Annotated in this window: 95 protein-coding genes, 2 tRNA genes and 6 pseudogenes; 44 read left to right on the top strand and 59 right to left on the bottom strand. The window is 42.2% G+C overall.

The features are described from left to right. Positions 1-157 precede the first annotated feature (157 nt). The 9 genes and pseudogenes from ccsB to Q0541_RS02310 form a co-directional block, all read right to left on the bottom strand. Complete coding sequence (gene ccsB / locus Q0541_RS02350; RefSeq protein WP_298904983.1) at positions 158-1,225, bottom strand: c-type cytochrome biogenesis protein CcsB; 1,068 nt, start codon at positions 1,223-1,225, stop codon at positions 158-160. A gap of 269 nt (positions 1,226-1,494) precedes the next feature. After that, on the bottom strand, positions 1,495-3,282 hold the full coding sequence (locus tag Q0541_RS02345; RefSeq protein WP_298904980.1) for a DUF3352 domain-containing protein: 1,788 nt from the start codon (positions 3,280-3,282) through the stop codon (positions 1,495-1,497). Positions 3,283-3,746: 464 nt separating this feature from the next. Further along, on the bottom strand, positions 3,747-4,310 hold the full coding sequence (locus Q0541_RS02340) for a Uma2 family endonuclease (RefSeq protein WP_298904977.1): 564 nt from the start codon (positions 4,308-4,310) through the stop codon (positions 3,747-3,749). 31 nt (positions 4,311-4,341) lie between these two features. Further along, a pseudogene (locus Q0541_RS02335) lies at positions 4,342-4,440 on the bottom strand (Uma2 family endonuclease); the annotation flags it as partial. Between the two features lie 238 nt (positions 4,441-4,678). Next, on the bottom strand, positions 4,679-5,242 hold the full coding sequence (locus Q0541_RS02330; RefSeq protein ID WP_298904974.1) for a Uma2 family endonuclease: 564 nt from the start codon (positions 5,240-5,242) through the stop codon (positions 4,679-4,681). 31 nt (positions 5,243-5,273) lie between these two features. After that, positions 5,274-5,849 (bottom strand): annotated as a pseudogene (locus tag Q0541_RS02325) (Uma2 family endonuclease). A 78-nt stretch (positions 5,850-5,927) separates the two neighbouring features. Beyond that, positions 5,928-6,077 (bottom strand): hypothetical protein, encoded by a 150-nt coding sequence (locus Q0541_RS02320; protein WP_298904971.1) that lies wholly within the window; start codon positions 6,075-6,077, stop codon positions 5,928-5,930. Positions 6,078-6,240: 163 nt separating this feature from the next. Continuing rightward, positions 6,241-6,864: a chorismate lyase gene (locus Q0541_RS02315; RefSeq protein ID WP_298904968.1), complete on the bottom strand. Its 624-nt coding sequence runs from the start codon at positions 6,862-6,864 to the stop codon at positions 6,241-6,243. Between the two features lie 127 nt (positions 6,865-6,991). Next, positions 6,992-7,074 (bottom strand) — tRNA-Leu (locus Q0541_RS02310). Positions 7,075-7,447: 373 nt separating this feature from the next. Here Q0541_RS02310 and accC point away from each other — a divergent pair. Next, positions 7,448-8,791, top strand: coding sequence for an acetyl-CoA carboxylase biotin carboxylase subunit (gene accC / locus Q0541_RS02305; protein ID WP_298904965.1), 1,344 nt, complete (start codon positions 7,448-7,450; stop codon positions 8,789-8,791). Between the two features lie 288 nt (positions 8,792-9,079). On the opposite strand, the gene Q0541_RS02300 is transcribed toward accC, so the two are convergent. Then, complete coding sequence (locus tag Q0541_RS02300; RefSeq protein ID WP_298904962.1) at positions 9,080-9,373, bottom strand: YggT family protein; 294 nt, start codon at positions 9,371-9,373, stop codon at positions 9,080-9,082. A gap of 304 nt (positions 9,374-9,677) precedes the next feature. Between Q0541_RS02300 and Q0541_RS02295 the strand changes: the two genes are divergently transcribed. The 4 genes from Q0541_RS02295 to Q0541_RS02280 all read left to right on the top strand — a co-directional run bounded on the left by Q0541_RS02295 (position 9,678) and on the right by Q0541_RS02280 (position 12,160). Continuing rightward, positions 9,678-9,797 (top strand): photosystem II reaction center X protein, encoded by a 120-nt coding sequence (locus Q0541_RS02295; protein ID WP_273766886.1) that lies wholly within the window; start codon positions 9,678-9,680, stop codon positions 9,795-9,797. 248 nt (positions 9,798-10,045) lie between these two features. Next, positions 10,046-10,954, top strand: a complete 909-nt coding sequence (locus tag Q0541_RS02290) for a Ycf66 family protein (RefSeq protein ID WP_298904957.1) — start codon at positions 10,046-10,048, stop codon at positions 10,952-10,954. 47 nt (positions 10,955-11,001) lie between these two features. Further along, positions 11,002-11,562 (top strand): hypothetical protein, encoded by a 561-nt coding sequence (locus Q0541_RS02285; RefSeq protein WP_273766882.1) that lies wholly within the window; start codon positions 11,002-11,004, stop codon positions 11,560-11,562. Between the two features lie 73 nt (positions 11,563-11,635). After that, complete coding sequence (locus Q0541_RS02280) at positions 11,636-12,160, top strand: Tol biopolymer transporter periplasmic protein (RefSeq protein WP_298904951.1); 525 nt, start codon at positions 11,636-11,638, stop codon at positions 12,158-12,160. A 73-nt stretch (positions 12,161-12,233) separates the two neighbouring features. Here the strand turns inward: Q0541_RS02280 and Q0541_RS02275 are convergent, their stop codons facing one another. Next, on the bottom strand, positions 12,234-13,238 hold the full coding sequence (locus Q0541_RS02275; protein WP_298904948.1) for a succinate dehydrogenase/fumarate reductase iron-sulfur subunit: 1,005 nt from the start codon (positions 13,236-13,238) through the stop codon (positions 12,234-12,236). A 1,471-nt stretch (positions 13,239-14,709) separates the two neighbouring features. On the opposite strand from Q0541_RS02275, the gene Q0541_RS02270 reads away from it, so the two are divergent. The 3 genes from Q0541_RS02270 (at position 14,710) to Q0541_RS02260 (ending at position 16,942) form a co-directional block, all read left to right on the top strand. Continuing rightward, on the top strand, positions 14,710-15,147 hold the full coding sequence (locus Q0541_RS02270; RefSeq protein ID WP_273766880.1) for an AbrB family transcriptional regulator: 438 nt from the start codon (positions 14,710-14,712) through the stop codon (positions 15,145-15,147). A 185-nt stretch (positions 15,148-15,332) separates the two neighbouring features. Continuing rightward, entirely contained in the window at positions 15,333-16,202 is an 870-nt protein-coding gene (locus tag Q0541_RS02265; protein WP_298904942.1) for a type II CAAX endopeptidase family protein, read from the top strand. 119 nt (positions 16,203-16,321) lie between these two features. Next, positions 16,322-16,942: a hypothetical protein gene (locus tag Q0541_RS02260; protein ID WP_298904939.1), complete on the top strand. Its 621-nt coding sequence runs from the start codon at positions 16,322-16,324 to the stop codon at positions 16,940-16,942. 79 nt (positions 16,943-17,021) lie between these two features. Here Q0541_RS02260 and Q0541_RS02255 read toward each other — a convergent pair whose 3' ends face one another. The 4 genes from Q0541_RS02255 to Q0541_RS02240 form a co-directional block, all read right to left on the bottom strand. Then, complete coding sequence (locus tag Q0541_RS02255) at positions 17,022-18,143, bottom strand: geranylgeranyl reductase family protein (RefSeq protein ID WP_298904936.1); 1,122 nt, start codon at positions 18,141-18,143, stop codon at positions 17,022-17,024. A gap of 136 nt (positions 18,144-18,279) precedes the next feature. Continuing rightward, positions 18,280-18,828, bottom strand: coding sequence for a ribosome recycling factor (frr, locus tag Q0541_RS02250; protein WP_298904933.1), 549 nt, complete (start codon positions 18,826-18,828; stop codon positions 18,280-18,282). Next, on the bottom strand, positions 18,815-19,543 hold the full coding sequence (gene pyrH / locus Q0541_RS02245) for a UMP kinase (protein WP_298904930.1): 729 nt from the start codon (positions 19,541-19,543) through the stop codon (positions 18,815-18,817). Before pyrH ends, frr begins: the two co-directional genes overlap by 14 nt. A gap of 71 nt (positions 19,544-19,614) precedes the next feature. After that, positions 19,615-20,169 carry a thioredoxin family protein gene (locus Q0541_RS02240; RefSeq protein ID WP_298904928.1) on the bottom strand — a complete coding sequence of 185 codons (555 nt, stop codon included), beginning with the start codon at positions 20,167-20,169 and terminating at the stop codon, positions 19,615-19,617. A 468-nt stretch (positions 20,170-20,637) separates the two neighbouring features. Here Q0541_RS02240 and Q0541_RS02235 point away from each other — a divergent pair, with 468 nt between their 5' ends. Then, positions 20,638-21,537, top strand: a complete 900-nt coding sequence (locus tag Q0541_RS02235) for an alpha/beta fold hydrolase (protein ID WP_298904925.1) — start codon at positions 20,638-20,640, stop codon at positions 21,535-21,537. A 152-nt stretch (positions 21,538-21,689) separates the two neighbouring features. Here the strand turns inward: Q0541_RS02235 and Q0541_RS02230 are convergent, their stop codons facing one another. Both Q0541_RS02230 and Q0541_RS02225 read right to left on the bottom strand, forming a co-directional pair. Continuing rightward, on the bottom strand, positions 21,690-22,163 hold the full coding sequence (locus tag Q0541_RS02230; protein WP_298904922.1) for a pentapeptide repeat-containing protein: 474 nt from the start codon (positions 22,161-22,163) through the stop codon (positions 21,690-21,692). Between the two features lie 310 nt (positions 22,164-22,473). After that, positions 22,474-23,178 carry a diacylglycerol/polyprenol kinase family protein gene (locus Q0541_RS02225; protein WP_298905002.1) on the bottom strand — a complete coding sequence of 235 codons (705 nt, stop codon included), beginning with the start codon at positions 23,176-23,178 and terminating at the stop codon, positions 22,474-22,476. Positions 23,179-23,237: 59 nt separating this feature from the next. Between Q0541_RS02225 and yidD the strand changes: the two genes are divergently transcribed. The 3 genes from yidD (at position 23,238) to ychF (ending at position 24,980) form a co-directional block, all read left to right on the top strand. Then, the gene (gene yidD, locus Q0541_RS02220; RefSeq protein WP_298904919.1) at positions 23,238-23,501 is read left to right on the top strand and encodes a membrane protein insertion efficiency factor YidD; all 264 of its coding nucleotides are present in this window, start codon (positions 23,238-23,240) and stop codon (positions 23,499-23,501) included. A gap of 114 nt (positions 23,502-23,615) precedes the next feature. After that, entirely contained in the window at positions 23,616-23,843 is a 228-nt protein-coding gene (locus Q0541_RS02215; protein WP_298904917.1) for a hypothetical protein, read from the top strand. Positions 23,844-23,888: 45 nt separating this feature from the next. Then, positions 23,889-24,980 carry a redox-regulated ATPase YchF gene (gene ychF / locus Q0541_RS02210; RefSeq protein ID WP_298904914.1) on the top strand — a complete coding sequence of 364 codons (1,092 nt, stop codon included), beginning with the start codon at positions 23,889-23,891 and terminating at the stop codon, positions 24,978-24,980. 234 nt (positions 24,981-25,214) lie between these two features. Here ychF and Q0541_RS02205 read toward each other — a convergent pair whose 3' ends face one another. From Q0541_RS02205 to hisG, 6 genes and pseudogenes are all read right to left on the bottom strand, one after another. Then, positions 25,215-25,802 (bottom strand): DUF1003 domain-containing protein, encoded by a 588-nt coding sequence (locus Q0541_RS02205; RefSeq protein WP_298904911.1) that lies wholly within the window; start codon positions 25,800-25,802, stop codon positions 25,215-25,217. Between the two features lie 609 nt (positions 25,803-26,411). Beyond that, a pseudogene (locus Q0541_RS02200) lies at positions 26,412-27,323 on the bottom strand (hypothetical protein). A 146-nt stretch (positions 27,324-27,469) separates the two neighbouring features. Beyond that, positions 27,470-29,749 carry a response regulator gene (locus Q0541_RS02195; RefSeq protein WP_298904909.1) on the bottom strand — a complete coding sequence of 760 codons (2,280 nt, stop codon included), beginning with the start codon at positions 29,747-29,749 and terminating at the stop codon, positions 27,470-27,472. A 5-nt stretch (positions 29,750-29,754) separates the two neighbouring features. Then, positions 29,755-30,201, bottom strand: coding sequence for a response regulator (locus Q0541_RS02190; protein WP_298905001.1), 447 nt, complete (start codon positions 30,199-30,201; stop codon positions 29,755-29,757). Next, complete coding sequence (locus Q0541_RS02185; RefSeq protein ID WP_298904906.1) at positions 30,198-32,759, bottom strand: GAF domain-containing protein; 2,562 nt, start codon at positions 32,757-32,759, stop codon at positions 30,198-30,200. The genes Q0541_RS02190 and Q0541_RS02185 overlap by 4 nt, the downstream gene beginning before the upstream one ends. Positions 32,760-33,369: 610 nt before the next feature. Beyond that, on the bottom strand, positions 33,370-34,014 hold the full coding sequence (gene hisG / locus Q0541_RS02180; protein ID WP_298904903.1) for an ATP phosphoribosyltransferase: 645 nt from the start codon (positions 34,012-34,014) through the stop codon (positions 33,370-33,372). Between the two features lie 76 nt (positions 34,015-34,090). On the opposite strand from hisG, the gene rppA reads away from it, so the two are divergent. Continuing rightward, complete coding sequence (gene rppA / locus Q0541_RS02175; RefSeq protein WP_298904998.1) at positions 34,091-34,774, top strand: two-component system response regulator RppA; 684 nt, start codon at positions 34,091-34,093, stop codon at positions 34,772-34,774. Positions 34,775-34,804: 30 nt separating this feature from the next. On the opposite strand, the gene Q0541_RS02170 is transcribed toward rppA, so the two are convergent. The 6 genes and pseudogenes from Q0541_RS02170 to glcD form a co-directional block, all read right to left on the bottom strand. Next, a complete protein-coding gene (locus tag Q0541_RS02170) occupies positions 34,805-36,340 on the bottom strand; it encodes an FAD-dependent oxidoreductase (RefSeq protein WP_298904900.1) in 1,536 nt (511 codons plus the stop codon). A 380-nt stretch (positions 36,341-36,720) separates the two neighbouring features. Further along, positions 36,721-36,792, bottom strand: a tRNA-Lys gene (locus Q0541_RS02165). A 240-nt stretch (positions 36,793-37,032) separates the two neighbouring features. Continuing rightward, positions 37,033-39,277: pseudogene (locus Q0541_RS02160) on the bottom strand (GAF domain-containing protein). 363 nt (positions 39,278-39,640) lie between these two features. Continuing rightward, a complete protein-coding gene (locus Q0541_RS02155) occupies positions 39,641-40,204 on the bottom strand; it encodes a hypothetical protein (RefSeq protein WP_298904897.1) in 564 nt (187 codons plus the stop codon). Next, entirely contained in the window at positions 40,204-41,451 is a 1,248-nt protein-coding gene (locus tag Q0541_RS02150; protein WP_298904895.1) for a glycoside hydrolase family 10 protein, read from the bottom strand. The genes Q0541_RS02155 and Q0541_RS02150 overlap by 1 nt, the downstream gene beginning before the upstream one ends. A 475-nt stretch (positions 41,452-41,926) precedes the next feature. Then, positions 41,927-43,399, bottom strand: a complete 1,473-nt coding sequence (glcD, locus tag Q0541_RS02145; RefSeq protein ID WP_298904892.1) for a glycolate oxidase subunit GlcD — start codon at positions 43,397-43,399, stop codon at positions 41,927-41,929. A 286-nt stretch (positions 43,400-43,685) separates the two neighbouring features. Between glcD and Q0541_RS02140 the strand changes: the two genes are divergently transcribed. From Q0541_RS02140 to Q0541_RS02130, 3 genes are all read left to right on the top strand, one after another. Continuing rightward, positions 43,686-43,922 carry a DUF2281 domain-containing protein gene (locus Q0541_RS02140; protein WP_298904890.1) on the top strand — a complete coding sequence of 79 codons (237 nt, stop codon included), beginning with the start codon at positions 43,686-43,688 and terminating at the stop codon, positions 43,920-43,922. Next, positions 43,919-44,146, top strand: a complete 228-nt coding sequence (locus Q0541_RS02135) for a type II toxin-antitoxin system VapC family toxin (protein ID WP_298904887.1) — start codon at positions 43,919-43,921, stop codon at positions 44,144-44,146. Before Q0541_RS02140 ends, Q0541_RS02135 begins: the two co-directional genes overlap by 4 nt. Positions 44,147-44,417: 271 nt before the next feature. Then, positions 44,418-45,125: a Uma2 family endonuclease gene (locus Q0541_RS02130; protein ID WP_298904884.1), complete on the top strand. Its 708-nt coding sequence runs from the start codon at positions 44,418-44,420 to the stop codon at positions 45,123-45,125. Positions 45,126-45,181: 56 nt separating this feature from the next. Here the strand turns inward: Q0541_RS02130 and miaA are convergent, their stop codons facing one another. After that, positions 45,182-46,087: a tRNA (adenosine(37)-N6)-dimethylallyltransferase MiaA gene (gene miaA, locus Q0541_RS02125; RefSeq protein WP_298904995.1), complete on the bottom strand. Its 906-nt coding sequence runs from the start codon at positions 46,085-46,087 to the stop codon at positions 45,182-45,184. 182 nt (positions 46,088-46,269) lie between these two features. Here miaA and gyrB point away from each other — a divergent pair, with 182 nt between their 5' ends. Together gyrB and rpoD are read left to right on the top strand one after the other, a co-directional pair. Beyond that, on the top strand, positions 46,270-48,207 hold the full coding sequence (gene gyrB / locus Q0541_RS02120; RefSeq protein WP_298904881.1) for a DNA topoisomerase (ATP-hydrolyzing) subunit B: 1,938 nt from the start codon (positions 46,270-46,272) through the stop codon (positions 48,205-48,207). 1,883 nt (positions 48,208-50,090) lie between these two features. Next, positions 50,091-51,257, top strand: coding sequence for an RNA polymerase sigma factor RpoD (gene rpoD, locus Q0541_RS02115; protein WP_273766849.1), 1,167 nt, complete (start codon positions 50,091-50,093; stop codon positions 51,255-51,257). Positions 51,258-51,374: 117 nt separating this feature from the next. On the opposite strand, the gene Q0541_RS02110 is transcribed toward rpoD, so the two are convergent. Both Q0541_RS02110 and Q0541_RS02105 read right to left on the bottom strand, forming a co-directional pair. Continuing rightward, on the bottom strand, positions 51,375-51,560 hold the full coding sequence (locus Q0541_RS02110; RefSeq protein ID WP_298904876.1) for a chlorophyll a/b-binding protein: 186 nt from the start codon (positions 51,558-51,560) through the stop codon (positions 51,375-51,377). A gap of 628 nt (positions 51,561-52,188) precedes the next feature. Beyond that, a complete protein-coding gene (locus tag Q0541_RS02105) occupies positions 52,189-54,756 on the bottom strand; it encodes a DNA topoisomerase (ATP-hydrolyzing) subunit A (protein ID WP_298904874.1) in 2,568 nt (855 codons plus the stop codon). 283 nt (positions 54,757-55,039) lie between these two features. Between Q0541_RS02105 and Q0541_RS02100 the strand changes: the two genes are divergently transcribed. Next, positions 55,040-55,444 (top strand): response regulator, encoded by a 405-nt coding sequence (locus tag Q0541_RS02100; protein WP_273766843.1) that lies wholly within the window; start codon positions 55,040-55,042, stop codon positions 55,442-55,444. A 220-nt stretch (positions 55,445-55,664) separates the two neighbouring features. Here Q0541_RS02100 and Q0541_RS02095 read toward each other — a convergent pair whose 3' ends face one another. Further along, a complete protein-coding gene (locus Q0541_RS02095; protein WP_298904866.1) occupies positions 55,665-56,543 on the bottom strand; it encodes a tetratricopeptide repeat protein in 879 nt (292 codons plus the stop codon). Between the two features lie 145 nt (positions 56,544-56,688). Here Q0541_RS02095 and Q0541_RS02090 point away from each other — a divergent pair, with 145 nt between their 5' ends. The 7 genes from Q0541_RS02090 (at position 56,689) to Q0541_RS02060 (ending at position 63,838) form a co-directional block, all read left to right on the top strand. After that, positions 56,689-57,327 (top strand): TetR/AcrR family transcriptional regulator, encoded by a 639-nt coding sequence (locus tag Q0541_RS02090; protein WP_298904863.1) that lies wholly within the window; start codon positions 56,689-56,691, stop codon positions 57,325-57,327. 303 nt (positions 57,328-57,630) lie between these two features. Continuing rightward, positions 57,631-58,182 carry a hypothetical protein gene (locus tag Q0541_RS02085; RefSeq protein ID WP_298904860.1) on the top strand — a complete coding sequence of 184 codons (552 nt, stop codon included), beginning with the start codon at positions 57,631-57,633 and terminating at the stop codon, positions 58,180-58,182. A gap of 102 nt (positions 58,183-58,284) precedes the next feature. Beyond that, the gene (locus Q0541_RS02080) at positions 58,285-59,874 is read left to right on the top strand and encodes an efflux RND transporter periplasmic adaptor subunit (protein ID WP_298904857.1); all 1,590 of its coding nucleotides are present in this window, start codon (positions 58,285-58,287) and stop codon (positions 59,872-59,874) included. A gap of 31 nt (positions 59,875-59,905) precedes the next feature. Beyond that, entirely contained in the window at positions 59,906-61,177 is a 1,272-nt protein-coding gene (locus Q0541_RS02075) for an ABC transporter permease (protein ID WP_298904992.1), read from the top strand. Positions 61,178-61,234: 57 nt separating this feature from the next. Further along, positions 61,235-61,441 (top strand): VOC family protein, encoded by a 207-nt coding sequence (locus Q0541_RS02070; protein WP_298904854.1) that lies wholly within the window; start codon positions 61,235-61,237, stop codon positions 61,439-61,441. A 185-nt stretch (positions 61,442-61,626) separates the two neighbouring features. Further along, positions 61,627-62,298 carry an ABC transporter ATP-binding protein gene (locus Q0541_RS02065; RefSeq protein WP_273766836.1) on the top strand — a complete coding sequence of 224 codons (672 nt, stop codon included), beginning with the start codon at positions 61,627-61,629 and terminating at the stop codon, positions 62,296-62,298. A gap of 103 nt (positions 62,299-62,401) precedes the next feature. After that, positions 62,402-63,838, top strand: coding sequence for a TolC family protein (locus tag Q0541_RS02060; RefSeq protein WP_298904844.1), 1,437 nt, complete (start codon positions 62,402-62,404; stop codon positions 63,836-63,838). Between the two features lie 99 nt (positions 63,839-63,937). Here Q0541_RS02060 and Q0541_RS02055 read toward each other — a convergent pair whose 3' ends face one another. Together Q0541_RS02055 and Q0541_RS02050 are read right to left on the bottom strand one after the other, a co-directional pair. Next, the gene (locus Q0541_RS02055) at positions 63,938-66,199 is read right to left on the bottom strand and encodes a cation:proton antiporter (protein ID WP_298904841.1); all 2,262 of its coding nucleotides are present in this window, start codon (positions 66,197-66,199) and stop codon (positions 63,938-63,940) included. 447 nt (positions 66,200-66,646) lie between these two features. After that, positions 66,647-67,465 carry a methyltransferase domain-containing protein gene (locus Q0541_RS02050; RefSeq protein ID WP_298904838.1) on the bottom strand — a complete coding sequence of 273 codons (819 nt, stop codon included), beginning with the start codon at positions 67,463-67,465 and terminating at the stop codon, positions 66,647-66,649. Between the two features lie 6 nt (positions 67,466-67,471). Here Q0541_RS02050 and Q0541_RS02045 point away from each other — a divergent pair, with 6 nt between their 5' ends. Together Q0541_RS02045 and Q0541_RS02040 are read left to right on the top strand one after the other, a co-directional pair. Beyond that, positions 67,472-68,233, top strand: coding sequence for a methyltransferase (locus Q0541_RS02045; RefSeq protein WP_298904836.1), 762 nt, complete (start codon positions 67,472-67,474; stop codon positions 68,231-68,233). Positions 68,234-68,309: 76 nt separating this feature from the next. Then, on the top strand, positions 68,310-68,999 hold the full coding sequence (locus Q0541_RS02040; protein WP_298904833.1) for a Uma2 family endonuclease: 690 nt from the start codon (positions 68,310-68,312) through the stop codon (positions 68,997-68,999). A gap of 19 nt (positions 69,000-69,018) precedes the next feature. Here Q0541_RS02040 and Q0541_RS02035 read toward each other — a convergent pair whose 3' ends face one another. After that, the gene (locus Q0541_RS02035; RefSeq protein ID WP_298904830.1) at positions 69,019-69,315 is read right to left on the bottom strand and encodes a hypothetical protein; all 297 of its coding nucleotides are present in this window, start codon (positions 69,313-69,315) and stop codon (positions 69,019-69,021) included. Positions 69,316-69,343: 28 nt separating this feature from the next. After that, positions 69,344-69,811, bottom strand: coding sequence for a VOC family protein (locus Q0541_RS02030; RefSeq protein ID WP_298904828.1), 468 nt, complete (start codon positions 69,809-69,811; stop codon positions 69,344-69,346). Positions 69,812-69,888: 77 nt separating this feature from the next. On the opposite strand from Q0541_RS02030, the gene Q0541_RS02025 reads away from it, so the two are divergent. Then, positions 69,889-70,362, top strand: a complete 474-nt coding sequence (locus tag Q0541_RS02025) for a DUF4385 domain-containing protein (RefSeq protein ID WP_298904826.1) — start codon at positions 69,889-69,891, stop codon at positions 70,360-70,362. 724 nt (positions 70,363-71,086) lie between these two features. On the opposite strand, the gene Q0541_RS02020 is transcribed toward Q0541_RS02025, so the two are convergent. The 4 genes from Q0541_RS02020 to Q0541_RS02005 all read right to left on the bottom strand — a co-directional run bounded on the left by Q0541_RS02020 (position 71,087) and on the right by Q0541_RS02005 (position 76,526). Next, positions 71,087-74,671, bottom strand: a complete 3,585-nt coding sequence (locus Q0541_RS02020) for a tetratricopeptide repeat protein (RefSeq protein ID WP_298904824.1) — start codon at positions 74,669-74,671, stop codon at positions 71,087-71,089. Positions 74,672-74,729: 58 nt separating this feature from the next. Continuing rightward, positions 74,730-75,749, bottom strand: coding sequence for an aldo/keto reductase (locus Q0541_RS02015; protein WP_298904822.1), 1,020 nt, complete (start codon positions 75,747-75,749; stop codon positions 74,730-74,732). 161 nt (positions 75,750-75,910) lie between these two features. Next, positions 75,911-76,246: a cytochrome c6 PetJ gene (gene petJ, locus Q0541_RS02010; RefSeq protein WP_298904820.1), complete on the bottom strand. Its 336-nt coding sequence runs from the start codon at positions 76,244-76,246 to the stop codon at positions 75,911-75,913. Positions 76,247-76,301: 55 nt separating this feature from the next. Further along, entirely contained in the window at positions 76,302-76,526 is a 225-nt protein-coding gene (locus Q0541_RS02005; protein WP_273766817.1) for a hypothetical protein, read from the bottom strand. Between the two features lie 191 nt (positions 76,527-76,717). On the opposite strand from Q0541_RS02005, the gene Q0541_RS02000 reads away from it, so the two are divergent. Continuing rightward, positions 76,718-77,518: a histidine kinase gene (locus Q0541_RS02000; protein ID WP_298904815.1), complete on the top strand. Its 801-nt coding sequence runs from the start codon at positions 76,718-76,720 to the stop codon at positions 77,516-77,518. A gap of 329 nt (positions 77,519-77,847) precedes the next feature. Here Q0541_RS02000 and Q0541_RS01995 read toward each other — a convergent pair whose 3' ends face one another. The 4 genes from Q0541_RS01995 to Q0541_RS01980 all read right to left on the bottom strand — a co-directional run bounded on the left by Q0541_RS01995 (position 77,848) and on the right by Q0541_RS01980 (position 81,365). Next, the gene (locus Q0541_RS01995; protein ID WP_298904812.1) at positions 77,848-78,039 is read right to left on the bottom strand and encodes a YqaE/Pmp3 family membrane protein; all 192 of its coding nucleotides are present in this window, start codon (positions 78,037-78,039) and stop codon (positions 77,848-77,850) included. 126 nt (positions 78,040-78,165) lie between these two features. Continuing rightward, entirely contained in the window at positions 78,166-78,564 is a 399-nt protein-coding gene (locus Q0541_RS01990) for a phage holin family protein (protein WP_298904809.1), read from the bottom strand. Between the two features lie 262 nt (positions 78,565-78,826). Continuing rightward, positions 78,827-79,192 (bottom strand): 2Fe-2S iron-sulfur cluster-binding protein, encoded by a 366-nt coding sequence (locus tag Q0541_RS01985; RefSeq protein ID WP_298904807.1) that lies wholly within the window; start codon positions 79,190-79,192, stop codon positions 78,827-78,829. 13 nt (positions 79,193-79,205) lie between these two features. Beyond that, positions 79,206-81,365, bottom strand: coding sequence for a Tex family protein (locus tag Q0541_RS01980; RefSeq protein WP_298904805.1), 2,160 nt, complete (start codon positions 81,363-81,365; stop codon positions 79,206-79,208). A 466-nt stretch (positions 81,366-81,831) separates the two neighbouring features. Between Q0541_RS01980 and Q0541_RS01975 the strand changes: the two genes are divergently transcribed. From Q0541_RS01975 to Q0541_RS01950, 6 genes are all read left to right on the top strand, one after another. Beyond that, entirely contained in the window at positions 81,832-82,170 is a 339-nt protein-coding gene (locus tag Q0541_RS01975) for a hypothetical protein (RefSeq protein ID WP_298904803.1), read from the top strand. Positions 82,171-83,580: 1,410 nt separating this feature from the next. Further along, positions 83,581-83,829 carry a hypothetical protein gene (locus Q0541_RS01970; protein ID WP_298904799.1) on the top strand — a complete coding sequence of 83 codons (249 nt, stop codon included), beginning with the start codon at positions 83,581-83,583 and terminating at the stop codon, positions 83,827-83,829. Positions 83,830-84,102: 273 nt separating this feature from the next. Continuing rightward, positions 84,103-84,486, top strand: coding sequence for an EamA family transporter (locus Q0541_RS01965; RefSeq protein WP_298904796.1), 384 nt, complete (start codon positions 84,103-84,105; stop codon positions 84,484-84,486). Between the two features lie 33 nt (positions 84,487-84,519). Further along, positions 84,520-84,876 carry an EamA family transporter gene (locus tag Q0541_RS01960; RefSeq protein ID WP_298904794.1) on the top strand — a complete coding sequence of 119 codons (357 nt, stop codon included), beginning with the start codon at positions 84,520-84,522 and terminating at the stop codon, positions 84,874-84,876. A gap of 86 nt (positions 84,877-84,962) precedes the next feature. Continuing rightward, the gene (locus tag Q0541_RS01955; RefSeq protein WP_298904792.1) at positions 84,963-86,267 is read left to right on the top strand and encodes an NAD(P)/FAD-dependent oxidoreductase; all 1,305 of its coding nucleotides are present in this window, start codon (positions 84,963-84,965) and stop codon (positions 86,265-86,267) included. A gap of 3 nt (positions 86,268-86,270) precedes the next feature. Continuing rightward, entirely contained in the window at positions 86,271-87,140 is an 870-nt protein-coding gene (locus Q0541_RS01950) for a glycosyltransferase family 2 protein (RefSeq protein ID WP_298904789.1), read from the top strand. Positions 87,141-87,430: 290 nt separating this feature from the next. Here Q0541_RS01950 and Q0541_RS01945 read toward each other — a convergent pair whose 3' ends face one another. Beyond that, positions 87,431-87,637 carry a hypothetical protein gene (locus Q0541_RS01945; RefSeq protein ID WP_298904786.1) on the bottom strand — a complete coding sequence of 69 codons (207 nt, stop codon included), beginning with the start codon at positions 87,635-87,637 and terminating at the stop codon, positions 87,431-87,433. Positions 87,638-87,764: 127 nt separating this feature from the next. After that, positions 87,765-87,911, bottom strand: a complete 147-nt coding sequence (locus Q0541_RS01940) for a hypothetical protein (RefSeq protein ID WP_298904783.1) — start codon at positions 87,909-87,911, stop codon at positions 87,765-87,767. Between the two features lie 225 nt (positions 87,912-88,136). Here Q0541_RS01940 and Q0541_RS01935 point away from each other — a divergent pair, with 225 nt between their 5' ends. Beyond that, positions 88,137-89,609 (top strand): TldD/PmbA family protein, encoded by a 1,473-nt coding sequence (locus Q0541_RS01935; protein ID WP_298904780.1) that lies wholly within the window; start codon positions 88,137-88,139, stop codon positions 89,607-89,609. 147 nt (positions 89,610-89,756) lie between these two features. Continuing rightward, positions 89,757-91,097: a TldD/PmbA family protein gene (locus Q0541_RS01930; RefSeq protein ID WP_298904777.1), complete on the top strand. Its 1,341-nt coding sequence runs from the start codon at positions 89,757-89,759 to the stop codon at positions 91,095-91,097. A 70-nt stretch (positions 91,098-91,167) separates the two neighbouring features. Here Q0541_RS01930 and Q0541_RS01925 read toward each other — a convergent pair whose 3' ends face one another. The 7 genes and pseudogenes from Q0541_RS01925 to treS form a co-directional block, all read right to left on the bottom strand. Next, positions 91,168-91,608 carry a pentapeptide repeat-containing protein gene (locus Q0541_RS01925; RefSeq protein ID WP_273766803.1) on the bottom strand — a complete coding sequence of 147 codons (441 nt, stop codon included), beginning with the start codon at positions 91,606-91,608 and terminating at the stop codon, positions 91,168-91,170. Between the two features lie 275 nt (positions 91,609-91,883). Further along, a pseudogene (locus Q0541_RS01920) lies at positions 91,884-92,066 on the bottom strand (Clp protease N-terminal domain-containing protein); the annotation flags it as partial. Between the two features lie 13 nt (positions 92,067-92,079). Beyond that, the gene (locus Q0541_RS01915; RefSeq protein ID WP_298904768.1) at positions 92,080-93,132 is read right to left on the bottom strand and encodes an aspartate carbamoyltransferase catalytic subunit; all 1,053 of its coding nucleotides are present in this window, start codon (positions 93,130-93,132) and stop codon (positions 92,080-92,082) included. 402 nt (positions 93,133-93,534) lie between these two features. Continuing rightward, the gene (mgtE, locus tag Q0541_RS01910; RefSeq protein WP_298904766.1) at positions 93,535-94,887 is read right to left on the bottom strand and encodes a magnesium transporter; all 1,353 of its coding nucleotides are present in this window, start codon (positions 94,885-94,887) and stop codon (positions 93,535-93,537) included. A gap of 410 nt (positions 94,888-95,297) precedes the next feature. Continuing rightward, positions 95,298-95,414: pseudogene (locus Q0541_RS34275) on the bottom strand (hypothetical protein); the annotation flags it as partial. Positions 95,415-96,050: 636 nt separating this feature from the next. After that, positions 96,051-96,251 carry a hypothetical protein gene (locus tag Q0541_RS01905; RefSeq protein WP_298904763.1) on the bottom strand — a complete coding sequence of 67 codons (201 nt, stop codon included), beginning with the start codon at positions 96,249-96,251 and terminating at the stop codon, positions 96,051-96,053. A gap of 54 nt (positions 96,252-96,305) precedes the next feature. Next, positions 96,306-99,692 (bottom strand): maltose alpha-D-glucosyltransferase, encoded by a 3,387-nt coding sequence (treS, locus tag Q0541_RS01900; protein WP_298904760.1) that lies wholly within the window; start codon positions 99,690-99,692, stop codon positions 96,306-96,308. A 552-nt stretch (positions 99,693-100,244) separates the two neighbouring features. Here treS and Q0541_RS01895 point away from each other — a divergent pair. Beyond that, positions 100,245-103,451 carry a glycoside hydrolase family 15 protein gene (locus Q0541_RS01895; RefSeq protein WP_298904757.1) on the top strand — a complete coding sequence of 1,069 codons (3,207 nt, stop codon included), beginning with the start codon at positions 100,245-100,247 and terminating at the stop codon, positions 103,449-103,451. 41 nt (positions 103,452-103,492) lie between these two features. Next, entirely contained in the window at positions 103,493-103,870 is a 378-nt protein-coding gene (locus tag Q0541_RS01890) for a GxxExxY protein (RefSeq protein WP_298904754.1), read from the top strand. Positions 103,871-103,991: 121 nt separating this feature from the next. Here the strand turns inward: Q0541_RS01890 and Q0541_RS01885 are convergent, their stop codons facing one another. Beyond that, a complete protein-coding gene (locus Q0541_RS01885) occupies positions 103,992-104,306 on the bottom strand; it encodes a YkvA family protein (protein WP_298904751.1) in 315 nt (104 codons plus the stop codon). Positions 104,307-104,650: 344 nt separating this feature from the next. Further along, a complete protein-coding gene (locus Q0541_RS01880) occupies positions 104,651-104,824 on the bottom strand; it encodes a hypothetical protein (RefSeq protein ID WP_298904748.1) in 174 nt (57 codons plus the stop codon). A gap of 180 nt (positions 104,825-105,004) precedes the next feature. On the opposite strand from Q0541_RS01880, the gene Q0541_RS01875 reads away from it, so the two are divergent. From Q0541_RS01875 to Q0541_RS01865, 3 genes are all read left to right on the top strand, one after another. Next, entirely contained in the window at positions 105,005-105,733 is a 729-nt protein-coding gene (locus Q0541_RS01875) for a MotA/TolQ/ExbB proton channel family protein (RefSeq protein ID WP_273766788.1), read from the top strand. Between the two features lie 41 nt (positions 105,734-105,774). After that, positions 105,775-106,455, top strand: coding sequence for a biopolymer transporter ExbD (locus tag Q0541_RS01870; protein WP_298904738.1), 681 nt, complete (start codon positions 105,775-105,777; stop codon positions 106,453-106,455). A gap of 316 nt (positions 106,456-106,771) precedes the next feature. Continuing rightward, positions 106,772-107,134: a phage holin family protein gene (locus Q0541_RS01865; protein ID WP_273766785.1), complete on the top strand. Its 363-nt coding sequence runs from the start codon at positions 106,772-106,774 to the stop codon at positions 107,132-107,134. A 57-nt stretch (positions 107,135-107,191) separates the two neighbouring features. On the opposite strand, the gene psb29 is transcribed toward Q0541_RS01865, so the two are convergent. Continuing rightward, positions 107,192-107,899: a photosystem II biogenesis protein Psp29 gene (gene psb29, locus Q0541_RS01860; protein ID WP_298904732.1), complete on the bottom strand. Its 708-nt coding sequence runs from the start codon at positions 107,897-107,899 to the stop codon at positions 107,192-107,194. A 203-nt stretch (positions 107,900-108,102) separates the two neighbouring features. On the opposite strand from psb29, the gene Q0541_RS01855 reads away from it, so the two are divergent. After that, positions 108,103-108,708 (top strand): chromophore lyase CpcT/CpeT, encoded by a 606-nt coding sequence (locus Q0541_RS01855; protein ID WP_298904729.1) that lies wholly within the window; start codon positions 108,103-108,105, stop codon positions 108,706-108,708. Positions 108,709-108,790: 82 nt separating this feature from the next. On the opposite strand, the gene Q0541_RS01850 is transcribed toward Q0541_RS01855, so the two are convergent. Together Q0541_RS01850 and hemF are read right to left on the bottom strand one after the other, a co-directional pair. After that, complete coding sequence (locus Q0541_RS01850; protein WP_298904726.1) at positions 108,791-109,159, bottom strand: STAS domain-containing protein; 369 nt, start codon at positions 109,157-109,159, stop codon at positions 108,791-108,793. Between the two features lie 243 nt (positions 109,160-109,402). Then, the gene (gene hemF / locus Q0541_RS01845) at positions 109,403-110,446 is read right to left on the bottom strand and encodes an oxygen-dependent coproporphyrinogen oxidase (protein ID WP_298904721.1); all 1,044 of its coding nucleotides are present in this window, start codon (positions 110,444-110,446) and stop codon (positions 109,403-109,405) included. Between the last annotated feature and the right edge of the window lie 261 nt (positions 110,447-110,707).

Below are 110,707 nucleotides of genomic sequence, written 5' to 3'. Positions count from 1 at the left end.
TGATCCTTCCCTACGACTGCTGTCTATTCTCTCTTATTTCCCGACAAGTCTAATATATCGGGGGGATTAAGGGGGGTAATTCGACTTGTGTATACACGGTAGTACCAAAGGGAGGGTGCGCGGTAGCGTGGATGAGGTAGTTTTATTTAAACGGTTACTAAAAGAACCAACCGTAAGAATGTAAACCTTTACCTAACAGATTCACACCGAGATAGCAAACCCAAACAACAACAAAGCCCGTCGAGGCTAAAATTGCGGGACTGCGCCCTTGCCAACCGCGAGTGATTCGGGCGTGGAGGTAGGCGGCGAACACTAACCAGGTGATTAATGCCCAAGTTTCTTTAGGGTCCCAACTCCAGTAAGAACCCCAAGCTTCGTTAGCCCAAACGCCACCGGCAATGATCCCAATTGTCAGCAAGGGAAATCCTAGTCCAATGATGCGATAGCTGATGTTGTCGAGGGTTTCGGCAAGGCTAAGGCGCTGGGGTGAAAGAGGTTCGGCAGATGCTACAGTTTGAGGCTCAGAGGTAGATACTAAATTCAAAACAGCGGTGTTAGCATTACCGTTGCCGTTGCCGTTGCTACTAGTTTCAAAACGAGCAAAGCCGTTATTTTCGGCAGAAGGGGCTAGTGGTTGAGAAATTAGTTCAGCTGCTTTGTGCAAGCGGTAGCCGTTGCTGCGATAGCCACCATTACCTACTGAACTACCTTGTAGTTGGATGTTTTGACCGCGAGTGACTACTAAAAAAGCGATCGCTAATAACGCGCCCACCATCAAAGCAGAATAACTCAACATCATGACGCTGACATGCATCATCAACCAATTTGATTTCAAGGCAGGTACTAGAGGTTCTGACGCTTGCATCTGGGATGGTAATGTCATAGTAGCAAAAGCAGCGATCGCCATTGCCACAGGAGCTGTAACAACTCCTACTAAGCGGCTACGGCTACTACTTTCGGCAATTAGATGGACTGTGGTAATTCCCCAAGTTAAGAAAAACAGAGATTCATACAAATTACTTAAGGGAAAGTAACCAGCTTCTATCCATCGTGCCCCTAGTAGAGTAGCCATGCACAAATTAGCGATCGCCATCCCAGCTGTCCCCAAAGCGGCTAGATAAGGCAGATTCGGAAAAGCCGCTCCTCCCCAATACACCAGCATTGTCAGGAATAATATGGCAAAGGAGGCATTGTCCAGCCAGTTCTGGAGTACAACTAGATTCATAAAGTGTTCTCTCCGTGGATGATTTTAAATATGGATTCTGACTGTTCTGATCCTATATGCTTACAGGGTCATGAAACAGGGAAAAGTTATGAGTTAGGAGTACAGACGCGATTAATCGCGTCTGTTATGAATTAATTATTTTTAATACCATTTCATTTTAAGGTTACTACAGATGATATCGCTCTGAGGTAAAGACACACCAGACGCGAAGATTGATGTATAGCAAGATTTTTGAGAATTGGTACAACTCATAACTTTTCCAATTGCTGTTATGGAGAAATTGTAGATGGTGTAGCAGAACTGCTCTTACTTTTTTCTGGACTAGGCAATGTAGTCATGTTGGTAACTTTTTTGAGTGCGATAAAAAAGTCGTAACGGTTACTGCGACTGTCGCTGACAGCAGATGTCATCCCAATTGAGCGCGTTGCATCTAGCAAAGTTTCTTGATTGGGAATTAAAGTTGGTAAAGGGAAATTTTTCACAGTTCGTTCCACATCCAAGAAAAATTGACCATTTGTCGGATTTGGTTCTGTAGGAACTGTTTGTTGGAAGGGAAGAGTACTAGCTAGTGTGTTGTTGGGTTGGGGAACAATTTTATCAGTGATTGGAGCGCCCACTACTAAAAAGGCGACATTTCCATCTAACCAGCCGTGGGTGGCAGTTAACGTACCATAAGGTGAAACCCAGTTAACAACGGGTTGACCTGCGACTTTTGCCGGTTGGACTTGGAACTGGTATTGATTTCTCATCACTTCATCGAGCTGTTTTATGGATGCTTCAGCTGATTGGCGTAGGCTTTGCCCACCGTCGGCATCGCTTGCCTGTACCATGAACACTAAACCCGCACGAAAATCATCTGGTGAACCTTGTTTTGGAGTAGTAGGAATCACTGATAAGGAAAATTCGCCTTTCATCCAATCGAGCAAATCCTTATCTAAATCGAGATTGGTAAGAGATTTTATCCCACTTCTGATCTGTTCTGGTGCGATCGGCGAGAGGGGATTTCCCTGAGATGTTAAAACATAATCTCCCCACAACCGCTGTAAGTTACCGCCAGAGAGCATCATTAAGGTTTCCGCTGGGACACGGCTTTGCATTTTCCCAGCTTTGTTTTCCACCGCCAGCACCCTTTGACTATTAGGGTTTAGCCAAGAAACGCCCTTTAAGCGAATTCCTTCTGGCTCTAAGGTCATTGTCCCCGCTAAACCTTGGTTATTTTGCAGTTGAGCCAAAACTTGAGCAGGTAAAGGGCGGTTTGGAGAAGCTGCGGCTATTTTGGCTGCTGTTGGCACATTTACGTAAAACTGGGCAAAGGGTTGGTAATTGGCAATTTTCGGAAAATTCTCAGCAAAGCCCCCTGTTGTGGTTAGGGATGTTTTATTTTTGTAGGCGTCAATTGCTCGTTCTGTGGCTTTGGGACTATCAGTTATGACTAAAAAACGCCCATCTAGTAATGCCGCTGAGAAGTTCTCCCCTGCTTGTCCCTCACTTTGTTTGATGGCGATTCCTTGATAAGTACGGTCAATCCATTTGCCTTGTTTAAGGGTTTTCGGTCGTGCCAAAATGTTTTTAGCGATTTCTGGATTTTTCACTGGCAATACCATTACCATCGACTGCTGATCGTTAGCAGTATCTTCATCGGTGGTAGCAACTGGTTTGGGTGCAGGTTTACTCGCTGTGTCTGGGGCAAGAAATGCGATTGTGACGTCATCGCCTACCCAAGGAGCGACATCTTTCTGGAAGTCGTAACCATTATTAGTCAGAAAGCGATCGCGCAATTGTACTAAATTTTTATCCAGTTCTGCTTGGGTTTCTTTTGTCCCAAACTGCCGCAATTTCTGCCACTGCTGGGGAGCTGTTGTCAGAGAAACCGCAAACAGGGCATCACCAGGAATAATATTTGCACCTACTAGCTCGCCAGAAAGTGGTTGTCTCTGGCTTAACAACCAGTATGCTATACTCCCTACACCAATCAATAGCCCAGCAGCCGAGAGCGTCAGCACCAGAGACGGTTTCTTATTTTTCTTCATCGGAACAGACACAAGAGGCGGTGCCATTGAAACCTATACCTTATACTTGCAAACTCATTACTTGTTTGATTGGTTAAGTTAACCAAAAACTTTCTCGTTATCTAGGGCAGTTAACTGCATAAATTTCTCCATCCTAGACATAGATGATATTTCCGTAATAAAACTTCCCGAGTCTTTCAAAAGCTGTGTTTTTGGCTCAGTTACCATTTTTAACACGCTTTGTTGAATTTCGTAGGACGTTTCCCTAAGATTAATTCCTCAGTCGGAAAGTTTCCGCAAGTAAGTCTGTTAGTCCAAGCAATTTGAGAATATAACTAACTGGACAAAGCTGCAAGTCATGATTAGCTGACATTACTCTTGGTTGGCAAAGCTTCTGTTCGTTCCAGAGAAAGGAATATGAAGTACTTTGGCTACAATTTTTAATCAGCGATCGCATCTTTAAGATGGAAAATATGGTAAGCAGAGCTATGCCCTGAAAGCTTATCGACTACCTATACTTGCAACTCAAATCCAGGTAATATATCTTCTCCAGAAATAATCGCTGGCATTTGCAGAACTTCTACAGCCTTCAAAAGGCGGTAAATTTCCACTCTTGCATCTTGAGGATTAATCAGCCAACCCAAACGCAGACCATTTTTGATGTATTCCTGCATTTTCTCTTGAATCGGTGCAAGCCGATCTGTCTCCGAACGCAGTTCAATCACAAAGTCGGGTACAAGTGGCGGAAATTTTTTTCGTTCTTCTGGTGTTAAAGCTTCCCAGCGCTCCAATTTTATCCAAGCAGCATCAGGGGAACGTTTTGCACCGTTGGGAAGTATAAAGATAGTTGAAGAACTAAAAACTTTCCCTAATTTAGCTTGACGATTCCAAATTTCTAAATCAGCGATCAGTCCAGCTTCTTGATTTCCGCTTTCTCCTCCAACTGGTGGCATAATGATTAATTCTCCGGCTGCATTCATTTCCAGGCTTAAATCACGATTGGCAATACACAATTGATAAAATTGCTCATCGGTTAAATGAGCAATCGGTTCTAGATTTAGCACAACAGTATTCATTAAACCTTTCCTCGTGCCTTTGTTGCTAACATCAGTCGGAAATTCTTGCTTGTTGGAAAATTTTTTGAGGCGTAATTTGCAACCCTTCAAATAAGGAATCTTCTAAACTATCAGTACCACGTTTGGTTTCGCCTAATAACGGCAAATCATCACCGAAAACTCATTAATTTAACGGCACTACTACCAGAGGCGATCGCTGCAACAATAATTCAACGTTCCTTTGATAATTTAATTGTATGATTTCAGCTACTTGGTTTTGCTCGGTAGCGATGCCTGCGGCGGGTTGCGCCTACGCGCCACATCATAAGTGCAGTATTTTTTGGGAGAATGCGGCAAGCAAAGCTATGGACTGAAAGCTTATTGCCTACCTATACTTGCAACTCAAATCCAGGTAATATATCTTCTCCAGAAAGAATCGCTGGCATTTGCAGAACTTCTACAGCCTTCAAAAGTCGGTAAATTTCCACTTTTGCATCTTGAGGATTAATTAGCCAACCCAAACGCAGACCATTTTTGATGTATTCCTGCATTTTCTCTTGAATCGGTGCAAGCCGATCTGTCTCCGAACGCAGTTCAATCACAAAGTCGGGTACAAGTGGCGGAAATTTTTTTCGTTCTTCTGGTGTTAAAGCTTCCCAGCGCTCCAATTTTATCCAAGCAGCATCAGGGGAACGTTTTGCACCGTTGGGAAGTATAAAGATAGTTGAAGAACTAAAAACTTTCCCTAATTTAGCTTGACGATTCCAAATTTCTAAATCAGCGATCAGTCCAGCTTCTTGATTTCCGCTTTCTCCTCCAACTGGTGGCATAATGATTAATTCTCCGGCTGCATTCATTTCCAGGCTTAAATCACGATTGGCAATACACAATTGATAAAATTGCTCATCGGTTAAATGAGCAATCGGTTCTAGATTTAGCACAACAGTATTCATTAAACCTTTCCTCGTGCCTTTGTTGCTAACATCAGTCGGAAATTCTTGCTTGTTGGAAAATTTTTTGAGGCGTAATTTCTAGCCCTTCAAATAAGGAATCTTCTAACCTATCAGTACCGCGTTTAGTTTGAGGGAGAATATCAGGATAAAAAATAGTAATAGTTTTTGCTCTAGTATCAATAATCCAAACTCGTTGAACTTTAGCTTTTAGATAATCAGTTGCTTTTTCTGTCATTTCTCCAAAAGTTTGATCTGGGGAGATAATTTCAATGACTAATTCGGGTGCAACAGGACAAGCCTCATCTTGCAACCAATCAGCAGAAAGACGATTATAAGAAATATATGTCAAATCTGGTACAGGAAGCCAGTCTTGTTGATTTCGTGTTAGCTTAATTGCCCATTCAATTACAACTCGTCCCTTTCCTTGCGCCTATGCAGACAATAGTATAAATAATGCACCTGTTATAGAACGATGAAAAAATTTTGGTAACATTACATCGTTTTTGAATTTGGGAACAGCTTCTCCATCAATGAGTTCGGAAATGATGTCTCCTTCGGGAAGTGCGAGAAATTCTTCGAGGGGAAGTTGGGTTTTGAGTTGAATCATGGTTGGTTTTGGGGGATGACTCTATTTGAGATTTTTACCGATCTCAAATACTTCATCTGGGATTTCCTGTTTCTACTTTTAGGCGTTCCCGTTTCTCCTGTAGTCGCTGCTACGCCTAGCTTGCTTCCACGTTCGCGCTAGCGTCTCCGTTGGCGCAGCCTCTCCGTCAGGAGAAGGAGAAGTGGTACGGGTAGCCGTAGGTATCGCTTGTGTGAGTAAATTACTCATAGGTCTTTCACGATACCGCTGACAGTTGCTTCTCGTCTTGGCGGTAGCCTGCGGCAAGCCACTACGTGTCTACGAGAAATTAAGCTTTTCGGCGATTTTTGCGTAAGTCCTGAGTTATCTAAATAGCAATCAAAACTCAAAAGCAATATACTCTTCAGGCTTTTTACTGATTTTTTGAATGTAATTGCATAGCTCCCAAATATTTGGTTAAATAAGGCGAAAAAACTTCATAAATTAAAGTCAGTGGCTGGCCATGATGCCAAAACAAGTAGTGGCGACCCCAAAAAGGCCCAGTTACATCAAAACCAGACTCTAGCGCCGATGAGTCGCCGTAGTAAATTCCTCGAACATCCCGATACAACTCTGTGCGAAGACGAGCCAAACTAGCCCAAATTGGTAATGAACGGTTTTGCAAATATTCATCTACATGACTGGCTTCCCACCACGAAGTGGCGTAGGCTAATCGTTGACCAGAAGCAGTACGCAGCCACACTTGTCGCCGTAGTCGTGGCCCTGGGACAGTTTGGATTAATTCAGGCGCACCATCCAAGTCCATGCCAATCAATGACATATCAATCACATCTACTTCTACAGGCTCACCTGTGAGCAATTCTAGGTGACGTGTTGGAGAGCCGTCACCCAAAAGCATTAGTTGCCAAGCAGGTGCTAGCTGAGTATGAGGTAAACTTTGTTGAATTATTTCCTCCCCTCCTTGCCAAATCGGAGTGAGGCGATGCCAAGCTGCTGGCAGTCTTAAGTTGTTTGTGGGCGTAAAAGTAATACTCAATGCTTTTTACAAAACTTCACCTATCTCTATAAAAGCATAAAAAACCTTAGCTCTACCCAGATTTAAGGGTCAACAATCTAAGGTGTTTTGAGCCTTGACTATTGACCCTTGACTAATAAATAAAATATGCGGATGGCGAGACTCGAACTCGCAAGGGCATTGCCCACACGCACCTCAAGCGTGCGCGTATACCAATTCCGCCACATCCGCACGGCTTGTCTAAATATACACTATAGCATAAGAAACTAATTATAGTAAGGTGATATCTAAAGTTATATTTCTCAAAAATATAAATTTCCTCAAGGCGGTATCAGACTGACAGAAATCTAGCCTCTGCACAAGTGATATTAAAAAGGGTAGAGCTACTGTAGGAGGTGCGGTGCGATGGCAAAAGCCCATTTTGCCAAGCTAGCCAAGACTTACAGTAATTAAGACCCATAGAGGCAGCAAGCTTGCAATATGAAAGTTTGCTTAGAATCAGGGTGGCGAATCTCCTGTGATAATTTGAAATAATGCGAAAGCGTCGTTTCAAGTTGGATCAGAGAAAATGTCAATCTACTGGTAATGATATCGAAACTAAAAAATGAAGTTTGACAAAATATTAATTGCCAATCGGGGAGAAATCGCCCTTCGCATTCTCCGCGCCTGTGAAGAAATGGGGATTGCGACAGTTGCGGTTCACTCCACCGTTGACCGGAATGCTCTTCACGTCCAACTTGCTGATGAAGCGGTTTGCATTGGCGAACCTGCTAGCAGTAAAAGTTATTTGAATATTCCCAATATTATTGCTGCCGCACTGACGCGCAATGCGACAGCCATTCATCCAGGTTATGGCTTTTTAGCAGAAAATGCCCGGTTTGCGGAAATCTGTGCTGACCATCATATTGCTTTTATCGGCCCAACTCCAGAAGCTATCAAGCTGATGGGGGATAAATCCACTGCCAAAGAAACCATGCAAAAAGCTGGAGTTCCGACAGTACCAGGTACTGAGGGGTTAGTAGAATCTGAGGAACAAGGATTAAAATTCGCCAAGGATATCGGCTATCCAGTGATGATCAAAGCCACAGCGGGTGGCGGCGGACGGGGTATGCGCCTAGTTCGTTCTGAAGATGAATTTGTCAAACTTTTCCTGGCGGCCCAAGGGGAAGCAGGAGCAGCTTTTGGGAATTCTGGCGTTTACATAGAAAAATTTATTGAACGTCCCCGCCACATCGAATTTCAAATTTTGGCGGATAATTATGGTAATGTTATCCACTTGGGCGAACGGGATTGCTCTATTCAGCGCCGGAATCAAAAGCTACTAGAAGAAGCACCAAGTCCGGCTCTCGACCAAGATCTGCGCGAGAAAATGGGACAAGCTGCTGTCAAAGCTGCCCAATTCATTAACTACAGTGGGGCGGGTACTATCGAGTTTCTCTTGGATAGATTCGGTAAATTCTACTTTATGGAAATGAACACCCGGATTCAAGTAGAACATCCTGTAACAGAGATGATTACTGGAATAGACTTGGTTGCCGAACAAATTCGGATTGCTCAAGGGGAAAGACTCAAGCTTACCCAAGAGCAAGTAGTTTTGCGGGGTCATGCGATCGAATGCCGGATCAACGCTGAAGACCCCGATCACGACTTTCGTCCTTCTCCTGGACGGATTAGTGGCTATCTTCCCCCTGGAGGGCCTGGTGTTCGGATTGATTCGCACGTTTATACAGATTATCAAATCCCACCTTACTACGATTCCTTGATCGGCAAGTTAATTGTTTGGGCCCCAGATCGACCCACTGCTATTAACCGCATGAAACGCGCACTCCGGGAATGTGCCATCACTGGACTACCCACCACCATCGGGTTTCATCAAAAAATTATGGAAACTCCACAGTTTTTGCAGGGTAATGTCTATACAAATTTTGTGCAAGAAATGAACGGTTAAGGGAGTGGAGAGTGGGAAGCAGGGGGAAAATAACCAATGCCCTATGCCCTATGCCTCCTCAATTTTGGATTTGCGTTAGCGAGTCAGACGCTACGTACAGTTGCTCTAAGCGAACGCAAGAGCGTCTATAAGAGTTGCCATGCCGTAAAGCCTACCGCATAGGGTATAGGGCGCAGCCTCTGGTAGAGAAGGCTTTACGCTGCGCTATCAAGCGTCTTTTAGATTTTAGATGTTCAATCCAAAATCCAAAATCCAAAATCTAAAATTCTTCTGCCCCATGCCCCATTCCTAATTAACACGAGATAGCATAGTCAGCAATCCTTGCTGACCTAGCAGGATTTCTCGCAGCAGGCTGAAGATACCAATCCAAATAATAGGTGTAATATCCACCCCGCCTATAGGTTGGACTAGCTTTCGCAAGGGCACTAAAAATGGTTCAGTAGGCCAAGCTATTAAATTAAAGGGCAAACGATTCAGATCCACTTGCGGATACCAACTGAGAATGATCCGAAATATAAATAAAAATGTCATCAACCCTAACACAGGGCCAAGAATCCAAGCAGTCAGGTCAACACCAGTCATTGGTTTAAGCTACTATCTGTAAAGAAAGAAAAAACTTAGGCAATGGCAAGCCCTTCAGGTTCGCGTAGGCGTAGCCCGTCGTAGACATCGCCACAAAATTTTAAGCTTTGTAAAGCACTCTCATGATCATTTTAACCAAATGCTGTCACTTCCTTCGGAAATAGAAAAGCGAACTCGCTCACGCGGTTAACTCAACAACTGGTGAAAGCAGTTACCAAGTTTAACAGTTCCGAGTTAGAGGCTTCTCAAGAAAGTAATACACTATTAAAATTAGGATGAAGTGTGTAAAAAAAGGTTGAGAAGTATGACGCCTTCTTTAGCAAATTTTCTTTGGAGTCTGCTATGGGGTACTGCAATTGTTGTGATACCCGTTATAGTTGGTCTGGTTTTCATTAGCCAAAAAGATAAAATTCAGCGTTCATAATGCTTATGAGAGTTGAATTGACTCTCATAATCGATTGTCTGTCAACTATCTAGATTAATTGCACCAAAAACAGTAGTGTTTACCGCTAGGAGCAGTTGTAGCTGACAGAAGTAGGTGTTTTTATTTTTCGGTGAACGGCTTCAGAGCTTCTTTGCCAGAGGCTTTGAAGCTTTAATATATCGTGACTAATTAGAGTAGTGATTTTAATTGTGACTCGCTAACATAGATTTGATATTGGGAAAACAGCAATGATAAATTTTGGGCTGAACTCAGCCAGTTTTCTGGCTCAGGTAAATTTTGGGGCAAACTCAGCCAGTATTCTAGGAATTTTCCTGGCTGTGGCTGGGGCAGCACTGTATTTTCTCCGCACTGTGCGTCCAGAATTGTCACGGGATCAAGATATCTTTTTTGCAGCAGTCGGCTTGCTCTGCGGCTTCATTCTCGTGTTTCAAGGATGGCGGCTAGACCCGATTCTACAATTTGGTCAATTGCTTTTAGTTGGCACAACTGTATTTTTTGCAGTTGAAAGTATCCGCCTGCGAAGTATAGCTACCCAGCAAGCAAAGCGCAACACTCCGATTGTGGATGAAGACCGACCGGTTAGCGATCGCTATTCGTACAATGATCGCAGAAAGTATCAAGCTGAGATGGATGCAGACTTAGATCCATTACCTTATGAAGAAGAGGAGCGCCCTGTGCGTCCCCGGATTCGGGGTAGCAGGGATGAGATTTCAACTCGTGATGACTACGAGGAGCAACCCCCCCGTCGTTCAGAACGCCGTAACAGCAGTAGTGAAAGACAGGCTCCAGTTGATAAAACGCGGCGGCGGACTTCTGGGCGGACTGTGAATCGCCCTTCTGAAAGCTCTGAAGAAGAGAATTGGGGTTCTTCATCTAGGCAAGTTGATGATTGGGAAAGTTCAGGAGGGGAAGTCAGAAAACCTTCTCGGCGTAATAATAACGGGTCTGGGCGTCCAGAAAGTCGTGAAGATGATGTCGCTCCCAGACCAAGAAGGCGTCGTCCACCCACTGACTCGACTCCTCGAAGAGGGCGCGAAGATGATGAGGCGATCCCAACTGATTATGTACCATACAACCCGGTTGAAAAGCCAAATGAGGGACTAGATAATTCGACCGATTTTGATGACGATGTTTAAAACAGTTGGTGTGGAGGTAATTTTAGAGGCGACGGAAAACAGTTGAGGTGAAAAAATTTACGCCTATATTTTGGCTCCAAAGACCTATTCATTGGAGCCTGGTTTTTAGTTTAACAAGTTTGCTTGTATCTTGTGGTTCTAACGATATTCCCATAGGGCCTACTTCCCTCAATAGTCGCTACACCGAGGAGCAGCCTGCTTTGAGTGGAAATGGGCGCTTTTTAGCGTTTGTATCTAATCGGAATGGTAATCAGCAGCTACTAGTCTACGATTTGGAGAGGCAACTGTTTATTGGCACACCGGGCATAAACCGACAGGAAACAATTGCTGAAAGTCCTAGTTTGAGCTACACCGGGCGTTACATTGCTTATCTTACTAGTGACCAAGGTAGACCAGTGGTGGCGCTTTACGATCGCGCTACGCAACAGTCGCAAATCGTCACGCCAATCTATCGCGGCTGGGTCAGAAAACCAAATATCAGCCCAGATGGACGTTATGTTGTTTTTGAAACCGCCAGCCGTGGTCAGTGGGATATTGAAGTCCTAGACCGGGGACCAAATATTGAGTTAGATATTCCTAATGGTGCAACTGTAGGTTCACCTCCCTAAGAGTTAGGAGCAAAGCCGGAGACGCTCCGCCTCCGGTTATGAGTTAGGAGTTGTGAGACTATTGACTAATTATATGAAACGTGTTTTTTTTATACCTGTATTTATTTGTTTAAGTTTATTGACTGGGTGTTTTGGCTACCCTCGCATTTTGAGTTATCCCTTTGATCCGGGGGGCCGCAGTCTTAATAGTTTAGCGTCGGAATTAAATCCCCAAATCTCTGGGAGATACATTGTTTTTATTACTGACCGACGCGGTAGCCAAGATGTTTATATGTTTGATACGGTGACTCGTGATTTGGTTGATTTGCCAGGTTTAAACTCCTTTGATGCGATCGCAACTCATCCTAGCGTTTCACAAGATGGTCGTTATATTGTGTTTGGTGCTAGTCGTCAGGGACGATCGGCTATTTTTCTCTACGACCGGGAAACACGCCAATCACGGAATTTGACTAATAATCTGCAAGCGGAAGTCCGTAACCCTACAATTAGTGCTGATGGTAGTAGGATTGCTTTTGAATCTAGTAACAACGGGCAGTGGGATGTTTTAGTATATGACCGTTATGGACAACCGTTGAATATCCCTCAAGAACCACGTTGAACTAGAATTATGAGTTATGAGTTAAAATTCCTAACTCCTGTACAGACGCGATTAATCGCGTCTCTCCTCACTTCTAACTTTTGTTTTCTACTTGTTGCACAGATTCAATAAGCGATCGCACTTGTTGCGTCCCTTCTGAAGGTTCAAATGATAGGGGAAACTTACCGCGGATGATCATCCGCAAACCGAGCGGTGCAAGACTGAGTAATCCTTTTAAATCCCGAAAATAGTTACCGACAACTTGTAAACCAAATTGACGTTCATCAATCCAACCACCTTCTTTAACTAAATCTACCAATACTTTTCGGTGACGAAGTGAGCGACTGTCGCTGACTTGTTTCTGGGTGAGAATCTCTTGTTTAATTTTGGTGATTTGTTCTAATGGTGCAACTTCCATTGGACAAACTGAATCGCAGTACAAACAACGGGTGCAACCCCATACGCCTTTAGTACCGTCGTTGTAGCTTGCTAAACGATTTTGGGTGTCACTATCGCGAGAGTCTGCTACCATCCGGTAAGCTTTGGCAAGGGCATGGGGACCAACAAAGTTTGGATCAACTTCACGGGCGTTGCATTCCGAGTAACAAGCACCACACATAATACAGTTGCCAGTTTGATCAAGGCGCGATCGCTCTTGGGGTGTTTGCAAAAACTCTCTTTCTGGAACTTGTCGGGCTGCTGTACTTACATAAGGAGCAACTGCCTCTAAATTATTCCAGAAACTGCTCATATCTACAACTAAATCTTTAATCACAGGCATATTGCCGAGAGGGGCGATCGTGATTTCGCCAATGGCATTTACTTTACTTTGGGATGATGGTATTTGTTGTAATCTGGCAAGTTCACTACCAACATTTTCCTTACAAGCTAAAGCCGAACGCCCATTAATTCGCATAGCACAGCTACCACAAATGGTATTGCGGCAATTTTTGCGAAACGCCAACGTTCCATCTTGCTCCCACTTAATATGATTCAGGCAATCTAGGATTGTATTACCTGGTTCTGCCTCTACAAGGTAGGTTTGCACAACAGGGGAGGAATTTTGTTGCTGTCGAATGACCTTAAAAATAACTTCCATAATCACTAACCAAAATTTTAAAATTGCTTTCCCAGCCTCAACAATCATCAGTCAACGCAGGTAGTTGCAAAAAGTGAGCTATCCTCTTTTTGCCCTTAATTAAAACCCTGGTGTTAATTGGCCGACGACAAAAAAGCGAGTGATTCTAGTTTAAGGATAACCATTAAAATTTAACTTGTAGCACCGATGTAAGCAATATTTGTGTCAAATTCTGAGATAAAACGCCAAAAATGTAATTGTAGCTTTGCATTGAATTTACCTGTTTGAGAATGTAAAGGAAAGAGTGTTTGCTGAGAGAGGGACTTACGTTCATCTCTGACCTGGTGATAATATGCAAATTAAATGCATGTTAGGTTAACAACACGTCTTGATGTCAACTTGAGTCAAGCAGTCCTAGCTGGAAAATTCGGTCAAGCGGTAACGAAGGCGGAACTTTTTTGATTATATAGAAGTGTGAAACCACATGTTCAATATATAGTAGTGGCAATCAAGCGCTAGGCAGATGTTAAGAAATTTATTCTTCCCATAGACAGACGTACAAAATCGTCTGACCACTTTTGACCTTAGGATAATAAACCGAGGAAAAATCCTCACCACTTTTAAATAAAAGTTTTTGCACCGAGAAACCCGGACACGCGAGACTTTTCGCTTTTTGGCTTCCTCTCAATCAAGAAAATCTTGGATTGAACTCATTGGTCAAAACAGCTCGTCTCAATTATATAAATTTTTATAAAAGCCATAGACCAATACTCACGCTTGCAATAAAGGGTTGGGAAAATCGTCACTGCTTTTTTCTTCTTGAAGTCCAGAAATTTAAATAAAAATTTACTAGCAACTTTAATTCAAAATTAAACAACTATTTTGCTATTATTAGTCCATGCTAGTATTTAATATAAAATTACGAAGTGAACAAACCAGAATCAAGAGCCGTATCAGCGCGGCTACTACTGCTTTGTTGATTCGTAATGTAGAGACAAGAGAATTCGCGTCTCTACTGGCAGGACAAAAGGGCATAAGCCCGTAGGACTCTATTGAAATACTATGCTATCCAAAGCTTGAGAGGACGAGTAGAGAAAACTCTACTTGCTCATTGGCAAGAAAGGCAAGCACTGAAAGTGAAAAACCTGCAATTTATTGGGTCTACGACTTATTTGCAGTAGAACCAACACAATTTGTAAAGGTGGCTGAAAGTTACACCGCTACAGTAGCGCCAAAGGAGAAAATAGTTTTCTTTCTGATGGCGAATAATGGTTAAAAGTGCCGTAATATCACCAAAATTAATGTCTGTGGCAACTATGGCCTCTAGTTGGTTGTAGACAACCATAATAGAAGTGCTTTTGGCTCCTATCGGCAGGAATTCACCCGTTAAATTAGGGTCTTCAGTAGCTCTATGCAAATGCTAAAAAGCTAAATGCTGGCATAAGACTACATCGTTTATCAGTTTGGAGAGAGTAAGGAAAATTTGAGCATAATGACTGAAACTGCAACCGCACCATTAACTGGAAAAGCACTACTTGCTAAAGTAAAAGAACTTTCCACTTTACCACGCCGAGAAAGAGCTAAACAGTGCGGCTATTACACTGTTACTAAGAATAACCAGGTTCGTGTCAATCTCACCGATTTTTATGACGCTTTGCTATCAGCTAGAGGAATTCCTCTAAGTCCAGAAGCACCTAAAGATGGTCGTGGTCGTGAACCGACCTATCGGGTTAGCGTCCATCAAAATGGTCAGATTGTGATTGGTGCTACATATACCAAAGCAATGGGCTTAAAGCCTGGAGATGAGTTTGAAATTAGGCTGGGATACAAGCATATTCACTTGATTCAACTCGGTGAAACTGATAAAAAACTAACCTCACAAGATGTAGATTCTGACGAATCAGACGAAGATTTGGAAGACGAAGAGTAAATTTGCTGATGGTAGGGATAAGTTTCAGGTGATGATAACTTGTCCTTACCCTGACAGCACACTAGTAGCTCTATTTAAAAAATTTTGCCCCAGGTAAAAAATACGATTAGACCCCTTGCAGAAGTCACCAAATTTAGTAAAGTCTTGATTAATCAGCAAGAAATTTATAGTGCAAGAAGTCTATCGTGTTTTTTTTGTTTATTTTGATAACTTTCTTTGAGCCTTCGGTCAACGCCTTACTGGCGTTTATGGAAAATGCACCAGCACTAGTTGTAGTGATGGCATTTTTTATTTTTTGGATAGTTTGCTGGTTGCCAATCGCAACAATATCAGCAATATTGCTCAATTGGCAACCTCCCAAACCTTTGCAGCCAGAACAAAAGATGCCGTTATTGGCGTCACTCTACCTATTAGCTCCCCTGATTCTGTGGGGAGTTAGTTGGCTGACGAATAAATCGTTTTCGGATTACGGCTTTGTTGGGAATCTTTCAACTCTTGGTTCTTTAGCGCTAGGTTTCGGTTTGGGAGTGGCGAGCCTAGCTATTGTATTTAGTGGGCAATTGGGGTTAGGTTGGTGTTCTTTTGAAAAGACGAATTTCAAGTTACTACTACCCATCTTGCTACAGATTTTCTTGATAGCGTTATTAGTGGGTGGAATAGAAGAGTTAGTTTTTCGCGGTTTCCTGTTCACTGAATTAGCGCAGGATTACCCAATTTGGGTAGCAGCAGCAATTTCTAGCTTGATTTTTGCCTTGCTACATCTGGTTTGGGAGCAACGCGAAACTGCACCCCAACTCCCTGGATTGTGGCTGATGGGAATGGTGCTGGTGTTGGCACGTTTTGCTGCGAACGGCAATTTGGGTTTAGCTTGGGGACTGCACGCGGGATGGGTATGGGCGATCGCTACCCTAGACACAGCAGAACTAATTACTTACACAGGTAAAGTCTCGGACTGGTTTACAGGTAAGAATAAAAAACCCCTAGCTGGCTTGGCGGGAATTATTTGTGTATTGGGAACTGGAGTGATTATCTGGTTTTTCTCTAAGTATTTTTAATTTCGCGTTAAGGTGCAATATTTGAGAGGCGAGCCTGCTAACGGAAGCTTGGCTTTTAAATAATTCTTGCAAAGATGGGGAAGCTATGCACAATTAAGATAGAACTGGAGCAGAAGTCTATGGCATACAGTGATTTTAATCTCGCTAAAGTAAGAAATGCGTTTGGCTTAACTCTAGAAGAGACACGTAATCTATTTCTAACTGTAGCGGGTGTCCAGCCATCTGACTTGCTAAAACGGTTGCTGGATGAAAACCTAACTTTAGCGACTGCAATCAATAGCGAAAAAGCCCGTTCTGAGTTTTTAATCGCTCCTATTCTGTCTGAAGTAAGGCGACAGTTAAATTATCGGATCAGCTTATTTTCAGGTACAGAATTCAATGTTGATCTTGCTCAAGGACTCTCAGGTTTTTGTGACTTTATCCTCAGTGCATCTGGTGAACAGTATTTTATCAGTGCTCCAGTAGTCACTGTTATAGAGGCCAAAAATGAAAATATCATCGCTGGATTGGGGCAATGTGTAGCCACAATGATTGCTGCTCAAATATTCAATCAAAGAGCAGGTAATGAAATTCCAGTCATCTATGGAGCAGTGACAAGTGGAACTGCTTGGAAATTTTTAACTTTAGAACAGAATACTGTTTGCATTGACTCAATTGAATACTATGTTAATGCAGTCGATAAGATTCTGGGAATTATATTGCAGACCTTTGAGAGTTCCTTGTCTAAAACCCTAGTTTAGAGAAATGGTAAGTAGATAGGCATAAATAAACTAAAAATAGGGCGGGCAGGATGCCCGCTAGAGATTCGTTATCCAATCCCTAACCCCCAAAACCAGGAATTAAACGCTTGAGCGCACGACCGGCAACGTCGCCATAGCGCAGTTCTCCACATAGAATCTTACCCATGATTTTGGCACCGGAGGGGCGCTTAACACCAACTTTGTAGCCAATGCTAGGAAAGCGATAGAATGCTCCAGCTAATTTTTGCGCCCAAGCCATCTCAGTACCCCATTCTTCATTAATGGTTTCACTATATTTTTCTAAAGCATTGGTATCACCAGAAAGAGCCTCATTAATGGCTCCTGCTGCAATCAAACCGCTAAAAATTGAAGGGCGAATGCCTTCTGCTGTCATTGGATCAACTACACAAGCAGCTTCCCCAGCCAAAACTGCATTTTGAGTATGCAACTTTTGGTTGCCATCCCACAAGCAAAGGGGATAACCATACTGCTTGCTAGTTTTGATATCTAGATTAAATGATCGCGCGTACTCATCTAAAATCTTCTTAAAGTCTTGAGGTTCGCCGCCGATGAATGTACCGACACCAATGGAATAACCATCAGCTTTTGGGAAGTTCCAAATGTAGCCGTTTTTTACCAAGCCAAACTCGAAGTGAATTGTGGATTTGTCCTTCACAGTTGCGGCAACTTCTGCTTCCAAAGCTCCTGCTAAACGACGTTTACGTTCTTTGAAGCCTAGCCATTTTGCCATTGGCCCTTTGACACCATCAGCCGCGATTAAGTAGCGACCTATAACTGGCCCATTGGCTGTGTTAACTTGCCAATGGTCACTTTGAAATTCAATACCCGTTACTTCAGTATTATCTCGTAGTTCAGCCCCATGCTTCTGTGCTTGTTGCACTAGGAAATGGTCAAAAATATCTCGTCGCACCATCCAGACTGGTTCTTTGGTGGCGATTTTTGCTTCTACGGGGTCGCCCAATTTCCAAGTAAAGCGAAGGGAGTCGGCTTTCACAGAAATCGCTGGGCTAAAATCAAAGTCAAACCATTGAGCGATCGCTGGAGATACACCACCGCCACAAGGTTTATATCTTGGCAGGGATTCTTTTTCTAACACTAATACTGAGCGACCTTGCTTGGCTAAATGATATGCAGCTGTTCCACCAGCTGGGCCAGCACCGACGATGATGCAGTCGTACATATGGCTGAATTTTTGCTCCGGAATTAGTGATTTTCTATTGAGATACTTGATCAATTTTTGTTAGATATCTAAGAAATGATAAAGGCTGAAGAATTTATCCATCATCCTTCAGCCTTTATGCTTCAGACTTTAGAGTTTAAACAGTCGTAATGTCTTTTTCTTTTTCTGCAAGCAATTCGTCTATTCTGGCAGTGTACTTGTTTGTCAATTTTTGCAATTTATCTTGCTGATCCCGTGCTTCATCTTCAGAAATTTCAGTATTTTTTTCCTGTTTGCGAATGGCGTCTATAGCATCGCGACGGATGTTGCGAATAGCAACACGACCCTCTTCAGCATACTTAGATGCCATTTTGACGAATTCTTTACGGCGATCGCTTGTCAAGGGCGGAATATTCAGCCGAATCACGGAACCGTCATTGCTGGGGGTTAAACCCACATCTGAGAGGGAAATCGCTTTTTCGACTATATTTAAACTTTTGCGATCATAGGGTTGAATTAAAATCGTCGTAGCATCTGGTGTACTAATGTTTGCCAGTGATTTCAAGGGCGTAGGCGAACCGTAATAGTCCACCGATACCTTATCTAATAGACTCGCATTGGCGCGACCAGTGCGAATCGTGTTAAAAGCTCGTTGAGTTGACTCAACGGTTTTTTGCATCGTACTCTCAGCTTCAGCTAATTTCACAAGAACCTCCCACAAGGGTGCCGATGGATTCTCCCAAGACTGCTCGGTGGATGTTTCCTCGCACCGTTAGGTCAAATACCAGAATTGGAATATTATTTTCTTTACACAAGGCGATCGCAGTACTATCCATCACCCGCAAATCTTTGGCTAAAACGTGTGCGTACGTTAGGCTATTGTAACGCTTGGCGTCAGGATAAATATGAGGATCAGCGTCATATACTCCGTCTACTTTGGTAGCTTTAAAAATCACTTCCGCATCAATTTCTGCGGCTCTTAATGCCGCAGTGGTGTCTGTAGTAAAGAAGGGGTTTCCAGAACCAGCACCAAAAATTACCACCCGTCCTTTTTCAAGATGGCGGATGGCACGACGACGGATATACGGTTCTGCTAATTCTTGCATAGCGATCGCAGTTTGCACCCGCGTCTGTACCCCTATACGTTCCAGCGAATCTTGCAGCGTCATGGCGTTCATTACCGTGGCAATCATCCCTATGTAGTCAGCAGTTGCCCTGTCCATCCCCGCCGACGCCGCTTTGACGCCACGAAAAATATTGCCACCGCCAACAACGATGGCCATTTGAGTGCCAGTGGCTATCACCTCTGCTACCTCTTGTGCTATTCCTTTGACCACTTCTGGATCAATGCCATAGCCCATGTTGCCCATTAAGGCTTCACCGCTCAGTTTGAGTAAAACCCGTCGGTAATTCGTTCCCATGAAGTTACGCTTTATCAAAAAAGTTGCAATTGCCTCCAATTTAAGATAGCAGTTACAGGGACTATCTATGTCTAGTTACGCCAAATTAATGTAGTACCTATTGCTTCTGTTTGTGGTATATCTATTTCTTGAGCAAGAAACAGAGAAGCGATCGCAGTTTTTAAATAATCTTCTCCCACTGCTGATGCATCTTGAGGATGATCGTCAATTTGTCCTTTGTAGCGTACTATACCATTAGTATCTATTAAAAAGGCCATTGGTGTTTTTGTAGCACCAAAACTGCGGGTCACATCTTGCGTCGAGTCCCAGAGGTAGGGAAAGTTCAAATCGTGATGCTGGGCATAAGCTTTCATATTTTCAAAGCTTGGCCTAGTATGGTGATTACCATCACTACCATTCATGCCAATTAGTGTGAAGCCTTCTGGGGCAAATTCGGCTTGAATATTTTTCAACCTATCTACATACCACTCTACATAAGCACAGTGGTTACACATGGAAATGACGCCCACTGCTCGGAACTTCTCAAGATAACGCCTAAGATGGTGTACTTGACCATCAATACCTGGCAGTTCAAAATCTGGTGCGTAGCTCCCAACAGGAGTATCAATTGTTTCTAATATATTCATGTTTTCTGGATCGCAGAACTAGGAACAAGAAAAATATTGTTAAATTCAGCGTCAGTTTCCAGTTGCAAACCACCCTTTAGCCGATGCCTCATATTCGACAATTTTATAGACTCGCATTGGCTGTCGTAAATTGTGAAACTACTGAATCTAACACTGATGCTAATTCGCTCACATCTAAAAATAGCGAAAATAGTACTCACATTATAGAAGTTATAATTCCTAATCCTGACATAATCTAAGTTGTGAGTAAATTACCTTTATCAACAAGATGAAAACTCTCTACGCTGGATAAAACTATCAGCTTGATGCTGGTGTTATCAGCCTAGAAGCTTTCGTGGTATAAGTCTAAGCTATCATTAGAGCAAAAGATTTATTTTTAAAAGCTGAGAAATTTTATTCAAACTCAAAACAATTTTACTTACACCCTGCTGCTGAAAGGCTTTTACCCTTGTATTCATCAAATTTCCCATGACAATCTCAAGTTCAAAAACAGCACTTACCTCTACAAAAACCTGGATTTGGCAAGATTTCCCTATCTGCTATCAAACCCAAGGAACCACTGGGCCAGCTGTTGTCCTCGTGCATGGATTTGGTGCTTCTTGGTGGCACTGGCGAAAAAATATTCCCGTACTAGCACAAAATTGCCGTGTTTATGCTATTGATTTGATTGGTTTTGGCGGTTCCGCAAAACCTCAACCTGGTGAAAAAATTGCCTATACATTAGAAACCTGGGGACAGCAAGTGGCAGATTTTTGCCGCGAAGTTGTCGGTGAGCCAGCTTTTTTAATCGGAAATTCTATTGGCTGTATTGTAGCCATGCAAGCAGCAGTAAGCAACCCAGATATTGCCTTAGGAGTTGCTTTGCTCAACTGTTCTTTGCGACTGTTGCACGATCGCAAACGGGTAACTTTACCTTTATCTCGTCGTTACGGAGCGCCTTTGCTGCAACGCTTACTATCTATCAAACCAGTTGGCGATTTCTTTTTCAATCAACTCGCCAAACCGAAAACAGTGCGAAAGATTCTCCTGCAAGCTTATGCGAATGCTGAGATGGTGACAGATGAGTTGGTAGATATTCTCACTTCACCAGCAAGTGATCCGGGGGCTGGTGCTGTGTTCCTGGCTTTTACTTCTTATTCCACAGGGCCTCTACCAGAAGAACTTTTACCACTGTTAGCTTGTCCTGCGATTATCTTGTGGGGAACGGCTGATCCGTGGGAACCAATTAAATTAGGTAGAGAATTAGCTAACTTTCCGCAAGTAGAAAAGTTTATTCCTTTAGAGGGAGTAGGGCATTGTCCCCAAGATGAAGCGCCGGAGTTAGTCAATCAGATTTTACTCGATTGGATTTTGGAGCGATCGCGGTAATAGACTATTTTGATGCGATCGCTTTCAATGCTGGTGAAAAGCAAAGTATTGCGGGTTAGTCTTTATACAATGGGGAAAAGATGCTTCTCAAGCTAATCTGAAGCTTTGGTCACAAATCTGCATTCTTGTTAACTGGTTCAGATGAATGTGATTTAATCGTTTCGGATACTACCATCAGTCCAAATAGTGTTCTGATAAATATTCCCTTCGAGCCAAGTACACTCGATATTAGCTCCAGTCAGGTTAGTGTTAGTTAAGTTGCTGTTGACGATTTCGGCAGATCGCAGATTGGTATTCCTCAGAGCGGCTCCGGTCAGATCAACTCTATACAGACTAGCTCTGGCCAAAATAGCTCCACTCAAGTTAGCCCCACTGAGATTAGCTCCATCCAAACAAACCGAATTGAAAACAGTTCTACTCAAATTAGCCCTGCTCAAGTTAAAGTTTTCCATGTACGAGTCAGACAGATCCAGCCCACTGAATTTGACTCCACTCAGGTCAGGAATCAAACTAACACGGTAAATATCACCACCGATATACAATTCATACCCAGTGAAATCTCTAACCCCAGTAGCGTAGAGTTCGAGTATCTCTCCATCCTTAAGCAATGGTTTGCTTAGACTCATATAGCAATGCTAAATGAAATATAAACTAATAGTACATTTATACAAAACTTAAGTTCTTTACCAATCACCAAGAATTTGATTTTCCTAAACTGCATCAGTATGAACCCTGTTCGGATCTCAAATAAAATTGCTATAGTGCATTTTCTGTTAATGCTTCTGGGATTCAGGGGTAGGTTGGGTTGAGGAACGAAACCCAACCTACCCCTGAATCCTTGATTTTGTTGGGTAACACGAATGTTCAACCCAACCTACAAATATTTGATTTTTTCAGAGTAATAAAAGAGCGTTAGGAATAGGGTACTCAAGGCAATTAGTAACTCAAAACTAACTGACTTAAAAAGAAGGCAAGGGCTGCACTGCCTAAAGGAACTGTTAAATTGTCAATACCCAAAAATGAAACAGCCTCTAAAGCTGTAGCTATAACTGCTACTAACAGTGATACTGCCCAAGTTTGCCAACTGTTTCCTTGAGTTCCAACTAAAATCAAACTACTGACGAGATAGCTAACGAACATCATAGTTAGGGAGCCTTCCCAACTTTTTTTTGTCCCAAAAACTTTATACTTGTGTTTACCAAAGCGCTGCCCAATTAAGGCTGCTAGTCCATCTCCCCAAGTCATGATCAAAATTCCTAATGCTGCGTATTGAGGTTGTTGCAAATACCAGAACCAGGCAACTAAAATACCGAAACTGACAGAGTAAAAAAAAGTCCCTAAACTTTGGCGTCCAACGCTATTAATACCAGGAAGAATGGGCAATCGGTAGGATAATAAGGTGATTGCACTCGCTAAAATGGAAGCTGTAATCCCTACACTGGCGGGAATATCGAGCCACCAAGCGATTAAAATCACATTACCTGTGCCAATATGAACTATCTTCCGCACGATTTCTGGCTTGTCGGCAAAGCGGTTTACCACCCATGCAATCAGGAGGATGAGTAGCACCCAAATTGCAGCGCTCGCAATTTGCAGCCATAAAACCGGAATTGAGGTGAAGTCAGAAAATGTAATTAACAAAGATGCAACGCCGAAAATTTTTACCCCTGTTACTAATTTATAAGATTTAGGTAACTGCAATGAAACTATTATTGATTTGGCTGATTCAGGGCTACCGAATGTTTATCTCGCCGTTATTTCTCCCGACTTGTCGCTTTCAACCAACTTGTTCGATGTATGCTATTCAAGCCATTGAACGATTTGGAGTGTTCCGTGGTGGGTGGATGGCAACTCGGCGGATTTTGCGCTGTCATCCGTTTCATCCAGGTGGTTACGATCCAGTGCCAGAAATGGTAGAAAAGGAGAGGGGCAGGGTTGCAGAGGAGCAGAGGGGAAATAACTAATACCCAATGCCCAAATTAAAGGAATTGTCGCTGGGTGTAGCCACTTAGGGAGATGTCAACAGCTGAGGTTGTCATCTACTTTAAGAAGGTTGAATAATTTAATTTAGACTTACCATGATTAATCCCACTGCGATTTCTATACCCGAACCACAAATTCCTACTCCTGGCCCGAGTCCGCTACCGAGTCCCAATCCTGAACCGAATCCGCTACCTAGTCCCGAACCTGTACCGGGGCCAGCTATACCCCAACCTTTACCTGGGCCTGTACCAGAACCAGTGCCTGCTCCGATTCCTCAAACAGTACCTGCTCCCATTCCCCAAACCATACCGGAACCTGTTTGAATTACCTTGGTAATGTAATCCAAAATCCCAAATCTAAAATCCAAAATGCTAAGAGCCGGAATTGTCGGACTTCCCAACGTCGGAAAATCTACTTTATTTAATGCTGTAGTTGCTAATGCCAAAGCAGAAGCAGCTAACTTCCCTTTTTGCACGATTGAACCGAATGTCGGCGTTGTCGCAGTACCGGATGAACGGTTAAATGTTCTTGCTAAAATTGCCAGCTCGGCACAAATTATCCCGGCGCGGGTGGAATTTGTAGATATTGCCGGTTTAGTTAAAGGTGCAAGTCAGGGTGAGGGACTAGGGAATCAATTCCTGTCCCACATCCGGGAAGTTGATGCGATCGTCCATGTGGTACGTTGTTTTGAAAATGATGATATTATCCACGTTGCTGGTTCTGTTGACCCAGCGCGAGATATTGAAATCATTAATATAGAATTGGGCTTATCAGATTTAGCACAAATTGAGCGGCGAATTGACCGCACTCGCAAACAAGCTCGTACCAGCAAAGATGCACAATTTGAAATCACAGTTTTAGAAAAATTAGCTGCGGCTTTAAATGAAGGTAAATCGGTGCGTCAGGTGAGCTTGAATGAAGAAGAAACAGAAATTATTAAAGGACTGGAGCTGCTCACTTATAAACCGATTATCTACGCCGCCAATGTATCTGAGGATGAGTTGGCAACTGGTAATCATTTTGTGGAAACAGTGCGGCAAATTGCAGCGACAGAAAATGCCCAAGTTGTCATTGTTTCTGCCCAAGTTGAAGCAGAATTAGTGGAATTACCAGATGAAGATAAAGCGGATTTCCTTGCGTCTTTAGGTGTGGAAGAAGGCGGTTTGAAATCATTGATTCGGGCAACTTACATGCTTCTAGGCTTACGGACATATTTTACCTGCGGCCCCAAAGAAACCCGCGCTTGGACAATTAATGCTGGAATGTCTGCACCTCAAGCAGCTGGTGTAATCCACAGTGATTTTGAGCGGGGATTTATTCGCGCTGAAACAGTGGCTTATAAGGACTTGGTAACTACTGGTTCAATGAATGCTGCGAAGGAGAAAGGGTTGGTTCGCAGTGAAGGGAAAGAGTATGTTGTACACGAAGGGGATGTAATGCTGTTCCGATTTAATGTGTAGGTGTAATTAAATCAATGGCCGTTATCCATAAGATAATGGTCAACCTACACCAAGTTGCGATCGCTCTCAAGACATTGACAAAATCTTCGATATATGTACATTGCTGCTTAAGAAAGTTGCTAGGCGATCGCAAATAAACCAGTAATCCTCAAAATGATCACAAGATATTCTTCATTTAGAAGGAGTAATTATTGCGATTGTGTGATGAAACGTACTACTTTATTGCAATCGTAATTATGATCTGTGGTTGAGTTTATTCAGCTTTTTTCTCTTAAGTGCTAACTGCTGAAGTCGCTCAATCTCAACTAACACATCTTCCGGTTTAGTTTCCATTTCTAAGTCAGCAAGTTCACTGTCTTCATCATTTTCAATGCCCATTTTATCTTGAATCGCATCTAGCATTTGCAATACTCGTGTAACTTCATGCTCAGTCAGGAGTGCAATTTGTAAATTTAAGTTGGCGCGATACTCACTTTCTTGACTCAGTTGGTTTTGACTAATTAACACAAATGTTGACAAAAAAATTGCTTCTAGCGATACCACCATTGTCAACAATCCGTAGGGAAATGGATCAAAGGGATGTACACCTAACTTACCAGTGTTCAAAATAATCCAAGCACCAAACCAGATAAGATGTACGTAAACAAAAACTATATGTCCTGAAAAAGAGGTAATAGCATCGGCAATTCGGTCTTGCAAGTTTCTCTTATTAGCAGCCTTGGCCCGAAGACGGATAAGAGTGCGAATGTTGCGTTGTATGACTTTAGACAGTAGTGGATTATTATCTTCATAGTCTAAGTATTGTTTTTCTTCTTCGTTCATACTACCTGAAAGCATAATTTTATTATCCTGCTATTAATAGCATCTTGAAAAAATTAGATGAACTAGCAACTTTGCTTGATTCAATTCAAGATGCAAGGAGTTAGGCTTGCATTATAGACTCGAGCTTTGAAATCACTGTGCCAAAGCTATTGCGTTCTCATGACAATAAGGCTGACAACTAACTTCAGAATTCGTTTGAGTCAAATTATTCCTACAATGTGCAGATATCATTCGCATGATCCAGTTGGGCAAACCAGACAGTTATAAAGTGGAAGACTAACTACCAACTTTGCCAAGAGTTAGTTTGTCTTTTTCTGTTTTATACAACAACGCTTATCGCTGTTACTTACGCATTACAGGTGATATCAGGGATAACCAAAATTTATCGGCAACGCAATAGTTTTTATTTTCATTGCCAACATGCTTAACCCGCGATCGCATGTTGGTAGAAAACCGACTCGCGTATCATACCCTCCCGAAATATTCAACGAATCAAGTCTTTCTTAAATTTTAATCCTGCTAAAATCTGCGTGTAGGTCGAAACGAAACCTCCTGCTGTTGAGCGCCTGCTAACCGATTGACTTGCTGTGCCATCAAAGGACATACTTTTCAGCTACTTCCACCCACAATGTATACATAGGAACCCAAATTCTCATCATCTGTACCAACCACTACACCGCCTTCTGCACCAGGAACAAGTTATATACCTTCAATCTTGTGGTAATTAGAGCGGTAGAGGGGAACAAGTTGAGGATTTTGCCGCCATACAATTTTGTCACCGCGTAATCCCAGATAACCAGCGACATACACAGCCGACTGGAATGGCCCATCATCTCCGGCATCACTTGCTGAGGTGATGTACACAATTCCTACGGGGTCTACCTTAATATCTGAAATATGGCGCACGTTACCAGATGGAAAAGGTACTTTCAGATTGGCAGAACCTGCAAGAGTAATTTGATATTTAGCTAAGTCAAACACTCCCCAAAAAATAGTTGCTGGTTGTTTTCCTTCACCGCGATGTCCCCAAATAGCAACTAATTTGCCGTCTATATTTTGTAATCCAAATGCTTCAAAATTATTTCCTTGAATAATTCCTGGTAGATTGAATTCCTTGAGAACCGAGATGGTTTTGTTGGCAGACTCCAATCTGATGTAATAAGCTTTTCCAGAACTGCTTATAGCGATAAAAGAGGATTTTGTTTTCTCTGGAACAGATGTTAAAGCTTCTAAGTCGATGGGCAATTCTATGTTACTTGGCCAGTTCAATGGGAAATATTCCGGTTGGTTCTTACCCTTAATGCTGATGATTGCTAAACGACCTTGGTTTTTTTGTTTGTTGTCATGGACAATCAGAAAATCGAGCGTATTGCTTTGCTGCTGTATCAAAGCTATACCACCAATACCAAAAGGGATACCACCGCGAACCGGACGCCAATCTTGTGCCCAAACTTGCACAGACATGAGTAACAATGTACCCAAGATTACTATATTGATGATTAACTTAAGAAACCGAGGCATATTGATTTAGCCAAGCTGTGAGTATCGGTAAGAGAAGGTGTGTTAGCCGATGCTCAATCATATCAAATCCAGGTAATTCGCACCCACATCAATAAAAGCAGCCTTTTGTACTCAGAGCTATCAGCTTACTTACGTAATTACTTGACTCACGACAGTACTTTCTGTAAAGAAAGCAATAATTCATTGACGGTATAGGGCTTTGACAAAAACGTATTCACACCAATAGCAGCTACTGCACTGAGCTTATTGTCAGACGTAAGTCCACTACTGGCAATAATTCTGACTTGGGGGTTGATTTTTTGCAGGGTACGGATGGCAGTTAAACCATCCAGCGAGGGCAGCATAATATCCATCAGTACGGCACTAATTTTGCCCCTATATTGAGCGTATAGCGCGATCGCCTCCATGCCATCACTGGCAATTAGGGTTTTGTAATTGTGAGCTTCCAGTGATGTTCTGGTAATCTCTTGAATAGCAACTTCATCATCCACAACCAAAATCAATTCTCCATGTCCTCTCTGTGGTGGCAATTCTTCTGGAGTAATTGTTTCCATTCCCTCCACTGCTGGCAAGTAAACCTTAAAGCTAGTGCCATTTCCCGGTTCGCTATACACGTTCACAAAACCTCCGTGACTTTTAATGATCCCAAGTACGGTGGAAAGTCCTAACCCTGTCCCTTGTCCGACATCTTTTGTGGTAAAGAATGGCTCGAAAATTCTATCTAAGATTTCTTTAGGAATCCCAACTCCAGTATCAAGGACAGTAATCACTGTGTATGGGCCCTGTTTGGCTTCCAGGTTCATGCGGGCATAATTTTCGTCAATCAACAGATTCTCGGCAGAAATACTCAAACTACCGCTACTGGGTATAGCATCGCGGGCGTTAACGCAGAGGTTCATCAGTACTTGATGGAGTTGAGTACTATCTCCAGAAACCATCCACAAATCTTGCGGTACATCAGTGCTGATTTCTATGGATTTGGGAAATGTCTCTTTGAGAATTTTGGCAACTTCCACTATTAAATGCCTGAGTTGCAAACTGATCCGCTTCCCTTCTACACCCCGCGCAAAGGACAGCACTTGTTTGACTAAATCAGCGCCGCGTTTAGCGTTGATTTCCAAAATCTCCAGTAGATGGCGGGTGCGTTCATCTATATTGGGAAATTTGAGTGGTAATAGTTGCGCTCCTGCCAGAATCGGTGTCAGGATATTGTTAAGGTCGTGAGCAATGCCACTAGCTAGAGTGCCAATACTTTCCAGGCGTTGAGTGCGAAACAATTGGGCTTCTAGGAGTTTTTTATCGGTAATATCTGTGTCAACGGTGAGAATTGATTTGGGTTTCCCTTGTTCATCACAAACCAGACTCCAGCGACTAGCAACAAGGATTTCCTTGCCCATTTTAGTAAGTTTAGTTAGCTCACCCTGCCACTTACCTTTACTAAGAACTTGCAACAGAGCCGCTTCGATTTCTGGTGAAGGTTCGTCAAACAAAAGCTCACTAGCATTTTTGCCGCAAGCCTCTGTAGCTTGCCAGCCGAAAACTGTTTCTGCACCTTTGTTCCAGAAGATAATTTGATTGTTTAAATCTCGCACGCAAATGGCATCTGTGGTGACATCTAGTAATGCTGCTTGTTCGCGGATTTTTTCTTCTGCCAATTTGCGATCGCGTAGCGCAGCTTGCCGTTCGCTAATATCGATACTGGCGCAAGTCACCCCGACAACTTCTTGCGACTCATTCCGCAATGGCTCAACTGTCAAATCGTAATATCGAGTTGTATCTTTGATTGTAATTGATACTTCCTCTCGCGTTCCTATGCCAGTGGTTAACACCCCACGTTTAATTGTGATCAGACGTTGAGCATCTTCAACTGGGATGATATCCAAGTCTTGTTTGCCCAACATTTCCTCAACTGTCAATCCATCGGAGGGATTGTAAACCCAGGTGTAGCGTAACTCCATATCTTGGTTGTAGACAAAGATTGGAGAGTTTTTCAGGGCAACCCGAAATCGCTCCTCACTCTGTCGCAGTGCGTTGTCTGCCCGTTGACGTTCGATCGCATAACGCATTGAGCGCACCAGCAAGTCGCCAGTTACTTGTCCTTTCAGCAAATAATCCTGCGCTCCTTCCTGCATTGCCCTAATTGCCAGGGTTTCATCGTCTATACCCGTGAGCACAATTATCGGAGTGGCTTTTGCGTGATTGTGAGTGATCACAAAGCTTTCCAGTCCCTGGCCATCTGGCAGCGAGAGGTCTAACAGAATTACATCAAAAATTTCCTTTGCTAGGTAGTTGAGTGCTTCCGAAAGCCGCACAACGCGAATCAAATCAACTACAACTGTGGTAACTTCCTTTAAAAACTCCTGTAATAAAAAGACATCACCAGGGTTATCTTCTACTAATAAAACTTTAATATTTTTACCTGCCATTTTCATTACTCCGGTGGCAGTTTTACGATCGCAAACCAAAAATTTTCTATTGATTGGACAATTTTAACGAATTGATCGAAATCTACTGGTTTAGTTATGTAACAGTTTGCAGATAAATTATAAGCTTTGAGGATGTCTTCTTGAGCTTGGGAAGTCGTTAAAACTACTACAGGAATTCGTTTGAGGTTTTCATCTGCTTTAATTTCTGCTAATACCTCCCGCCCATCTTTTCTAGGGAGGTTGAAATCGAGCAATACAATATCTGGATGGGCTGCTTTGACATACTTTTCCTGTTTTCGCAAGAATGCCATTGCCTCCACACCATCCTCGACCACATTCAAGTGGATCGGGATTTTGCTATCTTCCAAGGCGATGCGTGTCAGTTGGGCATCGCCAGGATTGTCCTCTACTAACAAAACCTGAATAGACATAATTGCTGTTATGGTTCTCACCATTGCTTAAGAGCTATATCTGGAATTGTGAAGTAGAAAGTCGAGCCTTGACCCAGTTTTGACTCAACCCAGATGCGTCCGCCGTGGCGTTCTATAATTTTCTTACAAATTGCCAAACCAATCCCAGTACCTGGATACTTGCCTCTACCGTGCAAGCGCTGAAAAATTATAAAAATTCGTTCAGCATACTGAGATTCCAAACCAATTGCATTATCGCGCACCCAGAATAACCATTCATCTGCCGACGGGATAACATTTAAACTTTCCCCATCTAGATTTGTATCTCCCTTGATTACTCCGATGTGAATTCGTGGCTGCTGATTCTGGCAAAATTTGATCGCGTTGGCGATTAGGTTTTGAAATACTTGTGTCAGTTGGGTAGCATCAGCTATCACTTCAGGTAGAGGATCATGAGTAACAACTGCTTTACTATCCGCGATCGCCAGTTGAAGATTAGCGATCGCCCCCTTTAAGACAAGATTACAATCAACTAGCATAAAAGGCTGTCCCCGGCTGCTGAGGCGGGAATAGTTTAATAAATCGTTGATTAGCGTCTGCATCCGGCGCGCCCCATCTACTGCGTAGGTGATAAACTGATCAGCATTCGCATCCAGTTTATTTTTGTATCTTTGCTCCAGTATTTGTAAATAACTCGTTACCATCCGCAACGGCTCTTGCAAGTCATGGGAAGCCACATAGGCAAACTGTTCTAAATCCGCATTGGAACGCGCCAGTTCTTGACTTTGGCGGGTTTCTTGTTCTAATAGTTGCGCTTGAGATAAAGCGATCCCAATCTGGTTAGCCAGTTGCTGTAACAACTCTGTCTCAAAGTTATTCCACTGTCGAGGTGCGGCACACTGATGAGCTAGCAACAAGCCCCAAATACCTTCCCTGACAAGAATCGGCACTACAAGGTTAGCCCTAACAGCAAACCGCTGAAGAAATTCTCGATGACAGGGTTGGATATGAGCAGCTTCAATATCTTCAATGGCACTGATTCTTCCCTGACGATATCTTTCTAGGTATTCTTCTTTAAAGCAGGGGTCGAAAATATTTTCTCCTAGAATTACGGGCCAACCAGGCAGCACCGCTTCTTGCACCACTGTTCCCGAACCATTAGTCTCCAGTCGAAAAATTAAAACTCGGTCAGCTTTTAATAATTTTTGTACCTCGGTAACCGTGGTTTGAAGAATTTCGTCTATTTGTAAAGATTCTCGAATTTTCAGGGTGATTTCGGCAAATAGTTGCGATCGCAGATTCTGCCGCTTTAATTCCTCTTCTACCTGCTTGCGATCTGTGATATCAGTATAAGAACCAACCATCCGTACCACATCACCTGATGCGTCCCAATGGGCCTGTCCTCGATCTAGAATCCACTTATAGCTGCTGTCTTGGCATTGGACTCGATATTCATAGACATAAAACGGTGTTTTCTTAGCAAAGTGGTCTTGGAAAGCTTGAAGTACCGAATCTCGCTCATCGGGATGGATTTGTTTTGTCCATTCATCCCAACCGTTGGAAACTTCGTGGTCTTTATACCCGAGCATTTCCTTCCACCGAATTGAGAAGAACACTTCATTAGTTTTAAGGTTCCAGTCCCAAATACCATCATTATTACCATCTAATGCTAATTGCCAGCGTTCTTCACTCTCTCGTAGTGCTTCTGCTGTTTTGCGTCGTTCAGTAATGTCTTGGAAATAAACAGACAAGCCATCTTTTGCAGGATAGGCGTGGACTTGAAGCCAGCACTTCTGTGGCGGATAAAACGCCTCAAATTCCACACTCACCTGTTCTAATATTGCCCTGTGATACTCACGATCAAATGTTGTGCCGATGATTTCTGGAAACACCTCCCAGATGTTTTTACCCAAAAACTCATACTGGGTTTTTTGCAAAAGCCGTTCTGCTTGACCATTAATGTAGGTGAATCGCCACTTTTTATCCAGGGCAAAAAAACCATCAGTAATGCTTTCGAGCAGATTATTGATGCGGGTTCTTGCGGCTTCAGATTGGACGTGGGCTGCTTGCTTGTGCGCCAAGAGTTTCTCGGTAATTTGAGATACTTCAACTACATGACGCCTGAGTTCTAGTTGGTCGATTACCAGACGACTCAGAGCTACAAGCGCCTCCACTTGTTTTTGGCTCAATTGCCGTGGAACTTGGTCAATTACACACAGAGTTCCTAGCATATCTCCCTTCGGGGTAATTAGGGGTACACCTGCATAAAACCGCACATATGGATAGCCAGTTACTATTGGATTATTGGCCAATTTTTCATCAGCTAAGGTATCCAAAACTACTACAACGTTACGCTGCTCTTGGCAAAGGTAAGAGAACCCAACACTCCGGGGCATTTCTGATACATCTAAACCGACTTTTGCCTTAAACCATTGACGGTTTTCATCAATGAAATTTACCAAGGATATGGGAGTGCCACAAATAAATGCCGCTAACTGAGCAAGATTGTCGTAGGCTTCTTCGGGTTCGGTGTCAAGAATTTGATACTGGCGAAGCGCTTCTAGCCTTGCCACTTCTGTATCAATGTGTCCAGCTTTCATTAACTTTTATTAAACAATCTAAATATAATATTCAGTCAGCAGCGTGGCTATCTCAAGAATAGCTTAACCTTTTTTAAGAATTATTAGTCCTTTCCCCGCCTCTGGCTTTTCAGAAAAGTCTGTTTAAAATACTACATTCATATTCAAAGCGATGCCTAATTCCCTATTTACGCCGCAAAGTTATTGCGTAGGCGTAACCCGTCGTAGGCGATCGCTCCTTTGTATGCAATAAACTCTGACCTCTCTCTTAAAAGCAGAGAGGCTTTGAATCTTACTCCCCAACGCTACAACAATTGGGGCTGTTCTTGTTAGGTCTGTATTGGACTCAACACAGAAGCGCTATATTCACTGTGCATGAAGAGATTCAGTTATTGCAGACTATTGGCTAGTCAGTTGTCACTATGCCAAATGTCGTTAGAAAAATCGTGAGTTTAAGAAAAAAATCGTGAGTTTAAGAAAAAAATCATGATTTTAAGAAAAAAATCATGATTTTAAGGGAAAAATCATGATTTTAAGGAAAAAATTGTGATTTTAGTGATGAAATCATGATTTTGCTAATAAAAGCTGTGGAGCATCCCAAATGTGCAAAATTCCCCTTTGACTGGAACTGTTAAACCCCTACCAAAACGGTTGACCGCAGCTTGGCAATCACATCACTCAAATTACCCGTGTTCAGGCGGTAACTCAGAGGATGAGCAATCAACCGCGCCGTGCTTTCATACAGAGTAGCAATTTCAATCAAACCATTTTCGCTCAAAGTCCGCCCTGTGGAAACCAAATCCACGATCGCTTCTGACATCCCGGTAATCGGGCCTAGTTCAACTGAACCATACAACGGCACTATTTCCACAGGTAAATCCAGACTGTGGAAATATTCACGAGCGCAATTCACATACTTGGAAGCAACTCTACCATGCGGTAGTAAATCTAAAGGCGATCCGTAAGAACTAGATGCTTTTACCGCCACCGACATCCGACAATGCCCAAACTGCAAATCCACCAAGTGAGCAACTTGTGGCTGCTTCTCCCGCAGTACATCGTAACCAACAATACCCAGTTGTGCTTGACCATATTCCACATAAACGGGCACATCGTGCGCTCGCACCAGCAAACCTTTCGCAAGTCCCTTAGTGTCAAGAATTTGAAGTTGGCGATTTCCTGAATCTAAAAAAGCACTAAAATCTAATCCCACAGATTGTAGCAGGCGGATGCTATTTTTAAGTAGTTCCCCTTTTGGCAATGCAACAGTCAGCATTCTTTTTATTGGTATCCTTGGTGTCTTGGCAGTTGAATAATATTGAGAATATCTCTATATGCTTACCACAAGCAGCATGAGAATTTTATTAGTTGATGATGAAGTTGAACTAACTCAACCCTTGAGTCGCTTGTTAACTCGCGAGGGTTACATTGTGGATGCCGCTTACGATGGCACAAGTGGCAGCGAACATGCACAAGTAGCCAGTTATGACCTACTAATTTTAGATTGGATGCTGCCAGGAAAAACGGGGTTAGAGATTTGTCAAGAATTGCGACGCCAAGGCAAAACCACTCCCGTGCTGTTTCTCACAGCCAAAGATACTCTAGATGACCGCGTACAGGGTTTAGATGCTGGTGCTGATGACTATTTAGTTAAACCTTTTGAACTGCGGGAGTTACTAGCCAGAGTCCGTGCTTTATTGCGTCGTTCCGGTTCCCAAACCTATGAAACCACCACTGGACACCTAACTGTAGCTGATTTAGAACTCGATTCTGAAAATCAACTAGCCTATCGCCAAGGACGAATAATTGAGCTATCGCAAAAAGAAAGCCGCCTGCTGCAATATTTTATGGAACACACTGGACAACTAATAATTCATGCCCAGATTATGCAAAATTTGTGGACAGAGGAAGAACAACCCAGTAGTAATGCGATCGCGGCATTAATTCGTTTGCTGCGCCGTAAGATTGAGGTAGGTAGAGAAACTGCGCTGATTCACACAGTCTACGGCAAAGGCTATCGTTTCGGTGCTTCTTGAGTGGAGTCAGTTTAGCCACTTGCTTTTAACTCACAATGATTCGGTTAATTGGTTAGGAGAATCATTGATATTTTTCAGTCTTTGCGACTTTAATTCCTGTCGAAGTTTATTGTAGAGGGATGAATCCACAGGCATCATAATCTGTGAAATCTCCTTCCAGACACCAAGCTGATTATTTGCACCCATATCTTCCATGAGTTGCTCAGTGTAACGCAAGGTAAACGAAAAGATGCATGTCCCTCTCGCTACAACACTATGGTATTGAGTTTTCATCCAATCCATATCTGCTGCCATTTCTTGATACATTACTGACGGCGAAGGCAATAACAAGTTGCCTTTGACATACTCTAGCAGCCACCAAGCAGCAACTTCTGATGTTAACTGACTGTAGAAGCTGGTGTTATAGCCAACAAAACCCATTTGTGGAATATTAGGGTGAATCAAATAACGGTAAAGGCTAAAATTACCATCTTCATCAATTATCTGTCGGCGATATTTTTCTTCGAGAAAGGGAAGTTCTTGGCGAAATCCTGTACCAAAAATTACTATATCTGCCTGCAACTGCTGACCATTGGTTAATTCTACGCCATCAGGGATAAACTTGGCGATGCTCGTTTTAATTGCTTGAATTTTACCAGAGTGTACGTACTTGAAGAAATCTGGAGGAGCTATGGTAATTTGACAGTTAGCCTGATTCATCGGATGTTCGGGCAACATTCCGCAACTATCAAGCCCAAATTGCAGGCGTAGCAACATCTCGTTACTCCGCCAGAAAGCCCACACTAGTGGCTTACCCAGAGTGTGCAGCACTCTTTCAAGCCGTCCCATCTGACGGTAGGGGAACCAAGCTTCTGCAAAGCGGGTTAATAAAATATACTTCAGGTTTACTAAACCCAAAAAAAATCTCGGAATCTTCCACAGGGGTTGACGGAAGACAAGGGTGGATTCTTTGGCTATGTTCGCCGCCGAAGTCGCAATGTCGCAGGCAGATTTACCAAAACCCACTACAACTACCCGCTTACCCTCAATGATTGAAGCATCGTTAAACTCGGTAGAATGGAGTACTTGTCCTCCAGATGCTGCGAACTCCTCCCTACCTGGTAAAGAAGGTAAATTAGGGAAACTAAATATTCCATTGCACACTAGCACAAAGTCAAATTCGTGCTTTTCCTCTTTTGTCCCATCCCCATTACCTTCCTTCACTCTGATGGTAACTACCCATCCTGGCCGTTCTCCAGTTTTTCGAGAAACATTGGTAACTTCTGTTTGGAAGCGAATCCTCTCAAGAACTCCAAAATTCTGGGCGTATGAATTTAGATAATTCCGCATATCCTCTGCTGTCGGCCACTCTGGGTAGGATGCAGGCATAGGATAGTCAGAAAAGCTATATGTGTCGCCTGTATTCTGGGTTGTTAATCCTGGGTAACTTCGAGATTTTTCCCAAACACCACCAAGTCCTTTTTGTTTCTCAAATACAGTAACGTCGTAGCCTTCTTCGATAAAAGTTTTAGTTGTTACTAGACCACTGATTCCAGCCCCAATCACACAAATTTGTTTGATTTCCATTCTTTTTTAATTTAAGTAAATTTTGAAAGAATTTCTGCAAAGAGGAATTCAATATTATGATGCAAATTATGTCAATAATATACTAATGAGTTAATCAGTCTAAAGCGACAGTTATGAGCAGTATTCCTCTCATAGGAATTTTGGCTGCTCATGTAGCTGCTCCAAATATGGTAAGCCTTGCCTATGGCACGCTACGCAAACGTCAAGCTTAAGGCGTAGGGTGTTGGTAACTGCCAAACTCTGACAACGAACCTGCAACTCTATACCCCATACCTTTAGACTTTTCCACATCCGGTAAAAGTCAGATACTTCTAGGAGTGGCACTACACCAGATTCCCATCTGAATTATTGATTAACAAGCTTTGAAAATACTTAAAAAGTGGGTGACGAGGGATTTGAACCCGCAACCAATAGATTAAGAGTCTACTGCTCTACCGTTGAGCTAGTCACCCGCACGAATAACTATTATAGCAGACTTCTGATAATTTAGCTAGTTGGTACGCTCAAAAAACGAATTAAACCTCATCTATGTTGAGAACTGTAGTTTTTGCCCTCACCCTAAATCCCTCTCCCAAGTAGGGAGAGGGACTTATTTTTGGCTCCCCCTTTCCCAATATTGCCAGAAGCGGCTGGGGGATGAGGGTTTTTTCTGTTCATAGGGAAAGAACTACAGTTTTCAAGGTGGACGCGGTTTAAAGGGGGAATTTGATGGTGAAGGTGGTTTGACCGGCTCCACTCTCTACATAAATTGAGCCGCCTAAATGTCTGACCATTTTTTGCACTAATGCCAATTCCAGTCCAGTGCCGCTATGTTTCCAAGGATCATGTTTGGAAAGGTGATAGAAAGGCTCAAAAATCCGTGACAGTTCATTGCTGGTAAGCTCTAGTCCTGAATTGCTAATATTAAGCTCTACTGCATCCGTTATCAGGTGAGCAGAAACTGTGACAAATTCACCTGCTGGGGTATATTTGCAGACATGGTTGAGTAGTTCGGTAATAATCCTCTCCATATCTGTGATATCTGTCTCTAAAGGCGGCAGTGGATGATCAATACTCAGGTTTAACTGTTGCCCCTGGCAGTTGGTGAGGTCTCGAAAAGACTCGACAATGGGGTGAAGCCAGCTTTGTAAGTCAATGGCAATCAAAGTTGGGGGTTCAGGTTCAGCTTCGAGATATGTGAGTGTGAGTAGATCGTTAATTAACTTGCTTTCTCGCGCACACTCGTTATGCAGAATCTGCAAGAGTTGTGGAACTATTTCTATATCTGATATTTCTTCTGGTGTGAGGACACTTTCGAGGGTTTGGACTGCAAGGCTGATGCTAGTTATTGGTGTCCGCAGTTCTTGGGATAGGTTTCTGAGAAATTGGTTTTTGAGCCGATCGCGTTTTTCTAGTTCTTTTACTTGTGCCTGGTTTTTTTCGTAAAGCTGGGCTTGACGAATCGCGATCGCACATTCATTTGCTACCTGCTGCACTAGCTCGATTTCAAATTTATCAAAGCCCTCTTGTGTTGGTCTTGTCAACCAAATATTTCCCAAAATCCCTTGAGGATCGAAAATTGGACAAGCCATCTGGGACATAACCAATACGTTTGGTTGCCATCCCGGCACAATTTCCAAAAATTGTAATGGTTGTTTTTGCAACAGCGGCTGATAAACTTCAAGCCGATCTGCAATCTGTCTGGTCAATCCTTGAGATTGGGGTAGCTTAGTGGTGTACTCGTAAGTAATAGTTACCAGGGTTTGGCAGGTGCTATAGAGTTCGATTTGGCAACGAGCAAGGTTCAGTAACTCTGCTAATTCCTGAGTCACTGTCTGCAACACCTGAGGTTGATCCAGACTGTCGCGGATTTGTTCTGTCATGCGTCGCACCAAGGCTTCAAAGTTTCGCACCTGTTGCAACTGATTTATGTGCTTCTGTTTTTGCAACTCTAACTTTGCTTCGAGATCCTTGATCTGCTGATGAAGTTCTGCCTGTTTAGCAGCAATGCCGATTTGAGTTGCCAACTGCTTGAGTAAGTCAGTTTCTGTTTGCTGCCATTGACGCGATTGGTGGCAATGCTGGGCAATCAACAGCCCCCACATATCTTGCTCTTTGAAAATCGGCACGACTAAATTGGCTCTGATCTGCAAAGATGCCAGGAAATCTATATGGCAAGGATGCAACCCGGCTACATAAATATCCTCGACAACTTGAATGCAATCTTGCTTGTGGTCTTCTCGATGTTTGCCACCCAAGCAGGGATCGGTGATCATTTTTCGCAACAGTGGATCACTCGCAGCCACAGTTGATTCGGCAATGATTACCCCACTTCCATCAGCCTCGAAGCGATAAATTAGCACGCGATCGCAATTCAAAAACTGCCACAGTTCAATTGTTGTCTGATGCAGAATTGTCTCTAATTCTACAGATTGGTGAATTCGTCCAGCGATCGCTTCTAACAATCGCTCCCGTTCAACTTGCAGTCCGACTGCTTCTGCTTGCTTAACGGGGGTGATCTTGCTACTAGTACCAATCAGTCGATAAATCCTATTAGCATTCCTTAGTGGGGTGAGAGTCGTACTCCACCAAGTAGGAACCCCCTGGAATTGCAAACATTGTTCGTAAGAAATAGTTTGACCGAAGTGCACACACTCGGCGTAATGCTGACGCACCTTAGCAGCATCGATGGGGGAGAGAATATCCTCTGGTTTTTTGCCTCGAAGCTCATCTGAGCGAATGCCTATCCACCGGCTCATGAGTGGGATTAAGTGCCACATACCGAAAATCTCCATCCTCTAGAACATCTACTACAAATATTGATGCCTGCACAGAATCGTACATGCTTAGTAGAAACTGCTCACTACTACTTTTATCATCTACTTCGGTGCCGAAGAGAATCTGAGGAGGTGATAATTTTGTCAACTTTATAGTTGATTCCGCTGGATTTATATTCATGCGAGAGTCCCTTTCTGGTATTACTGACTCTTCTAGGCGCTCTCTTATCGTTACGCTTGTAGTAGATGCACTTTAGCGCCTACAGCAAAGTATTGTCAGCTGTTGCTCATCGAAATTTGGATCTTTCTCTACTTCTTGTCAGAAATCTAGGAAAGCTAATAGGAGTCAGCTTAACAAATCCTGCTTTTTGAAGGCGAAAATACATTTGCAGGTTGGGGCAAACTTACTGAAATTAATTTTTTACAGTTTCTTAGGATTCTTGCATATATCTAAGTGTAAATATCAGTATACATCAATTATTTTTATATTTCTTAATAAGTTTTTGTTTAATATATCTGAGGAAAGAAGTAGGGAAATGGGAACTCACGTTCGCAATTTGTGAGCATTCATTCCTGTGAGGATACCAACCAACAACCAAGTGATAGCTAATCCTATGACTTCGCCGAAGAATAACTGCGTCAAGCGGCGCAAGATCATCCCCACAGCAGAACCCACTGGGACAGCAACAGCCCAACTTGCCGAAGAGACAAATATCCATCGCCACGCCATAGGCTGGGGAATTGCCAACCATTGTGCCAATCCAATCCCCAAGCCGCCAAGTGCCCCATAAATCACCCCAGACAGGATTCTCACAGGGAAAATCTGAGTGCTAGGTACTATCCAACCCACCGCACCAATACCGATAGCGGTGATGATACTCCAACCCAAAAGACTTGACAAAATCCACCTGATACAAAATACAGGTTCTTTCAGAAGACAACCTTGAGGAAGTGCGATTGCAAATCCGCCGATAGCTGCTTCTACCACTCCAATATCTGGTTTTTCGCCGACTTCAATTAAGAGTAAACTTAATAAAAAACCACCAAAAGTAGCGAAAGTCCACAGCAATGTAAAGCTAAATCTAGTATTTTCTGGCGCGAATGGCATCAAACTTTCTTTATTTTTAATGGTTTGACAGTTTTAGCATTAAACATATCAAAAAAAGCTTTGCGTCGCTGTTGGGGTGATTCCGGTACGATGTAACCCCACAGACTCTCCCAGTAGAAAAAAGAGATACCATCAAAATTGCGATCGCGCACTGCTTGAACCTGTTCTCTAACTTGTGCGATTTTCACAGGATTACGCACCGTTCCTGTTGATATACCAATTTCTACAGGAATTAGACTTTGAGCCAATTTCACAGATGGTTGTTCTAGTTGAGCGATAAAAGAGTTTTTGTCATTTCGATAAACCTGCAAAATTAGCTCATCAACTAAGCCTTTTTTTACCCAATTTTCCCAATCTTGCAAATAGTATTTGTAGGCAAAAGCTTGATAGTTGGGAGACAGAGATATTCTGACTTTGGGCTTAACTGCCTTCACAGCTTGATAGATTTCTGCCATAAAATCAGTAATTTTGTCTGCTCGCCAACGCATCCATTCTGAGTTAAAAGGATCAGTTGGGGGATTTTTGCCTTGATGCTCTTGTTGGTAGAGTTCAATTGTGAAGCGATCGTAACCAAACTGTACTGGCATTCCAAAGTGGTCATCAAGCTGAATACCATCCACATTGTAATCTCTAACTACTTCCAAAATTAGCCCTTGGATAAACTCTTGTACTTGTGGATGTAAGGGATTCAACCAAGCCAACTTACTTACCAAAACATTGTCAAGTTCTTCCGGTGGGGCATCTTGGGTAGACTTTATACCTTGTTGCCCAATTGTCAACCAGTCGGGATAACGCCTTGCTAATTGTGAATAATGGGGCGTCATAAACCCGTATTCAAACCAGGGGATGACTCTCAAATTTTTATTTTTAGCAAGTGTGACTATCTTTGTTAAAACATCCTGTCCAGCGTGCATGAAGTTGAGCAAAGGTTGAGTATCTGAGCCTGTAGTCATTTGAGCTACAGCACTTTTATAAAAAGTATGTCCTCGGTTCCAAACTACAGGATAAATTGTGTTAAAGTTGAGAGCCGATAATTGATTTAGAGCACGGTTAATACCCCAAGGTACAAATAGTACACCACTAGCAACATTAGTGAGCCAAACGCCGCGAACTTCTGTAGTTAAAGGACTTGTTTTTTGGTAATAGACTGGGAGTGAAGAGACTGAAGAGAGTGAAAAAACTGTTAAAGTGACTACTAATCCCAAACACAGTAAGTAAGAAATATAACGGCGAACAACCCGATTCATTTATAAGTGTGACCTAGTGCGATCGGAATATATATAACTACAAAATAAACTTGTAATCCTCCGGATGATGTAAACAAATGATGATTTTACGCCATGATGTAAATTAATAAATGTGCCTTAGCAGACTATTCTCGCTATTTTTAATTCTGTGAAATAAGTAGAAGGGCTTAATTAAATTAAAGCTCGTAGTCAGCGGCTCTAGCCCCTTAAAACCTTATACCAAGCGATAAATCGCTCACTACGAACAAAAGTTTTATCTTACATTTAATTACGTCTATCTACTTACAACAGACCATGCTGTGCGTGGTTTACCCACGTTAGGCGCACGCCTCAAACCCTCGTTCCCAGTCTCTAGCTGGGAATGCAGGTAATGAGGCTCCACCCCCTATACTAACTTGAGGCAGAGCCTCCTATAAGTGCATTCCCTGGCTCTGCCAGGGAACGAGAGTAACTACGAATGCACCTTTGCAGAAAATTAAAATCTTTCCACACCTTCAAATTGCTTAAGTGCCGATGCATTTGCTGCTTCACCACAAGTTCGTGGTGTAGGAAATATCTTTTCAGGATTTGCTAACCCTTTAGGATTAAAAACTTGCCGCACCCATTGCATAGTTTCTAAATCAACTTGGCTAAACATCTGTGGCATATAGCACTTTTTCTCTTCACCGATGCCATGCTCACCAGAAATACTACCACCGACTTGGACACAAAGTTTGAGAATTTTTCCCCCCATTTCTTCTACTTGCTCCAATGCTCCAGGTACAGAATTATCATAAAGAATTAGCGGATGAAGATTGCCATCGCCAGCATGAAATACATTAGCAACTCGATAACCATATTGTTCACTTAATGTCTTAATCTCATGTAGAACATAAGGTAACTGAGTCCGAGGAATTACACCGTCTTGTACATAATAATCTGGACTTAAATGGCCAGCCGCAGCAAAAGCTGCTTTGCGTCCTTTCCATAATTTCAATCGGGTTTCTGGGTCAGTAGCAGAAGTGACATTACGCGCCCCATTCTTTTTACAAATTTCGGTAACTCGCTGCTTATTCCCTGCAACTTCCACTTCTAAACCGTCAATTTCTATTAGTAAAATAGCAGTAGCATCGCGGGGATAACAATTAGTTGCTACAACATCTTCAACTGCATTGATGCTGAAGTTATCCATCATTTCCATGCCACCAGGAATAATTCCAGCACTGATGATGTCAGAAACAGTTGCTCCAGCAGCTTCAATGCTAGTAAAATCTGCCAGCAACACACAAATTGATTCTGCACTTTTGAGAATTCGCAAAGTAATTTCTGTGGCAATTCCTAAAGTGCCTTCAGAACCAACAAACACACCTGTTAAATCATAACCAGGCATTTCTGGAATTTGTCCGCCTAAATCAATAATTTCCCCTTCTGGCGTGACAATTTTTAATCCTAAAACGTGGTTAGTGGTGACTCCATACTTGAGACAATGGACGCCACCAGAATTTTCGGCAATGTTACCCCCAATAGAGCAGATAATTTGACTAGATGGATCAGGAGCGTAGTAAAAACCAGCACCACTAACAGCTTGTGTTACCCAACTATTAATCACCCCTGGTTGAACAATCGCCCGTTGGTTTTCCAAATCAATGCTGAGGATTTGCCGCATTAAAGAAGTGACAATTAAAATAGAATCCTTCGCTGGTAAAGCGCCCCCAGATAGACCAGTGCCAGAACCGCGGGCGATGAAGGGGATAGAATATTGATTGCATATCTTCACCACTTGGGCAACTTGTTCTGTAGTTCTGGGTAACACCACCACAGCCGGACGTTGGCGATAGCCAGTTAAACCATCACATTCATAGGTAATGAGTTCTTCGCGGCGTTGGACAACACCATTTTTACCAAGGACAGCCTCGAATGCTTTGATAATGGGTTTCCAGTTGAGTTGTTTTTTATCTTGGGTAAGCATAGTTTTTTAAAGTTCAAGGTAGATGTATGGCGTATTGCAGGCTTTTTGGGGACGCTTTAATTACTATTGTTGCAAAAATAGCAGCTAAGAGTGAGTAAAAAGCGATGTTTGATGACCAGCCGCTTTGCGTCTACGCATTTGATGTAAAGTAAGTGCGATCGCCTGATTTGAGTACGGAAGATGCGATGTCTCTTAACAAGTGCGTTGAATCATCCTAAAATCCGATATTAAGTTAATTATGGGGTTAAAGTAACATAAAGTCAGATATTTAACAGGAGAGGGTGAAATGACTTACCAAGTTTTAGATTCCACCTCAAAATTAATTGCAAAGCTGCAAACCCTAGCACCAGAACAGCAACAACAGGTGCTAGATTTTGTGGAATTTCTAGCACAAAAATATCCTCAACCCCAACAACCACCCCAGAAACGTGTACTAGGTTTAAACCAAGGTAAGATTTGGATAAGTGATGATTTTAATGAACCTTTACTTGATGAATTGTGGTTAGGTGAAAGTGAGGGATGAAACTGTTATTAGACACTCACGTAATTATTTGGTCAGCAGGAAACCCAGAGAAACTATCCCACAGAGTTAGAAATTTATTAATTGATACTAACAATTTTTGGGTAGTTAGCATGGCTAGTGTCTGGGAATTACAAATAAAATCTCAGCTTGGTAAGCTAAATTTAAGCTCGTCGCTTCTTAATTTAATCGAAACTCAACAGCGAGTGAATAATCTACAACTATAGCAATCCTAAATCAATCGCACGCATCTTTAGCAATAATTTAGATGGTTGGATGGTAGGCGTTCGCACTCATCTTTAGCTAGCATGAAGTTCTGTAAGCCAATGGTGTCTGGGGTGACACACTGTTATTGCTTGCTTAAGTTCACAAGTTCTGAAAAAGATTCCATTGATGACTACTCCTCACAATTTTTCAGTATAAAATATTGAGTCAGTGCACCTTCCCATCCCCAATCAACTAACCTAGAAATAACGCTCTCAAATACTGCATAAAGTCATGGTTCAGCAAGTTCTAATCAATAATGATGATTACTATGTGCCAGATGCCAACCAGCTAGTGACTGAAGATGATACACCTGTGGACAATTTTGCTTCGGAAAAACAACAACGCCTCTTGGTTGGATCTCTTTATAGTTCTCTACAGCAGCAGACTTTTTTAGCAGCAGCAAATGTCGGCATCTACCATACAGACGGACAACCTGCAATTGTACCTGATATATTTCTCAGCTTAGATGTCCAAGTACCTGAAAATTGGTGGGAGAAACAAAATCGTTGTTATATGGTTTGGCGTTTTGGCAAACCACCAGAAGTTGTCCTCGAAATTGTCTCTAACAAAGAAGGTGATGAACTGGGCAAAAAGCTGCAAATTTATGAACATATGCGGGCAAGTTACTACATCGTATATGATCCGAATCAGCAATTAGGAGAACAAGTACTACGCGTTTATGAACTTAGGGGAAGGCGCTACTTTGAAACTTCAGAAAATTGGTTAGAACAAGTTGGTTTAGGCGTAACTTTGTGGGAAAGTACATTTGAAGATAGACAAGATACTTGGTTACGCTGGTGCTACCAAGATGGTACTGTTTTGCTGACTGGGGATGAACGCGCTGAACAGGAACGACAACGTGCCGAACAAGCAGAACAACGCATCCAATTACTAGCAGATAGGCTACGGGCTATGGGCGTAGATCCCGACACTCTCTAGAAGACTCGCTGTAAAGACGCAAAGTTTTTTTACGTCTTTACATGAGCAAAAAATTATTAGGAATTTGTGCAACTTATAAACTCATTTATCCGATGCCAAACCTTTTCTAATAAATCAGGATCATCTGCATCAAACCATTCAATTTGCGGATATGCTCGAAACCAAGTGCGTTGTCGCTTGGCAAATTGCCGTGTATGCAAAATTGTTAATTCTTTCGCTTCATCGAAAGAAATATCCCCAGCCAAATATTGCTTAATTTCTTGATAACCCAAAGTATTCAACAAAGACAAATCAGCGCCATATTTTTGACAAAGATACTCCACTTCAGCGACCAAACCATCTGCTATCATTTGCTCGGTACGCTGTTTAATCCGATTTCTCAACTTTTCAACATCGCAATCCAAACCTATTTGCAAAATTGGATAATTTGGTGGATTCTCCCCTTGTTGTTCTGAAATTGGATATCCAGTAACATAATATACCTCTAATCCCCTTAAAGTTCGCACTGAATCATGAGCATGAATTTTTTGTGCTGCAACAGGGTCAACTTGTTGTAACATTGCGTAGAGTTGAGGCTGACCGAGAGATTCAAGTTGCGATCGCAATTCTATTTGCGGTGCGACTCTAGGAATTCTCATCCCTTGGACAATAGAGCGTATATATAAACCAGTACCACCAACTAGTAAAAGTGGTGTAACATCAACAGAAGCAATTAAAGCTTGTGTTTGCCCCTGGTAGTCTGCTACTGTCATCATCTCTGTTGGATCGCAGATATCTATTAGATAGTGCGGCACTAATTTTTGTTGAACCACAGTTGCTTTAGCCGTACCAATATCAAACTCACGGTAAACTTGACGAGAATCGGCACTGAGAATTACAGAACCCAACCGCATTGCCAAAGCCAAAGCTAAACCTGACTTACCCGTTGCCGTCGCCCCACATATCACAATTAATTTAGTCATTTCTTCCTCATCTCCCTTATCCGGCTCATCCTCGTCCTCTTCCACGGCAGTGCAACCCCTGTATAAACTTCTCTTGAAAATGCCCTACAGACGCCAGCAAGGCTTTTGTGTTACAATTTTGGAGTGTTTTGACTTTCATTTGCCTTTTGGCGAGTTCAACCCCACGCATCAGGAGAGTTTACATGACGAGCAGTTACAGTGCCGATCAGATTCAAGTTCTGGAAGGTCTGGAAGCCGTCCGCAAACGACCAGGAATGTACATCGGTACTACCGGGCCGCGAGGACTCCACCATTTAGTTTACGAGGTGGTGGACAATTCAATCGATGAGGCTTTAGCGGGTTATTGCACCCATATAGAGGTGGATCTCAACGCTGATGGTTCCGTGACTGTAACAGATGATGGTCGCGGTATTCCCATTGATACTCACTCGCGCACGGGGAAATCGGCTTTGGAAACCGTGATGACGGTACTGCACGCTGGTGGTAAGTTTGGCGGCGGTGGTTACAAAGTTTCTGGAGGATTGCACGGGGTTGGTATTTCTGTTGTTAATGCCCTATCTGAGGTTGTAGAAGTTACGGTTTGGCGAGATAAAAAGGTTCATATTCAACGCTATGAACGCGGTATCCCAGTTACAGAATTGCAAGTCAAGCCTTACAAAGAAGCTAGAACCGGAACTTCTGTCACCTTTAAGCCAGATACCCAAATCTTTACAATTAATATTGAGTTTGATTACATCACTTTATCAGGTCGCCTACGGGAGTTGGCGTATCTGAATGCAGGTGTCAAAATTACCTTTACTGACCATCGTTTAGAACTGCTAAAAAGCGATACACCGAAAGTAGAATCCTACAATTACAAGGGTGGTATTAAAGAATACATCGCTTACATGAACCGTGAGAAGCAGCCGCTGCATGAAGAAATTATCTATGTGCAGGGGGAACGGAACAATGTACAAGTGGAAGTTTCTTTGCAGTGGTGTACTGATGCTTACACGGATAATGTGCTGGGTTTTGCCAACAACATTCGTACCGTTGATGGTGGTACGCACTTAGAAGGGTTGAAAGCAGTTCTGACTCGGACATTAAATGCGATCGCCCGCAAGCGCAATAAAATTAAAGAGAATGAACCAAACCTCAGTGGTGAACACGTCCGCGAAGGTCTAACTGCGGTTATTTCCGTTAAAGTCCCAGACCCAGAATTTGAAGGACAAACCAAGACTAAACTCGGTAACACCGAAGTTAGAGGAATTGTTGATTCTCTGGTGGGAGAAGTCCTCACCGAATACCTAGAATTTCATCCTGCGATCGCAGACTCAATTTTAGATAAAGCTATCCAAGCTTTCAAAGCTGCAGAAGCAGCGCGTCATGCGCGGGAATTAGTTCGACGCAAATCAGTACTGGAATCTTCGCCGTTACCTGGCAAATTGGCAGATTGCAGTTCTCGTGACCCCAGTGAATCTGAGATATTTATCGTGGAAGGGGATTCAGCCGGTGGGAGTGCCAAACAAGGGCGCGATCGCCGCACTCAAGCTATCTTGCCTCTACGTGGTAAAATTCTCAACATTGAAAAAACCGACGATGCTAAAATCTATAAAAATAACGAAGTCCAAGCGTTAATTACAGCACTTGGTTTAGGTGTCAAAGGTGATGAATTCGATTCCACTCAACTGCGCTATCACCGCATAGTGATCATGACGGACGCTGACGTAGATGGAGCGCACATCCGGACTTTGTTGTTAACATTCTTCTATCGATATCAGCGATCGCTGATCGAACAAGGCTTTATTTATATTGCTTGTCCCCCACTGTATAAAGTAGAACGGGGACGTAATCATGAGTACTGCTATAGCGATCGCGAAAAAAATCAAGCAATCGCCAAATTCCCTGCTAACGCTAACTATACCATCCAACGCTTCAAAGGTTTGGGTGAAATGATGCCACAACAACTCTGGGACACCACCATGAACCCAGAGACTCGCAAAATGAAGCAAGTCGAAATTGAGGATGCCGCAGAAGCTGATCGCATCTTCACAATTTTAATGGGCGATCGTGTTGCACCCAGACGAGAATTCATCGAAACTTATGGTTCTAAGCTCAACTTCACCGATCTAGATATCTAATATCAATTCCCTAACACTACTCCAATAATTTGTGACATTGGTAATGGGTAAAAACGTATCGCCCATTACCTTTTTTATAGTGTCTACATCCCATTTAATCTATAGCAGTCCTAAATCATTCGTAAAAAACAAGATCCCCGACTTCGTAAAAGTTGTCGGGAATCTGTGGCTTTCAAGTATTGATTAAGATTCCTGGAACAGACTTTTGGTAAAGACTTTATATTCCAATACGCCTGCGTTAAGGCTTGATCTTCCCTAACCCTTCTTAAAAAGGAGGGAATTAGAGCAAGCCTTTTTAAGGGGAACGGGCGCGGTCTTCTCCCTACAGCCCTTCTCAAGAGAAAAGATGCACTTGCGTTCGGGCATCCTACGGCAGGCGCTAGTACCGCAAGGCGGAAGTCAAAAGTCAAAAGTATTACGGAATAAGCTCTTTAGGGTTTTTAAACGGTTGCTCTATTTCCGCCGTGGCGTACTAGCCTCTGGCAATGTGAGAAGGGCGTTAAATGAGTGCTCATATTCATATAATTTGCTTATTGTCAATATTTTACAAAAGTTCAATTTTTATTGTTAGCAAAACTACCAACTTTATTGGAAATTTAGTCAGACAATACTTTCTGCACTGACTGGCTAATTAATTTGGCCCACCAGTTATAAACACATTTGTTATGCTTTAAGAAAATAACTGAATATCATTTATCAAACAGCAATTAATTAAATATCTTGAGGATTTCTGATAATAAGATGACAGAAAATTACCGAAACAAAAGTATTTAAATTTACAATTTAATTACGCAAAAAAGCTTTGTAACCAAATCATTAGGCAATCTTCTGGGTTCTCTCTGTTCGAGGTGATGGCTGTTGGAAGCAGGCACCATCTGGCTGAAAACTTGTTAATATCTTCATGTACTACGGTCGCGATCGCTATTGTATCGTATGTATCTAATAAACTTTTGTCTTAAATAGGACTATATTGGTAAGTTCGCAGACAAATCGTTTTTGAATTGATTAAAATATCTTTGTATACAATAAGAAGAGTTTGTCAAGTTTCATAGGGCTGAAATCGCCACAGTGCGCTAACCTGTGAATAAGGCCGAATTAGTTAAACCTAAATTGATCTGCTATCAGGTTGATTATGCCACAGCCTCAACTCCTCAGTTAAGGTAATTAGTACGCAGAAGGTTAACTGCTTTCAGGCAAGCACCATCACCCTTGTTGTATTTACCCAAGGTCAAGACCTGCTTTAGTCTAAGGAATGCGTAATTTATGAAGGAAATGTAAAAATGGATAAATTAAGACTTGTCGTCTGAATTAACCTCCAATGCCCTCTTTCTAAGTAATTAATGTTGTGTAAAATACATGAAATTCGGACAAAGCAAGCGTACTTACTTCGTAATGTAATAAGAGCGTCACTGCAATTCCGAAAAGTGGAGAAAAAATTTCAGGGTATAATTCCCGTTTTTAATGTCTTTTTGGTAATGGTGGCTAACAATTGCTGTGGGAGTTCATGATTAATACACAAAAAGAGTGCAATTTCTGTGAAACAGGCTACAATCGGAAGAGTCTTTATAGGAAAATCTGCCAAAAGTCTGAATTTGTTTGTATAGAGTGGCAAGTTTTTTGATAAAGGCGAGTCTTTTTTTTGATCAGTTAGTTGAAAGCAATATGTGATAGCAACACATATAACATTTACTAAGGTGAGTAAGTCACCTTTAGTAGTTGCTTAAACTAAACTAAAAAACCCTCCGACTGGAGGTGCAAAACGTCCGAAAATATTTCTGGCAAATCTGCCAAAAAGCTTATTTTCGATTGACAACTAGCTCGTTTAAAAGAGCAGTAAACACATCTTGAGTAATTGATTCTGCAAGGAGCATGAGGAACGCGGCATGAACCAGGCTAACAACGTACTCGAAAGCTATCAGCCTGACCTAGAAATAATGAATCAGCCTGAGCTCGAGTTAGAAGAACTCTTAATAGACGATGAAGAGGACTTGCTGATCATCGATGAAGGTGACGATGAATTTTTAGAGCCTCAGTCTGATGAGGACGACGCAAAGTCTGGAAAAGCCGCTAAATCGCGTCGTCGGACACAAAGCAAGAAAAAGCACTACACTGAAGATTCAATTCGGCTTTACTTGCAAGAAATTGGGAGAATTCGGCTGTTGCGGGCAGACGAAGAAATTGAATTGGCGCGGAAAATAGCCGATTTGCTGGAATTAGAGAGGGTGCGGGAAAGACTCTCAGAACAGTTGGATCGCGATCCTCGAGATAGTGAATGGGCAGAAGCAGTGCAACTACCACTACCAGCCTTTCGTTATCGCCTGCATGTTGGTCGCAGGGCGAAAGACAAGATGGTGCAATCTAACCTGCGTCTTGTGGTTTCAATTGCTAAGAAATACATGAATCGTGGTTTGTCATTCCAAGATTTGATTCAGGAAGGCAGTCTCGGTTTGATTCGCGCCGCTGAAAAGTTTGACCACGAAAAAGGTTACAAATTCTCTACATACGCTACTTGGTGGATTCGTCAAGCAATTACCCGCGCGATCGCAGATCAATCCCGCACTATTCGCCTTCCAGTTCACCTCTACGAAACCATCTCTCGGATTAAGAAAACTACCAAGCTGCTGTCTCAAGAAATGGGTCGCAAACCCACCGAAGAAGAAATCGCCACTCGCATGGAAATGACCATTGAGAAGTTGCGGTTTATTGCTAAATCCGCCCAGTTACCCATTTCACTAGAAACGCCCATTGGGAAAGAAGAAGATTCTCGATTGGGCGATTTTATTGAATCCGATGGTGAGACACCAGAAGACCAAGTTTCCAAAAATCTTCTGCGCGAAGACCTTGAAAAAGTCCTCGACAGTCTCAGTCCCCGTGAACGAGATGTCCTCAGACTGCGTTACGGCTTGGATGATGGTCGGATGAAGACCCTTGAGGAAATTGGACAGATTTTCAATGTCACCCGCGAACGGATTCGTCAAATTGAGGCGAAAGCACTCCGCAAGTTACGCCATCCAAATCGCAACAGCGTTCTCAAGGAATATATTCGGTAATTATTAGTCATTAGTCATTTGTTTAAAGCGAATGACTAATCACAAACAAATAAAAAACCTGGTAGTGAATTAGCACTCCAGGTTTTTTTATTTATAGGTCATATTGAATATTAAAACTTATAGGATGCCCCAATAATGTAGAAAGCCTTGACCAGAAAAAAGCTCAACCAAAACGGCTGCCAAAAAGCCAATCATTGCCAAGCGACCGTTCCAGATTTCTGCTTGTGGGGTGAAGCCCCAGCGCCAAGCGTTGCGATCTTCAATTATAGGAGTAGTTACTTTTGTTGTGCTTGCATTTGTCATGGCTGGAACTCCAAATTTGATTCTTAAGGTTTGTTGCTTTATGTAAACTAATATAACAAATATTTTCGTAAAAGCAACATTTTTTATATTTTTGTTTCCATAGCTTGACATAAGTAGAAATAGCGATTTATACACATAAAAACATCTGCCTTCAGTTAGATTTACAGAGGTAGAAAAATACTATTTGGATTTTTAGCATCATAGACAATATTAGCTTATTGATATCAATTGTCAAATATTTTTTTGGATTGGTCGTATTAGTAGTTGTTTTGAGCGTTTAGGGGGATATTTGACTATCCTTTTTAAGGGAATCTTGAAGAATCTGCGCGTCTTCTCCCTACAGCCCTTTGGGCGAACAGACCGCAGAGTGTCAAGTTTACTTAAGGGACTTCCAAATAAAAAAATCCCCCACAAGATTGGATAATTTATTTGTTGGAAATCCCTAAGCAAAAGTTGCTGCTCAGATCCCCGACTTCTTCAAGAAGTCGGGGATCTAAATCTAGCTTAGGTAAGCACTATCTCAATATTTTATGCTGCCAATTTGGGAGGCGGCAGCCCTCTCGAAAGACATTCCCAGTCGGAGACTTCTTTTCGAGGCAAGCCCTACAAAAATAGAAACTCACCTTGATTAAGTTCGCACTTCAGCGACGGTGATGATTTTTTCATCGCGGTTGAGTTGGAGGATGCTTTCACCTTTGACATCTCTACCTAAGATTGGCACTGTTTCCACAGGTATCCGCACTACCCGCTCTTTATTCGTCACTAAAGCTATCTCGCCAGATGCGTTGGCGTAGCCCGCCGTTCGCGTAGCGTCTCGTAGAGAAGGCATCGCCATGACCATACCAGCTAAGTTGTCGGTTTTGCTGGCAAATTTCAGCGCTTGCGTGCCTAAATCACCGCGATTAGCCGCTCTTAACTGACTCGCAGCCATCCGCTTTGCATATCCTTCTTGAGTAACTAACAGCAGCTGGTCATCTTTGGCGACAGTGACACAGCCAACCATTTGCTGATTTTTCAATAGCCGAAATGCTTGTAAACCCATCGCTGTGCGACCCATAATCGGTAATTGTTCATCATTGACTGCAAAGCGCAACAGTCGCCCACCTGAACTAGCTAAAATCAGATGCTCCCCTGGAGTGGTGAACTGGGTAAATGACAATTCATCATCGTCTTTGAGCTTCAAAATCGTGATTCCGCGCCGAGTCAGGTCAGTAAATTCTCCCAGAGACAGACGCTTAATTCGTCCCTGTTTTGTTAAAAGAATCATCTGGCTAGTTTCAAGATTTTCCGGGAGCAAAAAGCGGCTGACCACAGCTTCTTGAGCACCTTGAGCAGTACTACTGAGCATAGTAATCAAAGGTTTTCCCCGTGGAGAACGTCCAGTGGTTGGGGGAATTTCTCCCACATTCACAGGGTAGACTTTGCCGCCAGCAGTTAGTATTAGCAAGTCTTTCTCTGTATTGGTCAACACTGTTTGGATAATGAAGTCATTATCATGTAGACCATTTTCAGCTTTTGACTTTCTCCCAGATGGCTGAGTGCGGCGGACATAACCCCGTTGGGTAAACTCTAAAACCGCTTCCTCTGCTGGCTGTTCTAATTTTGGATTTTGGATTTTGGATTTTGGATTTTCCTCACCATCCTCTACTCCTTGTCCCCTTATCCCTTTATCCTCTTGTATCCTTGTCTCGCTACTGGTAGGCGCTAGTTTTGTCCGCCGCGGATCACTGTACTTGCGCTTGAGCGATCGCAAATCTTTTTTCAGCGCCTTGAGTAATTCTCGGCGATCATTGAGCAATTGCTCTAACAATCTAATTTGTTCACTTAGCTGCTCAAATTCCTGCTGCAAATTTTGCTGTTCTAAACTGGTGAGGCGGCGCAATGGCATAGCCAAAATTGCATCTCCTTGTACCTCACTCAAATCCAGTCTGCTACAAAGATTTATTTTTGCCGTACTTCCATCGGGAGCTTGCCGTAAAATTTCAATTACCTGATCCAAATTAGATAGTGCTTTGAGTAAACCTTCCACCAACTGCACACGACTTTGGGCCTTCCCCAACTCGTAATTGTAGCGACGGTTCAGCGTCTGTTCTCGGAAACTCAAAAACTCCTGCAACAGTTGACGCAAACTTAACTGGCGGGGTTGTCCATCTACTATTGCTAGAAGAATTGCCCCAAAAGTCATTTGCAAAGCAGTTTGGTGATATAAATGCTGGAGAACTTCTTGGGGATTGGTATCGCGTTTGAGTTCAATTACTACCCGCATCCCTTCGCGATCGCTCTCATCCCGAAGATCAGAAATTCCTTGCAGGCGACCTTGATTTACTAAGTCCGCTACCTTCTCAATCCAGGCAGCCTTATTCACTTGATATGGCAATTCTGTAATGATAATTGCCGTCCGTCGCTTGCTTCCCTTAGTGGCTGGAATTTCTTCTAGAGTCGCAACTCCCCGCAGTAAAATCCCACCCTTACCTGTGGTGTATGCTTCCCGAATTCCAGTCTCACCAATTATTTCCCCACCAGTGGGAAAGTCTGGCCCTGGAATTAACTCGAATAACTTTTCATCTGACAAATCTGGGTTGTCGATAAAGGCAATTAACCCATCGACAATTTCCCCCAAGTTGTGCGGTGGTACATTTGTCGCCATGCCCACAGCAATACCAGAACAGCCATTCAGCAACAGAAACGGCAACTGAGCGGGTAGCACCGTTGGTTCTTGCTGGGAATTATCAAAGTTCCCGACAAATTCCACAGTTTCTTCGCCAATTTCTGTCAGCATTCCCTCATGGCTGATGGGTGCGAGGCGCGTTTCTGTGTAGCGCATCGCCGCTGGCGGGTCATTATCGACGCTGCCAAAGTTACCGTGTCCTGCTAGTAAAGGATAGCGGCTAGAAAAGTCCTGCACCAGCCTTACTAAAGCATCGTAAACTGATTGGTCGCCGTGAGGATGGTATTTACCTAACACATCACCTACTACACGGGCACATTTTCGATAAGGTCTATCTGGTATTAAACCAAGTTCGTGCATTGCATACAGAATGCGACGATGCACTGGTTTTAAGCCATCACGCACGTCTGGTAGCGCTCGCCCGACAATCACGCTCATGGCATATTCTAGATAAGACCGTTGCATCTCCGTGTGCAGGGCTGTTGTAATGACCTGTCCCGTTGAGAGAAGGTTTAACTGTTTTGCCATGAGTTTTTTCCCTGAAATTTAACTACACAAAAGCCGGCGGAACCCAATATTGCAGCAACCACAGCATAACGGATCAAATAGGATTCATAACAAAATTTTGATGGTTACAGAAGAAAAAGCAGTAGTATCATCCTTGATGACCAGGATGCACATTGACTATTAAAAAGGATCACACGAGTATAATCTATATACACTTAGTAGCCATGATACTTACCATGATTGCATTTGTTAATTTTGAATTTTTGAATTCTTGAATTCCCTCACCTCTATAAGTAAAATTCTCATGAAAACTGTTTTAATTGTCGAAGACGATTTAATTAATGCTCGCGTTTTTTCCAAGATTTTGTCCAAGCGTGGCGGTTTGGGTGTGAAACACACTGAAAATGTCGAAGAAGTCATAAAAATTGCCCAATCTGGAGAAGCAGACCTAATTTTGATGGATGTTTCTCTGTCTAGAAGTGTTTACCAAGGTAAGTCCGTTGATGGAATCAAGATTACACAAATGTTAAAATCTGATCCAAAAACAGCAAACTTACCTATTATTTTGGTGACGGCACATGCTATGGAAGGCGATCGCGAGAACTTTCTCAAGCAAAGCGGCGCTGATGGCTACATTTCTAAGCCAGTTGTTGACCATCAACTGTTTGTTGACCAAATCATCGCACTTCTACCCACAGACGACCACTGAGAATTAACGACTTATTTCAGGAATACTCGCCCAAAAACGTTTTTGGGCGAGTATTCCTGGATTTTCTTTAGTATATATGTACTACGAAAAGGTGCCATTAAGCAAGTAGTAATAGGAAAGTTATGAGTGAGGAGTTGAAATATTGAACTGCCAACTCCTAACTTTTAACTCTTAACTTTTAACTCCTAACTCCTAACTCCTAACTCCTAACTCAGCATTCCTATTGGGTAGGCTGTTGTTCAGGGGCTGATGATGAGTTATCTCGTTGCAGTAGGGCTGCTTGAATACGGGGTGATTCTAGGAATTTTTTCGTATCAGACAGTAGGCGATCGCCCCAGAGATTTTCTTTGAGAAAATCCAAACTAGCATAGCGCTGATCGATGCGGAGTGCAGCTTCTCCAAAGGTTAGTCCTTGTTGGCGATCGCCTTTAGTATACAGTGCCACTGCCAAGGCCAATAAAGGTTCTGCGGCTTGCTTCTCAAGGGTTACAGCAGATTGCCATCGCTTAATTGCTCCAGGGGTATCACCCTGTTCGTAGTTGATTAAGCCAATATTGTTCAGCGCCGGCCAGAATTTTTTATCTTGGGAGACGGCTTTATTGTACTGTGCGATCGCATCTGGGAATCGACCCAGCAGAAAGTAAGAATTACCCAAATTAAATAACCCTTCTGGATCATTGGGTTTTAACTTCAAACCGTCTTGGTAATTGACAACAGATGCCTGGTAATTTTTCTGCTGAAAATTAGCTGAACCCAAAGCAAACAGAATCTCACCATTTTTGGGGTTGATAGATTGAGCTTTTTTCAGGCTAGCGATCGCTGCGTCAAAGTCTTTAGTTTGTAGCTGCAATCCACCTAAGAGCAACCACACCTTCTCATTTTTAGAAGCCAGGTTACTAGCCAGCCGCGCTAGTGGCAAAGCTAATTCAACCTGTTGAAACTGAGCGAGTTGAGCTGCTTCCTGTGCCAACCTCAACCCCTGCTTCTCTGCATCTACTTGCAATGTATGGGGTATTAATGCCTGCGCGTTAGCGGCTTGTGGCATACTCCACAAACTACAAACCATTAGAAGAGAAATCAAACGAACATATTTAGGCACACTACCGCCTTTAAGCCACTAATCAAAGAATCTTTCAGCTAGCTTAAACGATCTGGGCTGTTGACGGCAGTAAAATCTTACGTCATTAGTTCTTGACATCCCAAGCACAAAGGCAATAAATTAATAAGTAACTACTTACTTATTTATGCCTCGGATACCTAGAATCACCAATCAGCAAATCTTAGAAGCGGCTCGGCAAGTTTTCTTGCAACAAGGATTTGGTGCTTCAACCTTAGAAATTGCTCAACAAGCTGGTATTTCTGAAGCTTCAATTTTCAAGCGATTCTCAACGAAAGAAGAATTATTTTTTGCGGCGATGGGAATTCCAGAAAAACCCCTGTGGGTGAACGAGTTGGAATCTCTTTGTGGTAAAGGCGATCTCAAAGAAAACCTAATCAATATTTGTCTCCAGATTATGGAATTTTATCGCGAAGTGCTGCCTCGGATCATGATGCTGCGATCGCGAGGCAATGCGATCGCAGAACTTGGAGGTAAAGAACCAAAACCCATGCGAGATGTCAAAGTACTGACTGCTTTCTTAGAGCGTGAGATCAACCAAGATCGCCTTCGCCCTTGCGATCCCCAGACAGTGGCTCATATTTTACTAGGATCGCTGATGAACTATGTTTTCTTAGAGCAGATGTCATCTAAAGTCAGTATGACAACTGCTGAATCAGGAATAGAAACTTACTTAAATTCTGGAGATCGGGCCACGGAAATATCAGCATTTGTCCAGAGTCTTGTGGATATAGTCTGGCAAGGAATTGCACCAAGCCAGGATTAAGTAAACTGACGCAATGACGCTCTTACACGGGGACGCAAAAAGATTTTTAGAAATATTTTCTGGCGTCTTTCCTTCCCCACTCCCCATTAGAAAACTGGTGACTTTCGTCATACATCAGTCTGGAATTACTAGTGACTTTCGTCATACATCGGTTTTGACTTTTTGAGCAATAATTATTATGTATGAATTTATACGAGATAGTAAATATTAGACATCTTGATGCCAAAACAAAAGCAACTGTTTAAATTACTGAATCGGAACCTCAGCAAAATAGAACTTTAATGTAAATAAGGAGTCAATTCCATGTTAAAAGCAAACCGTGTATCGATAGTCTTAGCTGCTGCTGCTCTAATCATTGTTCCCACTATCTTGACTGCGCCTGCAAGTGCCCAGACAAAAGTCTACGTTGTTGCTGAACGTGATCAAAATTGGGATCGCGACGGCAGACGCAACTATAGAGAAGACAGCAACCCTGGAGACAGGCGCAATTGGAACCGTGACGGCAGATCTAATCCTGGAGAAGTCAGAAACCTTAGAGACAGGGGTAATTGGAACCGCGACGGCAGATCCTATCCTGGAGAAGTCAGAAACTCTAGAGATCGGGGCAATTGGAACCGTGACAACGAACCCTATAGCAGAGTAGTCAGACTTGGTAATGGTGACATTAGATATCCCAATGGGCAAATTATTCCTGCTAGATCCATAGCCAGACTGCGTAATCAAGGTTATTTCAGACTTCCCAACGGGGATATTCTTCTTCCCAATCAGGAAATTGTTCCTGCTGGGAGATTAGTTAGAGAGCGTGATGGTTACTACAGACTTCCTAGTGGATTGGTACTGCAAATAAACCTTTAAAACACCAATAACTCAAAATAATTGTCAGTATTAGGGCTACCAGGTTATAGTTTTAGCCGTGAATAACTAGCTCGGTAGCCGTTCTTTATAGACAAAATAGAGATGAAAATTGATACATCAAATACCGTAGATTCCTCACTTTTGGTTCCAGAGGTAAAGAAAAAAAAGGGCAGACGTAATTGGCTCTCTTGGCTAATTGCTCTTTGCCTTTTGGGTGGAATTGGCTATGGAGTTTATTACCAAGTAAGAGTTGTTTCCCGTCAAGAAGCCAGACGTCGGGTGCTGACAAAGCCTGTAGAAAGGCAGAGTTTAACAATCACAGTTTCAGCGAACGGAACGGTCAAGCCTGAGCGGTCAATCAACCTCAGCCCGAAAAATTCAGGTATCTTGAAAACACTGCTGGTAAAGGAAGGAGATATTGTCAAACAAGGACAGATTGTCGCTTACATGGATGATTCCAACCTGCGGGGGCAGCTTACCTCCGCTCAAGGACAATTGGCACAAGCCGAGGCGAATTTGCAAAAGGCGATCGCAGGTAATCGCCCTCAAGATATTGCTCAAGCACAAGGAGTATTAGACGAAGCTGAGGCGAATCTGCAAAAGGTACAAGCAGGCAATCGCTCTCAAGATATTGCCCAAGCACAGGCCCGCTTGCAAAGCGCTCAAGCCACCCTTCGCCAAGCAGAAGATGATTTTGTTCGTAATCAGCAACTTTACAATGCTGGTGGTATTTCCCTTCAGACTCTTAACCAAAACCGTGCCACTCGCGACAGCGCCCAAGCTAGTGTAAATGAAGTACAGCAAGCACTGGGGTTGCAAAAAGCTGGGTCACGTCCAGAAGACATCGAGCAAGCCCGAGCTGTGGTGAAGCAGAGACAGCAAGCTTTGGCGCTTCTGAAAGCCGGAACGCGCCAAGAAGATATTAACGCAGCCCGCGCCCAGGTAACATCTGCTCGTGGATCGCTGCAAAACATCCAAGCCGAAATCAATGACACGGTAATTCGCGCCCCCTTTGATGGTGTGGTGACTAAGAAGTTTGCTGATCCAGGCGCTTTCGTGACACCTACAACAGCCAGTAGTGAAGTAGCTTCTTCTTCTTCTTCTTCAATCTTGTCTCTAGCTTCAACAAATGAAGTTGTCGCAAATTTAGCGGAAACAAATATTTCCAAAACCCGCCTTGGTCAAAAAGTCTCGATTAAAGCAGATGCCTACCCAGGAAAAACCTTTGAAGGTAAAGTCAGCCAAATTGCTGCCCAAGCAATAGTAGAGCAAAACGTCACCAGTTTTGAAGTGAGAGTATCACTTTTGGACCCTCAAAGACTATTGCGGTCTGGGATGAATGCGGAAGTAGATTTTCAAGTCGGTCAAGTGGAAAATGTTTTAGTAGTGCCAACAGCTTCAGTGGTGCGCCAAGAAAATGCCACAGGTGTGTTTGTGCAAGGAAAAAATAACAGACCTGTGTTCACTCGCATTGAGACTGGCGTCACCGCGAATAATTTTACCGAAGTTAAGTCTGGATTGACAGGAGACGAAAGGGTATTGCTCAGTTTCCCACCAGGATCGCGCCCGCAATCAACACCAAGAGGAGGAGTTTTCCCTGGTCTAGGTGGAGGTGGAGGAGCCGGAGGAGGCGGAGGTCGTTCCGGCGGCGGTTCTGGCGGTGGTCGTTCTCAAGGCGGTGGTTCCCCTTAAAGTGAGTTTTAAATAAAACCTTATGTTTAAGATATTTAAGGGCTTTTACAAAGCTAAGAATACCCGCACAGTACCATTGCTGGAAATCTTGACAATGGCGGCAGAGACTTTGTGGAGTAACAAATTACGCACAGGTCTAACTATGTTGGGCGTGATTATTGGGATTTCTTCAGTTATTGCCATTACTTCTGTCGGTCAGGGAGTGCAAAAGGGGGTTGAGCAACAGATCCAAGCATTGGGTACAGATGTGATCCAAATCTTAGCGGGTGCTGCAAGAAGCGGGAATGTCCGTCAAGGAGTAGGTTCTAGCAGCACCTTGACTTGGGAAGATGCTAAGGCGATCGCTACACAAGCGCCATCAGCACAGATGGTTTCTGCTTATCTCCAACGCAGTGCCCAAGTTGTATATGCAGGACAGAACACCTCAACAACTATTTATGGCACTGATTTGAACTACCCAGAAGTCAGAAATACCCACCCCCAACAAGGGAGATATTTTACTCAGGAAGAACTAGATATTGCCGCACAGCTTGCCATTCTTGGCCCCACAGTCCAAACCACACTCTTTGGAAAGGGTGTAAATCCTATCGGTGAGCGAATTCGGATTCAGGGCGAGGCTTATGAAGTAATTGGGGTGATGGAGCCTAAAGGCGCTCAAGGCCCGATGGATCGAGATGACCAGATTTTTATCCCTCTAACTACTATGTCCAAGAGACTGGTAGGTAACAATGCCCTGGTAGGCGTTTCTGTAAGTGGAATTTTAGTCAAAGGCGCTAATCAGGAGCAGTTAGAAGCTGCTCAGTTTCAAGTCACCAATCTCTTACGGCTGCGTCACAACATTTATCCGCCGCAAGCTGATGATTTTCGGCTGACTAATCAAGCTGATATTGTTAGTACCTTTACTAGTATTGTGGGTTTATTTACAGTAATGGTGGTAGCGATCGCTGGAATTTCGCTGGTGGTTGGTGGCATTGGTATTGCCAATATTATGCTAGTTTCCGTGGTTGAGCGGACGCGGGAAATCGGGATTCGTAAAGCCGTAGGAGCCACCAATTCTGCCATCCTTAATCAATTTTTAGCCGAAGCGATCGTGATTTCCATTGTCGGCGGAGGTATTGGTATGACGACTGGGGTTTTATTAGCTTTTATAGCTGCAAACATTTTCAAATTTCCGTTTGTAATTTCTTTATTGTCGATCATTGCTGGCTTTGTACTCTCGTTAACCGTTGGTTTACTCGCTGGGGTAATTCCAGCCCGGAACGCATCCAAATTAGATCCAATCACCGCTTTACGTAGTGACTAAATAATTCAAAAACAGAAAATTTAAAAATTAAAAGCTTCTCTTAAAACAGGTGAATATATGCAACTTGAACTAGATCATATCTTTGTCTGTGTTGAACCAGAAGCACCACCAGCAGATATGCTAACTGCTTTTGGACTCACAGAAGGTGGTCGGAGAATTCATCGAGGCCAAGGGACTGCAAATGTTTGCTTCTTCTTTGATAATGCTTATCTTGAGTTACTTTGGCTTTTTGACGTTAACGAAATTCAGTCTCCTTTTAATTAGATGGTGATTATGGGATTGGATTGCAGTAACTACATTCTATTTACTGATAATTTTACATCCTAATATTGCAGCTTATTTCCAAATAGTCTGGGGACTAAATTTTAATTATTCACAGGTGATACAGTCAATGTAATCTTTGAAAAATTAACAACCAATAACTAACAATTTATTAAGCCGAAATCAATATGACAACTATGATTTGGATGGAATCGATTACCAAAACCTATCACTTGGGAGAAGTTAGTGTTCCAATACTCAAGGGAATTCAACTCTCCATAGAGGAAGGGGAATACGTCTCCATTATGGGTGTATCAGGTTCGGGTAAATCCACGCTGATGAATATTTTGGGATGTCTGGATCGTCCCACAACTGGAGACTATATTTTTGAAGGCAGAAACCTGACGACTTTTGATGATGATGAATTAGCCTATATCCGCAATCAAAGAATAGGTTTTGTTTTCCAACAATTTAACCTATTGGCGCGGGCGACAGCGCTGGAAAACGTCATGTTACCAATGATTTATGCTAACTTGCCTAAGCCAAAACGCCGTCAAAGGGCATTAGAAGCCTTGGAAAAGGTAGGACTAGGCGCACGGATATCTAACCGTCCCAGTCAACTCTCTGGCGGACAACAACAACGGGTAGCTATTGCTCGTGCTTTGGTCAACCGACCTGCATTAGTTTTGGCAGATGAGCCAACAGGAGCTTTAGATACTGAAACATCCTATGAGGTGATGAGTTTGCTAACAGAACTTAATGACCAAGGGATCACAATTGTGATTGTCACTCATGAGCCAGATATCGCTGCTCAAACCAACAGGATTATTCGAGTTCAGGATGGTTTGATTGTAGGTTAATTTGTTAATATCAACCTTTTGAGGGGGAATTTAAAATTTAAACCTCTGTAGGTCAATCAGGTGATTGTATCCTCAAAGAAACCTAATTAATGACTACATCATTATGAATCTCAGCTTATTCTCCGTACATTCTACCTGGGTTACTGTAGTGTTGGCGGTAGCCTTGCCGTCAGGTATCGCTATTCTTTTTCCAAATGCAGCAAATGCAGCAACTCCCCCAAAAGCGCAGAATTCCTCAAGCTCTGTAAAGGTTCCCGATTCCCTCAACCCCAATTCCAATCCTCTCCAATTTCCTACCAAACCGGAGGAAGTAAGGATTCAGCAAACTGTGCCAATCAGTTTGGCACAGGCTTTGGAACTAGCAAAACGCAACAATCGAGACTTACAGATAGCCCTATTACAGTTAGAACGCAGTCGCTCGGCGCTACGTGAGTCTCAAGCTGCCTTATTTCCTACTCTTGGTATTGACAGTCGTGTGACTAATAATGGGAATGGTTTTACTAACAATTCATCTCAAGCCAGCACCACTTTCAATGGTTCAGCACAACTGAATTATAACCTTTATACCTCCGGTAATCGAGAGGCAAGTATCCGAGCAGCTGAAGAACAACTACGTGTGGATGAATTTGATGTTGAAACTCAGTCTCTTACAATTAGGTTGAATGCCAGCACTCAATACTACGATTTGCAACAAGCTGATGAATTAGTAAGAATTAATCGGTCTGCTGTGGCAAATGCCCAGGCTAGTTTGCGGGATACTCAAGCCAGAGAACAGGCTGGAGTGGGTACGCGGTTTGATGTGCTGCAAGCTCAGGTGAATTTAGCAAATGCCCAACAAAACCTGACTAATTCTATCTCACAGCAGCAAATTGCCCGTCGTCAGCTTGCAACCTTGTTAAGTTTGTCGCAGTCAGTTAATATCAGTGCAGCAGATCCCGTACAACTAGCGGGTCTTTGGCAGCCAACACTTCAAGAAACTATTGTCCAAGCGTTTCAAAATCGTCCAGAATTGCCACAGTATTTGGCACAACGTAATATTTCCGAGCAACGGCGACGACAGGCGCTTTCACAGCTAGGGCCGCAAATTAGTTTGGTAGGCACCTACAATGTGCTAGATCGGTATAATGATGGTGTCAGCATTACTGATGGTTATTCAGCGGGACTCGAAGGAAATGTAAGTTTGTTTGATGCAGGAGTAGCAAAAGCGCGTGCAGATCAGTCGAGAGCTAATATTGGGATTGCAGAGTCTCAATTTGCTGGCCAGCGCGACCAAATTCGCTTTGATGTAGAACAGTACTATTCTCAATTGCAATCTAATTTAGATAATGTGCAAACTTCTAGTGTGGCTTTAAATCAAGCCAGGGAAGCTGTCAATTTAGCAAGGCTGAGGTTCCAAGCTGGTGTGGGTACTCAAACTGAGGTGATTGATGCTGAAAATGACCTGACAAGAGCAGAAGGTAATCGAGTCGCAGCTATTTTAGATTACAATCGCGCTCTAGCTAATTTGCAAAGATCAGTCACTTTCAGAGGTTCCCGCTAAGGTCAAGTCATTAAAGAAAAGTTTGCTTAGATATTGAGATTGGTAATCTATGTGAATATAACTATATTCAAGTAAACTAAATGCATCTAATTAGAACGACTATGGCGTAGTAATTACTGCTACTGGGCAATCTGCTCTATTCAGAATTGCATCCACTCTGTGACCGAAGAAAACGCGACCCGTAACCATTCGGATACTACTCCCGAGAATAATTAGGTCTACTTCCTTGGTTTGGGCAAACTTGAGGATTTCCTTTTCTGGGCTGGTTCCTTGAAGAATATAAGTTTTGACATCAGCACCCAGATTGCGACCAGTTGCTGCTTGCTGTTCGAGTAGCTCATGGGCAATTTCTTTCACTGGAGTTAGCGATCGCTGTTCGTAAAGAATATACTCGACCTGCGGCAAATTAATCACGTTAACGATCATAACTAATGCCCCTGTTTGAGCAGCGATCGCACTTGCCATCTCTACAGCATTTTTGCTATATTCTGTCCCTACCGTTGGCACCAAAATCTTTGTCAGCTTTTGTTTAGCGATTTTGCATATCTCGTCTTTGGCTTGGGGTAAGTGCGACTTCACCACCATCGTTGCACAAGGCGCTTCTTGTACTACCTTGTCTACAAGCAAATTGAACAGTGCTTTCTGGGGGCGTATCTGTTCAGAAGCTCCCAGTACAATCAAGTCATAGTTTTTGTTTGCTTCATTCAGAATCACCTCCGCTTTACTACGCCCAGACTCCGTTTTTGCTTGCAGGGTGGTATCAGCAGGTAGCTGCATTTCCTCGGCGACAGAAGCCAGAGCTTGCTCGGCAGCGGTGTCTTTTACCTGGGTTGCCGTCCGGCGGGCTTTTTTTTGGGGCTGTTTGTCACTCAGGGCATATAGAGATGTAACTTCTATCGAGTTTTGGTGAGCCATGTAACCGACTAGTTGCGCCGCGAGTTGAATGTTAGGGCCACCACTAGTTGGTATTAAGACACGCTGGATTTGCTTGATAAAGCTGTGGCTATCCTGTTCTTCTCGTTCCAAACGTCGAGCTTCCTCTTCACCCATAACCACTTTTGATAAAGTCCAGCGCAAAAGGGGTGGAGCCATTAAGGAAGTGACGATCGCCACCATGACAATAATCGAGTACATCTGTGGATTCAGCACTCCCAAAGATAAACCAATCGTGGCAACGACAATTTCCATCGCCCCGCGAGCATTCATCCCGGAACCCATTGCCAAACCTTCCCAATGACTCAAGCCGCCGACGCGAGAACCAATGTAAGCACCTGTAAATTTCCCAACACAGGCAACAGCCAGAACAATCAAGCCAAATATCAACGTCTGGGGCACTAACAGAGCTAGCAAGTTAACTTTCAAGCCAGCTGAAGCAAAGAAAATTGGCGCTAGAAAGGCTGCTGTGAAGACTTCTAGCATGTGTCCAGCTTCATTGCTAAAGCGGCGGGATTGACCTGCCAGAATCCCCAGCACGAAAGCACCTAACGCAGCTTCCAGCCCTAATGCATGGGTAAGTGCTGCTGCTGAGAGCGAAAGAATCAGCACAACCGACATACTAGCGGCGATTCCGCCAACATAGTCATCAACCCAGCGCAAAATCTGGTCTACGATGGTACGCCCAATGGTGAAGGCGATCGCTAGAAATAATACCGCTGCACTCACGGAATGGAAAATTGTCCCAAAGTCAAATTTGCCACTAGTAGCTAAACCTGAAACCACAGAAAGTAAAATCCAGCCGATGGTGTCGTCAGTCATACCAGCAGCTAAGGTGACTTGACCAATGTCACGGCGAATCAGGTTTAAGTCCATCAGTACTTTAGCAATCACTGGTACTGCTGAAATACTCATTGCTGTGGCGATGAACAGACTAAATACTAGTCGCTTTTGTGGGTCGGCTAAAAAACTATCTGGCAATAGCCACCCCAGTCCAAATCCAGTGATAAACGGGACAATAATTCCGCCCAGTGAAATCAGTAGAGCCGTTTTCCCCTTACGAAGAATCAGCTTGAGATCCGTCTCCAATCCAGTCACAATCAGTAAAAATAACACGCCTAACCAAGAGATTACCGAAAGTAAATTAGATTGTTCTTGACTTTTGGGAAAGATGTGTGCCTGTAAGTCTGGAAGGAGCAAACCAAATAGAGAAGGGCCCAGCAGCACACCCGCCAGTAATTCCCCAACAACAGGCGGTAGGTTAATCCGGCGCATCAACTCACCTAATCCCCGCGCTACCAGAAGCAATAGTGACAGTTGTACCAGCACCAACAGCAGTTCATGATGACCGAGAGGTTTAATTAAACCGTCACCTACTACTTTCTGTGCAGCGAGTACAGGCACTAACATTAGGGACAGGTTTTGCATATAAGCGTCCAAAGGTTGGATTACGAATTTTTAATGGGGCTGCTTCAAGTAAATCCTAAAAATATTTACTTCTACATCGGTCTAGGAGGTTAAACTGTCAGACAATTTTGGATTTTAGACTTTCCTGCGGAACGCTACGCGTAGCTTGCTTCTCCGTTCGCGGAGCGTCTCGTAGAGAAGGAGTACGCTACGCTCAGTCGAACGATTTTGGATTTTGGATTGACCCCACAAATAAATCCGCAAATCTCAATACAGTTCAGTTAAGCATTTCTTTCTTCTCTCGGTGTTCTCTGCGCCTCTGTGGTAGCCTGCGGCAAGCCGCTTTGCGTCTACGATAAAAAAATTGACTTTAACAAAAGATTTTAGCCTTAACCCAAGCGTATTCCACTTGCTCTGTAGCATCAAGGAATCATTGGTCAGTTCAGGAACAAAGCTTTGCTCATCAATTTATTTTCGAGCGCGAACAAAGAACTTTGTAGTGTCTTCCCAAAGACCTTGATCAGTTGCTAGGTTTTCAATTTCTGCTTTGTACTCAACTTGCAACTGATTTAATTGTTCTTCTGATAATTTTGACAACAACGGATTCCCTTTAAAATTTATATTAATTACTGTCCCAGATAATCTGCTATCCCTAACAGGGCGATAACGTCCTGATGGCTCAATCTTAATTTCGATATCTCTAAAACCCGCCTGATTGAGCAAATTACGACATTTTTCTGGAGTCCCAAGTGGCTCAAGGATATGTGGTAACGATTCGCCCAAAACTTTAGCGTAGATCCTCTGCTGAAGAGATGCCATATAAGCAGTTTCGGGAGGACAGGTAAATGCCACATACCCTCCTGTTTTCAAGTAGCCGTACCACTTTTGCAAAGTAGTAAGGATATCAGGAAAAAGTACAATTGCTTCACAGCAAAAGACAACATCAAAACTACTATCACTAAAGTTGAAATATTCTGCATCTGCCTCAATCAACTCAATGTTTTGTAATCTTGCTGCTGCAATCTTCTGTCTTGCTTGATGCAACATTCCAGGGGTGATGTCAATCCCAATCACATAACCATCTGAACCAACTTTTTCAGCTGCGGGTATCGCAACTAAACCTGTTCCAGTCGCCACATCAAGAATTTTCTGTCCCGAATCTAGTGGCACAAATTCAAGTATAAGCTTGGCTTCTAGAGGATGGCGAGTACCTTCCTCATGGTCATAAGCCGTTCTACTACCATAAAATTCTCTTAGTTGCTGTTTATAGTTATCCTGATCAGTCATAACCAAATGTCAAATTTTCTCCACTTTATAGTAACTCTTGTTGTGATATTGAGTTGCTCACTGCTGAACCCAACCCTGACAGCACAAGCCGCTTCTTCATCCACCACAGTTTACGAACAGCATATTATCCATAATCCAGATGGTATCGGCAAATATTACATGGGGCGAGAAATTGCCAAAGTTATGGGATACACAGGTGCTGGCTGGCTAGAACGTCCAAGGCGAGAGGGAGAGGAACAGCCAAGTAAGGTAGTCAACGTCCTCAATCTGAAACCGAATGATCTGGTGGCGGATATTGGTGCTGGTACAGGTTACTTGAGCTTTCGCATCGCGCCGCTATTAACAGCAGGTAAAGTGTTGGCTGTAGATGTTCAGCCAGAAATGTTGGAAATCATTGAGTTGTTCAAAAAAGAGAAAAATATCACTAATGTTGAGCCTGTTTTGGCAACCCTCACTGACCCAAACCTACCCCCTGAAAGTGTCGATTTGGCGTTGATGGTAGATGCTTATCATGAACTTGAGTATCCCCAAGAAGTGATGCAAGGAATTGTAAAAGCACTGAAACCTGGTGGTAGGGTGGTTTTGGTTGAGTACCGGGGCGAAAATCCCTTTATTCTGATTAAAGGTCTGCATAAGATGACTCAAAAGCAAGTGCGTAAAGAAATGCAAGCTGTTGGTTTGGTTTGGCGGGAAACTAAAAACTTATTACCTCAACAGCATTTAATGGTATTTGAGAAACCTGATTCTAGCGATTTATTGACAAGATGAGGCTTAAGCAGTGGATCACAAGAAAAATATGCACCAAGCCATAATAAAGTAAAACTCCTTGCCAGAGCAGAAAATCATGTTCAACCTATCACTCAAGCAGCGAATTCCTTCTTTAGAGAATGGCGATCGCCTCACTCGCTACGAATTTGAGCGACGCTATCAAGCAATGTCCCGTCATCAAAAGGCAGAATTAATTGAAGGAGTTGTATACTTGGCATCCCCGTTACGCTTTGAAAGTCATGCTGAACCACATGGCCATACAATTACTTGGTTGGGAGTTTATGAAGCATCAACTCCTGGTGTGAGATTGGGAATTGAGCCAACAGTCCGCTTAGATAGAGACAATGAACCGCAACCAGATGGAGTGCTATTAATAACACCAACAGCTAAAGGACAATCTCGTTTCAGCGATGATGATTACATAGAAGGTGCGCCAGAACTCGTAATAGAGATAGCAGCTAGCAGTGTTGCTATTGATTTACATGATAAGAAAAAAATCTATGGTCGCAATGGGGTAAAAGAATATATTGTTTGGCAAATATTTGAAAACAAATTAGATTGGTTTCGCCTGCACCAAGGAGAATATGTCTCCTTAGAAGTGGACGCAGATGGAATTATCAAAAGTCAAGTATTTCCTGGTTTGTGGTTGTCAATGTCAGATTTACTTGCTGGCAATATGCAGCAAGTATTGGCTGTATTGCAGTTGGGATTAAATTCGTCAGAACATCAAATATTCGTGCAGCACTTGTCTGGCGAAGGAAGATAGTCACAGCGATTTTTTGGCATCAGTCTATTTTTTGAGGAATGAGACTGGCGCTTTTGGTTACACTATCCCAAACAATCCAGTTAAGAGAATTATCTAAATCTTCGGGACTGTTTGAAACTTTAAAATATAGCTTTTCTTCACGTTTTCTTTCAATGGCAAAGTCGGCATTTTGAGCATAAGCGACTATAAAACCTTTATCTCGCAAACAATACATCGCCCAGGCTTTCAATGATTGCTTGTATGGTTCGTGTGGAATTGGCGGTTTTGTGATCGTCTCTTCAATTACTTTAAATATTTGCGTGAGTTTAGCGGTCATAGTAGATACTTTTGTTATTACCCCTAAGTTAACTAGCTTCTGGATCGCAACGAATTTCAATCATAAAGCCATCTGGATCGTAAAAATACACTCCTCTACCAGTAGGGCGAGTGACTGGGCCATGAGCGATCGCTATTTTATTTTCTCTGATCACTGTCACCGCGCGATCAAATAACTGCTGATCTATGTCAAAGGCGAGATGGTACGCTCTGGTGAAAGTCTTTTCGGGGTCTGGATTTGGTGGTGATAACTCTGGTTCCCCAAATAAATCCAGTATCGTTCCATCTGGGGTAATGAAGTTGGCTACTTTCCCAGATGCGACGAGTTCCACCAGAGTTGCGGGTACTTCGTCGCCTGTAAGTTCATGCAAACCCAGGATTGTGCCATAAAAGTAGCGGGAAGCTTGCATATCCTGGACGTTGAGGGCAATGTGATGCACTTTACGCAGATTGCCTGGAGCAAGGACACTGTTCACGGATTGGGTGCTAGATAGCATAATAAAACAAAATTTCCCTACAGAGATAGAAGCTCGACTTCTTTCTTAAAGTTTATTATTCATAATAAACACTTCACATGGCTTTTGATTATTCTTTAGACTTTAAAAATATCGATTTTCGCCAACACCCTGAACTCTATCGTGTTGGCAAGGGTGAGCAGGGTGTACTTTTGGTTGAACCATACAAATCAGAAATTCTTCCCTACTGGCGGTTTAAAACTCCTGAGATTGCTAGAGAGTCGAGTGAAAAAATATACGAGCTTTTTCTTGATTATTTAGAGAAAGATGATTTTGTCGGCGCAGATATGGCACGGAAGTTTATCCAAATGGGCTATACTCGCTCTCGTCGTTATGCTAATCATAAGAGTGGCAGGAAATATAAACAAAATTCGGAAACTTCAGGTGACAAAAAAGAGATTCTTCCTTATGAAGTAGACTCAGTGAAAGCGGAATCAGCAGCAATATTTAAAGCCAAGTGGGTAGAAGCAAAGACAAACGAGAAATATCAAGAGCTTTTAGCTAAACATAAGCAGATGTACAAAGTAGATTAATAACCTTTGTAGGTGGGTTAGGAAGGTAAAGCACCTTCCAAGTTGTTTTTACTGCGTTATGTTGTCCCTAAGCACTCTACCAAACAGCCGATCTGACAATTCAAGTCAACTGGAAAAGCCCACGAAAAACCTAACCCCCTAACCCCCTTCCCGACGCCGGAAGGGGGAAAATTTCAAAGTCTCTCTCCTTGTAGGAGAGAGATTTAGAGAGAGGTTTTCCAGATACTGTGAAAAGTCAGAACAGCCGACGAGTCTTTGATACTCGTGAATGAGTCTTTTATACTCGCCGACGAGTCTTTGATACTCGTGAATGAGTCTTTTATACTCGCTGACGAGTCTTTGATACTTGTGAATGAGTCTTTAATACTCGCTGACGAGTCTTTTATACTCGCTGACGAGTCTTTGATACTCGCTGACGAGTCTTTGATACTCGTGAACGAGTCTTTGATACTCGCTGACGAGTCTTTTATACTCGTGAACGAGTCTTTGATACTCACTGACGAGTCTTTGATACTCGTGAATGAGTCTAGAGGACTGATTGTAGAAACTTTTTACATTGTCATCAATTAATTTAAGAGTAACGCGATCGCATTTCCCCACTCAGCAATCCAACAATAATCATAGTTGCCTAAGCGATCGCATCTGGCAGTGTGATATTGAAGGATTGCATAAGCTGGTTATATTGTCAGCAATTAATTTAAGATTAACGCGATCGCATTTCCCCTTATCCCTCCACCTCAAATTGACTACGGTCAAACAACCACCCATCGCCGACTATCTCCTCTAGGCGTTGGTTGAGTCGAGGGAGGAAATATTTTAGATCATTCAGCCGTTGCTGGACAATCCAAGTATCAAAAGCTTCTTGCGTCTCAATACCTTGGGCATCCGCCGCACCTGATATCATCTTGGAACTACGATCTTGGAGTTCCTCTAACTGGGGATGACCTTCACCTCGCCGATTGCAAAAGAACATTGCCGTTGCTCCTAGCAAAGCTTCTAGTTCATCGCCTTGAGGTACTGCATCATATAAAGCATGGATTAACTGAATGGTCTGCGCTAAGGAGACTCGAATCCTCAGTGTCAGCCAGATTGCTTGAGCCAGGTAAACCAAACCGTTGCTTTCATCTGTTACGCCTAAGCTAGTTAGAACTGTCACTAAATCAACATAGGCACAAACCTGTGTAAGTGCCAAAGCAGCTTGCAAATTCAGTTCTAATTCCCTAACTTTATCCCCGGTTTCACCTGTCCAATAAGCTATGTTTGCCAGGGTCAGGGCTTTACCTTTGACATCGCCAATCTGCTCAGATATTTCCAAGTCTTGCTTCCAGAGTGCGATCGCTCTAGCGATATCCCCTTGTTGAGCGATTACCCCTGCCATGTTGTTGAGAGTAGTGGCTATACCTTTGACATCGCCAATCGCTTCTTTGATTTCCAAAGATTGTTCCCAGAGTCTGATCGCTTTAGGTATGTCTCCTTGTTGGGCTATTACCTGTGCCATGTTATTGAGGATAGCGGCTTTGCCTTTGAGATCGCCAATCTGCTCACATATTTCCATAGATTGCTCGTAAAGTGCGATCGCTTTAGATATGCCTCCTCGTTGGGCAATTGCCCCTGCCATGTTGTTCAAGATAGCAGCTTTGCCTTTAACATCACCAATTTGCTCTTGTATTTGCAAAGATTGCGCTAAGAGTATGATCGCTCTAGCGATATCTCCTTGTTGGGCGATGATCAGTGCCATGTTGTTGATGATAGTGGCTTTTCTTGTTAAGTCATCTTCAGGGCAAATATCTAAGGCTTGCTGAAAATGGACAACAGCCTCTTGCACAAAACCCAAAACCTCTTCAGCACGGCCAATGGTTCCCAAGATGCGGTAGTCTTGATAAACTGTCAGAACTTGCTCACATAAATCAAAAGCTTCTACAAAGCGGGAATTATTTACCCAATAGGTTGCAATCCCATCTCCAATACTGACAGCAATCTCCTGCTCTTTTGCCAGCAGCCCCAAACGTAGAATTTCCAGTGCTTGTGGTTCCGTTTTTTGCTTAGACTCTTCCCACCAAACTTGATAAATTTTCCTCACTGCTTGCTGTCGCGTTGCTTGCCATTCTTCCTGAATCAACACTGTTTCTAGCAACGATTCTAAAATTGTCGTCACCCGATAATTAGCTGGCTGGTTGGGGTGAGTGGTGGCAGACTCAACTAGACTAAGGTTGGTTAGCTTTTGCAGAAAAGAGGCAGAGGGGGAAATGGCATTGATGATTTCAACAGTAACGGGCAAATTAAACACACTCAACTGTGCAAGAAACTTTTGTTCTTCCGGTTCCAAAGCATTCAGCAGAGTTTGTGCCAAGATATTTTCACAGAATTTTTGCTCAGTCGCCTCCAGCCGATTCAGTAATTCATCCGCCGCCAATCCTGGTTGCTGAATTACCTCTAACAACCACTTCAACAAGCGGGGATTACCATTGGCAATCTTAATAATCCGCCGAGTTCTTAACTGTTGCCTAACTTCTTTATCTAAAGGAAAGCAGATTTTATCAATATCACTGCTGCTCATCCCTGCCAAAGATTCCAAATGCAGACGATGAGGTGGCAAAGTATCTTCTTTCAAATAGCGACAGGTGACAATCAGCCGACTTTCTGCCCCGTTTTCCGCCAATGCCGCACAAATCGCCTCTAAAATTTCGTAAGCATCTGCCGTCATCCGCAGTGAGCCATCTTCAATGTTAGCTATGGGGATGTTTTGCTCAAAGTCATCCAGCACCAACAGTAAGGGTTGGTTGTGTTCGTTTTCAATTGCTTCAAAAAAGTTTTGCAACCGTCCTTTAAGAGACACCTTTGGTTCGTTCAAAAGTGCAGGCACATCTGCAAACCGCTCAAACTTATTAGAAAGCTTATTCAGCAAACCTATTTCATCCAGAGGCCCAATCAACACGACTCGCGCAAAGTTAGAACGCTGCACTTCCACCCGTGTACATAACCGCGCCGCCAAGCTACTTTTACCCAGTCCCCCCATCCCCGCAATAAACACACCAATTTGATCGCTAGTTTCCCGTAATGCCTTGAGACACCGTTGCAAATGCCGCCTGCGTCCGACAAACTCAAATCGACTGGCAACTTTAACTTGATTATTCTCATCGAGAAATTCTTGCTCTGGCGCTGTAAACGTCAGCCTTTCACGATTTCTTGTTCTCAGCGCTGTCACCAGTTGGTTAATGGGGCGCGTATCCCGATACATCCGCAACAGATGCCAGTCGGTGCATTCTTGGTCAATCATCTCCTGCTGCGCTGCTTTGACTGCTTCTTCAACTGTTGCCCCCGTCGCCAAAGCTTGATAAAGTGCCTGTGCCGCTACAATACCCGTGCGGTCATACACCGGACGCGCCCAGCCTAAAACTATACCTGCCCCCGCTTTCACCAATGCCTGCGCCATTGAGGGTACTGTCCCCTTGTTAGAAACCTGTCCCGTATGACAACCAGAGAGAAAAGTTACACGCGGCCAACGTCCGCGAAAGGCTTTAGCTAAATCATTGACGGTAGTAAGTTGCATATTCCCCACCTCATCTTCAGTGATGAAGCAGGGGGTATTGTCTGCAAGCGTTGCACCTTTTGGCAGTAAATAGCCGTGGCCTTTTTGGGTATAAATTATCCCATGTCCGGTGAGGTGAAAGACATCAAAATAATCTTCGGGGTAGGATTTCACCAAATTGGCTAACTCTACAACCGAGCCGCTTTCCTCAACAATCAACGCCAAAGGCTGATCCTTAGTTGCTTGCAAAATGTTCGCTTCTTCCAGCTCAAACCCTAGTGGTGGAACTCTGGGATCTTCAGGAGAAGTCGCCATGAACAGCAACCGCAATGGACGATTTTGCACGTCAATCACTGGGGTTTGACGCTGCTGCACAGAACGCACTGGTAAAACGGAAAAATTCTGGCGTTCTATCAAAAACCCTGCACCATCATCTAGCAATTCCCAAGGCAAATGTGCCAATCCCAACGCTACCCGTTCTGTTTCCGGGTTCAACCCCTTTGCTTCGCTGGTTTTAATCAAATCTAGAAGAATCGTTTGCTCATCCGCCTCATCCAGCGCCCTTCTCAGCCATCCTTCTTTACCATCCAGCCATTGATAAAGTTGCCGTCCCAACTGGGTGAGATAGGGTAAGCTATCTCTTTGTTGAGCATAATAATTTTGCTTGCACAAATCAATTAGTGCTGCCAACTCCGTTTTATCCAGGCGACGTGAGCCATAATTACAGCGCAGTTCAAAAGTTTGCTGTTGACTGAGGGCGAAGGTGAAGTTTAGGGGCATGGCTGACAGCAGTAGTTTCCACAGTAACCTTCACCGTATTATCACCTTTTTCCCGAAATTATCGCCGATATTCGTCGCCGCAATCGCCGATTAGCTGGTACAAATCGCGTGATTGGCGAGATACTGCATTGATGCGATCGCGATCGTCAGCATCTAAACTAAAACTAAATACTTTGGCGTTATCTTCTATATGTTCAGATACCCCAAGTCGGGCACCAACTATCACACCGCCCACTGTTGGCTGATCTAAAATGTAACGCACTGCCACGTTGGAGATACTTACCCCATGCTTATTAGCAATTTCCTTCAGGATAGCCAGCAACTCTTGAAATAATTGCCAACCACCCCAAGCATCGATCATGTTTTTATATTTTTTCAAACTAGCAGTAGACAAATCAAATCCTCGCGGTTCCGATTTACCCAAATAGTTTTCTGATAATAAACCGCCGCACAGTGTACCGTAAGTAAAAAGCTTTATGTCATGCTGTTGACAAAACTCCACCATATTAACTTCAGGACGGCGGTCAACAAGGGAAAATTGCACTTGGTTAGAAACAATTTTGATCCCGGCTTCGGTAATAATCTTCAAGTTTTCTGTGTCAAAATTAGTTAAACCTAGATGCTTAATTTTACCCTCAGTCTGAAGTTCTGCCATATATTTGAGGGCATCCAGGTAATTTTTATCCTGATATTCCCACCAGTGGAATTGCATTAAATCTAACGATTCCACATTTATCCTTCTCAGGGAAATATCAATATTTTCCTCAACCAGTTTTTTCGTCATTTTGCCTGGACGAGGCACCCATTTTGTAAAAGCTTGCACCTGAGATAAAGCATCTTTCCCACGAGTATCAATTAGTTCACAGCGAAACTCACCAATAAAGTCTTCAGCGGGGCCATAATGGTCTGCTAAATCCCAAGTGGTAAAGCCTGCATCTAAATATTTGAACATAGTCTCAATAGCGGCTTGGGGATTTATCTGTCCGTGTCCGCCGGAGACTTGCCACATACCATTTAATATGCGGCAGATGTTCAAATCGGGAGTGAATTGGAGACGGCTAGCTGCGGGTAAGTTCATTTTCAAGTCAGGAGTGAGAAGTTGGAAGTGAGAAAAGTTAATAATTAGTGAATTGACAAGCAGGTTTTTACAGCCTTTTTAACTTTTCTACTTTATTATGAATGATTTAGGACTGCTAGAGTTAATAACTACTAAAGTCTTAACTCCTAACTCCTAACTTTTTAACGCCAGTTTTTTTCAGCTTGTTCGAGAACGTAAGCAGCAACGTCTTGAATTTGCTGTTCAGTGAGACGCTCTTTATAGGCTGACATATTATTTTTACCATTGGTTACTATAGATGTAACTGCCTCTATTGAATCCATACCATACTTTTTCAGCGCTTGCTTTTTGAGATTTTTACCTCGCCTAACTATGTTACCGCCGTTGATATGACAACCAGCACAATGAACACTAAATATTTGTTCACCGTTAACTGTATCTGCTGCACTAGCAGGCAAAGTAAAAGTACTGATTAATAACAAAAACGTTATTAATACTAATGTGAGTAATTTTTTCAATTAACTTCTCCTGATTTTGACATACTGGTTGCAGGTATAAGTGTTAGAACCAATACTATAGGGATTCAAAGTCAGTTGTAAATCCAGCAAAATTTGCACAATCTTCTTGAAAGGCTTCTGCATCACTAACATCCTCAATTTTATAGGACATGATGCGCGTACCATCTGGCATTTTTTTGGAACCAATTAATTCACCTTGATACTTCTGGGCGATCGCTTTAAATTCAGTACCATAAAGCTTCCAAGCATCACCTGAACAAGTAATATTTACTCGCCACATATTTTACTCCCAATTACTACCAATAAATATTCATCATCTCACAAATGGTCAACATGCTACACATCACCTCCTTAGGGCAGTTATTTTCTATCTAAAGGAAGTGCCTAGCTATATCAGCCTACGCCATAATATGGGTGTGGGAACATGCCTAGAAAATTTTATCCAAATTAGTTAAATCCCAAGAGTTGAAAATGCCTAACAATATCAAACAACAAATTCAAGCAGACCTGCAACAAGCTAAAGAAACCGGACAATTAAGAACTGATCGGATTCGAGAAATTGTCAAATCCGCAGTTTCTCAAGTAGGTTCTGAGTTTAAACAAGGTTCTACTGAGCTTCGTAGCCTTGTTAGAGATGCAGTTTCTGCTGTAATTGAAAACTTCCAAGAAAAAGGTAGCGAACTCAAAGATGAAGTGACAGCTTCGATTGAAGGAGCGCTGGAAGGGATTAATAGCAAAAGACACGAAAGCATTGCTCAAACTCAGACAGATATCAAGCGGTTACAGGCTCAACTGGATGGTGAAGAAGAAGAACTACAGCAAGAGATTGATGTAATTTTGGCAGAGATTGAAGATACGGGTAAGCAAGAACCTGCTACTACCAAAACTGCAATTGATTCTGCTGTCAATGCTATTAAAGATAGTGAAGAAGTAGGATTGTTAAAGAAGCGTTACGCGCAACTGCAAGCGCAGCTAGCGATTGTCCGAGCTAACTTAGCTGCACGCTATGGCGGACGTTCTCTGGAAGTTCAAGATTATCTCGACGAGGCTAAACACTGGTATGATAAAGCTCGTCCTCAAGCAGAATCTATGGCTGTACAGGTAGAACAAAAGCGATCGCAGCTAGAAGACCAATTAGGTGAAGCTGGTACATCTTTAGCGAGAAAAGAGCGCCAAATCAAACAAACGTTGAGGCAGTTACTCTTAACGGCGGCTGACTTGTTCAAAGAGAAGCAACCTGCTGATAAAGAACGGGATACTATTCATAAATAGACTAGACTGCTTTTTCACAACCCTGATACATATAGATTTTTCGTAGGGGCACGGCATTGCCGTGCCCTACCAACGTATTTATATAATTATTAAAGACTTAGTTTTCGTAGGGTGTGTTATGCCAAAGGCTAACGCACCGCTTCATAAGTTGAAAAACATCTAAATTGCCTGAATTAAATTAAATTCTGATCGGGTGTGCAAGATACCCACCCTAATTATGCAGGTTAAAATTGCAATAGCTTATAAATTATAATTCTCATAGTAAAATAGTGCGTTAGACTAAAGTCTAACGCACCCTACTTAAGATTTCCTAAAATTAATCTTGCGTATTAGTAAATACGTCCCTCTCCATTAACTTGTTCTTCATGCTTGGCAATCACCCAAATTGCATGAATACTACCGGGTAGCCAACCTAGAACTGTAAGCACAATGTTAATAATTAAGGTTGGACCAACTCCAACTGTCAGAAAAACACCTAAAGGAGGCACTAACAAACCTAGAATAAAACGAACTAATTTCATGATGTTACAACTTTGTGATTTGTTTAGTTACATTCTTTTGAAAATGCCGAATTAGGAAATCCACCTTCGGATATTTTCTTTGGAGTAGAGACGTGATGAAATTTGTATTTCTACTCCCTCTAATATTTATCTAGAAGGTAATTCACCTTGGCTTTTTACATCACCACTGCTGGCTAAAAGATTTTTTTCAACAAAGTAGTTGTTAATGAAGGTGTTAGCAAAAGTTAGAATTACTGGTCCAAGAAGGAAACCAATAATCCCACGAACTCCGAACCCAGGAACTAGCACTGCTGCTAACCAGAAACAAAAACCGTTGACGATGAGCGAAAATGCTCCAAATGATAGAAAGTTAAGTGGTAAGGAAAGAGTAGACAGAACTGGTTTAACCGAACCGTTAATCAGACCAATAATTAAAGCGGCAATCAAAGCTGCGGGGAAATTAGCAATATTAACGCCTGGAACAACTAAATCAACAATCAACAGGCTCAAAGCTGTAGCTAGTGCGGTTAATAATGGTGTTAACATTTTTCTGACCTAATCACTAAAGATTTTTTGTTTGTAACTTCTGATCTCATCTTTAACTATGTGCTGCGTTTTAACCTCTCTTGCAAGATAGAATTTCCTTCTACCGTTAGACCGATCATTTTGAAAACCATAGGGATTCTCATATAGATGCAATACATTGTAAGGACGCATAGCTATGCGCCCCTACTCTGTTAGGACTTACACAAAAGAGAATCCCCCAACCCCCTTAAAAAGGGGGCAAAAGATTCTAGTTCCCCCTTTTTTAAGGGAGGTTAGGGGAAATCGAGGTTTCAAATTTTCCCGACTCAGGCTTATAGTAAAGGGCTGATTTATACAAGACTTGTTCTTTATGGGTTTCTAAAGTGCAATCAGACAAGGGGTAAGTTACACAAGTAACAACATAACCAGCCTGTATTTCACTTGGGCGCAGAAATTTTTGCTCACTTTGATCAACTTCACCGCTAATCAGTTTGGCAACACAGGCAGAACATTCACCTTGCTTACACCCAGATGGTAGGCGGATACCAGCATCTTCTGCCATATCCAGAATATATTGATCATCTGGTACTTGAATGGTGCGATCTAACCCAAGTGTAGGATTGATGAATCGAACTTGATAAACTACCATCTGCTGTTTCTAATTATTGTTTAACTGCTTTTATCGACAAACTAATCCGCTTGAGTTTCTCGTTGATTTCTAACACCTGCACTTTGACTACTTGTCCAACTTTGACAACTTTGTTGGGATCGTCTACAAATCGATCAGCAAGTTGGGATATATGCACCAAGCCATCTTGATGTACGCCAATATCGACAAACGCGCCGAAGTTGGCGACGTTTGTGATGATTCCCTCTAGTTCCATTCCCACCTTTAAGTCCCTGATTTCCTTAATTCCTTCTTTGAAGGTGGCATACTTAAACTCTGCACGAGGATCTCTACCGGGTTTTTCTAGTTCGCTAAGAATGTCGCGTAGTGTCGGTTCGCCAACGCTATCGGTAACGTATTTCTTCAGGTTGGTCTTTTTGAGTTTTTCGGCAATTTGTGTGACCTGATTTAATGGCACATTTAGATCAGATGCGATCGCTTCTACTACAGAGTAACTTTCTGGATGCACAGCTGTATTATCTAATGGGTTGTCACCGCCGCGAATCCGCAGAAAACCCGCCGCTTGTTCAAAGGCTTTTGGCCCCAGTTTTGGAACTTTCAAAAGTTGTCGGCGATTTTTAAAGGCTCCATGCTGGTTGCGCTGGGCGACAATATTATTGGCAACTGTTGCCGTAATCCCAGAGACGGAAGTCAGAAGTTCTTTGGAGGCGGTGTTCAAGTCTACGCCGACGTAGTTAACGCAGCTTTCTATAGTGTCATCCAATTTCTTTTTCAACAACTTCTGATCGACATCGTGCTGATATTGTCCCACACCAATGGATTTGGGATCGATTTTCACAAGTTCCGCTAAGGGATCTTGTAAACGGCGACCGATACTAATGGCACCGCGCACGGTAATATCTAAATCGGGAAACTCTTCCAGCGCCACAGTACTTGCAGAATATATAGATGCGCCAGATTCATTCACCATCACCTTAACTGGTTTGCGTTCTATAGTTTGTAATACTTGCGTCACAAACTCCTCTGTCTCGCGGGACGCTGTACCGTTACCGATGGCGATTAACGCAATCTTGTATTTTTCAATCAGATTTTTGACAGTTTGTGCAGCTTTGAGTCGTTGTTCAGTAGCTTGGTGGGGAAAAACTGCTTGATATTCCAAAAATTTCCCTGTTTGGTCGAGGACTGCAACTTTACACCCAGTTCTAAATCCAGGATCTATTGCCAATGTTGGTTTCATTCCTGCTGGTGCAGACAGCAGCAACTCCCGCAGATTAGTTTCAAATGTCTTGATTGATTCTATATCTGCATAAACTTTTTTCTCAGAAATTACCTCTCCCATTAGAGAGACTTTCATCAAACGGTTAAATGCATCTTTCAGCATTGACTGATAAAAATCCCGAATTGTCCGAACTTTGGTTTTAATTTCTTTCGACTCAAGATAGTAAAGTACCGTATCTTCATCAAAAGCGATTTCAAAGCTTAATATTTTTTCCGTTTCACCCCGACACAACGCCAGCATATTGTGGGGTGCAATATTTTTTACCTTAATTTGATAGTTACGGTACATCTCAAATTTGGTTGTACCTTCGGGATAATCATCTTTGATGCGGGAGACGAATACCCCTTCTGCTAAAAGATAATTGCGGATATATGCCCGTAATTCCGCTTTTTCAGCCACTTCTTCCGCTAAAATATCAGCAGCACCTTTGAGCGCCTCTTCTGCTGTTTTTACTCCCTTGCTTTCAGAAATATACTTAGCCGCTTCTTCTTCCAGTGAAGCCGTTGCAGCATTTTTCACATTTAGCGACTTGATGAATTCCGCCAGTAGTTCGAGTCCTTTTTCTCTGGCGATGGTGGCGCGGGTGCGTCGCTTTGGTCGATAGGGTAAGTATAAATCCTCAAGTTCAGTTTTTTGTAAGCAGGATGAGATTTTGGCTTTGAGTTCATCTGTAAGTTTACCTTGTTGGGCGATCGCAGTTAAAATCACCGATTTTCGTTCTTCCAGTTCTGTTAAATAAGTATATCGATCAGCCAATTCACGTAGTTGCACTTCATTCATCTCATCAGTGCGCTCTTTGCGGTAACGTGCAATAAAGGGAATTGTTGCACCCTCCGCCAAAAGTTCCAGCGCGTTTTGCACCTGATGGGGTTTGAGGTTTATTTCAGTTGCCAGTAGTTGAGGAATGTTCAGCATTAGGTGTCTAAAATGAAAAAATGAAAATGCTACTTCTAAAGGTAATATGCTAGATCCTTATCCTGGCGCAAGGCCAAAGTTTTAAGCTAATTTACCAGATGATTACTCATAACAGGATAATTGGTGAAATAGACAAAACCTACCTACACAAGTTTTAAACCTGATCAATCCGCGTAGTTAAACGAGAGTTTGTATAGCATAGCGCAGCTCTGCTGAGTCGAGAAAGCGGCACAAAAAACGTCACCGTCTATTCTGCACTCTTACACTTAAAGCTAGCTGGGCGTAGCCACCCCTACTCTTAAAGCTTGCTACACCCAGCATTGACCACAAATGAAGGAGTTATTCACCAAGGTTTTGGGTGCTTCATCTGTCGGAATGATTATTCAAATTGGTGTAATATCCGACGTTGCCTAATCTTGACTTTCTATAATATTTATTTCGAGCGACTGTTGTAGCTAAAACCTGATTGGATGTAAAATTAACCCCAATTCCAAAAACAATTTCAATTTGTTTTATAAGCACAACAACTTTTAGTTCAGAGGTTAGTAAGATGCCTTTGTCTTTCTTGATACCACTGTGTACTGCTCTAGCCACTGGCTACTTCTTTAAAAAGAGTACTGATGAAATTGCATATCTTGCAGGTGTATTTGCAGCCATTAGCTTTATTTTAAGTTTAGTATTAGCACCCTGGCAGATTCAGTTTGGATTGCTAATCATTGTCTTAATCATTACCAACAGACTTTTGCAGGAAAATGAGTCCAAACAAACTGAAGCTACAAGAAAACAACCTAGAGAAATTAACTAATACTAGCTACCACGAACTAATTTTTTCTCAACTTTAAACTGCTGGAAATTATCAGACAGTTAACCTACTAATGTGCTTAAAAACGGAGGTTGGTAATTTTTTGATTGGAAATTATCCTGCGTGAGTATAGCCTTGACCACTTTAGACTTATCTTTTTAAATAAAATATTTTCTAATAATGGCAAGCTTGATCTTCTACTTTAGCCCATGAACGTTATGGTTAGGTTAAGTATTGTTGAGCTTTTCCATATGTAAGGCGGCACCAATTTTTACAACTATACTTACAATCAATTTTAGGCTCAAAGAAAGTTTGATACTAGGATTTAGAAATAGGGTCTTCCGACTTACTGAAACTCTGAGCTAACTCTCAACTAAGTTTTGTCTGAGATATCTGAATTTGATGATTTTCGTGGATAAATAGAAAACGATTCAGACTCTCGGTTACCAACTGTAATTTTTTTTGTGATAAGTGTATTGCCATACTACAATCAATCATTGCTTGCATTGTTGTCCAAGTTTCAATTCTGCTTTCTCAAACTCTTGGCTTTGCACTTTTAGGGTCTGATACTAAATCGCTACTTTTGCAAGTTTATTACCCAGAAACTGCTGTATAAATCTACAAATCCTTAAAAATAAAAATTCATCTATAGGAAAGTTTAGATTTAATTTCAATTTGATGAAGTTTTTGTTTAAGTATATTTTCTGAAAATGAATTTTTGATGAAGTATGGCGATAAATTTGCAACACTCTTTTATCGTGGTATTCTAGTAAGTAATTATATGTAAAAATAAATTTGAGATAAACCAACCTCTAGTGAAATTACATATAATTAAGATTAAGAACAATTAAGCTTAATACTAAATAATGTAAAAACATCTCAAATCCGCTTAAATCAACGCAAGCTGCGAGTTAATAACCAAAGGCTAGTTTACATTAGTCGTTAATCTCGTCAAAAACTCCATTTGGATATTCACTAAAATTCCCCAGAAACCTGTAAAGCGGATTACTGTAGACTGATTCAGCTATCTTTGATTTCCGCAGCCAAGCAGATTTCTGTTGTTTTTGTGTTTTTATACACAAAATAAGTACGTATACACACTCAATTTGAGTACAAATTTTTATTAATCGGCTTAGTTTCCAGCCGAGGTTACAGATATGTCTGTGAGCCTGGAGAAATTCTATGGTATATCAGTAAATGAATAAACTTTCTTGGAACAAATTAAGAACAATTTATCAATCCAGTTAAGTTAATGGGTTGATAAGTTCAGTAGTGTCTTCAACAAGATTTCTACAGCAGCATAGAACTGATGGAAGTTAATGAATGGATTAATCAAAAATTCTGGTAATCCATTTTTATTCCCTTAGCTCCATCTAGTGAACATGCGGATCGAATCAAAATTCAGCATAAGTGATGTCTCCGACGGACTATTCAGCGTCGCGGACTGCTAAATTTTGTCCACTTTGTGGCAAATCTCTGAATTTTCCCTATGTCTGCATCCACTATGACCTAGATATTGCGATCGCACCAAAAGTAGTCTTGAAGCATGACTGGCTGATACGGAAGATTTCTGCAATTCACAGTTGGGCAAAGCCTAAATTAATTGTGCCAATTACCAAGCAAAAAAACTGCTTTGTTTGGGAGTATAACCTAGTAAACTAATTTAGCGTACTCTACTTTGATTATATAGGATGCTGTCATAATACAGCAACCATCCTGCAAGCTGCATAGTATTTAGTTGCTAACTCTAGAACATGAGCTTCAACGGTCGTTTTGATATCAGTCCCTCTAACATAGCCTTCTTAATTTTGTTGTCTATTTACTGAAGTGGAGGTTGAATTGCACAGGAGGTGTGACCGAAATCCGAAACGTTCAAAACAACGGGCTGTTTACTGTCCGCTTTATACCTCTTATCTCGATTGAGGCAAATGTACGATGAAATCTATCTCGCAAATTTCCAACTTTAAAATAATTCCTTATATCATCCTGTTGATCAGTATTTTATTTAGTATTTCTGGGCAATTGCTGATGAAGCATACCATGAGCCAGACAAATGAGGGACTATTTACTTGGGTATTTCTTGAACAATTAGCATTAGCTGTTAGTGTTTATTGCTTAGGAATAGTAAATTGGATATTAGCTCTCCGCTCTGTAAAATTGAGTATTGCTTATCCACTGACTAGTTTAAATTATGTTGGTATACTTTTAGGCTCATACTACTTTTTTGATGAGGTAATTACACTAACTCGAATAGCAGGAGTAATCACTATTTTTCTGGGTGTTCTTTTAGTGGCTATTCCACTTAAAAAGTCTATATAAATTTATAGTTAATTTTCTAATAGGTATCGACAAATGAACATAGTTATTTGGCTACTTTTAATACTTGTTGTTTTATTAGGAACAACAGCTAACCTATCACTAAAGTATGGACTTTACATTTCTAGTTCTACTAAGGGAGAAAGCACATCTATCCGAAATCTGTTATTCTCTCGTTATTTTTTGATTTGGTTTATCTGCTATACATTTATGATTATATTGTGGCTTTATGTATTGCGGACAATTCCTCTGAGTCAAGCATTTCCAGTTCTAGGATTAATGTATGCGCTTATACCGATTGCTTCTCACTATCTCCTAAAAGAGCAAGTTATATTTAGCCAGTGGTTAGGAATTTCCATTATCATAACTGGTGTAATTCTTGTTGTAAATTAATAGCTAAAGAGACAACCACTCAGGTTATTAATATTAAAAACCTCTAAAGATAAATCTCAAAAACATTCCTACAAAAATCTAAATTTATGAATATAGGCATTATTGGCGGGGGTATAACTGGGCTAGTATTAGCCCAACGTCTTTCACATCAAGGACATACTGTCACTGTCTTCGATAGCAGCAAGCAGCTTGGTGGACTTACCACCTATCATGATTATGGGTTGTTTACCTGGGATCGCTTTTATCACGTTATCCTACCTTCTGATACTCACTTAATAAATTTTCTCAGAGATATTGGTCTTGGAGATAAACTGCGTTGGCATCGAAGTTTAACAGGTTTCTACGACAATAAAAAATTTTATTCTATTAGTAACAGTATAGAATTTCTGCGCTTTCCTCTGTTTGGACTTATAGGTAAAATCAGATTAGCTTTCACTCTCCTGTATGGTTCACGCCTTAATAATTGGCGGCGCTTAGAGAAGATTTTAGTCGAAAATTGGCTATTGAAACTTGGTGGTAAAAGCACATACGAAAAGCTCTGGAAACCCTTGCTTCTATCCAAATTAGGAGAGAACTATAAGCGAATATCAGCAGTTTTTATCTGGGCTTATATCAAACGACTATTTTCAGCGCGTGATTCATCATTAAATAAAGAACAACTTGGTTATGTCTCAGGTGGTTATAAAACTGTTTTTGACCATATAGAAAAATTAATTTACGCAGCTGGAGGTCATATCCACACAGGTGTTGCGGTAGAATATATCGCACCTCATCCAGGGGGTGGAATGTGGGTAGAATTTCAGGGTAAAAAGGAACATTTTGATAAAGTCATTTTTACTGGGCCAGTTAATATTCTGCAACAGGTTGCTGCCAATGAACTGGTGAAAGTTTCAGACACTGGTGAAACAGTAGAATACCTGGGTGTAATCTGCATGGTACTAATTACTCGCAAGGCTCTAGTTCCTTATTACGTGGTAAATATTGCCGATAGAAATGTTCCCTTTACTGGAGTCATCGGTATGAGCAACTTAGTTTCTTTGCAAGAGACAGCAGGATATCACATGACATTCCTACCAAAATATATACTTTCCACTGACGCGTTATTAAAACAGCCAGATGATGAATTGCGTCAAGTATTTTTCCAGGGTATACGTTTGATGTTCCCGGAACTCAAAGCAGATGACATTGTAGCGGCACACATTAATCGAGCTATTAAAGTACAGCCACTACAAGTTTTAAATTATTCAAGCCTTGTTCCAAAGGTGAGTACTGAAAACGATGATTTTTTCGTCGTCAATACCTCACAGTTGGTCAATGATAGTGTCAACAATAACGCAGTTGTGCGACAGGTTGATGATTTTCTCAAAAAATCAACATTACTGAATTCTTGAAATTTGAGTAATGATATTTTATTTTCAAAATCACACGAGGTATTTATGAGTCTTTTTGTTCTTTTACCCGCATACAACGAGCAAGAATCAATTCGCCCCTTGTTCAAAAAGTTTCAGATATTGCAGCAAATCTCTAATATGGAGATCCGACTGATTCTTGTTGATGATGGCAGTAGTGATGCAACTGCTCAAACTGCTTTAGAAGAATCTCAATCATTGAAGATATTACTAAAATTAGTCCAACATCCCAAAAATGCTGGTTTAGGTCAAGCAATCAAAACAGGTTTCACGACTTTCTTAGAAGTTTCCAAAGAAGGTGATTTTTTAGCCGCTATGGATTGCGACAACACTCAACCACCAGAACTGTTAATAAAGATGTATGACACGATGATAGCTGGTAGCTATGATATTGCGATCGCATCTAGATATCGGAAAGGCTCTAAAGTCATAGGCTTATCAACATTTAGACAGATAATGAGTTACGGAGCCAGCTGGCTTTTTAGAATTGCAGCCCGTGTACCAGGTGTAAGAGACTATACTTGTGGTTACAGGCTGTATAACCGAACTTTCCTCAGTAAACTGGATATGTATTATGGGGACAGTTTATTCACTGAAAGTGGATTTGCTTGCATGATAGACTTACTGCTGAAAGCCAAAGTGCTCAAACCAAAAATCGGAGAAATTCCAATGGTTTTGAGATACGATCAAAAGCCTACTGCTAGCAAAATGAAAATTATTAAAACTATTACTCGAACTCTAAAGCTCCTGTTTAAGAATCTATTATCCACAGGACAAATTTCCAATTTAGGTCAGACTTTCAATGAGGAAGAAACAACAAGAATTCCACTTAAAATGGGAAATCGTAGTAAATAAACCTGAGAAGAAATAGGGTTTCACACAAAATTAAGTGGCTCGAAAAATGTTTATCTCAACGATGTCATTTTAGCTACGAGCAAGGCAGAAATCAAAAATAACTTTGATTAAATTGTTGCCTTTGCCAATATATGTGTTTCTTGCTTCCTATACTTTAATAAATTGGAAGCCAGTCTAAGACTGCCTTCCAATTATGTATAAATGTTTTCACTTTCTAGCTTGCTGATTCTCTGCGGCTAAAACACTATACCTAGTATTGCAACTGATTCTCTAAATATTCTCTTCATTTATTAGCAGGGTGCAACTATGCCATAGATAATTTGAATATTTTGCTTCATGGCAGTAACAGCGACAAGATATTGTAACAATGCATCAACATTTTTAATAGCTTTAGCAGTAAGCCGAACTTTTCCAGTTGGTGTTTGTGTCCAAGAACATGCAGGGATGGGAAATCCATGAGCAAAACTGTACCTGATATGCAGAACATCGTTTAGCATCTGTCGAGTGGCTAGTACAGTGCGGCGGAAATAAACAACCCATTCAAAATCAACGAAACGCTTATGCTGTATTCATTTTGACTTTTGACTTTTGACTTTTGACTTCCGCCTTGCGGTACTGGTGCGTTCATGCTTCTTCTTGACCAAACCCAATCATTGATAGGGTCATAGCCAGTATATTGAACCAGAAGATTACACGAATTATCTGAATTTGGCGTATTAAATTGTTTAAGCGATCGCTCTGCTGCATTTTTAGCAATAGGATAGACAGCATGAAACTGAGGATTTAAGGGATTTGCGGTTACATCAAAATAGCGATCGCTGTTTCGAGAGCGTTACTTACAATATTTCACTCACCTTTAAGCGGGGAGTGAGTTTCCCAGGTGAGGAAACCTCTACTGCCTTTCTACCGACTGTGGCTTTCACTGATTTGTTAGACTGAACACACCAAGGATTTTTCAGTCAAATCTCTGAATTACGCCAGCAGACGAGGCTACCCATGCTTACAAGTACGCTACTTCTCTCGAATCAACTTCCCACCCTCCAATATTCCTCCACACCAGAGCGTTTCGATGAAACCTGGGAAGCCCCCCTGGCTACCCTCTTGGGACTAGGACGCGCCGCTGGCGCTGACTTCATCGAATTATTTTTAGAGCGTCGCAACTATATTAGTTCTCTTGCAGAAGAGGACTCCATCACCAGTATTTCACCCAGTCTGTCTACAGGTGCGGGAGTCAGAGTGTTTCGCGGTAAAGCTGACTGTTATGTCAGCACTAATGACCTTTCTTTTTCCGGTTTGAAAGCAGCCTTAGAAAAAGGTCTTTCTATCTTGGGATTGCAATTACCTACTCCTAAAGCTTTCATCCCAGAAATCAACCTGGAATTATTGAGAGATTACGCCACCAAAAGAGGCAAAGATGCCTGGCTACCAGTGTGTAGCTCCATCCGAGAAATGGGAGAAGTCCTCCTTGATGGTACTGCCCACCTGAAGCAAAAAGCTAGCCACGTTCAATCCCGCCGTGCTAGCTATTTCCGGGATTGGCAAGAAGTTTTAATCGCCGCCAGTGATGGTACTTTTGCCCGTGACATTCGCCTCACCCAATCAGTAGGATTTAACCTGTTGTGTGCTGATGGTGCTAATCGTACCTCAATTAGCGATCGCGCTGGTAATACTAGCGATGCTAACTTCTTGAGAACTTGGGATTCTCAACAAGCCGCTGAGAAAATAGCAGAATCTGCTGGAAAAATGCTCTACGCAGATTATGTGGAATCAGGTACTTACCCGATTATTATGGCCAATCACTTTGGCGGCGTAATCTTCCACGAAGCCTGCGGACACCTGCTAGAAACCACTCAAATTGAACGCAATACCACTCCCTTTGCTGACAAAAAAGGCGAAAAAATTGCCCACGAAAGTTTGACAGCCTGGGATGAAGGGCGCTCTGAAAATGCCTTCGGGACAATTGATATGGATGACGAAGGTATGCCTGCTCAAAGAACCCTATTAATTGAAAAAGGTGTTCTTAAAAACTTCTTAGCAGATAGAACAGGTTCTGCACGCACCGGACACCCCAGAACTGGAAGTGGACGCCGCCAAAATTATACCTTTGCAGCTGCTAGCCGGATGCGTAATACTTATATTGATTCTGGCGAATATAACATTGATGATTTATTTGCCTCTGTTGATAAAGGTATTTATTGTAAAAAGATGGGTGGTGGTAGCGTTGGTGCTACAGGTCAATTTAATTTTGGTGTCGATGAAGCTTATTTGATTGAAAATGGCAAAATTACCAAACCGCTAAAGGGAGCAATTCTGATTGGTGAAGCTAAGGAAATTATGAATAAAATTTCTATGTGTTCCCAAGATTTGGAAATTGCACCAGGTTTTTGTGGCTCTGTGAGTGGGAGTATTTACACCACAGTAGGACAGCCCCACATCAAGGTTGATTCTATTACCGTAGGTGGACGATAACCTCGTCAAGTTTAACTCGTTCCCAGGTTCCACCTGGAAACGTCTTCCTTGTAGTGCCACTTATTTTATCTAAGAAGCAAAAGCCTTTCAGTATTACACTCCCGATGTTAACCAGGGAGCGAGAAAATCCCAAATTAAAAATTGACTATGCCGAATATCAATGAGATTGCAAATTCTGCCAAGGACAATGCTGAGAAGCTTGGTATTAAGAAATTTGACATTTATGGCTCAACAGTAGATGATACTAGCGTGCAAGTAGACCAAGGTGATCCAAAACAAGTCAAAGCCTCAAATCGCTCTGGTGTTACTGTTCGTGTCTGGAATGAAGAGAATACAATGGGTGTCACCAGCACTACAGATGTAGATCCCAAAGGACTGGAATTAGCTTTGAAAACTGCCTACGAAGCTAGTTTCTTTGGTGTTAAGGAAAATGTTCCTGATTTTAGTCCAGAAGCTACTGTTCCTATTCCAAATAAACCTCAGGATAAGACACCTCAAGCACCTGTAGCTAAACTCATAGAAAGATTGTTGGTAGCTGAAAAAGAATTACTGGCAGCTCATCCAGCAATTAAAGGTGTGCCTTATAATGGATTATCGCAAAGAGATATTGACAGATTTTATCTCAATAGCGACGGTGCAGTGAGAACTGAATCTCACTCCTTAGCATCAGTTTATCTTTACAGCAAAACTGAAGAAGAAGGAAAAAAACCTCGCAGTGGAGGTGCTTTTAGAATCAACCAGAGTTTAGATAATCTAGACATCAATGGTTGTATCAAAGAAACCGCCGATAAAACTATCAGCCACTTGAACTATGAAAAAATCAAGACTGGTAAATATAGAGTTGTTTTCTCAGCGGAAGCTTTCTTAAGTCTGTTGGGTGGTTTTTCCAACTTATTCAATGCCCAAAGTATTTTGGATAATCAAAGTCTATCTACTCCTGATGATTTAGGTAAGCAAATAGCTTCTCCTCTGCTTTCGGTTTTTGATGATGCACTTCACCCAGCTAACGTAGGGGCAGAAACTTTTGATGGTGAAGGAACTCCTACTCGTCAGATTTCGCTGATTGAAAATGGTGTTTTAACAAGCTTTCTCCACAGTGCAGGCACTGCTAAAAGGCTAAATACCCAGCCAACAGGTAATGCCAGTATTGGTGCAAAAGTCAGCGTTAGTCCCAATTTTTATCACGTTTTTACAACGGCAACTCCTGAAGAAGAGTTGAGCTTAGAAACGGCTGAAAATGTGATTTTTATCGATGATTTACAAGCTCTTCATGCAGGAGTTAAAGCCTTGCAAGGTTCTTTTTCTTTGCCGTTTGATGGTTGGCTAGTTAATAAGGGTGTCAAGACGAGTATTGAGTCAGCAACAGTTGCTGGCGATTTCTTGGAACTCTTAAAGTCAATTATTTATGTAGAAAAAGAGCCAGAGTTAACGCCAGGGGGAGTTTGCCCGAAAATCTGGGTTAATGAACTATCGATTACCGGTGAATAAAACTTACTAAATGCAGAGTTAGGAGTTGAATATAACTCTTAACTCATCACTTTGAAATCATAACTCACCATTAGTATTCTCCACCAATGCTAATGGCAGTATTAAATACATCAGCACCGCTTAAATCAATATTAGCTAAAACTGCACCATTTACGTCACTATTATATAAACGCGATTTACTCAAATTAACGTTGGTGAGATTGGCATTATTTAAGATAGTGTCGCTAACGAATGCTTTTGTGAGATTAGCAGACTTCAAATTAGCTCCAGTTAAATCGGCACCTTCTAAGTTAGCGCCTTCGAGATTAGCTCCTTTTAAATTTGCATTTCTCAGGTCAACACCTATCAGATGAGCGCCTTTGAGGTTTGCACCTGCTAAATTACATCCCAAACATGCTCTAGTTTCCAGCAAACGCCGGACAGGGGCGGAGTTTTCTGCTTTGACGGGAATGGGAGCAGCTAAAGATAGCGTGCTGAGTATGGCTGCTGCCGTCAAAAAAATTCGTTTCATATTTACCTCCGACACTTCTAGAAGTCTTTAAATTCTTAACTTCTACGCTACCAGTGTGCCAAAATTACAGAATTCTGTCCTCATGCGATCGGAGGAATACATAATTTCTATGAGACTATGTATTTTTCTGTGAGGTAGTCCGAGCGGACTAAAATTAAAAGATTATTAGGATTAGTTTTACGTATATAGAGACGTAAAATATTGCGTCTCTATATACGTAGAAACGTCTCATCATCTTAAGTCAAAGGTCTTCGCAGTCGTTGTTCTAATGAAACCAGGTCTACCCCAAGATTTTGCAGAACCCTAATTGCTACTCCCTGTCCTCTACCTATTGCAGCTTCGCAAAGAATACCTAACAGCAGATGCTCTGTGCCAATATAGTTAACGCCAAGTTGCCCTGATTGTTCTACCGATAGTTCTAATGCCTGCTTGGCTCTGGGTGTGAAAGCAATATCTAAAGGTGGATGTCAATTAAGCCTTGCCGCTACCTAACAAATACAGTAAGGCCATGCGAATAGCAACACCACTGGTAACTTGCGATTGAATGAGACTAAATTCTGGGTCATCCATCAATTCAGAACTAATTTCAACACCACGGTTGACTGGGCCTGGATGCAAAATTTTGACGTTAGGTTTACAAAGTTGCAGCTTTGTGCGTGTAATGCCAAATAGCTGATGATATTCTCGCAAACTTGGTAGCAAATGAGCCGTCATGCGTTCCTTTTGCAGGCGCAAAGTCATGACAAAATCAGCATTCTGCAAAGCTGGTTCTAGCTGCCAATGTAAAAAAAGTTGTTGATTTGGGGAGTGGGGAGTGGGGAATGAGGGAGATGAGGAGATAACGAAATCTTGACTCCTGACTCCTGATTCCAAGATAAACTCGGCAAATAACTTGGGTAAGAGGGTTGGTGGTGCTGCCAGATGCACTTCGGCACCACTGGCAATTAAACTCCAGATATTTGATCGCGCCACGCGAGAATGGAGAACATCCCCAACAATAGCAATCTTTTTACCCTTTAAAAGTTCTAGTCGGGGGTGATCTGGGTCGATTAAAGTACAAATGGTAAATAAATCTAGCAGGGCTTGGGAAGGATGCTCATGTTGACCATCACCAGCATTGAGGACGCTAACTCGTACACCTAAACGATCCATTTCAGCCGCGATCGCATTCGGTACTCCTGCCTCTCGATGGCGGACTACCATAATATCAGTTCCCATAGCCAAATAGGTCTTCGCCGTGTCGAGAATTGTCTCTCCTTTAGTCATAGAGGAAGTGGCTGCGGCGAAGTTCAGTGTATCTGCACTTAAGCGTTTGGCAGCGATTTCAAAACTGCTGCGAGTCCGGGTAGAGGGTTCAAAAAATAAATTCGCCACCACCTGTCCCTGCAAGGTTGGCACTTTCTTCGTCCGCCGTGATAGCACCTCTTGAAAACTGGCAGCAGTTTGCAAAACTGTATCATATTCAGCGGTAGTGAAGTCAGCTAGGGAAAGAATGTGATGACGATTCCAGGTGGTAGTAGGCATAAATAGCAATCAGTTTCCTGCATAGAGAGCGATCGCGTCTCTACAGCTTTTTAATTTACATATGCAGAGCAAATAATATCACCTGTCTTATATCAAATTAGATATCTATTGTTTTGTCATTAGTCATTTGTATTCATAAAGGACTAGTACAGCACAGCAGAAATCCAGCTACCATCTCAATTAACCAGACAAGTTGATCTGAGCAACTAGTTAAAGGTAGGCAAACTTCCGCCACAGTGTATTAGTACAGCACGTCGGAAGAAGACCATTAAAAAGCCCTAAAAAGCTTATTCCATAATACTTTTGACTTTTGACTTTTGACTTTTGACTTCCGCCTTGCGGTACTAGTGACTAATCACAGTTTTCAGGAAAAAATACGCTATTTGAACGCACATTAGCTGATTAACTTGGTAAATGTAATACCTGCAAAGCAAAAGAAATCAGGGTAAGAAACGTTAAAAACCCAATAGTATCTAGCATTGTAGTCACCAACGGCCCACTAACTAGTGCTGGGTCAAGCTTCAGTCGTTTCAAACCCATTGGCAGTAAAGTGCCGAGTGTAACAGCCACAATTGTATTAGTTGCCATTACCATTCCGGCAATTAAAGCCACCCATCGCTCTTGGGGTCGTGCCCAAATTAAGGAAAGCAGGATCATCGTTGTGGCTAAAACTAGGGCTGTGGCTAAACCGGCTAAAAGTTCTTTGCGGAGAATTTTCAAGGTATCTTTGGGTGTTACCTCACCTACTCCCAAACCGCGGATTGTCACCGTTAATGATTGAATACCAACAGTGCCACCAGTATTGGAAAAAATTGGCATGATTACTGCTAGAACTGGCACTGCGGCAATTACAGATTGAAAAGGCGCGATCGCACTGGCGGCACCAATATACAGTGCCATGATGCCCAATAGCCAAGGCAAGCGGTTGCGGATGGTAAGTAGGGGAGAGGATAAAGCTGCTTCATCACCACCGACACCCGCTAGTTTTTGAATATCTTCTGTGGCTTCCTCTTCCAAAATATCCATCACATCATCAATGGTGACAATGCCGACCAATCGGTCTTCTCGGTCAACTACGGGGATAGCGATTAAGTCGTAGCGCTGCATGATTCGCGCCACTTCTTCTTGCGGAGTTTCAGTTCTAACTTTGATGACGCGATCGCTAGAAATATCCTTGATGAAAACATCGGGAAAGGTAAACAGCAGCTGGCGCAGTGAAACTACTCTCACCAGCGTCCGGTTGTCATCTGTGACGTAGGCGTAGTAAATCGACTCTTTGTCTTCGTCCTGACGGCGGATTTTGCTTAGGGCTTCGCCTACGGTCAATCCTTGCCGCAACCGCACATATTCGGTTGTCATCACCCGCCCAGCAGTGCCTTCTGGATAGCCGAGAATCGTTGCTGTTGCTTGCCTTTGTTCTGGACTCAGTTCTTGTAATAGTCGTTTGATTACCCCAGCAGGTAGTTCGTCAAACAATTCTGCCCGTTCATCAGGACTCATTGCTTCTACAAGGTGCACTACCTGGACATCATGCAGAGAATTAATTAGTTCCTGCTGCACCTCTGTTGGCAAATATTCAAATACATCAATTGCCTGACCTTTGTTGAGTAAACGGAATGCGAGCGCGCGTTCTTTTTCAGGCAATTGTGTAATGTATTCTCCCACATCCACAGGTTGTAAGCGATTTAAATCCCATTTCAACTGGTTTAAATCGGTAGTATCAGTTAGCAAATCACGAATATCTTCTGTGAGCATAATATATATCTCCTAAGTCTCCCCCGCGCTGGGAGACTTCCTCGCCAGGTCAGAGGAGGTTGATACTGCCATCTTGTGGACTATGGTCCATAAAATCTCAACAATTCAATATCGATATCTGAATTAAGGCATCGCTAGTCATCATCCTAACCCGGAATAGCCCTCTCCGGTAGATACTGAATATTAGTATTCAGTATTTGTGACATTTATCACTAAAGAGTAATTTAATTGCCCTGAGTTTCAGGTAATTTTCGTTAGGGCTTACGTAATAACTCTCTAAAACTCTTATTCCTACCCTGTGGGTTCGCTCTTAGCGTTCTCGCAGAGTAGCCGCTGCTGCGTCTATGTGTCCTTTGCGTCCTTCGCGGTTCGTTTTTTCTAAGTCCAGTTCGTGTAACTTAAACTAGATTTTACAATAGCCTCTTACTTTTTAAACATCCTCTAAGTTCTTTGCCACTCCTGTTCCACAGTTTGACTATGTTGTGATCACTTGCAGTGGCGATGGTCTGGTTATCCGGACTGAAACTTAGACTCTTGACCTAACTGCTATGTCCCTCTAAACGGTTACATTCTCTCAATTGATTTGCTAAAGAGGAGATTCGTACAGACAGTAGTCAACGCAGTGAAAATTAGGAATGTCCAGCCCTGCTAACTAGCAACTTACGTTACTATTATTAATGACTTGCCAAATGCAACTTATTGAATGATAAAATTGCAAATTTTATAGAGTTAAAATATTTATAAAATTACTTGTAGGGGCGCAAGACCTTGCGCCCCTACAAATGTACAAATCAATTTTGGATAATTTATTTTTTGTCAGTCCCTTAAGCAACTTCATGCGTAGTCATTTCCAGCATTAACCCACACCATTACATTTTACTAACATGTGAGTGGCTCTGCTGGTATGAAAGCAGTCATAGTTTCACGATACATAACAGTAAAAACTTACAGTTAAAGCTCTTTTATTACTATTATTAGAGAATATTTAAAACCTTGTTTCTTTGTACTTGATTACTAATATTAATACTGAAACATTACGAGGGATAGTTCATTAATCTTGAATTATCTTCGTGTCTTTGTGCTTTAGTGGTTTCAAAATAAATTTTATTAACCACCAAAATACAAAGACACTAAAATTAGTTGATTCAATAACACTGGTGAAACTATTTATCTCCCAGAATGATAGTTATGTCATCTATTTCAGGAGTATAAATAATTCTCTTCACTAGCCATGTTTTGTTTTTTAATTGAACTTCTTCACCTATTCTGGGAATAAATTGTAAGTTATAATACTTACCGAGAAATTCTTCTGCATTCCCTTTCCAAAAAATTGTTCTTGTTAGTTCACCAGTTTTGTTACTCATTTTTCTTCCTCCTAATATTATTTCTTGCAATTAGTTTGTACTAGGAAAAACTGTTTAAGCAGTTTCACTCAATAATTGCAGAATAAATTTGAGTGGAATTTCTACCCGATCAGAGCGATTATTTAGTTCATCGCCTAGTGCGTCAATCGCTTCCTCTAAAAGATAGGCAAAAAGTAGCACATCTAGTTCTTCTGTTGTCTTTGGAAGAAAAGATTCTTTATTAGCAGTTTCTAGATAAGAATTCAAAAAGCTAGTACTGACCCAGGTATACCAAAACTGTCCCCATTGTTCTATAAGGGGTAAATTTTCAGGCAGGATCATCCCAGATTCTTTTTGATAGTGGAGAGCTTCGTTAACTGCATAGTTGAAAGATAGCAACATTCCTGCTACATCTTGTAGAGGCGATCGCTTTATGCGTCGTTCGCTTAAACTGCGATCTGCTTTGCCTTCAAAATCAGGAATAATAAAGTCTTTTCCTGTGTAAAACACTTGTGATAAATTGTAGTTTCCATGATTACGAGCACGTAAAGCAGTAATTTTTTGCCTGACAACTAACTGAAAGCGTTCTAGAATTTTCTCTTGACTATTAAGAACTTCTAATGCTAATGGTTGAGTATCGTTTGGCAAGTAGTTTGCCCGTTCTTTTAACAACCGAAATACTTGTCCGGTTAAGTTACGTGCATTTTGATATATCGAACGTTGATAAAGTGATGAAAAAGATTCTGGAGCAAAGTCTGAGCTATCTATATTTGTAGCCAGCGCTATATGGAATTCAGCTGTAGATTTACCCAACAGTTCAACACTTTGCAGGTAAGAAGTGATAGTTACAATTGCCAATTCTGGAATCTCACTTCTCTGTAAATCCAACAAATAACCTGATGGAAGAGGCACTTCGGTAATAGTGGCGTGTTCTGTGGTCACTAAATCAAAGTACTTTTGCAAACTATCAAGGGTGTAGTCCCAGCCACTACGAATATCTGAAATAAACTCTTGTAATACGCCTATAGTCGTGGGTAGGGCAGTTTTATTGCCTGTTTTATTTGCACGGCGGTACTCTAAAGCACCAGCTAGGAAAACTGAGTCTTGCAAGGATTTTTTCTGGTATAGGAAACGCCGGATTTCTAAATCTGGATGCAAACCCTCCTCGACTTTGCGGAAGAGTTTCAACAACAAGCGATCGCCATAAACTATATAAGTATTGGTTTGTTCTTCTTTATTCAGGACAATCGGCTCACGATTGGTTAACTCTGGGCGCAATTCGGAGAATGAATCAGTAGTAGTGCCAAATAATTCTCCGGTTATCCCTTTATAAGAGTGATGATTAGCGATCGCATCATCTAGCAGTGAGGTGAGAAAGTTTTTGTCTGCTAAAGCATCAAATAAAATTCCAATTTCTTGAGTATTGAGTGGAGGAGTGTCTGTTCTGCTTTGCACCCCAAGCCGTGCAATCACAGCTTGCGGCATTTCTGCCAAAAGATGTGTTGCTTGCTCACCTTCTGCATAGGCGAGAAACAACAGATAAGTTTCGTTGTTTCCCTGGATATAATCTACCTGCAACCAAACAATTTGAGCTATCTGCTGGTTATAGGGTAAAGAAATCGCTTCAATGATTTGTGTTGATTGTACAGTCCGAGTTTTGCCGCCAAACCAGCTACAGGTATAAAGGTAATCCCGCAACGTTGATTCTAGAATGCTTTTTGACTCTCGTTGCAAAATCACATTCTGCCATGAACCATTTACCAGCAGATAGCTCAAGTCTGCTTGGGGTTTAGGAGATTGCGTCAAGCTAGGTTTGCGTTGTAAGGTAAACCAGTAAAACCCGTAAGGACTTAAGCTGAGGAAATAGGGCGATTCTGTAATTGCTGGGAACTCAGTGGAACCAAAAATTTCTACTGGTAGTAGCCCATTGAAGGTTGATAAATCTAACGCCACCGTTTGTACATAACGAGATAAATTTGCTACTACCAAGACATCTTCTTCAGAGGTAATCCGGCTGAAGGCAAAAACTTTGCGATTATTAGACTGTAGTAATTCAAAACGTCCTTCACCCAATGCCGCAAATCGTTTGCGAGTAGCGATTAAACGTTTCATCCAATACCAGAGAGAATTGCTATTAGTCCGTTGTGCCTCAACGTTGAGTGCTTCGTAGTGATATTCTGAGTCAACGATGACGGGTAGATACAAACGTTGTGGGTTGGCGCGACTAAAACCAGCGTTGCGGTCAGAACTCCACTGCATAGGTGTGCGAACACCATTGCGATCGCCTAGATAAACGTTATCTCCCATGCCAATTTCATCACCGTAGTAAAGTACGGGGGTTCCTGGTAGAGATAACAATAAACTATTGAGTAACTCAATTTGGCGGCGGTCATTGCCCAAAAGCGGCGCTAATCTGCGGCGGATGCCTAAATTTACCCGCATCATTGGGTCTTGTGCATAGGCCCCATACATAAAATCTCGGTCTTCATCTGTCACCATTTCTAGAGTCAGTTCGTCATGGTTGCGGAGGAACAATGCCCACTGACAGTTATCAGGAATCGATGGAGTTTGCTGGAGAATATCTACAATCGGGAAATTATCTTCCATCCGCACTGCCATAAACAAACGCGGCATTAGCGGAAAATGAAAGTTCATGTGACACTCATCCCCCTCACCGAAATATTGAGCGGCATCTTCAGGCCATTGGTTCGCCTCAGCTAGTAACATCCGGTTAGGAAATTTCGCGTCAATGTGCGATCGCAACTCCTTCAAATACGCATGGGTTTCGGGTAAGTTTTCGGAGTTCGTTCCTTCCCGTTCGTATAGATAAGGTACAGCATCCATACGTAGTCCATCTACGCCCATCTCCAACCAAAAATCTAGAACATCAAATACTGCCTGGCGCACCAAGGGATTGTCATAATTCAAATCAGGCTGATGGGAATAGAAACGATGCCAGCAATAAGCTTTGGCAACTGGATCCCAAGCCCAATTAGATGTCTCAAAATCTTGGAAGATAATTCGCGATTCTTGGTATTTTTCAGGAGTATCACTCCAAACATAAAAATCTCGCTCCTGACTCCCTTTTGGGGCACGACGTGCTCTTTGAAACCAAGGATGTTGGTCAGAGGTGTGGTTAATAATTAACTCAATAATTACCCGGATACCCCGTTGATGAGCAGCGCTCAAAAACGCTTTAAAGTCTTCCAAGGTGCCATAGATAGAATTGACACTAGTGTAATCAGCAATATCGTAACCATCATCCTTGAGTGGTGATGGAAAAAAAGGTAACAACCAGATGGCAGTAATACCTAAATCTTGTAAATAGTCTAGTTTTTCTGTTAGCCCTTGAAAATCACCAATACCATCACCATTACTGTCAGCAAATGTCCGAACACCTAGTTCGTAGATAATTGCATTTTTAAACCATAATGGGTCATCTTTCAAGCTGGAGTTTGGCATTTTAAAAAGATATGCGATCGCATATCTAATAGAAGTATATTTTTACTTGATACAATCGCTGAGATTATAGCTTATTTATCTTACACGAGTATTGGTTGGCGCGTGTAGGAAAGAGGGTAGAAGAGGATTTTTGTTGGTGTTACTACGGCTATTACATTCAGGACATAAACCAGCAGCAGGATGTAAATAGAAAGCATTGCAGCGATGTCTGCGACAAGCCGCTAAGAGCGTCTACACACTGATATCCTTGATTTTTAGCCGACGTTAGCATTAAATAAAGTTTATTTGGATTTTTGATCCTTCTTTAAAATTATCAAATAATATAGGTATAAAGTGTCACATATATGCAGGAGGATTTGAACAAATATCGTATTTTAGTTTGGGAATCACTAAAATTCACTACCCAGAAACCTATTAACACGAGATAATAATAAACTCACACCACCCTTAGCTGTTGTCCCATCAACCATTACAGAACTTGTTCTGGCTTGGTTTAAGTAATTCACTTTACAGTCATAGGGTCGAATTCTGCAAGTAGTTCTGAACCAAATCATGAAAACATCTACCAAATTGCTAGCTCGCCTGGAGTATTACTACCAGCAAATCAAAACGATCATTCTAACTCGGCAGAATCCGATTACTGGTTTACTACCTGCGAGTACAGCGATTACAGCCCACGGTGATTATACTGATGCCTGGGTGCGAGACAACGTTTACAGCATTTTGGCAGTTTGGGGTTTAGGACTTGCATACCGCAAAATTGACGACGATCAAGGACGCACTTATGAGCTAGAACACAGTGTGATCAAACTGATGCGCGGGTTACTCTTTGCGATGATGCGACAGGCTCATAAAGTAGAGACATTTAAACATACTCAGTCGCTACTGGATGGACTGCACGCAAAATACAATACCGCGACTGGCGACATTGTTGTTGGTGATGACCAATGGGGACATTTGCAACTTGATGCCACATCTATATTTTTACTGATATTGGCACAAATGACCGCTGCCGGATTGCAAATAATTTATACGATTGATGAAGTGAATTTCGTCCAAAATTTGGTTTACTACATTGGACGAGCTTACCGCACACCAGATTACGGCATTTGGGAACGTGGTAATAAAATTAATCGTGGTAATGCTGAGTTAAATGCCAGTTCCGTAGGTATGGCAAAAGCTGCTTTAGAAGCTATCAATGGACTAGATTTGTTTGGTGTACGTGGTAGTCAAGCATCGGTGATTCATGTGCTACCAGATGAAATCGCCCGCGCCCGGATTACTTTAGAATCCCTATTACCGAGGGAATCTGGTTCCAAAGAAATTGATGCGGCGCTGTTAAGTATTATTAGTTATCCTGCCTTTGCAGTGGAAGACTCGCAGTTACGCGATCGCACTTTAAACGATATTATCAACAAACTCGCAGGTAAATATGGCTGCAAACGCTTCCTGCGTGATGGACACCAAACCGTTTTAGAAGACAATCATCGCTTACATTACGAACCGTGGGAACTGAAGCAATTTGAGCATATTGAATGCGAATGGCCGTTATTTTTCACTTATTTAGTTTTAGATGGATTATTTCGGGGTGAGCCAGAACAAGTTCAAAAATACCAAGAGCTTTTAGAATCATTACTCATAGAACAAAATGGTTTACGTTTATTGCCAGAACTTTATTATGTCCCAGCCGAAAGTATAGAAGCAGAAAAGGTAGCACCACAAACGCAACCACGTTTGCCCAATGAAAATATTCCCTTAGTGTGGGCACAGAGTTTATATCTTCTCAGTCAAATGTTGAGTGAAGGGTTACTTGCTGTTGGTGATATCGACCCTTTGGGAAGACATTTGTGTGTGGGAAAACAGCGTGAGGCATTGGTACAAATTGCTTTATTAGCAGAAGATGAAGATTTACAGACGAAACTAGAAGTTCACGGAATCGAAGCACAAACACCTACCCAAGTAGAACCGATTCAGGTGAGAAAAGCTGGAGAATTTTCCGCTATTTATACCCAAATTGGACGTAACAGCAAACTTGGTTTAACTGGGCGGCCAGTGCGGCGGCTGCGGAGTTTGACAACATCTAGAATTTTTCGGATTCGCGGTGAAACAATTGTATTTTTACCTTCATTTTCAGACTCTCAACAGTTTTACTTAACCCTCGATTACCATTTTTTGCTGGATCAAATTAGAAGCGAACTAGCTTACATTCAAAAATATTGGAGCGATTTAGGACGTCCGACTCTGACTTTAATGTTGACGCACACCATGTTAGAAATCGGTTCTGAGGCATTACTAGAACTGATGCAAGAACTGAAAGATGGTGTTTGTAACGGTGTGCGGGTGAAATTAGGGCGGCTAAATCAGCTAATGCTGACAGCGGGAATCCAAAGAATTGATTTTCTCCCAAATGCAGAATTCTCGCGATCGCCAGTGAAAAATGCTGGACTACGTTGCTATTATCTAGCTTATCATCCTGAGAAAAACTGGCGCTTAGGACATACTCAAGAATTTCAAATGGAGTGTGAAACCAACTTGGGATTATTACTTTCTTATTTGCGCTCATCAGAGAATATCTACGAGCAAATTGAGTTATTGCAAACTTTAATTCGCTTGCAGGGAATGGAATTTGATACAGGGTATGGCGGCCCAGGATATCCTGTCACCGTAGCCGATTTACTAGATGAAGTTTACACCAAAGCTGGAGATTTAAGTATTTGGGCAGTAGTACGCCGGGCTGCGGGGTTGCGACAAATGGTTGATATCAGCCTATCAGATGCAGTTACGAGTATTTTGGTGCGGGGTAAACAAATTGCTGTGGGAAAAGCTTACAGTGAGGCGTCTCTTATTACCGTACCCATGTCCCACGATGAAATTGCTGATAAAATTAATCATTTTTGTCGTGAAGATATACGCGATCGCGTCCTTACCCAAGAGATTTTAATCTATCTTGGTGTCTTAATTCGCTCAGAACCTGAACTATTTCAGGGACTACTGACGTTGAGAGTCGGCTATCTCATCTTATTGATTACCAGCGAACTAGCGCGAGAATTGCATGTTACCCAAGATGAAGCATACGATTACTTAATGCAACTTTCACCCTTTGAAGTAAAAATGCGCTTGCGTCAGGTATTAACTGGATATAGTGGCATGAGTAACCTGTTGCGCCAGCAAGAATCGCTGCACGTCAAACAAAAAGAAAGTGATATTGCTTGGGTGGTATTACCAGCAATCGCCGAAGAAATACAAGTCCCACCAGGCGGTTGGCGGCGGTTTCGTCAAGCCGAGGGTGCGACGGGGCGCGTACCAAAAGAGTTTTTTAAGCAGGTTTGGCTATTAATGCGACATTGTAAAGGTTTAGTAATTGGCGATAAACTAGAGCGCCGCAATCGTTTAGATAGTGAGATAATGCTGTCGGAAATGACAGCGGGGGAAAGAAATTTTGCTTTGTTAGTTGAGCATCTGTTGAATAAAATCGAAGCTTCAGAATACCGCCAAGTTAATATTGAAGCATTAATAGAATTAGGAGCGATCGCAGCTAATAATCCCAACCTGCAAATCGAAGAATATATCGTGTTGGATGTGTTAATTGGTCATGCAGTGCGATTGGCATGGCTAGAAAACCATACTCATCGCAGCGATCGCTATGATGAAGATAAGGCGAGTGCGTGGCGATCGTTTTACAATACCTCACCTAGAGATTGCGCTAGTTATATTTTGAAGGCATTCAGGTTCTTGACGGAATTTGTGAAAGATTTTTAAACGCAGAGGGACGCAAAGGAAAGTGCAGAGGAACGCAGAGGATGAGAGAGAATGAGTTGAGTGGGGTGATTATTGGTTGTGCGATGAGGGTGCATACTGCTTTGGGGCCTGGTTTGTTGGAGTTAGCTTATGAAGAGTGCTTGGATTACGAGTTGAAAACAGCCGGACTGAATGTTGGTAAGCAAATTCCATTGCCCCTGGTTTACCAAGATGTGCAATTGGAATGTGTTTATCGATTAGATTTGATTGTCGAAAACCAAGTAATTGTAGAGATTAAATCTGTAGAATCTTTCCACCCGATTCATGCCGTTCAACTCTTAACTTATCTCAAACTCGCAAACTGCAAATTAGGTCTTCTCCTCAACTTTAACGTCCTCCACCTCAAACAAGGTATTAAACGCGTAGCCAACAACCTCTAACTTTCCCCCTGCGTTTCTTTGCGTTTCCCTCTGCGTTCCTACCCTGCGGGAAGGCGAAGCGCCTATGCGTTAAAAAAAATATCCCCCACCTCAGATTCCAAAAGCAGGGGTTTTATTAAATCTACTTAACAGAAACAGCATCAACATCAACGGTGCTTGCAGTAGAGGTAGAAGCTTCAGTGGTATTAGGTGCTTCAGTGCCCACATCACCCTTACGAGCTTTCCAGCCCTCAATTACTAGCCCAGACACCTCTGAAACCAGCAAAGTCAAAAGGAAAACATCATCAATCTGCCCGACAACGGGTATAAAATCTGGAAGAATATCAATTGGGCTGGCCAAATAGACTAGTGTTCCTAAAATTGCCCACCAACGGTATTTAGGGTTACGAAGCAAATCGCCATACCAGGTGTAAAGTGATTGGATTGAAAATTTCATATTTTGAACCTCCAGTTATCTTTAATTTTGGCAAATTATCCTAAAAATTCCTGGTGGGAATAACCGCCCTAGTTAGTCTGGAAGACGCTACTCGTAATCTGTCACCAAATACCTAGTCTGTGATTCTGCATAAGAGTTTAGTACCACAGGATCTGCTCGTTACGATCGCAAAACCGTCACGATTGATCATTGGGGTGTCAAGCCTCCAAAAAATGTCTCTACTTATGCAACAAATAATCAGGGCAATCGCACCCATATCACTACTATTTATGATTGGGACAACTTTAAGGAAACTTAGTATACCGAAGCCGTAAAAGCGGGTAAACCTATCTGGTTGCGGATTTTCACCTGGAATTATCCCAATCATCCATACATTGTTGCTTCAGCAGATCGTCCCATTTATGATGTGCAGAATCGATTCCTGGAGATGGTTGCGGCTGATATCCATTAATCACCGAAAAACATGGTGGTAAACTGGAATGTTTTTCTACTTTTGGTGAAGGAAGTGAGTTGATCATTCAATTGCCTTACCCAGCAGCAAGTTTGTGCAGCAGTCTAAGTCAAATACGCCATGCTTACACTGTCTTTTTAGGTTTTCGAGAAATTTATATTTTGGAAGTCCCTCATTTTGCATTAATCTCTAAAATTAAAATGCTTTAGCACATTTGCTCTAGTCATAAAGGGAGGAAATTTAAACAGTGGATATTTTAGATTTGTTTTATAAGGGTGGGCCAGCGATGTGGCCTTTGTTAGTTCTGTCGATTCTGTCTTTGAGTGTGATTTTCGAGCGTTTGTGGTTCTGGTTGCGAATTTTGACTCAGGAAAAGCAAATAGTCGATCGCATCCTGGATGCTGCCCAGGATAATTGGCAAGTAGCTGCGGACATTGCAAGACTTGCAAGCCATCAGCCTGTTGGACGTTTTCTCTACGCCCCCTTACGTTTTCCAAAAACTGATGCCGAAACCTTTCGACTAGCACTGGAGGCTACAGCAGAAGACGAATTGGCTGGAATGCGGCGAGGTGAAAAACTTTTAGAAGCCGTAATTGCCTTAGCGCCACTGCTGGGATTGTTGGGCACGGTTTTGGGTTTAATCCGTGCTTTACGAGCAATTCGGATTGGCGATTTGGGAACTGAATCTACAGCTGGGGTGACTACTGGTATTGGTGAATCCCTGATTGCTACTGCAACGGGGTTAATAGTTGCCATCATTAGTTTGATATTTTACCGCTTATTTCAAAGTTTTGTAGTCAACCAAGTCAAAGTTTTTCGGAAGGCAGGGAATGAGATGGAATTGCTCTACCGCCAGTCTCCGCCTGATTTTAGTAATAGTACATCAGCAATTGTGCCGGAAAATTTCACTCCACCCCGCAAGCCAGGAAAGACTAAGGTTTCTGAACCTCCTGAACCGCCGAATGCATCTAATTAGTCAAGAATTCAACCCCAAAACCAGGCATTTAAATTGAGAAAATGAAAGTTAATCTACATACTCCAATTGAAGAAGTCCAAATTCAAATCATCCCTTTAATTGATGTCGTTTTTTGTATTCTGACGTTTTTTCTATTAGCGGCTTTACAATTTACACGGCAACAGGCAATAAATGTTGATTTGCCCAAAGCCAGCGCCAGTTCAGTATCTGGAATAACATCACAGAGTGGAAGTCTGATTGTAACTATCGATGCTGTTGGCAATACTTACATAGAAAAACAGCTTGTCAAACGGGAAGATTTGGGAGCAAGGTTAAAACAGTATCTCCAAGCAAACCCTAGTGCTGTTGTGGTGCTGAATGCTTCGCGGACAGCAACTTACAATGATGTAATTGAGACATTGGATTTGCTGCGGCAAGTAGGGGGCGATCGCGTTTCTTTGGGAATTATTCCTGGCCCATCTCAATCACCCACAAACTTACTCAACCAGCCTAATATCCCCTCTTTCCCAATCAATCCTGGTGCTGCACCAGTTCCAGGCATCAATCCCCAAGGGAATCTTAACCCTAAATTTCCCTTAGCACCTAATTCCGTTCCCTTTCCTGGCGTAAGTCAACCTCCAACTGGACAAGGCATCAATCCTATCAATCCTGGTATTTCCAACCCACCAGCATCTCAAGCGCCTGTAGCACCTAAAAAAACCCAACCTCCTCTTAAAAGATGAGATAGGGCAAGGGGGAGCATACAACTCTTCTCTACGAGAGGCTGCGCCAAGGAGAGGCTGGCGCTTAGGGCGTAGCTATGCCGCAGGCTTTACAACTGCGCTCAGTAACCAGGGGAGCAGGGGAGAGTTAGAATTTCTCTCATCTTTCCACTCCCCTTCAAGCTCTTTCTTAAACCTAAAGATATCTAAAATAAAATTCGGTTAGAGAAAAATTTCCTGCTAATTTATAGATAATTGGTTGAGCTTTAAAGATTTTTACACCGATAAACTAAAGTAATTTATCACCAATTGCCATTCACGTTTCAGGGATTGTGGCATGAATATTATGACGCTTTTAATTGTTTGGGTAGTAACAGCTATCAGTCTGTTGATAATTAGCAAATTGCCTTTGGGAGTCGAAATTGACACTCCAGGTAAAGCCTTCCTTTCTGCCGCAGTGCTTGGTATCGTAACAGCAATAGTCAGACCGATTTTAAGTATCGTTTTTGCAGTCCCAAATTTACTCACATTGGACTTGTTATCCAGCATTTTCACATTTATGATTGCCGTAGTTTGTTTTAGTATTGCTGCTTTGTTAGTAGAAGGCTTTCGCTTGCGTTACGGGATTTGGAGTGCTGTTATTGGGGCATTTATGCTAACTATAATTAACAGCTTAATCTACAAATTATTGGGCGTTTAAAGTTAAGAGTTAGGAGTTCTTAGTAACTCCTAACTCTTACTAACTTTTAACTCCTAACTATTCGTTAGAACTTGGGGGAGCAACGGGGGTAGTTGATTGTTGTTTACGTTGCTCGCGTTTTTTGCGATCGGCTGAGAGCATATCTGCCATCACCACCAGTGCTTGCGCCATCTTGTCTAGATTAGAACGGTATAGCTCCAAATCTTTGTTGAGTTTCTCATCGGAAAGGTGCAAGCCAGCAGCGATCGCTTTCAGCGCCTCCGTGAGTTGCTTTTCATCTTTGACCAATTCCGGATCAGACTGTTCCAATAACGAAAATACACCAATTGCGAACAAACGGTTGTATTTAAAGTTAGGGTTATTAGCGATCGCTTGCAGTTGCGCTTGCAAGTCAGCATCTCGATCTAAGAAAGTAGTTTGGCCCAACCACGCGATTAAATCTTTAACTGGCAAACCTTTAGCTACAGCTTGCAATCTTGCGGCATCCCGTTGATAGTGTTGCGGATCTTGCTCTATAGCCCGACATAGGGCGTTAAAAATTGATTCTTGATCCCGTTCTGGTAGATAGCCTTGCATGAAGCGGTCAAAGGTAGTGACGACGCCCAAGGCATAAATTGGATTGTAGCTAAAATCGATATTTACTGACAGCAGATGCATTTCCACCATCAATTCTTCAACTACCCGACGATAAATAGTGTTGATCGGACGGGTGTGAAGATTGTAAAAAGTTCGTTTTGTATCAGAGACAGTACGGACGTTATTCACAAAGAAAATGTTAAGGGCGACGTATTCTTATTTTCTCGCTTAAAGGCTACTTTGCCAAGTTTAGCTTTTAGCTGGTGACGGTTTCATTTACAATATAGATAAATCAAAAGTATTTTCTCAGCTGGTAGCCACAGGGGATAAGACCCTTTCCGCTAAAAAACTAGCTAAAAATTATCATCTTTAATGATTCATTTTTCACATTTATGAATTTCTCGCCACAGTTAATTGCTTTAGGTGAGTACCTAGCTGGTGAATTTGATAATCGGGAACAAGCCATAGGAGAACCAGTTTGGTATGTCCACCTGCGCCTGTGGCAAAGACCAGTTAATTTGTTCACAGAAGATAGTATCACCCTATTTGCCGAACAGGCTAACGTTATTAACCTAGATAAACCTTACCGCCAGCGAATTATCCGGTTACGTCAGAGGAGCAACTCTGACACATCTCTGGAAGTGCAATACTATATGCCTCAAGATCCAGGTGCCTTAATCGGCGCAGGTCATAACCCGGCTTTACTAAACACACTGACACCCGAACAATTAGATTTTCTACCAGGTTGTATCCTAACAGTAACTCAGGAAACACTAGCCCGCGATCGCTATAAGTTTACCACTACCCCACTACCAGAGACTCGTTGCAGCTTCAGTTATCTTGGCAATAACGTGAATGTTTCCTTGGGATTTGAAGCCACAGCAGCAGAATTTCACAGCTACGACAAAGGAATTGATCCAGCAACTGGAAAGGCAACTTGGGGAGCGATTATGGGCCCTTATCGCTACACCAAGCGAAATCAGTATTCAATAAGTTAAAGTTATGATTCATAAGTCATGAAGTTTAAATTAACTCCTAACTCCTGTACAGACGCGATTAATCGCGTCTCCTAACTCTTTTTTAGCTAGCGATGCTACGAGGTACACCTTCTAAAGCTTCCTCTTCTGTTTCAAAGATTTCAAAGACAGTATCCATCATCGTCACTTCAAACACAAGTTTAGCTTCTGGATGTACATTGCAGATGCGGAAACTGCCCTTGATTTTATCAGCATCACGCATTCCAGCTACCAAAGACGTAAGACCAGAACTATCAATAAAATTTACCTGAGCCAGATTTACAACTACATGGCGACTGAGTTTGGAAATACACTCCTGTAACTTCAGGCGAAATTGCCAAGCAGTGGTGATATCTAGGCGACCTGCTGGCGTCAGGACAATAATGGTGTTTCCGTCTTGGGTTGTATAACTTTTTTGGTCTATCTGAATCACTAAAGCCCTCCCCGTGGCATTCCTCTTAAGATTAACTACTTACAGAATTTTCTAATGCTGTCACTAGAGATTAACAAGCTATAGCTAAAATTGTCACCTTTTTCTGCTAAGTGCTTACTTTTGGTAGTTTAACTCACCAAAACAGTGCTGAGTAGCAATTTCAAATGAGGGAGTGGGGAGTGGAGGAGATGAGGAGGATATGGGAGATAGGGAAGAACTCCTAACTCCTAACTCCTAACTCAACTATTGTTTCGGTGTCCAGTTGCTCCAATCTTGAGGCTTAAGGAAGGTTTCATACAACTCGGCTTCGGGGGAATTGGGTTCTGGCTGATAGCCGTATTCCCAGCGTACTAAGGGTGGTAGGGACATGAGAATTGATTCGGTGCGTCCGTTGGTTTGCAGACCAAAAATAGTGCCTCGGTCATAAACCAAGTTAAATTCTACATACCGTCCCCGGCGGTAAAGTTGAAAATTCCGTTGGCGATCGCCATATTCTATCCCATGTCGCCGTTCTACAATTGGTACGTAGGCTGGTAAAAATGCTCTGCCACAGTCTTGCACAAAGGCAAACAAATCTTCCCAATTGCGGGTTGCTGGTGTTCCTACCTGATTGCTATAAATAGCCGCTTCCCCATTCGGATTTGGCCCGCGATATAAAGCACCCTGACCATCTTGGTAATCAAAAAACAGACCACCTACGCCCCGTGTCTCATCACGATGCTTCAGGTAGAAATATTCATCACACCACCGCTTAAACACCGGGTAATAGTCTGGGTGGTTTTGGTCACAAGCCTGTTTTAATGTTTTGTGTAAATGTGCCGCATCTTCACCAAAGGGGTAATAAGGTGTCAAGTCAATACCACCACCAAACCACCATACTGGCCCCGCTTCAAAGTAGCGATAATTTAGATGAACTGTAGGCACGTAAGGATTGCGAGGATGTAATACCATTGAAGTGCCCGTGGCATAAAAGCCATGCCCTGCTGCTTCCGGGCGTTGGGTTAAAATTGAGGGTGGCAAATGGGAACCCTGAACTTCAGAAAAATTTACACCTGCTTGTTCAAATATTGCACCATCTCGCAGCACGCGCGATCGCCCTCCACCTCCTTCTGGGCGTTCCCAACTATCTTCGAGAAACTCGCCCACACGATCTAGTTTTGTTAACGCTTGCGTGATTTCGTCTTGCAGCTGTTTCATAAACTGACTGACCCTAGTCTGAGCGTCAGTTGCTGGCAAAGACTTCGATGATTCTGCTGCTACAGTTGGTATTTGCGAGTTGGTCAACATAGATTCCCGAACCTAAATTATAATTTCCAGAAAACCACAAATTTCTTATCTTCAAATTTGGGGGAAACACGCGCCAACAATCAAGCTGTATTTACCTAACCCGCTTTTTTATTACTGGTTAAGCATTTATCCGATTGATGGGCACCATTAGAGTTATTTTCCCTCAAATGCGTATAGGCTTATATATTGACTGAGTTTTATTTTGTTAATTTTAACTATTTCGCGCCCTCGTCCCCCACGCTCATTTGGTGCTCCAAATAA

Source organism: uncultured Nostoc sp., assembly GCF_937863485.1.
Lineage (GTDB): Bacteria > Cyanobacteriota > Cyanobacteriia > Cyanobacteriales > Nostocaceae > Nostoc.
Note: the sequence above shows the minus strand (reverse complement) of the source record. Positions and strands in the feature narration are given on the sequence as shown.

Excerpts from the sequence above, each read along its gene's own strand:
- ccsB (WP_298904983.1), bottom strand. The coding sequence starts at position 1,225 with ATGAATCTAGTTGTACTCCAGAACTGGCTGGACAATGCCTCCTTTGCC.
- Q0541_RS02345 (WP_298904980.1), bottom strand. The coding sequence starts at position 3,282 with ATGGCACCGCCTCTTGTGTCTGTTCCGATGAAGAAAAATAAGAAACCG.
- Q0541_RS02340 (WP_298904977.1), bottom strand. The coding sequence starts at position 4,310 with ATGAATACTGTTGTGCTAAATCTAGAACCGATTGCTCATTTAACCGAT.
- Q0541_RS02330 (WP_298904974.1), bottom strand. The coding sequence starts at position 5,242 with ATGAATACTGTTGTGCTAAATCTAGAACCGATTGCTCATTTAACCGAT.
- Q0541_RS02320 (WP_298904971.1), bottom strand. The coding sequence starts at position 6,077 with ATGAGTAATTTACTCACACAAGCGATACCTACGGCTACCCGTACCACT.
- accC (WP_298904965.1), top strand. The coding sequence starts at position 7,448 with ATGAAGTTTGACAAAATATTAATTGCCAATCGGGGAGAAATCGCCCTT.
- Q0541_RS02300 (WP_298904962.1), bottom strand. The coding sequence starts at position 9,373 with ATGACTGGTGTTGACCTGACTGCTTGGATTCTTGGCCCTGTGTTAGGG.
- Q0541_RS02295 (WP_273766886.1), top strand. The coding sequence starts at position 9,678 with ATGACGCCTTCTTTAGCAAATTTTCTTTGGAGTCTGCTATGGGGTACT.
- Q0541_RS02290 (WP_298904957.1), top strand. The coding sequence starts at position 10,046 with ATGATAAATTTTGGGCTGAACTCAGCCAGTTTTCTGGCTCAGGTAAAT.
- Q0541_RS02280 (WP_298904951.1), top strand. The coding sequence starts at position 11,636 with ATGAAACGTGTTTTTTTTATACCTGTATTTATTTGTTTAAGTTTATTG.
- Q0541_RS02275 (WP_298904948.1), bottom strand. The coding sequence starts at position 13,238 with ATGGAAGTTATTTTTAAGGTCATTCGACAGCAACAAAATTCCTCCCCT.
- Q0541_RS02270 (WP_273766880.1), top strand. The coding sequence starts at position 14,710 with ATGACTGAAACTGCAACCGCACCATTAACTGGAAAAGCACTACTTGCT.
- Q0541_RS02260 (WP_298904939.1), top strand. The coding sequence starts at position 16,322 with ATGGCATACAGTGATTTTAATCTCGCTAAAGTAAGAAATGCGTTTGGC.
- Q0541_RS02255 (WP_298904936.1), bottom strand. The coding sequence starts at position 18,143 with ATGTACGACTGCATCATCGTCGGTGCTGGCCCAGCTGGTGGAACAGCT.
- pyrH (WP_298904930.1), bottom strand. The coding sequence starts at position 19,543 with ATGGGAACGAATTACCGACGGGTTTTACTCAAACTGAGCGGTGAAGCC.
- Q0541_RS02240 (WP_298904928.1), bottom strand. The coding sequence starts at position 20,169 with ATGAATATATTAGAAACAATTGATACTCCTGTTGGGAGCTACGCACCA.
- Q0541_RS02235 (WP_298904925.1), top strand. The coding sequence starts at position 20,638 with ATGACAATCTCAAGTTCAAAAACAGCACTTACCTCTACAAAAACCTGG.
- Q0541_RS02230 (WP_298904922.1), bottom strand. The coding sequence starts at position 22,163 with ATGAGTCTAAGCAAACCATTGCTTAAGGATGGAGAGATACTCGAACTC.
- yidD (WP_298904919.1), top strand. The coding sequence starts at position 23,238 with ATGAAACTATTATTGATTTGGCTGATTCAGGGCTACCGAATGTTTATC.
- Q0541_RS02215 (WP_298904917.1), top strand. The coding sequence starts at position 23,616 with ATGATTAATCCCACTGCGATTTCTATACCCGAACCACAAATTCCTACT.
- ychF (WP_298904914.1), top strand. The coding sequence starts at position 23,889 with ATGCTAAGAGCCGGAATTGTCGGACTTCCCAACGTCGGAAAATCTACT.
- Q0541_RS02205 (WP_298904911.1), bottom strand. The coding sequence starts at position 25,802 with ATGAACGAAGAAGAAAAACAATACTTAGACTATGAAGATAATAATCCA.
- Q0541_RS02195 (WP_298904909.1), bottom strand. The coding sequence starts at position 29,749 with ATGGCAGGTAAAAATATTAAAGTTTTATTAGTAGAAGATAACCCTGGT.
- Q0541_RS02185 (WP_298904906.1), bottom strand. The coding sequence starts at position 32,759 with ATGAAAGCTGGACACATTGATACAGAAGTGGCAAGGCTAGAAGCGCTT.
- hisG (WP_298904903.1), bottom strand. The coding sequence starts at position 34,014 with ATGCTGACTGTTGCATTGCCAAAAGGGGAACTACTTAAAAATAGCATC.
- rppA (WP_298904998.1), top strand. The coding sequence starts at position 34,091 with ATGAGAATTTTATTAGTTGATGATGAAGTTGAACTAACTCAACCCTTG.
- Q0541_RS02170 (WP_298904900.1), bottom strand. The coding sequence starts at position 36,340 with ATGGAAATCAAACAAATTTGTGTGATTGGGGCTGGAATCAGTGGTCTA.
- Q0541_RS02155 (WP_298904897.1), bottom strand. The coding sequence starts at position 40,204 with ATGCCATTCGCGCCAGAAAATACTAGATTTAGCTTTACATTGCTGTGG.
- Q0541_RS02150 (WP_298904895.1), bottom strand. The coding sequence starts at position 41,451 with ATGAATCGGGTTGTTCGCCGTTATATTTCTTACTTACTGTGTTTGGGA.
- glcD (WP_298904892.1), bottom strand. The coding sequence starts at position 43,399 with ATGCTTACCCAAGATAAAAAACAACTCAACTGGAAACCCATTATCAAA.
- Q0541_RS02140 (WP_298904890.1), top strand. The coding sequence starts at position 43,686 with ATGACTTACCAAGTTTTAGATTCCACCTCAAAATTAATTGCAAAGCTG.
- Q0541_RS02135 (WP_298904887.1), top strand. The coding sequence starts at position 43,919 with ATGAAACTGTTATTAGACACTCACGTAATTATTTGGTCAGCAGGAAAC.
- Q0541_RS02130 (WP_298904884.1), top strand. The coding sequence starts at position 44,418 with ATGGTTCAGCAAGTTCTAATCAATAATGATGATTACTATGTGCCAGAT.
- miaA (WP_298904995.1), bottom strand. The coding sequence starts at position 46,087 with ATGACTAAATTAATTGTGATATGTGGGGCGACGGCAACGGGTAAGTCA.
- gyrB (WP_298904881.1), top strand. The coding sequence starts at position 46,270 with ATGACGAGCAGTTACAGTGCCGATCAGATTCAAGTTCTGGAAGGTCTG.
- rpoD (WP_273766849.1), top strand. The coding sequence starts at position 50,091 with ATGAACCAGGCTAACAACGTACTCGAAAGCTATCAGCCTGACCTAGAA.
- Q0541_RS02110 (WP_298904876.1), bottom strand. The coding sequence starts at position 51,560 with ATGACAAATGCAAGCACAACAAAAGTAACTACTCCTATAATTGAAGAT.
- Q0541_RS02105 (WP_298904874.1), bottom strand. The coding sequence starts at position 54,756 with ATGGCAAAACAGTTAAACCTTCTCTCAACGGGACAGGTCATTACAACA.
- Q0541_RS02100 (WP_273766843.1), top strand. The coding sequence starts at position 55,040 with ATGAAAACTGTTTTAATTGTCGAAGACGATTTAATTAATGCTCGCGTT.
- Q0541_RS02090 (WP_298904863.1), top strand. The coding sequence starts at position 56,689 with ATGCCTCGGATACCTAGAATCACCAATCAGCAAATCTTAGAAGCGGCT.
- Q0541_RS02085 (WP_298904860.1), top strand. The coding sequence starts at position 57,631 with ATGTTAAAAGCAAACCGTGTATCGATAGTCTTAGCTGCTGCTGCTCTA.
- Q0541_RS02080 (WP_298904857.1), top strand. The coding sequence starts at position 58,285 with ATGAAAATTGATACATCAAATACCGTAGATTCCTCACTTTTGGTTCCA.
- Q0541_RS02070 (WP_298904854.1), top strand. The coding sequence starts at position 61,235 with ATGCAACTTGAACTAGATCATATCTTTGTCTGTGTTGAACCAGAAGCA.
- Q0541_RS02065 (WP_273766836.1), top strand. The coding sequence starts at position 61,627 with ATGACAACTATGATTTGGATGGAATCGATTACCAAAACCTATCACTTG.
- Q0541_RS02060 (WP_298904844.1), top strand. The coding sequence starts at position 62,402 with ATGAATCTCAGCTTATTCTCCGTACATTCTACCTGGGTTACTGTAGTG.
- Q0541_RS02055 (WP_298904841.1), bottom strand. The coding sequence starts at position 66,199 with ATGCAAAACCTGTCCCTAATGTTAGTGCCTGTACTCGCTGCACAGAAA.
- Q0541_RS02050 (WP_298904838.1), bottom strand. The coding sequence starts at position 67,465 with ATGACTGATCAGGATAACTATAAACAGCAACTAAGAGAATTTTATGGT.
- Q0541_RS02045 (WP_298904836.1), top strand. The coding sequence starts at position 67,472 with ATGTCAAATTTTCTCCACTTTATAGTAACTCTTGTTGTGATATTGAGT.
- Q0541_RS02040 (WP_298904833.1), top strand. The coding sequence starts at position 68,310 with ATGTTCAACCTATCACTCAAGCAGCGAATTCCTTCTTTAGAGAATGGC.
- Q0541_RS02035 (WP_298904830.1), bottom strand. The coding sequence starts at position 69,315 with ATGACCGCTAAACTCACGCAAATATTTAAAGTAATTGAAGAGACGATC.
- Q0541_RS02030 (WP_298904828.1), bottom strand. The coding sequence starts at position 69,811 with ATGCTATCTAGCACCCAATCCGTGAACAGTGTCCTTGCTCCAGGCAAT.
- Q0541_RS02025 (WP_298904826.1), top strand. The coding sequence starts at position 69,889 with ATGGCTTTTGATTATTCTTTAGACTTTAAAAATATCGATTTTCGCCAA.
- Q0541_RS02020 (WP_298904824.1), bottom strand. The coding sequence starts at position 74,671 with ATGCCCCTAAACTTCACCTTCGCCCTCAGTCAACAGCAAACTTTTGAA.
- Q0541_RS02015 (WP_298904822.1), bottom strand. The coding sequence starts at position 75,749 with ATGAACTTACCCGCAGCTAGCCGTCTCCAATTCACTCCCGATTTGAAC.
- Q0541_RS02005 (WP_273766817.1), bottom strand. The coding sequence starts at position 76,526 with ATGTGGCGAGTAAATATTACTTGTTCAGGTGATGCTTGGAAGCTTTAT.
- Q0541_RS02000 (WP_298904815.1), top strand. The coding sequence starts at position 76,718 with ATGCCTAACAATATCAAACAACAAATTCAAGCAGACCTGCAACAAGCT.
- Q0541_RS01995 (WP_298904812.1), bottom strand. The coding sequence starts at position 78,039 with ATGAAATTAGTTCGTTTTATTCTAGGTTTGTTAGTGCCTCCTTTAGGT.
- Q0541_RS01990 (WP_298904809.1), bottom strand. The coding sequence starts at position 78,564 with ATGTTAACACCATTATTAACCGCACTAGCTACAGCTTTGAGCCTGTTG.
- Q0541_RS01985 (WP_298904807.1), bottom strand. The coding sequence starts at position 79,192 with ATGGTAGTTTATCAAGTTCGATTCATCAATCCTACACTTGGGTTAGAT.
- Q0541_RS01980 (WP_298904805.1), bottom strand. The coding sequence starts at position 81,365 with ATGCTGAACATTCCTCAACTACTGGCAACTGAAATAAACCTCAAACCC.
- Q0541_RS01970 (WP_298904799.1), top strand. The coding sequence starts at position 83,581 with ATGTCTCCGACGGACTATTCAGCGTCGCGGACTGCTAAATTTTGTCCA.
- Q0541_RS01965 (WP_298904796.1), top strand. The coding sequence starts at position 84,103 with ATGAAATCTATCTCGCAAATTTCCAACTTTAAAATAATTCCTTATATC.
- Q0541_RS01960 (WP_298904794.1), top strand. The coding sequence starts at position 84,520 with ATGAACATAGTTATTTGGCTACTTTTAATACTTGTTGTTTTATTAGGA.
- Q0541_RS01955 (WP_298904792.1), top strand. The coding sequence starts at position 84,963 with ATGAATATAGGCATTATTGGCGGGGGTATAACTGGGCTAGTATTAGCC.
- Q0541_RS01945 (WP_298904786.1), bottom strand. The coding sequence starts at position 87,637 with ATGCTAAACGATGTTCTGCATATCAGGTACAGTTTTGCTCATGGATTT.
- Q0541_RS01940 (WP_298904783.1), bottom strand. The coding sequence starts at position 87,911 with ATGCTGTCTATCCTATTGCTAAAAATGCAGCAGAGCGATCGCTTAAAC.
- Q0541_RS01935 (WP_298904780.1), top strand. The coding sequence starts at position 88,137 with ATGCTTACAAGTACGCTACTTCTCTCGAATCAACTTCCCACCCTCCAA.
- Q0541_RS01930 (WP_298904777.1), top strand. The coding sequence starts at position 89,757 with ATGCCGAATATCAATGAGATTGCAAATTCTGCCAAGGACAATGCTGAG.
- Q0541_RS01925 (WP_273766803.1), bottom strand. The coding sequence starts at position 91,608 with ATGAAACGAATTTTTTTGACGGCAGCAGCCATACTCAGCACGCTATCT.
- Q0541_RS01915 (WP_298904768.1), bottom strand. The coding sequence starts at position 93,132 with ATGCCTACTACCACCTGGAATCGTCATCACATTCTTTCCCTAGCTGAC.
- mgtE (WP_298904766.1), bottom strand. The coding sequence starts at position 94,887 with ATGCTCACAGAAGATATTCGTGATTTGCTAACTGATACTACCGATTTA.
- Q0541_RS01905 (WP_298904763.1), bottom strand. The coding sequence starts at position 96,251 with ATGAGTAACAAAACTGGTGAACTAACAAGAACAATTTTTTGGAAAGGG.
- treS (WP_298904760.1), bottom strand. The coding sequence starts at position 99,692 with ATGCCAAACTCCAGCTTGAAAGATGACCCATTATGGTTTAAAAATGCA.
- Q0541_RS01895 (WP_298904757.1), top strand. The coding sequence starts at position 100,245 with ATGAAAACATCTACCAAATTGCTAGCTCGCCTGGAGTATTACTACCAG.
- Q0541_RS01890 (WP_298904754.1), top strand. The coding sequence starts at position 103,493 with ATGAGAGAGAATGAGTTGAGTGGGGTGATTATTGGTTGTGCGATGAGG.
- Q0541_RS01885 (WP_298904751.1), bottom strand. The coding sequence starts at position 104,306 with ATGAAATTTTCAATCCAATCACTTTACACCTGGTATGGCGATTTGCTT.
- Q0541_RS01880 (WP_298904748.1), bottom strand. The coding sequence starts at position 104,824 with ATGATCAACTCACTTCCTTCACCAAAAGTAGAAAAACATTCCAGTTTA.
- Q0541_RS01870 (WP_298904738.1), top strand. The coding sequence starts at position 105,775 with ATGAAAGTTAATCTACATACTCCAATTGAAGAAGTCCAAATTCAAATC.
- Q0541_RS01865 (WP_273766785.1), top strand. The coding sequence starts at position 106,772 with ATGAATATTATGACGCTTTTAATTGTTTGGGTAGTAACAGCTATCAGT.
- Q0541_RS01855 (WP_298904729.1), top strand. The coding sequence starts at position 108,103 with ATGAATTTCTCGCCACAGTTAATTGCTTTAGGTGAGTACCTAGCTGGT.
- hemF (WP_298904721.1), bottom strand. The coding sequence starts at position 110,446 with ATGTTGACCAACTCGCAAATACCAACTGTAGCAGCAGAATCATCGAAG.